This window comes from Flavobacterium cerinum, assembly GCF_004028155.1.
GTDB lineage: Bacteria > Bacteroidota > Bacteroidia > Flavobacteriales > Flavobacteriaceae > Flavobacterium > Flavobacterium cerinum.
This window is the reverse complement of the sequence record NZ_SBII01000004.1, coordinates 1-115,343: the sequence shown is the minus strand read 5'-3', so window position 1 is coordinate 115,343 and position 115,343 is coordinate 1. Positions and strand designations below refer to the sequence as shown.

Here is a 115,343-nt window from a genome sequence, read left to right as displayed (position 1 = left end):
GATCGATTTTTTACTGGAATGCGGCATAGAGCCATGGATTACTTTATACCATTGGGATCTGCCTCATGAACTCGAATTAAAAGGAGGCTGGACCAATCGTGACAGTATTGCCTGGTTTGAAAATTACACCGAGATCTGCGCCCAAAATTTTGGAGACAGGGTAAAAAACTGGATGATCATTAATGAACCTTCTGTATTTACAGGTGCAGGATATTTTCTTGGCATTCACGCTCCGGGAAAAAGAGGGTTATCCAATTATCTTAAAGCCGTTCATCATGTTACACTCGCTACGACTGCGGGAGCAAAAGTCTTACGTAACATTGTACCTGACGCAAATATTGGCACTACATTTTCGTGTACGCACATAGAACCCGCATCTACAAAAAAAAGAGATGTGGCCGCTGCTAAACGCGTAGACACCTTACTCAACAGAACGTTTATTGAGCCTATTCTTGGATTGGGTTATCCTCAGGCAGATTTACCTGTGCTGAAAAAACTTAACAGGTACATACTCCCCGAAGACGAAAAAAATATGGCTTTCGATTTTGATTTTATCGGATTGCAATGCTATACCCGCGAAATTGTAAGAGCTTCAATTTTTACGCCTTATGTGGGTGCCGCGCTCGTTACCGCAGAAAAGCGTAATGTTCCTTTTACCGAAATGAAATGGGAAGTTTACCCGCCCTCAATATACCATCTGCTTAAAAAGTTTGATACTTATAAAGGAATCAAAAAGATAATAATTACCGAAAACGGTGCCGCTTTTCCAGATACTGTTAGCAACGGAGAGGTAAAGGATAATGAACGTACAAAATACATACAGGATCACCTGCAGCAACTTCTTAAAGCTAAAAAAGAAGGCGTTAAGGTAGAGGGTTATTTTGTATGGAGCCTCACCGATAATTTTGAATGGGCTGAAGGCTACCATACCCGTTTTGGGTTGATCTATGTGGATTTTGATACACAGCAGCGAATAATAAAACAATCGGGACAATGGTTTCGGAAATTTTTAAGTAATCATATATAATGCTATAATATAAAAATAGTAAACCATGAAAATTCTATATGCAATTCAGGGTACAGGTAATGGGCATTTAAGCAGGGCAATAGATATTATACCATGCCTGCAAAAACATGGTGAGGTAGATATATTGGTGAGTGGCATACAGGGAGACCTTAAACTGCCTTTCCCTGTAAAGTACCAGCTTAAAGGAATGAGCTTTATTTTTGGTAAAAAAGGAGGTGTTGATCTATGGAAAACACTTGCAAAAGCCAGTCTTAGAAAATTAATAAAAAGCATTAAACAACTGCCTGTAGAAAAATATGATTTGGTTATTAATGATTTCGAACCCGTATCGGCATGGGCGTGTTATTTTAAAGGGAAAACCTGCATTGCTTTAAGCCACCAATCTGCAGTACTGGCAGGCTACTTCCCTTTGCCCGACAGCAGTGATAAAATGGGTAAGCTGATTTTACAAAACTATGCTCCTGCTGATTTTAAATATGGTTTCCATTTTAAAGGCAACAACGACAGTATATTCACTCCTGTAATTCGTCAGCAGGTACGCAGCCACGAAATTACAAATGATGGGCATTACACCGTCTACCTTCCCTCCTATGACGACAAGTCCCTTATTAAAAAACTTTCTCAATATAAAGATGTTAAATGGGATGTTTTCTCAAAGCATAACTCCAAAAAAATAATACATAAAAACATAACCATTCAACCAGTAAACAACGCTTTGTTTACAGCAAGTATGGCAGCATCAGCCGGAGTATTGTGCGGAGCCGGATTTGAAACGCCTGCCGAAGCCCTTTTTTTAGGTAAAAAACTATTGGTGATTCCAATGAAGAATCAATATGAACAGCAGCTTAACGCCGCAGCATTAAAAACAATGGGAGTTCCTGTAATTAAAAGCCTAAAGCCAAAGTATGAAGCTATTATTTCCGAATGGCTGCAAAACGGAAAGCCTATACCCGTACATTACCCGGATATGACGCAAACCATTGTTGACATGGCTGTTTTAAAGCATACAGCACAAGAAAACAACTTACAACTATCGGTTTGATGTCTTAAGAAAAATCATTTTTAGAATTGCTTTTCGGGGTAAGATAATGTTTAGTACATTCTTTACTCTGGAACATTTCATATCCTTCCTGCCACCACTGGCGCATATCATCGGCATCGAAAATATAAGAATGTGTTGTTAAAACCCTGTTGATATGGTAAAAGGAAACGGTTACATTTTGGCTTGCAGCTTCCAGGTTTGCAATTAGTATATCATCCAGTGCAATTTGGTTCAGCATAAAGTCATAGGTTCTAAAAAACACATCTAAGGCATTTCGCAGCGGCGGATTATTATAAACTCCATCCTTAATTTTTAAAACGATAACATCTATCGCTGTTGCTCCTTTCCTAATTGCTTGTTCAATAGGTATAAGGTTACCAAAACCACCATCGGCATATTCGCATCCGTTCTTAGAAACCAGGCTCATTAAGGGGACTAAATTTGCTGATGCCCATAACCAGTCACAAAAATCTTCATATCCGCAGTCATTAGACGATTTATGCTCTATTTGGTGTGTTGTTAAATTAGCAACGGTAACAACGATCTCTTTTCCTAAAGACCTAATCAATTCAAAATCCTTTTCTGTAAAATTTTCTTTGATTAGCAAACGTAAATTAGTACTATCGCCTAATGTTTTTTGTCTTTTAAAGAACTGCTTTACAATTCCCCAATGGTTTATGCCTGTTTTTACAATTCCGTTCTCTTTTTTGATCGTAATAGGACAGACACTAAAAATATCTTCCTGTTTTATTGTAGTGTAGATCTTTTTTATCCTTTCAATATCACCAATCGCCAAAAACGGAATTAATAAACTTCCTGTTGAAGTCCCAACAAAAAGCTTATAATCCTTTTTCTGAATTTTTAAAAGATATTCTGAAACTCCACCTGCAAATGCTCCTTTACTTCCACCTCCGGAAATTACCAATGCATTCATATTTTACATTTTTTTTAGATTCCAAGAATTAAAATAGTGCTTAGTTAAATATACAACAAGTTCATTACATAGCAATGTAAGCCTCGTTACCTTAAACTATTAGCAAAAAAAAGCCCCAGTAAACTGAGGCTTTATATTATCTTAACTGTAAAGTGATTTTATTCATGACGGTCTTCCGGCAAAAATTCTGTTTTTCTCAATACATTTTTATAAACAATTCCGCCAGCAATAGCACCTAATATCGGTGCTGCAATAAACAGCCATACCTGCTCTAAAGCCCAGCCCTGAACAAAAACCGCCTGGCTGATACTTCTTGCCGGATTAACCGAAGTGTTTGTTACAGGAATACTTATAAGGTGAATTAAAGTAAGAGCAAGACCTATTGCAAGACCTGCAAATGCCTCACGGGCACGGTCTTTCTCTGTAACACCAAAAATTATAATGATAAACATAAATGTCATAACAAACTCGCTCACAAAAGCAGCAGTCATATCATAACCTCCCGGAGAATGTTCTCCATAGCCATTAGCCGCAAAACCACCAATAGCACTTCCGTTTCCAGTGGCAATAACATAAAGGACACCTGCACCTGCTATACCTCCTAAAACCTGTGCTATAACATAAGGCAGTACTGTTGCAGCCTCTACACGTCCGCCGGCCCATAATCCTATAGTTACTGCCGGGTTAAGATGAGCTCCGGAAATTCGGCCTAAAGCATAGGCGATAGTAAGTACTGTAAGACCAAAAGCTAATGAGACTCCTACAAGCCCAATTCCAATAAAAGGTTCTGATGTAAAATTGGCTGCCAGTACCGCACTACCGCAGCCCCCCAGAACCAACCAAAAAGTACCGATAAACTCTGCTACAAATTTTTTTTTCATAAAGGATTGTTATTATAAATTAATAATTGGTTACTAACTAATTCCGTTAATCGATTAATTACGCCCTGTAGTCGATAACATCATTTAACAATCGGCTGAGGACAGCCGATACAGGTTAAAAAAACATAAATACCTGTTAAATAATCAAATCTAATTTATGATTTTTATTACAAAGTTGTTTACCAATACATTAAATAAATATATTTTCAATATAATTTTATTAGTATTTAAATATTTTATTTGTAATTCTAATCGGTCAAATGTTATGTTAAAAAATTTAATGTTTTATTGGCAATTCATTACCAAAACTTTAAAGGTTTATAGTTCATCTTTGTAAAACCAACCACCTAAAACTATTACAATGAAAAAGAACATTGACTTAGCCACGATCAAAAAATTTATTCTTGCCAATGCTTTAAGTGAAAACGTAATGCTTATGCTTCACCCTTCTAATTTTGAAAAATTAGTAGCAAAAGGTGCTAAAAAGGCAAAATCGTTTTGTATTTCAGGAATCAATATTATCGCCGATGAAAACAATGAAATCAGTGAATATGAAATTGATGTCTTAGAGGTAAAATTTAATTAATCCCTCTGTATGAGATATGCTATAAGCTATGATTCAGTACAGGAGTTTGTACTTGAACACGATCTAAAAGAAAATAATATTATTGTACTTCACCCTCATGACTATGATGTTGTTGCTGCTGAATTTGCTGACGAAAATAACATAACAATATACAGGTCTTTTCAAATACTGGGAATATCAGTAGTGGAAGATACAGCTGATGAGGTTAAGAAAAACCATATTTCTGTAATGGAACTTGCAGCTTCTTAATAACATATCTCTTAAATTATTATAACCATCCTTAACGGATGGTTTTTTTTATATCCTTTAACAAATACTCTTAATTAAATTCTTTTTCTACTGTAAGGCTCTTTCAAGGCACAAACTATTTAAGATTACTTCCCTCAATATCTTAAAAAGATGGAAAATACTAAAACCCCCCTTCTCTCCTCATCAAACTACTGATTTTATCTTAGTGTTTTTTACATCTGATTTACATAATGAAAAAAAATAATGTTAATTAAATTATCATTATTCCAAAATATCGGTCAAAAAAAGATTTTTTCTGATAAATCATTTTTATCTTATTTTTAATTAATCTAAATAAATACATTTGTCTCAGATTTTTTAAATACCATTACATGAAAAAAATATACCTTCTTTTAACAGCCTTAGCATTTGGTACTGCGCATGCACAAACACCTGCTACAGATCCTGCCCTAACAACAGGATCAACAGGAACAATATCTTTTACCTATGCTAACCAAACTGTACAATATACTACTGTTAGGGCTGCCGATGGGAATGTTTGGTCACAACAAAACCTGGGAAGCTCCCAAATAGCAACATCTGCTACAGATGCTGATGCTTTTGGGGATCTTTATCAATGGGGCCGCTGGCAGGATGGCCATCAATTACGCACTTCTGCAACATCAACTAATGCTCCCGTACCCAACAATCCATCAGGAATCACAGGAAACAGCAATTTCATTACATCAGATCCAACATGGTGGGATAATGGTGCTACAGACAACAAATGGGAAGCAGCAACTCCTGCTGATGCAAATGAATTCAATGGCTGTGATCCATGTAAAGCAATGGGTCAGGGCTGGAGACTACCTACAGAAGCAGAATGGCAGGCAGTAATGCAGAGTGAGAGCATAACCAATGTAGCATCTGCTTTTCAAAGCAACCTTAAACTTACTGTTGCCGGTGCAAGAAACTCAAGCGGTAATCTTTACAATGTAGGCGTTAGGGGCTATTATTGGAGCAACACCATTAGCGCAACAAACCCAGATTTTGCAAAATACCTGTATTACAGTAATGCTATTGTAAATGCAGGCGCAGGCGGATTCCGCGATCAGGGAACTTCAGTTAGATGTATAAAAGGTTTAGTTATAATTAAACCTGCACCAACAAGCCTTACAGTAAACGTTTATAACGGCACGCCGGCACAAATAACAACAAATGACGGTACTATACAATTAGTTGCACATGTATTACCGGTGGCTGCAGAGCAAACAGTAACGTGGAGCAGAATTGCAGGAGCAGAATTTGCATCGGTCAATGCATCAGGTGTAGTATTTGCTCTTGATAATGGAACAGTAACTGTACAGGCAGTAAGCACTGAAGATGCCACAATACTGGGCACTATTAATGTTGTAATTACAAATCAGGTAATTGCTCCCGAAAGTCTAACTATAACAGTACATGATAATGCTGCTGCACAAATAAATACAAACAATGGTACACTGCAATTAAATGCTGCTATCCTTCCGGCAGAAGCAGATCAATCATTAACATGGTTTATCGTTACAGGTTCAGAATTTGCAACAGTTGATACAAATGGACTGGTAACAGCGACAGCAAACGGAACAGTAACCGTAAAAGCCGTGAGTACAGCAAGACCTTCTATAGTACACACAATAGACATTACAATAACAAACCAAACCATCCAGCCAACAAGCCTTGATGTAACAGTTCCGGAGAATGCATCTCCACGAATTAACACTGTGGGCGGCACATTACAATTAATAGCAAATGTACTGCCTGCCGATGCAGGTCAGGATGTAACCTGGAGCATTATTGAAGGTGGTGCACTTGCTACTATTGACGAAAACGGGGTTGTAACAGCATCTGTTAACGGCAGTATTACTGTACAGGCAGTAAGCACAATTGATACTACTGTAGTTGACACCATAACTATTCTTATCATAAACCAGGACATGCTTTCTTCAGCTCCTTACTGCCAGGCAAGTGTAGAGTGGGATGTTGAACCGATTACAAGAGTACAGTTTGCAGGTATAGATAACACCTCTCCAGAAACGATTAATACAACGCCTGCCTACGAACGCTTTATAAACATTACAGGAAATGTAATTTTAAACCAAACTTACACGCTTAACGTAGAAGGTAACACTGCGGGTAGCTTTATACATGACATACGTGTATTTATAGACTGGAACCAAAACCATGTTTATGATATGGATACCGAATATTATACAACATCATTGCAAAGCTCTACAGGTATAGATGGTATTAAAGCTACTTTGGATATAACGGTTCCCCCAACAGCGCTAACAGGTACAACCAGAATGAGAATCACTAAAGACCAGTGGAATGTATATGAAGAAGGAGAATTTGATGCCTGTACAAGTGCCTATTATGGTCAGGTCGAAGAGTACTCACTTAAAGTTAATGCACCAGTAGCAGGAATAGATGAGATAAACAAAACAGACTTTACCCTGTACCCAAACCCAACAACTGATATTGTAACCATTCAGGCAGTTAATGAAATAAAAAGCATAGAAGCTTATAATCTTACCGGACAGCTTATCGCAGCCGGCACTACAAACAAAATAAGTTTAGGTAAAGCAGCAACGGGTGTTTATATCCTGAAAGTAAGCTTTACTGATGGCAGTACTGCCAATCAAAAAATTATAAAAAGATAGTTAGTAGTAGTTAGTTTTTGTTTTATTCCAATTTTTTTTGACCACTGTTCGAGAGAATGGTGGCTTTTTTTATGTGGTTTTATAACATCCTTAAGAATACTTTACCATATAATTACCACATTACGAGGGTTATAATGGGTAATTTTAGCTATAACAGTAACATTAAACAACCTCATTATGGAAGCTAGCAAAAATCTCACGGCAAACAGCCCAAAACGAAACTTCTCGAAGTATGATGTATCAGGTACAGATCCAAACCGCTATGCATCCGTTTCCAATCTTCAAGAAGCAGATAGTTACCTACATAAAGGTAAAAAAAGTATTGTTCCAGGACTTAGGGTCAATGTAGGGAAAACAGAACGTTTACTAATGATCGCAGCAGGTACTTACCTTTTATACCGTGCGCTTAAAAAGAAAGACGACAAAAAAATAATGGAAGGTATTACAGCAGGCACAATGCTTTTAAGAGGTATTACAGGCTACTGCCCTGCTTATGATATTATGGATAATACTAAAGCTCTTAAAGGAAAAAATGTATCCATTACAACATCATTATCTATAGATAAGCCTGTAAGCGAAGTATATAATGCGTGGCGACAGCTTGAAAACCTGCCGTTGTTCATGAAACATCTAAAAAGTGTAAATGTACTGGACACTGCAACTTCCGAATGGGCCGCCAGGATTCCCGGTGGGATAGGTACCATCAACTGGAAGGCAGAAATATTAATGGATAAGCCAAACGAACTGCTTAGCTGGCATTCGCTGCCAAATTCAAACATCGATAATGCTGGTAAAGTAAGATTTACAGACAATGGTACTACTACTGATATTGAAGTTACACTTTCCTATCATGCACCAATGGGTAAAGCCGGAGAACTTACTGCTAAATTGTTCACACCAATATTTAGAAACATGCTCCAAAAAGATATTGAAGGATTTAAAGAGTATATTGAGAGCGGCACAGTTGCCGCATCATAAAAAAAACAGATTTTTTTGTTTTAACTGGCGCAGGAGACTGCGCCTTTTCATTCTGATATTTTTTTTAAAAAAATCATAAAAAAAAGACGCGGATTCTACCGCGTCTTTTAATCTAATAACTTAAAATCCTTAATTAAAAATTCCGTAAATTCCTGCTCCTGCAATAAGCACGATAGCAAAAGTTACTATAATTTCTATATTTCTGATAATTGTATTTTTTTTAGCAATTGAAAAATGTTCGGGAAATCTTTTTTTTCCAACAGTTACATATTCAACATTTTCAAATTTTGTGTCACGTGGCGTATTTTTCATAGTGTATTCATTTATCATTAATGTCATTCCCTGTAAATATATACAACGAATCTCCTAAAAGAAAGTCGTTTAACAAAGTCTTATGTTATTTACATCCCTATAAGCCATGAATACCCAAATTCTTAGTAACTTCGTGCATCCTTTCTAAACAACTATGCAGCAGGCGCTCGATATCCTCAAAAAATACTGGCATCATGATACCTTTAGGGAACCGCAGGATAAAATTATCCAAACGGTACTTGAAGGTAAAGATACCTTTACACTAATGCCAACTGGCGGAGGAAAATCGGTATGTTTTCAGATCCCGTCCATGATGAAAGACGGCATCTGCCTTGTAATTTCACCTTTAGTAGCTTTAATGAAAGATCAGGTAGCCAACCTGGCAAAACGAGACATAAAAGCTATTGCACTTACTGGAGGTATATCCACTTCAGAATTAAGTGATCTACTGGACAATTGCCGTTTTGGTAATTATAAATTTCTATACCTTTCTCCGGAGAGATTACAATCCGACTGGATCATAGAACGGATTAAGGAACTGCCTATAAATCTTGTTGCTGTAGATGAGGCTCACTGTGTATCACAATGGGGACATGATTTTCGTCCGGCCTATCTTAAAATTTCTGCCTTAAAAAAGCACCTGCCCCACGTACCATTCTTAGCACTAACCGCTTCAGCTACGCAAAGAGTACAAGAGGATATCATTACACAGCTGGGACTGAAAGATCCGGTAGTATTTAAAAAATCATTTGCTCGGGAGAACATTGCCTATATGGTTTTTGAAACCGAAGACAAACTGCGCCGTATACAGCAAATCCTGACTAAAAACCCGGAACCATCTATTATATATGTACGCAACCGTAAATCCTGCCACGATATAGCCCATCAGTTACAGTCGCTAGGTTATACCGCTACGTTTTACCACGGTGGTCTCAAAGAGAAAGAAAAGGAAGCCAATATGCAGGCATGGCTGAAAGAAAAAGCACAGGTTATTGTAGCGACCAATGCCTTTGGAATGGGTATAGATAAACCCAACGTTAGAACTGTTATACACATACAGCTCCCTGAAAATCTTGAAAACTATTACCAGGAAGCAGGACGCTCAGGTCGTGACGGGAAAAAATCATTTGCTGTGCTTTTAGTCAGTCCATCTGACGTTGATATAGCAAAAAGTCAATTTATAGAAGTACTGCCCGATAAAAAATTCCTTAAAGAAGTTTACCTCAGACTAAACAGCTATCTCCAAATTGCCTATGGCGAGGGTATCGATGAAACTTTCCCTTTTAACTTTAATGAATTTTGCCAGCGCTACAAGCTTCCGGTTATAAAAACATATAATGCACTTCAGTTTCTGGACAGACAGGGAATAATGACCCTTTCTCAGGAATTTACAGAAAAGATTGCGCTTCAATTCATTATTCCAAGCAAGGAAGTAATGCGCTACATAAGCCTCAATCCTGCCGATGAAGAAACGATCCTGGTTATTTTACGAAATTATTCCGGTATCTTTGATATGGAAACATCGCTAAATACAAGCCTTGTCACAAAAAAAGCTAAGATAACAGAACAGGAATTACTCAACTTATTGCAGCGTTTACAGCATAAAGGAGTAATCACCTACCGCAGTTCCGGTAACGACAGTAGTATTACTTTTAACGAAGTACGCGAAGATAATCATACCATTAACCGTATCTCTAAATTTTTAGAGAATCAGAATGAGATCAAAACAAGGCAATTTGAGTCGGTTGTAAATTATACATCCAATACTACAAGATGCAAAAGCCGACTCATACTAGATTACTTTGATGAAAAGGAAAATTCAGATTGCGGCATATGCTCGTATTGCATCACAAAAAATAAAACGATAAAAAGCCCGCTTGAAATAGCTAATGCTATATTGGATTTACTAAAAATCAGCTCTTTAGACTCAAAGGAGCTGGAACAAAAACTGGAGTTAACAGCGCAGGAAATAGTATTTTCACTGCAGTTACTGCTGGAACATAACAAAATAAGAATAAACACTAATAATAAATATACGCTGAAGTAAATGGAACGCTTACGAATTGTTTTTATGGGAACCCCGGAGTTTGCCGTGGGCATACTCGATACTATATACCAACATAATTATGATATTGTAGGGGTTATCACCGCTGCAGATAAACCGGCCGGCCGCGGTCAAAAAGTAAAGTATTCGGCTGTAAAAGAATACGCCCTTGAAAAAGGCCTTAATTTACTACAGCCTACCAACCTAAAAGACGAAGCATTTCTTGAGGAATTAAAGAGCCTTGAAGCTAACCTACAGGTTGTTGTAGCTTTTAGAATGCTTCCTGAAGCCGTATGGAAAATGCCAAAACTGGGCACCTTTAACCTACATGCTTCTTTACTGCCACAATACAGAGGGGCTGCGCCTATAAACTGGGCAGTTATTAATGGAGAGACAACTACCGGTGTTACAACTTTCTTTATAGACGACAAAATAGATACAGGCGCCATGATATTAAAGCAGGCATTAGAAATAGGCCCTGATGAAAATGCAGGTGAATTACACGACCGCTTGATGGATCTTGGTAAAGATGCTGTAGTTAAAACGCTTACACTTATCGAAAATGGAAATGCCGAAACTACAATACAGCCAACAGATGATGATGTTAAAACAGCCTATAAACTTAACCGTGAGAATTGTAAAATTGACTGGACAAAACCAGGAAAAGATATCCACAACCTTGTACGCGGACTCAGTCCTTACCCTGCTGCCTGGTGTTTTTTTCAGGATAATGCTCAGGAATGGAATATAAAAATATACGAAACCTCTTTTATAGAAGAAAAGCACGATAAAATCGTTGGCAGCATTATAGCCGATAAAAAAGAAATAAATGTGGCAGTTAAAGATGGTTTTATAAAAATTAGCAGTCTTCAATTTCCGGGTAAGAAAAAAATGACAAGCCGCGAACTTCTAAATGGAATGAACTTTTCTGAGGGGGCAATGGCCGTATAACCCCCACAAACACTGATAGTTTCAAAAAATCCAATAAAACAAGTACCATTGTTAACATTGAGTCAAAAGTTATCAACAATTGAGGGTAAAATTACATAAAACGCTTGCGTAGTTTGGATTTCCTATTAAATTTGTAGGACAGGAAGTGTGAATACCAAAATTTTAACCAAACAATTAATAACAATTATTATGAACAAATCAGAATTAATCGACGCAATGGCTGCTGACGCAGGTATTTCTAAAGGTGCAGCAAAAAAAGCATTAGAATCTTTTGTAAGCAATGTTAGCGGAGCTCTTAACAAAGGTGGAAGAGTATCATTAGTTGGATTCGGATCATGGTCTGTATCTAACAGAGCTGCAAGAGAAGGAAGAAACCCTCAAACAGGAAAATCAATAAGCATTGCTGCTAAAAATGTAGTGAAATTCAAACCGGGAGCTGAGCTTGACGGAACTGTAAACGCTAAGTAATTCTTTTACAGAAAAATATAGAAGCCTCTCAATTTTTGAGAGGCTTTTTTTTTAAAAGTTTGTGAATTTTTTTGGAGGTCTGTTTTTTTTAATTTAAATTTATTACAAATTGTAAGAAGATGATTTCACTAAAACCAAAAAAAGGACACCTGCTAATTGCAGAACCTTCCACCATTGGGGATCTTTCTTTCAACAGATCGGTAGTACTACTGGCCGACCATAACGATGAGGGCTCTGTCGGATTTATCCTAAACAAACCTCTGGGCTATAGCATTCACGACCTCATCCCTGAGATACGCGGAAATTTTAAAATCTACAACGGAGGCCCTGTAGAGCAGGATAACCTCTATTTTATCCACAACATTCCGGAACTTATTCCGGAAAGTATAGAAATATCTAACGGCATTTATTGGGGAGGCGACTTTGAGTCGACCAAAGAACTAATAAACAAGGGGTTGATAAAAAAGAATAATATTCGTTTCTTTCTTGGATATACAGGATGGGATGCCCACCAGCTTGAAGATGAGCTTGAAGAAAATTCCTGGATCGTATCTGAAAACAGCTATAACAACAAGATTATAGGCAAATCCAGCACTTCATTCTGGAAAGAAAAAATTATGGAATTAGGCGGCGATTACCTTATTTGGTCTAATGCTCCTGAGAATCCTACCTTAAATTAACTAAATCGTATTTTGGCATTAAGTCGCTTTAAAAGATCTGATGCCATGATACTAACAAATTCTTTTTTACGGTATTTTGTTATCGGCTGAATACCTTTTATAACATTTGTAATGAATAATTCATCTGCTTTTTGCAGATCAAATGGCGATATAGATGCTTCCACTACTTCCAATCCTTCAACTTTTTGAGCTAAAGCCAGTACCTGCCTGCGCATAACACCATTAAGACAGCCATCTGAAACAGGCGGAGTAACTAATCTATTGCCTGTAAGCATAAATAGATTCCCCTGCAGTGCTTCAATTACATTTTTCTCATCATTAACCAGCAAACAGTTTTGAAGGCCGTTCTCGTGCGCAAAAACACTTCCTGTGATCTGAACCATTTTGTTAGTACTCTTAAGCGTAGATAATAATTGCTTAGTTACATAGAAATCTTTGAATAGATCAACTTCATAAGCACCTTCTGTAAACGAATATAAAGGTTCCTCAAGCGCAGAAGAAGTTACAATAAACTCAACATCGTTGTTTGTTGGGAGGTAATAGCCACCTGATTTTCTAAACACAGATATTCTTGCTCTGTAAGACGGAGCTGCAGCTAAAGTGTCTGTAAGCAGCAATACCTGTTCTTCCATATACTCCATGGTGAAATTCATAGGGATCTCCATCCTTACAATGCGCAGGGATGCCATTAACCTAAAGTAATGATCTTCAAGAAAAAGAACTTTACCATCTAACACTCTAAGCGTTTCAAAAATAGCATCGCCATAAAGAAAACCCCTGTTTTCGTGTATGGATATATTGGATTCGGTTACGAGAGTACCGTTATAATTAATCATAAAAAAAGCCCTGAATATTCAGGGCAAATATAGTTTTAAATACAAAGAATTCCTAAACTGAGCCTAAAACATGCTTTAGGTCTGACACCTGGTTTTCCCAAAGCTGTTTGGATTCCTGTAAATCATCTTCTTCTGCAAAGTCTACCACCATAAGCGAAACATCTTTTGTTATCTCGTCTACAAGTATACGAAGCTCAAAATAGTACTCACCATCATTATTATCGTCATCAACCCAACGGAATTTTACTTTTTCTCCGGTTTTTTTAGACGACATTCTTGCTTTTTCTTCAGAATCATCCCAAATGAAAGTAAAAAACTCACCTCTCGAATTTACATTATCTGCAAACCATTCTGAAAGACCCGATGGTGTAGATATATATTGATATAAAAGCTGTGGTGAAGAAGTTATAGGAAACTCCAGTTCATATTTTATTTTTTCGTCCATTGGTGTCTAAATTTTGCGAAATATAGAATATTTAACACGGATAAAAAAGCCTTTTGAAAAATAATTTTTTTTCTAAAATTTTATTTGGAGAGTACAAAATAAGTTCTATATTTGCACCCGCATTGAAGGACATAAATCAAGCAAAAATGGCGAGGTAGCTCAGTCGGTTAGAGCGCAGGATTCATAACCCTGAGGTCACGGGTTCAACTCCCGTCTTCGCTACGAAAATGGTAAAAAGCTGTAAGTAATTAACTTACAGCTTTTTTGTTTTTATAGCAAATTAAAAACAGTAATATTCAGCTCAAAAAGTCAAATATATTACCAATCTTAATATGTAAGCACCAAACCACCGCCTAATCCCATATCACTATCGTAGTGGGCAGAAAGTGACCAATATTTGGTTAAAATGTATCGGCTGCCGGCACTGTATTCAAAATCCGTGTTCCAGGAAGCCCATAATCGTAGTCGTGATGTTAACGGAATATCGTCTCTTTTAAATTGTAAGCGGGTTTTACCTTCATGATCCACCCTTAGATCGGTTTCTACAAACCAGGGCAGCATATATATCAATCCTACGCAGGCAACTGCTCTTTTAGCCTGTGTACTTGCCTGACCAAAAAGGTTTTTCTCTGATTCTTCTGAGCTATGGTACCTAAAATCCCATCCCGCATAGGCAGCAAAGAATTGTTTTTTATCTAAATAACGCCCTATATGCGCTTCGGTTTCATAACCTGAACTATCATTGAATCCCAATCGCCATTCTACTTCAGCAAAATTCTTGGTATTTTCAAGTCGGATCTCTCCATCACTACCGTTACTTTCTAAACCAATTTCAGCAGACAGGTAATATCTCTTATCGTCGTTATATACCACTTTTAATGCTTTTTCAGGATCAGGGATCTGTGGATTGGGTGGCGAATCTTCATAAGTAAAGATCCTACCCATCCCCGACATCATGTGGTATAGTATATGGCAATGAAAAAACCAGTCACCATATTCTTCAGAGGCATTAAACTCTATAATATCGGTTTCCATCGGCATTACATCGATCACATTCTTTAGAGGTGAATATTCTCCGTGCTCATTAATAACCCTAAAATAATGCCCATGCAGGTGCATAGGGTGGCGCATCATCGAATTATTGGTAATAATGATACGAATGTTCTCCCCTTTTTTGATTAATATTTTATCAACTTCAGAAACCGCCTTATCATTGATCGTCCATACGTAACGATTCATGTTCCCGGTCAGTTCGAATTTCAGCGTCCTGAAAGGCACATCAGGCAATGTTGTTTTTTTAGGCGCTTTCAGCATCGAATAATTAAGAGTCACAATACCAGTATCAGATTTTCCATGACCGCTATGCTCACTATGTTTCATATCCATTATTTCTTTAGCAGCTCCCGCTTTGCCTGTTATCTCGGGATACATAACCGTATTCATATCCATCTTTTGAAGGCTCATGTTCATACCCATATCTTTCATATTACCGCCAAGGGTCATCATGTCGTTCATCATCTTCATACCTTCAAAATACTTGAGCTTTGGTAACGGCTGTTTTAATTGCCTGACACCTTGCCCTAACCATAAAGAAGCATGTCCTATCCTGTCTTCAGAAGTTGCTATAAACTCAAATGCCTTGTTATCATCAGGAATGGTTACAACAACATCATATACTTCTGATGTACCAACGATAAGCCGATCTACCTCCACAGGTACTACATCTTCGCCATCGCTGCCAACCACACTTATTTTTCCGCCGGAATAGGTCAGCCAAAAATAAGTAGAGGCACTCCCGTTAATAACCCGAAGCCTTACTTTATCGCCTGCCTTAAATTGCGACGCTTCATCATCAACCTTACCATTTATAAAGAAACGTTCATAGTATACATCACTCACATCCATAGCATGCATGCGCTTCCATTCGTTTTTAAATTTCGTCCCTAAATACCCTTCCTTAGCTGCTTCCAGATAATTTTGGGTTGCTCCTTTTTTAATAGCATACCAATCGGTTGCTTTGTGAAGAGAACGTTCTATCTCATGAGGGTTCTCGTCAGACCAGTCGCTTATCAATACTGTATACTCAGGCAGTTTTGGTTCGCCTTTCTTATGAATTATAAAAGCACCATACATCCCAACCTGTTCCTGTAACATAGTATGTGAATGGTACCAATAGGTTCCGCTTTGCTTAATAGGGAACGTATACGTATGGGTAGACATACCTTTTATGGGTGCTGTTGTAAGATATGGCACTCCATCCTGTTCGTTTGGAAGTATAAGTCCATGCCAATGGATCGAAGTTTCATGGTGCATTTTGTTGTGTACCCGTATCACTGCGATATCGCCCTCGGTAAAATCCAGTTGCGGCCCGGGTATTTTTCCGTTAATGGCAATCGCTTTTACCTGTTTACCCGTATAATTAACTATTGTATCGTTTATATACAGATCATATTCCTTAGTATTTTGAGCTATAACCACTATTGATCCTAAAAAGAAGGACAAGATTGTTATAAACAGCTTCATCCTTATCATATTTTTATATTCTTTTGTCATGTAATTTTTCTTATTGAAGCTTTAAACTCCTGATACGTAATGAATTTACGATCACGGATACCGAACTAAGGCTCATTGCAGCAGCAGCTATCATCGGTGATAATAATATCCCAAAAGCAGGATACAGTACTCCTGCAGCAACCGGAATACCGATCACATTATAAACAAACGCCAGGAATAAATTCTGCCTGATGTTTTTCATTACGCCATGGCTCAGCTCCTTTGCTTTTACAATGCCTTGCAGGTCGCCTTTTAGCAATGTGATCTCAGCACTTTCAATAGCTACATCGGTACCTGTACCCATAGCGATACCAATATCCGATTGTGCCAATGCAGGCGCATCATTTATTCCGTCTCCGGCCATTGCTACGATTTTACCTTCTGCCTGAAGTTTCTCGATCACTTTCAGTTTATCCTCTGGCATACATTCCGCCTGAAAATGCTTTAAACCCAAACTATCGGCTACAGCTTTTGCTGTATTTTTATTATCTCCGGTAAGCATGATCACATCAATACCCTGCTCCATTAAAGTGCGAATTGCCTTTTGGCTTGTCTCTTTAATCGCATCGGTAATGGTTACATACCCCTCTACACTGTTCCCTATACTGATATAAGAAACTGTTTTACCCAGAGATTGCTCATGTACAACTTTTTCTAAGGCTTCCGCCGAAACAACAGCACCAAACTGTTCCATTAATCCTTTGTTACCTATCGCGATCTGTTTCCCGGAAAGCGTACCTATAACTCCTTTACCAGTTACCGAATCAAAATCCTGTACCGGAGTTGGAACTACACCATTAATCTCAGCAAACTTCATGATCGCTTCTCCTAACGGATGCTCACTATACTGGTTGAGTGATGCTATAACTCTGATCAACTCTTTATCGTTAATACCATTAAAGGATACTATTTTTTCTACCGAGGGTTTTCCTTCTGTAATCGTTCCTGTCTTATCAGTTATCAATACATTGATCTTATCCATTTTCTCAATGGCTTCGGCATTTTTAATGAGAACGCCATTTTGTGCTCCTTTACCTACTCCTACCATGATGGACATTGGTGTAGCCAATCCTAAAGCACACGGACAGGCAATGATTAAAACAGCCAGCGCATTTACAAAACCAAAAACATAAGCAGGCTCCGGCCCGAATATTGCCCATATAATAAAGGTTATTACAGCAACACCGATTACAATAGGAACGAAGTATTTTGATATTTCATCAGCCAGTTTCTGAATCGGTGCTTTAGAGCGGCTGGCATTGTTTACCATCTGAATGATCTGAGATAAAAGCGTTTCCTCTCCTACTCTTTCAGCTACCATCAGAAATGATTTTGTTCCGTTTATAGTTCCGGAACTGACCTTATCTCCTTCGTTCTTAGTGACAGGTATTGGTTCGCCTGTTATCATAGATTCGTCTATACTGCTGCTGCCTTCGGTTATAGTCCCGTCTACCGGAATTTTTTCTCCCGGTTTTACACGCAGTATATCGCCTTTAACAATATCATTTATTGCAATTACTTTATCCTTACCGTCAGCAACAAGCGTTGCTTCTGTTGGGGATAATTTCAGTAATTCTTTTATCGCTCCACTTGTTTGGCTGTGTGCCCTTGCTTCCAATAACTGTCCTAACAAAACCAGGGTTAGTATAACTGTAACTGCTTCGAAGTAAAGAAATACCGTGCCGTTATGACTTTTGAACTGATCCGGAAAAACCGACGGAAACAATAAAGCAACAATGCTAAAAACAAAAGCTGCCGATGCACCTAATCCTATTAAACTGAACATGTTTAAACGGAAAGTTGTGAATGAGACCCATGCTCTCTGGAAGAACATCCATGTAGCATAAAACACTACCGGAAGTGAAAACACCAGTTGCAGCCAGTTGGAAACATGGTGTGAAATAATCTTGCCGATTGGATTCCCCGGAATCATCTCACCCATTGCCAGTATAAAAATTGGGAGTGTAAAGGCTACTGCTATTTTGAATTTAAATAACAGATCGGTATACGTTTTATCCACCTCGTCATCGGGTTCCATAGGAACGAGATCCATCCCACAAATCGGGCAGGATCCCGCCTCATCTTTTACAATCTCCGGATGCATTGGGCAGGTGTATTGCTTTTTCTTTGGCGTCAACTCATGCATTTTCTCTAAGTTCATTCCACAAACCGGGCAGTTACCAGGTTTGTCATAGATCTTATCTCCCTCGCAGTGCATAGGGCAATAATATTTTCCGCCACCACCTGATACCATCGTTTTCTTATGATCATGGATATGCTCCGTATGATTACTGTGAACCATCACTTTTTGATCTACAGCAGGGATATGGGCATGGTCGCCCATTTGTATTTTATAATTCCCAATCGCAGTCAACACTTCCTGTAACTTTTCTGTTGGGATATGCTCTTTCATTGTAATCACTGCTACCGGAGGATGTAACGAAACCGAAGCTTCTATCCCCTCAACAGCATTTAATGCTTTTTCAACTTTAGTGCGGCATCCATCGCAGCTCATTCCTGTAATGCTATAGGTATGTTTCATAATGATCGGGTTTATTTTACTCAAAGTTCCTTATTAATACATCATCATCTATTATAGAATTTTGGATTAATCTTGTGTCTTTTTTGGATTAAAACACATTATAAAAATTATACTCCAGTCTGAAAACAAAACCATTGGGTGCCGATCTTTCCATTGTGCTGTAAATCTGATGGCGATAGCCTATATCCAACCTTGCCCTGCTAAAAAAGATAAACTGTACTGATGGAGCTATGTCTAAATAAGACCTCCCATTTTCATTGAGCCGTTGCCCTAAAAACTCGAGCATCAGGTTAAAATTTGTCTGGTTGTATCCTGTATACTTTTTAGGCAGCATTAGCTTTCCTGCCGAAAAACTATAGTTCATCGCGTTATTCGCATGATCAGCCGGAAACGCATAACTCCCATTATCCAATGCCTGTTCAAAACTGATCGATGAACTTAATGCCACCTTATGCAATAATTGGGTTGCAATTATACCTGCTTCAAACCCAGAATTATGCCCTACGGTCTCAATTTCTTCCTGATGGATATCAGCATTGTTATAACTTGCCCTACCGTAAGCTGCCATCCTAAAGTGTTTCTTAACCTCATCATTATTTAGGAACTTGTATTGGGCATATACTGCGCCGCCTTCACCCACCAGGCTGCTGTTTCGGTTACTTATAAAGGCCTGAGCCTGCACCATCAGTTTACTGCTTATACCATAGCGAACTTCGGGCATTAGGTGAAAATTGGTTCCGCCTCCTTCACTTTCTCTCATTACTGATGACATTACCCGGGCACCAAGCGAATTGCCTGGCATATTACTGGCAGGCTCTGTAAAAACAAATAACTCTTGTGCGTGCGAGCTTACTGCTGCCAAAAGGAGCAGGATTATACTAAGTCTCTTCATGTATCCCGTTTTTATATTGTTACGTGATACATGCGGTCATTACCCATACCGGAAGAGCAGCAAGCCTGCTTTGTTCCGGTTGTGTAACATGCCATTTTTGTCTGACCTTTAAATTTTTTAAACTCTTTAGAAGTTACAAAATTTTTGTCTATCAGAGTTAGGTCTACATCACCATTCAATGCTTTTTCCTTTACATTGATAAAATGATAAGTCTTTCCATTAATAGCAACATGGGTATCTTCTTTCACTTTTATAGCACCTACATTAATTGTAAATACTAATTTGGATACCGAAAATCCTGCTTTAGAAACTGCTTTCTGCAAAGCATCAAGGTCTACTTCCTGTCCGTCTTTAAAAGTGATATTAAACGTAGAAGTTTCTACATCACTTTCTATCGTTCCAACAAAAGGAACGGCTTTAAGTGATTTTAAAACCGAATTACTGCACATACTGCAGGTTAGGCCGCTTGCCTGAAGGCTGGCTTTTTTTATCTGGGCCGATGCCATAAATGGAAGTAAGGCAACAGCTATAATTAAAATGATACTTTTCATTGTTTATGATCTGATTAGGTTGGTAAAATAAGATGGTTACTTCAAAGTTTCAACAGTACTCCCGCAGGTAAGCATTGCGCTGCCGTAATATGGGTTTTTAATGTCTTTGTCTTTACTTAACCAGTTAGCCCCTTTCCCATCATTAAACATTGGGCATTTTTGGTAATATACTGCCTCATTTGTTTTGAACGTTTTTAAAACCTGGTATATATTAGCCGATAAAGTTGTAAAATGTTCTCTTTGGTGTTTTACATCTTTAGTATCTGCAATATGTTCGGCATCTTCTTTAACCGCCGGTAAAACTTTCATCCATATCGTGTGCTGCTCTTTAGTCATTTTATCCATCGGAACTGCTGCAATAGCTTTTGTCAATTCAACTGCTGCTGTAGCAACTGCTGTACCGTTCGATTTTACCAAAGCATCTTTAACCGCAAAATAAGAAGCAATAACCTTATCCATTAAACCACCTTGTACATCTTTCGTTTCGGAAACAGCCATATCATGCCCCTTGTGTGCATCGTGACTTTCTGCTTTAGCTGTATTTTTAACAGGTCTGTCGTACTGGCAGCATCCGTGAAGTGCATCATACGCTTCATCAGGAGCTCTGAATTTATCGCTGTCATAACCCGCATAGGCTACTTTTTTAAGGATGGCATCAGGATTCGTTTTTGCAGAATCATAGGTCATGGTCAGCATATTGCTGTCAATATCCCAATCTGCTTTTACAACGCCTTTTTCATTGGCTGCTTTTTCAATGGTCTTTTTGCACATTCCGCAGTTACCATATACTTTAACGGTCTCTTTTTTAGCATTTTTTATTTGACCTTCGCATCCTGTTACAACAAATAACAGGCTTAACATCAGCAGTATATTTTTTATAGTTTTCATTTTGAAATTGAATTTAATTAATCTGAATTGAGTGAATACACAAATGATCCGTATACAAAGAATGTATCGGATGTACTTAATCAACTAAAAAATCAAATTCTGAAAACCCTGTTGAGCAGATATATTGGCTGCTCGTAGAGATTAGGCGGGTGAAATAGATCGTAATCTACTCTGTCTATACTTTTAATTGTATAAGGCGCCTGAAAAGTTACAGGTACTGAAGGCAGAGCAACTATTGGATTAGAGAATTTCAGGGTTTGAAATTCTGTTTTTTGCTGTTTGTCAATTTTAATGGTTACCTGTTTGTCATCACAACAACCTTTACCCATTTTTTTGCTGCCACAAAAGCATTTTTGCTTTTCGACACTATAGTGGGAAACAGACGACAACTCACCGCCACAAAAATGCGCAGATACATGAACCCCAACAGCCGGGATTAAGTACATAACCATTAATATAACAGCAAACAGCTTTTTCATCTTTTAATGAAGTATTGTACAAAAGTATTCAAAAAACGTATTGGTAACGCACAACAACTTGTTAATACATAAATTTTTAATCCATTTATACGATTTATCGCAATAAATAAAGACTGTTCCCTCTCTCAAAAAAAAGAAAGAAACAGCCTCTATCAGTCTATAATTTTGTTCTTTGAATTCGCACAGCATTTAAAATTGCGAGCAGCGCCACACCTACATCGGCAAAAACAGCCTCCCATAAATTAGCTAAACCACCTGCTCCCAAAATAAGAACAATCACTTTTACCCCAAAGGCAAGGCTAATGTTCTGCATTACTATTCTGCGGGTAATTTTACCCACCTGTATTGCAGTTGCAATTTTTACCGGCTGGTCGTTCTGGATCACCACATCGGCAGTTTCAATAGTTGCATCACTACCCAATCCGCCCATAGCAATACCTGCATCGGCAAGCGCGATTACAGGAGCATCATTAACACCATCGCCCACAAAAGCGATAGTACGTCCCTGGCCTTTCAGTTCCTGAACCTTTTGTACTTTATTCTCCGGAAGCAGATCACCAAATGCCGTATCGATATTCAACGCTTTCGCTACTTTATCAACGATGCTTTGTTTGTCTCCGCTCAGCATTACCGTTTTAATTCCGAGTGCATGCAAACGTTCTATCGCCTCTTTAGCATCTTCCTTAATTTCATCGGCAATAGTTATATACCCGGCATATTGATCGTCTATCGCAACAACTACAATGGTCTCAACATTTCCTTCAATAGCAGCATCATAAGCAATATTGAATTTCTTAAGCAGTTTTAAATTTCCAGCCAGCACTTTCTTACCCTCTATAATCCCGGATAATCCGTGCCCGGCAATTTCCCTTACATCTTCAATAGATACTGTTCTTATAGTGGCTTCTCCTGCATATTGAACAACCGCCTTAGCAATAGGGTGTGTCGATTTGTTTTCCAGTGCTGCAACCAGCTTGAGCATTTCCTGTTTGTCGAAATTACTGGTAACCACCTCCTGAACTTTAAATACACCTTTGGTAAGTGTACCTGTCTTGTCCATGATCACAGTATCCACTTTTGTCATTACATCCAGATAATTCCCACCTTTAAACAAAATTCCTTTGCGGGATGCTAAACCTATACCACCAAAATATCCTAACGGAATAGAAACGACCAAAGCACATGGACATGAAATAACCAAAAATACTAGCGCGCGATACAACCAGTCATTAAACACATAAGTATCTACAAAAAAGTAAGGCAGCAATAATATACCAATGGCAAGGAACACAACTATAGGTGTATAGATCTTTGCAAACCTGGATATAAACAACTGGGTTTTTGATTTTTTCGCCGTTGCATCCTGCACCATTTCCAATATTTTGGATAGTTTACTATCCTTAAACAGCGCGGTAACTTTAACTTCAACAAGAGTATGGAGGTTAATCATACCTGCCAGTACCACATCAGTTTTAGACTTGGTATCAGGCTTGCTTTCTCCTGTTAGTGCTGCTGTATTAAAGGAAGCAGTTTCAGACAATAACTCACCATCTAAAGCCACTTTTTCACCCGATTTTATCTGGATGATCTCCCCAATTGCTACTTCAGACGGATTAACTACTTCTTCCCTCCCGTTTCTTAATACGGTAACCGTATCCGGGCGAATGTCAAGTAATGCTTTTATGCTTCGGGTAGCCCTGTCTACAGCAGCATCCTGAAACAATTCGCCAATGGTATAGAATAACATTACAGCCACACCTTCGGAATACTGCCCTATAAAAAAGGCACCGATGGTTGCAATAGACATCAGGAAAAATTCAGAGAAAACATTCCCGTGCCTTATTTCGTCTAATGCTCTTATATTTACAGGAAGCCCCACAAAAACATAGGCTACGATATACCAAATAAGATTAACCGGATGTGTAAAAAACGCTGCTTCGGTCTGTTCGAAAATAATGCCCAGAATAAGCAGTACAAAACTTATAGATGCAGCAATGTAGCCCTTGTTTCTCCGAAAAAAACTTTCTTCCTGCGCTACAGCTTCTTTTTTATGATCAGTACTACAGCAATCTCCCATAATAGTATGAATTTATATTAATGCTGATGGCCACCGCCGCCTTCACTTTTCAACAAATGGCTTTGAATATAATAGGCTCCCTTTAATACGATTTTTGCATCCTTATCGATTTCCTGTAATAAAGTAACCTGGACATAACCCAATTGAGAGGTTCCCGTTTTTACTTCTATACGCTGAAAATGATAGGTCTTTCCTTCTTCTTTATGCTCGTGTCCATCTTCGTGCGAATGCCCTTCTTTTTCATCATGATTGTGCTCTTCTTCCTCATGGCCTTCTTCCAGTATAAAAATGAACTCCCTGCCGTCTGCCTTAATAACCGCATCAAGTGGCAGTGCCTGAACTTCTCTTGTACCTACATCGATCAGGGCGTTTACATACATTCCAGGAATCAATGCTTTACTATTGTTCGTAATATCTGCGTGGACAGCAACCGATTTAGTTTCATTCTCAAACGACTGGCTAATATTAAACACTTTCCCTCTTATCTCGGTATTGTCCTGATTGGTTAACGTGAATCGTATGTCCTGACCCGGTTTTACCTTTTGCAGGTCTTTTTCATATACCAATAGATCCACATGAAGTTTAGAATTATCGACAATAGTAAACAACGGTTTTCCAATTTCAGCAGTACTTCCTATTTTCACATTTACCTGGGTAATATATCCTGATATTGAAGCCACAACCGGCATTAATGAAGCCGTACCTTTTGCACTACCTAAATTTAAGATATTTAACTGTTTTTGAAGCGAATTGTAGCGTGCTTTTTCAATTTCGAAGTCGGATTTGGTTCTTTGGAACACTTTTTTCGAATTTACGTTCTCGTCGCTCAGGGTCTTTTGTCTTTCATATTCCAGCGTCAGGAAGTCCAGATTACTTTTTGAAGTATGATACTCTTCCTGCAGTTTAGCTAATTCAAGGCTTTCTATTGTAGCCAGTACCTTTCCTTTCTTTACATATTCACCTTCAATTACATTGATGGTCTTCACGAGACCTGATAAATACACCGATATGTCTGCCTGGTTTTGCGGCGGCAATTTCGTGTAACCGTTGGCATTAACTACATCGCTAAGGTTTTTCATACTAAAGCCTCCCAGTACAATATCAGATGCTTTGTATTGTGCTTCATTCAATTCTACTTCCTTAATTGCTGTCTGAGATGTTGCTTTGGGTTGTTCTTTATGTGCCTCTGCTTCATTATGATCGTGCCCGTCAGCTTTTTTGGTATCTCTCAAAAGAAAGTAACCTAACGCTGCAAGTAACACTACACCAAGGACTATGTATATTATATTTTGTTTTTTCATCTTTACTTAATTATTGATTTACCAAGAATTGAAGGTTAATCACTGTTTCGTTGTATTTGTTTATAGCGTTAATATAGTTGATCCTAATGGTAAGAGCTGTCTCTAAACCCTGTACATATTCCACATAAGCGATATCACCGTTAAGATACGATTTTGTGGCATTGTTAGTAATGATATTAGCATTAGGCAAAGCCGTGTTCTTGTAATAATCCAATAGTGACTGGTACATATTTAACTGCTTCGTTTGCTGCTGGTACTGGCTTTTTAACTGCTGGTGCAGATAGTCGGCATTTTTTTGCTGTACTTCGATATTTGTTTTAGAAGCCCTTATTCGCGAAGCATTACCGCCCGCAAAAAGCGGAATCGTTACCCCTACCGAAAACCCCTGAAAACGTAGTGCACCGTCATAATAACGGGTCTGTCCGTCAAATTCCTGATTTCCTGTTAGCGACTGTATAAAATAACCGGCAGAAAGATCAGGCCATAACGCAGATTTCTCTACTTTCCTGCTCGCTTCTGCAACCTGTACTTCCTGTAAGGCCAGCTGAACATTAGGGTTTTGCTTGATCTGTGCCGAATCTAAAACCATTAGTGAAGGTAATACTGTAAACGAAGTATCTGCAACTGTAAAATCGACTGTGCTGTTTATAAACACGTTAAGTTTCGATTTCTCAACGTTAAGCATTGTTGTATTTTGTTTTACCTGCTGTTCCAGTTCCTGCTGTCTCGCAATTGCCGTTACCTTTTCCAGCGAACCTATTTCGCCTGTTTTAAACTTTAAATCAGCTGCCTGTACAAAGCGTTTCATTAGTACATTTTGCTTGTTCAAAACTTTATTAAGTTCACTATGGTACAACAACAAATTCCAGGACTGTCTTATATTGAAGATGATTTCCTGCTTGGTAACACCTACCTTTAATTGACTGGAGGTAGTGCTTGCCGTTTGCAGTTTCTTTTTTGCTCCAAACTGAAACGGACTAAAACTCTGCGAAACACTAAGATTCTTATCCTGTTTTTTTGAGTTTATCTGCCCAAATTGGCCATTAATCTCTGTTTTAGGCAATTCATAAACAGTTCCTTTTAACTGCTCCTGCATTTTATTTTCCAATTGGGATGCCTGAATGGACTGATTGTTTTTCAGTCCAAGCTCTATCGCCTTTGGCAAATCCATCTTTTGAGGTATTTGCGCATTGGCCACAATACCCGATAAGCTTAATAAAATAACTGTTATTACTTTAGTATTAGGCTTAAGGCTTGACTTAATACCTTTCTCGAAATAGTAATACAGTATCGGCAGTACAATAAGTGTTAAGAGTGTAGCAGTTATTAATCCGCCTATTACTACTGTAGCTAAAGGTTTTTGAACCTCTGCCCCTGCACTACTGCTAATAGCCATAGGAAGAAAACCTAACGATGCAACCGAAGCCGTAAGTATAACCGGCCTAAGCCTTACTTTAGTACCTTCTCTTATACGTTCATAAATACTATCCATTCCTTCTTTTTTAAGCTGATTAAAATACGATATCAATACGATCCCGTTTAGTACCGAAACACCAAACAAAGCAATAAAGCCTACGCCTGCCGAAATACTAAAAGGCATATCCCTTAGCCATAAGGCGAATATACCTCCAATGGCAGATAGTGGTATCGCAGTGAAAATAAGCAATGATTGTTTTATGGATTTGAATGTAAAATAAAGCAATACGAATATTAATCCCAGTGCTATAGGCACAGCAACCATTAAACGTTTGTTGGCTTCAACAAGGTTTTCAAACTGGCCGCCATAGGTTACATAATATCCGTCAGGAAGTTTGAAATTGCTTTCCAGTTTCTCCTGTATTTGTTCTACAACACCCTGAATATCTTTCCCCCTTACATTAAAACCCACAACGATCCTACGTTTACCGTCTTCACGGCTAATCTGCATTGGCCCGTTCTCATATTGAATATCGGCTACCTGTTCCAGAGGTATCTGGCTACCCGAAGGCAGTGTTATAAACAGGGATTTTACATTGGCTATATCCTGACGACTATCTTCATCAAGGCGCACTACAAGGTCAAAACGTTTCTCACCTTCATATACCAGTCCTGTCGATTCTCCGGCAAAACCCATCCTTATGATCCTGTTCAGATCACCGATATTAAGTCCGTACAGTGCCAGTTTATCTTTATTGTAACGCACAGTTATCTGTGGCAGGCCTGATACACGTTCTGCCTTAGCATCCGATACGCCTTCAATACCCTTTATAAGTTCCAATACCTCATCGCCTTTACTCACAAGCATATCGATATCTTCTCCAAATATCTTGATGGCCACATCACTACGCACACCAGTCATCAGTTCATTAAAACGCATCTGGATAGGCTGTGAAAATTCGGTAGTAGCACCCGGAATTTCTTCCAATGCTTCTTCCATCTTTTTCATGAGTTCTTCCTTTGTTTTAGCTGATGTCCATTCCGATTTATCTTTTAAAAGAATAATCATATCTCCTGCTTCAATTGGCATCGGATCGGTAGGGATCTCGGCACTACCAATTTTGGTTACCACCATAGTAACTTCTGGAAATTTCGATTTAAGTATCTGTTCTGCTTTGGTTGTAGCCTCAATTTCCTGCGAAAGTGAACTACCCGAAGCAATGATAAGGTGGGTTGCAACATCTCCCTCATCAAGCGTTGGAATAAACTCACCGCCCAATGAATTGAATATAAATAATGCCGCTATAAACAGAGCGACTGATGCCCCTACCACAACTCTTTTAGCTTCTAAAGCTTTATTAAGCAATGGCTTGTAAAAGTTATATATAGCATTAATTATTCTATCACTTATGTTAGGGGTATGCCCGGTTTCTTTTTTGAGTACCAATGAACTCATCATTGGAACATACGTCAAGGATAGTATAAAAGCACCCAGAATAGCAAACGAAACCGTTTGTGCCATAGGTCCAAACATCTTGCCTTCTATACCTACAAGCGCTAAAATTGGGAGGTAAACTATTAATATAATGATCTCTCCAAAGGCAGCGCTGCTCCTTATTTTTGATGAAGCCTGGTATACCTCATTATTCATTTCTTCGGCAGTAAGCTTAGCTGGCTTCCTGACCTGGAGTCGGTGGATAATGGCCTCTACAATAATAACGGCTCCATCTACAATAATCCCGAAGTCTATTGCTCCCAAACTCATCAGGTTACCGCTTACACCAAAGAGTTTCATCATACTGATGGCAAACAGTAATGCCAATGGAATTACTGATGCTACCACAAGACCTGCCCGCCAGTTGCCCAGTAATAATACAAGGATGAAGATAACAATAAGAGCACCTTCTATTAAGTTGGTTTTTACAGTGCTAATGGCATTATCGACTAATTTAGTCCTGTCCATAAATGGCTCTATAGAAACACCTTCGGGCAAAGATTTCTTTATCTGTTCCATCTTTTCCTTTACGCGTTCCACCACCTGACCACTATTTTCTCCTTTCAGCATCATTACCATCCCGCTCACTTCTTCCCCCTTACCATCTTTAGTAACAGCTCCATAGCGAATACTGCTGCCTATCTGTACCTTTGCTACATCACGAATAAGGATCGGTATTCCGTTTTGGTTCTTAATAACAATTTTGTTGATATCGTCGATACCGCTTACCATACCTATACCCCTGATAAAATAGGCGTAGGGTTTCTTATCGATATAAGCACCTCCGGTATTTTCATTGTTGGATTCTAAGGCTGCAAAGATCTCAGCAATAGTGGTATTCATGCTCTTTAAGCGATCCGGCTGTACAGCAATTTCATACTGTTTTAGTTTACCGCCAAGCGTATTTACTTCAGCTACACCTTTAGTACCAATTAATTGTGGTTTAATTATCCAGTCCTGAATTGTTCTAAGGTCTATTGCATTGAATTTATCTTCATATCCTTTTTCGGGAAAAACTACATATTGGTATATTTCACCCAATCCTGTACTTATAGGTGCCATTTCGGGCTTGCCAAGATCTCTTGAGATAACGTCTTCAGCTTCTTTAATACGTTCTGATATTTGGGCTCTTGCCCAATAAATATCTACATCTTCTTCAAAAACAACGGTAACAACACTTAATCCAAAGCGGCTTATAGAACGAAGCTCTACAACTCTTGGAATAGGTTTTACAGCCTGTTCAATAGGATAAGTTATAAATTGCTCTACTTCCTGGGTAGCAAGTGTAGGCGAACTTGTAATGATTTGTACCTGATTATTGGTAATATCAGGCAGGGCATCGATCGGCAGGTTATATAATGAATAGGTACCTGTTATGACTAATGCTAAGGTAAACAGCCCAATAATAAATTTATTATTGATACTGAAATGAATAATCTTATCTAACATAGATTATGAATTAATATAATAATTGAAAGCTATTCAGGACATCCCTGAATGTGATAATGCGAAATAAAAACACATCGTATCAGCCGACTCACATCGGCACATTATTATTATACTAATTGGGGTGGCTGCCAAATGGAGCCAAAAAAGGAAGAAGCAATAAAGGTATAAAAATTGGATGCTTCTTTAAAGTAAGGGTCAAATTGAAAAGCCTCAAATTCTACCGTTGGCTGTAATACAATAGCTGCGGTACAGCTGGAACAAACACAAAATGGCGTGCACAATTCTACATCATGGTGATCGTTATCCAGTTGTGAAACCTGAGTTTGTTTTGCCGTTACAATTTGAGCATGAGCATCACTGCAAGGCATAACCATAAGTATCAGCAAATACGCTGATAACATAGAGGTTATTATTTGTCTTGAGAATCTCATTATTATACAAAAGTAGGAAAATATACTATCAAAGTATTTTTGTTCCCTAAAAAATTTAAAAATACTTTTTTAGGCCAAACAAAAAGCGTGCTAAAAATAAAAGACCTCAAGAATCAGGAAGAATGCTGCAAGTTAAATTCTCCATATTTTTTTTCTTGTTCACTACTGTTTTCAGGCTCTTCAATATATTTTATACTGAACAATGATTTTATAATAAGTCCGATAAACAACAAGCAAAGCGCCATTACAAATAAATGCATAAGTGTAACTACTATACCAGCTTTTGTCTCCGGATTAAAAAAATCGACAGAAAGGTTGTGACCCGATATGGCCAAAAGTAGTAAGTTGGGGAGTAAAAGCAATAGTCTCATAATCTTTTTATTAAAATTACATACCGCAATTTCAAACTTTGAAATCATAATTTTTGCTAACCTAATGCTAATAAACCCTTAATTTTTAATACGTTATCTTTGATATTATGTAACAGCGGTTTTAGTAGTGTAATAATAGCCCAATGAACACGTTAAAAATATAAGTCAGTATTTGATGAATGAAGAAGAAAATGTAATTCAAAGAGGATATGAAGCTTTACGATTATAAAAAACTAAACGAAGAAGAGCAATACAAAGTACTATGGAACAATGGTATACTCATTGACGCCTGCCTTGAAGGCCACGTAAGAAAACTGCTATATGCCATCAATAATTTTTATGTAGAATTATGGTGCCACACCTTTACCAATAAAATTATCTGGAAACTTAGTTTTAAGCAGGGGCCTTTGTTAGAAAAATATCTGACAAAGTATACCTTGGAAATAAACAAAACATAAACACCTGTATTTCAACGATAAAACACAAAATACCTATTAATGTGTATTTAAGTTTTAATCAAAAGAATGTATTTTTGTACTGGTCAAAACTGTGTTTTGATCAAAACAGCTGTGATCATTTATCCGAGTTGGGGGACGAAAGATAAAAAAATCAATGATCGCACCGGAAGCGGGCTACTCGCCCGCTTTTGTTATGTCTTGGGGTTAATTTACTGTTAACCTTAAAAACATATTTATAATCAAACTATTAACTTTGATTATACTTTAAAAAACCACATCTGCTTGTTGCAAAAATCACACTATTCTAATCTGGGAACGGTTATTGTACTACAGTTATAAAAAAAAATAAATGGATCTACATAAATTAATAGTAAAAGTAATGCCTCCCTTTCATGAGATAAGGAGTGATATACAATTACAACGTCTTGTGCAGCCCCATAAAACGGCGGGTGAACATTCGAAAATGTATATAAAAAAAGCCCGTAATAAGTATGCTTCCATTGGTGCTGCTACCGCTCTTCCCGGTATGATTCCCGGTTTGGGTACAGTCGCTCAGTTAGCAATGGAAGCAGGAGCTGTTTCTACCGATCTTGCTTTTATGCTGCGCTGGATGGCTTCTATTTGTTATGGAACCGGACTTATTTATGGTAGAGATATCGAAGAAGATTTTGAATCGGAATTTACACTTGTACTGGGTATCTGGGCGGGAATTGTAGTTCCGGAAAAAATAGCATTAGCAAAAGGAGAAAAGCTTACTATAGGCCATTTCGATAAACATATTACCGACAGGATAAGGAACAGGATGAATCAAAAAATAGGCAGGAAACTAATTACTAAATATGGATCAAAACGTGGCGGTGCTGCCTTAGGCAGGCTTATTCCTTTTGGCGTAGGCGCTGTAGTAGGCGGTACTTTTAACTACATTACCTTACAGCGTTTTGGCAAGGCTGCCGATGATTATTTTAGCTCAGCCCACAAAGATTATATAATAGAAGAATAACTTCAACTTCGGGTAGCAAACTTTTGTTTACAAACTCTAAATTACTATTCAAATAGTATATAGATTGGATATTATAATTAACAAACAAGGATTACTTTGACGATTTTATTAAAAAATAAAATAAAGGACCTAGAGTTAATAGCAGCGTTATTGGTACAATCCAAACTCCAAGCTCACCACCAGCACCCATTGCTGTTTTATAGGTAAGGATTTCTCCAAATCCAAAAACAACAATCAAAGCAACTTTAAGGAAACGCATCATCCTTACAGCAATAGTATACTGTTTTTCTGCATTTTCGGGAGTTATCTCTGTAATATAATTAAATGCATGCGGTCTTTGCTGCACTATACTAAGCACTATAAATAAGAGTGTTCCAATTATCGGCATTAAAAAAACAGTCTCCTTTTCGCCAAAACCATCGGCTTCTCCGGCCAGGTTAAAATGAGTAGGGATTGTTTCGGGCATTACTGAATAGGCATACGAAACAAATATCCAAAATGCTGCAAGGAACATATAGCCCATTACTTCCAGTATTTTATCTGCGGGTTGTAATGGTATCTTTATTTTAGGGCGTTCACTCATAACTCTGGCTTTAGTCACACAAAAATAGCAGTATATTTATAATATGAAACAAAGCGCAGGGATATTACTTTACCGAAATACCGGTATGGAAACCGAATTTTTCCTGGTACATCCTGGAGGGCCTTATTTTGCTAAAAAAGACAAGGGCTGGTGGACAATTCCAAAAGGTGAATTAGAACCTGCCGAAGCCCCTATTGACTGTGCGGTAAGGGAATTTAAGGAAGAAACCGGTTACGTACCTAAAGAGCCATTTATAGCATTACAAACAATAATCCAGAAAGGCGGCAAGAAAGTTTTGTGCTGGGCAGCTGCCGGAAATTTAGATCCGAAAACTATTACTTCCAATACTTTTGAAATAGAATGGCCGCCAAGATCGGGTAAAATGAAAGAATTCCCGGAGATAGACGAAGCCGGATGGTTTACTTTTGAAGAAGCAATACTTTTAATTAACGAACGGCAGGTTTCCTTACTGGAAGAATTAAAAATGAAAATTACCCCTTATAATCCAACTTGTTTCTGTCTATTAAAATGATTTTCAAAAAGATAAGTCCGTTTTACCCCCATTATCGGATAGTTTATGCCTATCTTTACCATAAATACTTAAAAATGAAAAAGTTTAATATAAACGACGAGGTGTATCAGGCAGGTAAATTTGGACTTAGAGTGCCTCTTTTTGTATGGAAAATTAACAGGGCTACTGATGGTACGGTTACCTATACCTGCTCTAACAGCAAAGGCAAAGATGAAAAAAACTACACCGATAAAGAAGTATATTTCTTAGCAGAACTATTCTAAATGTTCTTTTCCTGATTTTGATCGTTTTAGCCGAAAATACAATGAGAATTCACTTTTGTTAATTCGCTGTAAGATCATATTAAACTCCTGCTCTCTTTAGTATCTTTACAATATCAATTGTATAAACTTATGAGAGCACTATATTTACTTCTACCCCTACTTTTCCTAGCTATTGGATGTAATTCGGCATTATCGGATAAAGCACCTGAAACTTTTACCACAGCATCAGATAAAGGTCTTGTTATAGGCACAATTACGTTTGAAAGTGATATGCCTAAAAATGACATATACCGCTTTTTCTATGAAGCTTCTTCAGGAGACAAAAAATTCAATAAGCGCAATGCCGGAAAAATAATGTTCAAGGCACGTAATCAGAAAAACGAACGCGGCTATAGTGGTGATTTCAACAACAAACAAACATACCTGTTTGTGATTGAGAGAGAGCCTGGAAATTATGCATTCACACAATACAATTACCTTGACCATATTGGCCCAACAGGTATGGTAAATTTCAGTAAACCTTTTTCAATTCCGTTTGAAATTAAAAAAGGTGAGATTGCCTATATAGGAGAGTTATCTTTTAACGATCTGGCGGAAATTGGTACACCTAAATTAGTAATTTACGATCATTTTGATCGCGATCTTGCCGAATTTAAAAAGAAATTTCAAAATATTGACTGGAACCGCACCACTAACAAAACGGTTAAAAATGGTAACAATGGCGGCGGCATAGTAGATTTTAGATAATATTAATCTAAATCTTACAACATAAAAAACAGCTATATATCAGTACTTTAAAAAAACGAAAAATCAATATTTAATATTTAATATTTAAATATTTAGTTTCTTTTAGTCAGACTTTTTCTATTGATTACGTGTTTTAACACTTAGAATTGTTAAAGTTTAAATTTTTAACACATAAAAAATATATTCGTACATAGTAATAAGTATTTTTAACCAACCTAAACCTTATTATTATGGAGAAAATTACTTATGACGCGATGCGTAATTACATTCTTGAAAACGAACTTACAGACAGTGTTGCTATATCGCTTCACCCAGACAGTTTTGACGATTTGGTAATGGATTACCTTGATATTAATGGCAACCAGATTGAACGTCCTTTTGAAATTTTGGGAATCGAAATCCTTCAGGACAGCACCGGTAACGTGGCTAAAAGCAACATTAATGTTCTTGATGCGGTAGAGTAACGCAAGGTACTCACTTTATCATCTTACTGCTAAATTAAATCCCGTTTGTACCTTGGTGCAAACGGGATTTTTTTCTTGATTGTATAACAAAATGGCTAAACTATTTAATGCGTAAATTAACTTTTACCACAGCCTCGATTATTCATTTACTCATAATAACAGGCAATAGCACTAGTCCTTAAAAACACGTAAAGCATGCACAGCAACAAGATGAATTTTGATGGAATGAGGAACTTTATTATTGAAAACGAGCTCACAGACAGTGTTGTTATTGTACTTCATCCTGAAAATTTTGACACCCTGGCTATGGATTATATTACAATTCATAATACCATTGAAAGGCCTTTTGAAATTTTGGGGATCGAAATTGTTGAAGACACATCGGGGAAAGTACCCAAAAACCGTATTCAGATCATAGAAATATGATGTGATCAAGACGTTCTTTTTTATTTAATGCAAGAGGGGTGGCTAAAAATTTAGCCACCCCTCTTTTTATTTTGATTTATTCGATCTTATTTTAATTTCTCAACAAGTGCTTCGAGGCTCACGCTCTCCTGCTCTCCCGATGAAAGATTCTTTATTTTAAAAGTAGCAGTACTTATTTCTTCATCACCACACAATACAGTAAAAGGTATTCCCCTCTTATCGGCATGCTGGAATTGTTTTGCCATTTTTGCGGCATCAGGATATAACTCCGCTTTAATACCTGCCTGTCTCAATTTTACAATTGCTTTCATGCAATACAGTGCTTCTTTATTGCCAAAGTTCACAAACAATACTTTAGTAGCTTCAGTAACCGTATCCGGAAAAAGATTAAGCTCCTCCAGTACAAGGTAAATCCTGTCAAGACCAAAAGAGATCCCAACACCGCTCATATTTTTAAGTCCGAAGATACCGGTAAGATCATCATAACGGCCACCGCCGCCAATAGATCCCATTGCTACTTCTTTAGGAGCATTAACTTCAAATATAGCACCTGTATAATAGTTAAGACCACGTGCCAGAGTAACATCTAAATCCAGTATCGATTCTCCTAATCCAATTTCAGTTACATTATCACATATAAAGCGAAGCTCTTCTACACCTTTAAGTCCTTCTTCAGAAGAAGCAAGGAGTTCGGTCAGCTTTTCAAGTTTTTCATTAATAGACCCGGTGAAATTAAACAGTGGCTGTACTTTTACCAATGCTTCTTCGGTAATGCCTTTTTCAAGCATTTCTTTTTTCACACCGTCTTCTCCTACTTTATCCAGCTTATCCAGCGCCACTGTAAAATCGATCAGTTTATCTTTAGCACCAATTACTTCAGCAATACCTGAAAGTATTTTTCGATTATTGATCTTGATAACTGCTCCTTTTAATCCAAGTGTAGTAAATACACTATCATAAAGCTGTACCAATTCTACTTCCTGCCAAAGCGACGTAGAACCTACTACATCGGCATCACACTGGAAGAACTCTCTGAAACGGCCTTTTTGCGGGCGGTCTGCTCTCCAAACCGGCTGTATCTGGTAGCGCTTGAACGGAAACTCTATCTCATTTTGGTGCTGTACCACATAACGTGCAAATGGTACGGTAAGGTCGTAACGCAATGCTTTTTCGGAGATTCTCGAAGTAAATTTATTCAGTTCTATCAATTGTTCTTTATTGATAGTCTCTGAAGAGTTTACACGCAGCTCTTCCAGCGATTGCGGCAATTCAATTTTATTTTTGTCAAAAAAGAAATTACCCGAATTTAGTATCTTAAAAATAAGTCTGTCTCCTTCTTCTCCATATTTTCCCATAAGGGTTTCGGAGTTTTCAAAAGAAGGTGTTTCTATCGGCTGGAATCCAAAAGTTTCGAAATGATGTTTTATCGCCGACATAATATATTGACGTTTAGCCACCTCTGATGGTGAAAAATCTCTTGTACCCTTTGGAATGCCTGGTTTTTGTGCCATTTTTAGATAATTTTTAAGACTGCAAATATACGGATTGAATTTTCAGATTTCAGGTTTTAAGTTCCGGATTCTTCTAAGTCGTACACTAAGTGCTGTCAGGAAAGTAATATTAAGCTACAACTTACAAATACAAGCATAAACTTGAAGGTTAAATCTTAAACTTAAAATAAAAAAAGTGTATTTTAGTGGCATCAAAAAATGAAATATGTTTAGCCTGTTTAGGGAGAATACAAGAATTGCTTTCGATTCCATAAGAAGCCAGATGCTTAGAACCACATTAACGGTGTTTATCATCGGACTGGGTATCTTTGCTTTAGTAGGCATCCTTGCTGCTGTAGCTGTACTGGAGAGTACTGTTACAGGGAACTTTGCTTCTATGGGAGCTAATACTTTTTCAATGAGCCGCTATGATTTCTCTGATCAGATAGGTCGTAACAGTGGTGAAGAAAAAGTGAACCCCATTATAAGCTATCCCCAGGCAAAAGAATTCCAGGAGCGTTACAACTACCCACTTTCTACAACCTCATTATCTTTTACCGCAGCCAGTAATGCCGAGGTAAAACATGACGGTAAAAAAACAGATCCTGAAATCACTATAGTTGGCGCAGACGAATATTTCCTGCCTAACTCGGGACTGGAAACAACTGCCGGTAGAAACTTCAACAACTTTGATATCAGTAATAACAACTATGTATGTATTGTAGGCTCTGACTTTACCAAAGGGCTTTTAAAAGATGTTAATCCAATCGATCAGATTATCTCAGTACGTGGAGCACGATTTAAAGTAATCGGAGTTCTTAAAGAAAGAGGCTCTACTTTTGGCAACAGACAGGATTTAAGACTCATCATACCTATACAGGTAGCGCGCTCCCTTTTTACTGCACCTAATATTGATTATGAGGTAAAAGTGATGATAGGTAATCGCGATATGCTGGATTCTGCGGTAGATGAAGCCATACTTACCATGCGTCAGGTGCGACACCTAAACCCCGTAGAAGAAAATAATTTTGGTATTGAGCGTAGTGATGAGCTTTTAAAATCATTGATGTCGCAAACCGACACACTTAATATTGCGGCCTGGGTTATAGGTATCATTACTGTTTTTGGTTCTTCGATCGCATTGATGAACATCATGCTTGTTTCGGTTACTGAAAGAACGCGTGAGATTGGTGTTCGTAAATCGCTTGGCGCCAAGAAAAGCACCATTGCCCTTCAGTTCTTTACGGAGACACTTATAATAAGTGTTATAGGCGGAATAGTGGGTATCATACTAGGACTGTTAGTAGGCGGAGTTGGAGCATCTCTGATTTTTAACGTAGCATTCGCAATTCCGTGGATGGCTATTTTTGCTGCCCTAACAACTGTTATTACTGTTACGCTTTTCTCCGGATCTTATCCTGCCATTAAAGCCGCAGCCCTTGATCCTGTTGAAGCACTTCGATACGAGTAATCAATCCGGGAAAACATTAGTCAGGCTGAGCCTGCCGAAGCCAACTTTCATTAAACCATTGCAGCCATCATTCTGTCGTTTCCGTAAATATCCTTTTTAAGAACTATATCTTTAAAGCCGAAATTTTCGAGCATTTCTATCATTTCAGTTCCTAAATATTGATTGATCTCAAAGTATAATTTACCATTGGGTGATAAATTACCTTTTGCCAGTAAAGCTATTTTTCGATAAAACAGTAAAGCATCATTATCTTCTACAAAGAGTGCCAAATGTGGTTCGTATTGTAAAACATTCTCTTTAATCTCAACCTTTTCAAGATTACGCACATAGGGCGGGTTTGAAACGATAATATCAAATGTTTGTGGCAGTGTTTCGGCAGCAAGAATATCCTGTTGTATAAAATTAACATCAGTTTTATTATGCAGCGCATTTCTTTTGGCTACAGCTAATGCCTCTACCGATACATCAATAGCCGAAACCGTCGCATCAGTAAGGTTTTTAGCCAATGAAACGGCAATACAGCCACTACCTGTACCAACATCCAAGACCTTTATATTTCCTTTAAATTCGTTTTCTTTTACGATCCATTCTACCAGCTCTTCCGTTTCAGGTCGTGGGATCAGTGTGTTTTCGTTTACCTCAAATTCCAGTCCGTAAAAATGAGCCTTGGCAAAAATATACTGTATCGGCTTTTGCCCTTCCAGTTGTTCCAGTACCTTATTCCATTTTGTAATCTCATCAGAAGATAGAACAGCGTCGGGCTTCATGGCAAGATCAACACGTTTCCAGCCTTTAAGTTCTTCGAGGGTAATATTGAAAAAGCTTTCCGCCTCCATAGCATCATATAAAGGCGTTAATTTTTCGATAAAATAGTTTCTGTATTCTTTTAATTTCATTTTTACACACCATTAATCTGGCTGGTACAAAGCTAATCAATTTGAAAATTTGACCCTTTGAAAATTGGCTTTTTAAATTTAAAGACGAAAACTTTGTAACTTTGAGACTTTCCAACATTTTAACCAAAAGAGTGAACCACGAAAACTACATGCAACGCTGCCTGGAACTGGCAAAAAACGGATTACGTGAAGCCATGCCCAATCCTTCTGTTGGTGCCGTTTTGGTATATGAAAACAGGATTATTGGTGAAGGCCACACCTCGGCTTTTGGTGGAGCTCATGGAGAGGTAAACTGTATTAATTCCGTTAGTGAACAAGACAGGCATCTTATTCCAAAAGCTACTTTGTATGTAAGTTTGGAACCCTGCAGCCATTATGGAAAAACACCTCCCTGCTGCGACCTTATTATTCGTTATAAAATTCAAAATATTGTTATTGGTACGGCAGACCCCAACGAAAAAGTTGCAGGTAACGGAATCAGAAAATTACAGGAAGCCGAAAAAACAGTAATTGTAGGCGTACTCGAAAAAGAATGCCGCGAATTTAATCGCCGATTTTTTACTTTTCATGAAAAGAAACGTCCTTATGTTATATTAAAATGGGCCGAAACCAGTGATGGATTTTTAGCTCCTTTGGCTGCCCTTCGACAAGCTCAGGGTGACACCATAAGCGATAAAAAACCCGTATGGATAACAAATACTTATTCCCGACAGCTGGTACACAAATGGCGCAGTGAAGAAATGGCTATTTTAGCAGGCACCCAAACTGTATTGGACGACAACCCTCAGCTGGATGTTCGAACCTGGACGGGAACTAATCCTGTGCGTGTAATTTTGGATCGAAACGGCAGAATAGACGATTCGTATTCTGTTAAAAATCACAAAATTAAAACAATTATCTTGACAGAAAAGACCAATTTTCATAATTTAGAGAACTTGCTTTTTGAAGTTGTGACTTTTGACGCTAACCTTCCGTATACTATTATGGACGTTTTATACAGGCACAACCTGCAATCGGTTATTATAGAGGGAGGGCTTCAAACGCTACAGACTTTTATAACAGCCAACTTGTGGGATGAAGCCAGGGTGTTTAAGGGTTCGGTCGTTTTTGGTGATGGAATCAAAGCTCCACAATTAACCGCAGAATCTACACAAAAGAAGGCAATTATTAATGATGAACTTATAATTTACAGGAATTATGGTCAACGCAATAATATTTGATTTTGGAGATGTTTTTATCAATAAGAACAATGATGCCAAACGAAATGCATTTGCTGCGCTTGGCTTAACAGAATGGACAAAAGACATGGAAAGGCTTGAAACACGCCTTGAAACCGGAAAAATAAAAGAAGAAGGTTTCCTGCAAGCCATGCAGGAATTTGTACCCCATGCTACGACCAAAGAAATTAAGGCTGCATGGAATGCAGGTATGGGTGAATTCCCATTGTACCGTCTTGAATTCCTGCAAAAACTATCGGAAAATTACCGCCTTTTCCTGCTTAGCAATACCGATCCTATTCATATTGAAAAATTTGAACGCGATGTAGAAGCTTCTTTTTACAGCGATTTTTACCAATGCTTCGAAAAGATATATTTTTCACACGAAATAGGCATTCGAAAACCGGACGCCGAAGCTTTTACCTACCTAATTAATAAACACGATATTCAACCTAAACGAACATTAGTAATAGACGATAAAAAGTTCAATACTGATGCTGCCAAAGCTTTGGGGTTTCAGGTTTGGAATTTACAGGTGAATGAAGAAGATGTTACAGAGCTTTTTGACAAAGAAGTTCTTAGCCTAGATGAAGTGTAATCAGTTCTTATAATTAGCTCTCTAAATACCACCACGTACTAATCTAAAAATAATATCATGAAAACAATTGTTACTGCAATTATCACAGCTATCGAACCATAAAGTTTCACAACTTTTTTCTGGTCATTGTAATCTCTAATACGTATACTACCAGTACTTGCGATTATTCCATTATCAATAACAATTTTATCTACCAAAGTTTGATTTTCATCAAGGAAAAAGTACCGTATACTATTCTCCAAATTAGACTGATTATCATCAATATGGTAAGGAATGTTGTTTTTTGACAATTCAGAATCAAAGACAATTTTATCTTTCAATTCAACGAAAAGGACAAAATGATCTTTATTTTTAATATAGAAATTACTGTAAGACATTTAAGATAAATTTACACGAACCTACTCCTTATTTTTTATAGCCGCTACAAGTGTTTCATGCTTATCGGTATAAAAAATAAGGTTTTTATTTTCAGGAAGCCTGCCGTCAAAATTATTCTTTAACAGATAACAGCTGATAGCCTCGACGATTTTCTGATCTTCCGGAGCTATAATATACATTCCTATTTTATCACTGGTTTTCATAAAGAAGAAAAACTCAATTTCGAGTTCGTCATTAAAAAGTAGGTGTACGGCTTCGGTAATATCAACCAGTAGTTTTTTATCATCCTCTGTATAATCATACCCTTTATTACCGGCGCTCTTAGCATCCATAACATCAAAGCCCGACATCTCGACACCACAGTATTTCTCTTTTACTTCCTGTTTTTGACCACAGCCAATAATAGTCATACCCGTGAAAATTATCAGCGCACTTTTGATTATTACTTTTTTCATACTTTTTAAATCTTACAACAAGTATACTCAATTTTCTTTTGAGGTGCGTTACCATTAACAGTGAACTAACAACTAATTTGCAATTCCCCATTCAATAAAATACCTTTGCAGCCCTAACACAAGTCCATTGGAAAACGATACATATAAAACCCTTGCTTCATCTTCTGAAGAAACCCTTTATAAGGAAAAGAACAGTAAGTTCTTTGGGCTGGCGTTTCCAATAACTTCCGAAGACGATGTAAAACCGATTTTGGAAGACCTTAAAAAGCGTCATCATTCAGCTCGACACTGGTGCTATGCATTCCAATTAGGCACAGATACCATTTATTACCGCGCTAATGACGACGGCGAACCCAATAACTCTGCCGGAATGCCGATTTATGGACAAATACAGTCTTTTGGAGTAACAAATGTGCTTGTAGTTGTAGTTCGTTACTTTGGAGGCGTTAAACTAGGTGTAGGCGGTCTTATATCTGCTTATAAGATCTCAGCACAAATGGCATTGGAGGCATCAGATATAGTAGAGCGCACCCTTGACATTCATTATACTTTAAAATTTGGTTACCAAAACATGAACAAGGTAATGCGGGTGATCAAAGAAAAGAACCTGGATATTATTTCTCAAAAAATGGAAATGGACTGCGAAATTATCATCAGTACCCGAAAAAAAAATGCCCCAATAGTACTTGAGGCATTTAGCAATTTATATGAAATTGTTATTAAAGAAATTGTTTAAACAACTTCAATTAACTATTCCTTTCCAATCAGGTTAATTTTCTCCAAAACATAGTCAGGAGGCAAAACAGGACGCCCCGTTTTCATGTTTACAAACACCAGTACCGAGTTACCCGTTGTTAATAACTCTCCGGCTTCATTCATAATTTCATAGTCGAATTCTATCTTTACAGACTCCTGCTTTTTAAAGATGGTGCGCACTGTTAGCAGATCGTCATAGCGGGCCGGTTTTTTATAATTCATTGTTAATGAAACAACAGGAAGCATAACACCATTTGCCTCCATAAAACTATAGCTAAGACCCAGATTTCTAAGCCATTCTACCCTTCCCATCTCGAAATACATAGCATAATTACCATGATAAACAACCCCCATCTGGTCGGTTTCAGCATAACGGACCCTTACTTTAAATTCGTGAAAATTCATATTTTTTTAACGTTATTTTTTTATTAATTCTCCACTACAATACTTACAATATTTTTTTTACAAAATCAATACGATAATAGTTTTTTTTTACAGAAAATTGTGTTCATATTTGTTCTCCCAAACAGGAGTAGTATTCTTCTTCTTCCTTTTGTAAGACAACCTTTAATAAACAACTAATAACCAGGATTTATGACTAAAACTGCGCAATCAGTATGGGAAAACTGTCTTCTTTTCATAAAAGACAATATTCAGGATCAGGCCTACAAAACCTGGTTTGAACCCATTAGAGCAGTTGAGTTAACAGACAGCGCTCTTTATATCCAGGTTCCTAGTAAATTTTTCTACGAATGGTTAGAAGAACACTATGTGAAATTATTGAAAGTTGCTCTGACGAAAGAGCTTGGAAACAGTGCAAAGTTACTGTATAAAATTAAGATGGAAAACACTTATGGTAATAAGCAGCCTTTTACAGAGCAGCTGCCAAGTGCCCATCGTTCTCCGGTTAAGCCTCAGGAAGTTGATGTTCCTCTTCAAAATAAAAATCCTGAGCTTAAAAACCCTTTTATCATTCCGGGGATCAGAAACCTAAAAATTGAATCTCAGCTTAACGCTAATTATAATTTTGATAACTTTTTTGAAGGAGACGCTAACCGTCTTGCCCGATCGGCAGGTATGGCTGTGGCCAATAAGCCGGGCGGAACTTCATTCAATCCTCTACTAATATTTGGTGGCGTAGGTTTGGGTAAAACACACTTAGCCCATGCTATTGGTATCGAAATAAAAGATAAGTACCCTGAAAAAACCGTATTGTACATTTCTGCTGAGATCTTCACGCAGCAATATATCGACTCGGTAAAAAGGAATACCAGAAATGACTTTATTCATTTCTACCAATTAATAGATGTGCTGATCATTGACGACGTACAGTTCCTTTCAGGAAAAACAGGTACACAGGATGTTTTCTTCCACATTTTTAACCACCTGCACCAAAACGGTAAACAGGTAATCCTTACATCAGACAAAGCTCCTGTAGACATGCAGGATATTGAGCAAAGGCTGTTGTCCCGATTTAAATGGGGACTTTCAGCAGAGCTTCATCAGCCTGATTATGAAACAAGGGTGTCCATATTAAATAATATACTTTATCGTGATGGTGTTGTTATTCCAGACGAAATTGTAGAATATGTTGCGAAAAACATCAAAAGCAACGTTCGTGAACTTGAAGGTGCTCTTATCTCATTAATAGCACAGTCTTCTTTCAATCACCGTGAAGTTAACCTTGAGTTGGCTAAAATGGTGGTAGAGAAATTTGTGAAGAACGTAAAACGTGAAATATCTATTGACTACATCCAAAAAGTAGTATCGGATTATTTCCAGCTTGATGTTGACACATTACAATCTAAAACAAGAAAACGCCACGTGGTACAGGCCAGGCAGCTTGCTATGTTCTTTGCTAAAAAGTTCACAAAAGCATCGCTTGCCAACATTGGATCACAAATTGGTGATCGTGACCACGCAACAGTGCTTCACGCTTGTAAAACGGTTGACAATCTTGTTTCTACCGATAAACAATTCAGAAAATTTGTTGATGATATCAACAAAAAACTATCGATATAATGCCCGTGAAGATTTTGATGGTCTGCCTTGGAAACATTTGTCGTTCTCCATTGGCAGAAGGTATCCTGCAATCCAAACTCCCTGCCGACAAATTTCTTGTAGATTCTGCCGGCACCGGTAACTGGCATGTAGGACAACAGCCTGATAAACGATCGATACTTACTGCTAAAAACCGCGGACTGGACATTAGCTGCCAAAAGGCCCGCCAGTTAAAACCATCAGACTTTGAAGAATTTGACCATATCTATGTAATGGACAGTTCCAATTTTAGTGATGTTACTAAGGCTGCACCCCATGAAAAAGGAAAAGCCAAAGTAAAACTAATGATGGACGAAATATACCCGGGAGAGAAAATGGGTGTACCTGATCCCTACTATGGAGGACAGGATGGTTTTGAAAAAGTATACGATATGCTTGACGAAGTTTGTGAACTGGTTGCCCAAAAACTCTTAAAAGAACACGCATGATACCTACCGGAAAACTTTATTTATTACCTGTGCCGCTAGGCGATGATGCAGATCCTAAAGAAGTATTACCTATAACTATTGAACGCTCTATTGAGTTCATAGACCACTATATTGTTGAAAACGAAAAAACGGCACGCCGTTTTATAAAAGCAATATTACCCACTAAAAAACAACCCGACTTAAAACTCTTTGTTCTTAATAAACATACAGAACCTAAAGAGCATTATGACTTTATAAAACCCTGTCTTGAAGGCAAAAACGTTGGACTAATGTCGGAAGCCGGATGCCCGGGTGTTGCCGATCCCGGTGCTGCTATTGTAAAAATTGCGCATGAAAAAGGTATTCAGGTTGTACCTTTAGTTGGCCCTTCTTCCATCCTTTTAGCCATTATGGCATCGGGCATGAACGGACAAAGCTTTGCATTTAACGGCTACCTTCCTATAGAAAAAACAGACAAGAAAACGGCACTGAAAAATTTCGAAAAACTTTCTCAGGATAAAAAACAATCACAGCTTTTTATTGAAACTCCTTTCCGTAATAACAAATTACTGGAAGACATTTTAAGTGCATTACAGCCTACTACTCATTTATGTATTGCCTGCGATATTACTTTAGCAACAGAATATATTAAAACAAAGACCGTTGCACAATGGAAAAGCGAAAAAATAGACCTGCACAACAGGCCGTGTATTTTTATAGTCCATAAGTTTTAACAACCTTTCTTCCTTATTAAACTGGGAGTTTTGTTCCATATTTCTTAACTTTGAAATATGACAAAACTCATCAACCTTAAAATTTTTAAGCGCTTCTTTAGTTCATCTTCTGCCGGCGGTATTTTACTTCTTATTTGCGTAGCAATTTCATTAACTATTGCTAACACAAGTTTCGCCGGAAGCTTTGAAAACCTCCTGAACCGTGAGATCGGTTTTGCAAATGACAGCCTACAACTGCGTTATCCTGTTTTACTTTGGATAAACGACGGATTAATGGCTGTATTTTTCCTTTTGGTAGGTTTAGAAATTAAGCGTGAAATTATTGAAGGTGAGCTCTCCTCCTTTCGCCAGGCGTCATTACCTGTATTTGCTGCCTTGGGCGGCGTTATGGTTCCGGCACTTATCTATGTGTTTTTTAACATGAATGATACCCAAACCGCTAATGGGTGGGGTATTCCGATGGCTACTGATATCGCTTTTGCATTAGGTATTCTATCCTTATTAGGAAACAAAGTACCTACAGGGCTTAAAATATTTTTAGCGGCGCTTGCCATAGTAGACGACCTTATGGCTATACTGGTTATCGCAATTTTTTATTCATCAGATATTCACTTTGACTACCTTATGTATGCAGGAGGTGTATTCGCATTACTTATCGCGTTTAATAGATTTGGTGTAAAAAACATCTTTTTCTATATAGTACCGGGTATTGTTATGTGGTATCTTATTCACCATTCAGGCATACATGCCACTATTGCAGGTGTACTTACTGCACTTACATTACCCACAACTAACGACAGCAGCGAATCTTCTTTAGAAAAACTGGAGCACGCTTTATCAAGACCCGTCAATTTTATAATTATGCCAATTTTTGCCATCGCCAATACCAACATTACCTTTGAAGGCAGCATGGTAGAAGGATTGTTCAGTAATTTAGGAATGGGTATAGTATTAGGATTGTTTTTAGGAAAACCATTAGGGATCTTCTTGATGTCATGGTTATCGGTAAAACTAAAAATTGCGCAGCTGCCTGCAGAAACCAACTGGCTTCATGTATTAGGATTAGGGCTTTTAGGCGGTATAGGCTTTACTATGTCAATCTTTATTGCACTGCTTTCGTTTAGTGAGCCTGCTTTACAAACTGAAGCCAAATTTGCTGTACTCATAGCCTCTGTTATATCTGGTATTGCAGGATACACGCTGTTAAGCGCTTACAACAAAAAAAAGAAAACAGTATAAACCAATTAAACTGGAATATGATTATACTGCATTATCATATAACAGTAGATATTTTTATAAGGATCTAATTGACCAAAAATATAATCAGTTTGGAAAACCTATAAACAAAAAAGAACCGCTTTATAAGCGGTTCTTTTTATATCTATTCACTAAGATTAAAGCTTAACCTTTGGTGCCGGGTTAGCAACAATACCTGAGGTATCATAACCACCAAATCTTTTTATGTAGCTTTTAAGTGAGGTTCCAAAACCATCACGAAAGCCTTTATTACCATTGCTCTTTAAAAAGCTTTTTACAGATCCTGCACCTGCAAGGTGAGCGGCTGCAAGCAGCCCTGATTCTGTAATTGTAATACCTTTTACTACCTGTCCTTCAAAACGATGAATCTCTTTACGCAATTCCCATTTATTTTTAGAAAGTAAGGCCTTAAAGGCGCGCTCCTGCATTTTTGGATTATTAAGGAACTCTTTGGTATCTTTTATTCCCAATGCCCTTAGGGTGCTTTTACCAAACTGGTACTTGCCCATGTAACCATATCGGTTAACAATCTTGTAAAGCCCTTGTGATTCTTTTACTGCTACCGCTTGTTTAAAGCCGGTATACGATTTTCCGGTGAAAGGAAAAGTTAAATTGACTTTTGCAGTTTCGTCAATTGTTGGTACTGTGTAATTGGTAATTTCGTCTTTCGCTAAGTGAAATCCTTCAATCTTCCCAAATTGCTTTGCTTCGTTTTCTTTAAAACCCGAGCTTACAATTGTAATAATTAGGGTTAGCCCTAAAAAGTATATCCATTTTTTTATCATGTGTTTTGATTTCTCATAAGCTGTCACCCGATGAAATTTCTAGACTGCAAATATAAGCAAAAACATTAACCTGATTTACAACAACTTACATAAAAACCTAACTTTAACATAACCCTGGGGTGACAAATCCGGCTTATAATTTTCCGTAACTACTGTGAAACAAGGGGCTTACAAATGATTTCATCAAAGGCAATTTGACCCCAAAAAAAAGCACTTTATCGGCATAAAAAAAGCCTGAAAAAGTAAAAACTTGATCAGGCTGTGAATATTTTTGTAAGAATTTCTATCTATTTATTCCCATTTTTTCTACCCAAGCAACATATTTTTGACGATTTACTTCATGTTGTGCAGCCGTTACAGCAAACTCATGATAGCCAAAATTTGTTACACTTGCACAGAAATAAATGTAATTGTGCTTCTCCGGATTTAACACTGCATCGATCGCAGTAATATCAGGCATTGCGATTGGTCCTGGCGGCAATCCTGCATATTTATACATATTATATGGAGAATCTATTACAAGGTCTTTAAAGTACACCCTTTTGATTACCTGATCGAAATCTCCCGATTGCTTTTTCATTGCATAAATAACTGTTGGATCTGCTTCCAGCTTCATTCCTTTTTGAAGACGGTTAAGGTATACACCTGCTACCCTTGGTCGTTCGTCGTTCTTAACAGTCTCTTTGTGCACTATAGAGGCAAGAGCAGACACCTGTAACGGCGTAAGATTTAAAGCTTCTGCTTTAGCCAATCTTTCCGGTGTCCAGAATTTCCTGTATTCTTTAGCCATCTTATCCCTCACCTTTGTAGCCGATGTATTCCAAAAGAACTCATAGGTATTAGGAATAAACATACTTAATACATTGTCTTCATTAAAGCCATTCTCTTCAAGGAACTTTTTATCAGTAAAAGCTTTTAGCAAAGTAATACTATCCGGTTCGATCTGGCTAGCAATACGGCCTACGGCTCTTTCCAGTGTTTCCTGATTGTTGAACGATATGTTTACCGGCACCGGCTGACGTAATGAGTTTATAATATCATTACTGTTCATTCCCTCCTTTAAAATAAACTTACCGGCTCTTATGTGTCCAGGATACTCTTTTTTATTGGCAACCATATCAAAGCGCTCCATATTTTCAACATATGGCTTCACTATTTCCTGAACTTCGGCATAATTTGATCCTGTTGGAATAAACAATGCTACCTCACGATCATTGAATTTTGTATTGGCCGAAAAAATATCTTTATAGATCATATACCCATAAATGGTACCAGCCGTAACTACTACAAGAGAAAATATCCCTACAATTTTTTTTAAGTTCAAAGTATTTGTTTTTATTGTTGACTAATAAGCTGATATAAAGCCTCGTCGTGGTAAATATTATCTTTTTTAATCCAGTCTTTTTTTACACCTGCTAACTGAAAGCCAAAATTAGTAAAAAGGCTTATACTTGCAACATTCCCTAAATCAATATTAGCATAAAGCTGATGTAATTGTAATTTATGAAAAGCATAGTTAATAAGGAGGCCCAAAGCCTCACTGCCCATACCTTTACTCCTGTCTCCGGGGTTTTGTATAATAATCCCAATTCCCGCTCTTTGGTTTACCGCATCAAAATCAAAAAGGTCTATGAGACCCAATGCTTCGAAACTACCGTTTTTACAAATGGCCAGCCTGAGCTGTTTGGCTTCAAAAATATCCTGATGTGCGTTTTCCAGATATTGACGTATTAAAAAACGGCTATAGGGTGTTTGCGTATTGCTAACCTCCCATATCTCTTCGTTGTTTTCCAACCGGTAAATAAATTCCAGATCTTCAGGCTCGAGTGCCCTAAGGTAAAATGTATTTCCGGTTAGGGTTACCATTCTATAGTACCGTTAAATACAAATTGGGCAGGTCCGGTAAGGTAGATATCTGTAAACTGCTTCCCTTTTTGTACAAAAGATACAGATAATGTTCCACCCGGTGTTAATAAAGTAACGGTATCAGATTCGGTTTTTTGCAACACTTTCATCGCAATAGCAACAGCAGTTACACCTGTTCCACATGACAAAGTTTCATCCTCAACCCCTCTCTCATAGGTTCTTACTGAAAACTTGTCATCGACAGTTTTGGCTACAAAATTTACGTTTGATCCTTTATCGCCATATAAACCACTGTATCGAATATGAGATCCAACACCTTTTACATCAAATTTTTCCAGTTCATCAACCAGTTCCACATGATGTGGGGAACCGGTATCTAAAAACACATAATTTTCGTAAACAGAAACGGCATTTACATCTTTCATATGAAGCGATACAATTCCCTGATCATCAACGGTTGCATGGTGTTTACCATCTACGGCAACAAAGTCGGTTTCATTATCAATGATATCCAATGCTTTAGCAAATGCAACAATGCATCGGCCTCCATTACCGCACATAGTGCTCTCATTTCCATCAGAATTATAATAGACCATACGAAAATCGGCATTTCCATCGTTCTCTAATAAAATAAGCCCGTCAGCACCTATGCCAAATTTACGGTCACATAAATGACCGATTAATTTGGTATCATTTTTGGGAAATGTGTTAGTACGGTTATCTACCATAACAAAGTCATTCCCTGTGCCCTGGTATTTATAAAATGTATGTTCCATCGTTAGTATATTAGGGCAAAAGTACAAATATAAATGATATGTAAAATGGTAGCTGCTGCTTAAAATTTGCTAATTATTAATCAATAACGAAAATTAAATACTGTTTAAATTATGAAAAGAATTTCTAGTTTATTTGCGGTTGCCCTTCTTAGCGGCGCCACTACTCTGGGAGCTTACAAACTGGTATTTGACAATGATAAACCATCATCTGCATTATCAATAGCCCCATCGTCTCTATATTCAAAAAATGTAAACTTTACCGGACCTGAATCGGTAGATTTTACTGCAGCTGCAGACGAAGCTGTACATATTGTTGTTCACGTTAAAAATGTGAGCTATGGCTCATCTGATCCTTACATGAATTATATGTATGGCTACCGAGGTGGCCAGCAGCCTGCTCAGGTAGGAACCGGATCTGGGGTTATTATTACTCAGGATGGCTATATTGTTACTAATAACCATGTAGTCGAAAACGCATCGGAACTTGAAGTAACGCTTAACAACAATAAGACATATAAAGCAAAACTTGTAGGTACTGACTCCAAAATGGATATTGCCTTACTAAAAGTTGACACTAAAGACAAACTTCCGTACGCTACATTTGGTAACTCTGACGATCTTAAAGTAGGAGAATGGGTACTTGCCGTAGGTAACCCTTATAACCTTACCAGTACAGTAACCGCAGGTATTGTTTCGGCTAAAGCCAGGAATCTTAGTAAAGACGGACTTCAATCCTTCATTCAGACGGATGCTGCTGTAAACCCAGGTAACAGCGGTGGCGCACTGGTTAATACTAAAGGACAGCTTATTGGTATCAACACCATGATATCATCTACAACAGGGTCTTATGTAGGTTACTCGTTTGCCGTACCTTCGAACATTACACGCAAGATTATTGAAGACCTTATGGAATATGGTAACGTTCAGCGTGGTACACTTGGCGTTAAGGGCGGTGAGCTAAACAGTAACGCATCTAAAGAATTAGGCATAAACGAAACACAAGGTTTCTATGTTAGCAGTGTTGTTGCCGATTCCGGCGCAAAAAAAGCCGGTATTAAAGAAGGCGATATCATTGTGAAGATAGACGATAAAACGGTGAATAGTTTTGCCGAGCTTAATGCCGCTATTATTACCAAACGCCCTAATGATGTAGTAAAAGTTGCTGTAAAGCGTGATGGAAAATTGATTACGCTGCCGGTACAGCTTTCTAAAAATGAAATAAACAGTTTTGTGTACAGCGGACTCGAATTTGAAGACCTTACCGCTGCGGAGAAAAAAGCATATAAAACCAGCTATGGTGTTAAAATAAAAGAGATTACAGACGAAAATTACATGCCTTATTATGATGAACTTAAAGGCGGAATAATTTTGAGTATTGGTAACGTAAAAGCAAAAGATATTGATACCGTATCTGAACTGCTTTCTAAGAAAAATCCTAACCAGCGTGTAAGGGTAGAAATGATATCAAAAAGTGGAGAATTGATCCGTTTTATAATGTAAACGCTCTCTCTATCCAATTTAAAAATCCCCTGCAGCTGCAGGGGATTTTTTTTACAACACTATCATAACCTTGAGTAAATGCATAACCACAGTGTTTTCTTTATTTTTGTAGAAACCCTTAGAAGAAATGAAGAAGAAAACTTTCCGAAAACTGGAGGTCTTGTTGCATTTCCTTACTGCTTTTATATTACTGCTTAAAGGTTGTGATGAGCTAAACAGAGGACTGTATTTTCCCGGCTGCATCATTCTGGGACTGGCTATCACTATACTGGTAATAACCATTTATTGGAAAAAACTGTATATAAAACCTAAGCAAGCACGTATTGTGTGTTATTATCTGGAGGCCCCAGCACTTTTGATAACGTCGTATGTGCTGTATCTTGAAAACAAACTCTTTTTACCAGATATCTTTTTTATTGCAGCTATACTATATCCTGCAATGGGTTTTATAACTTCCAAAAAGTTTAATCAGATAAGGAATACTTCTCTTTAAATAATAACAAAAGGACAGCCATTGGCTGTCCTTTTTTCTATGTAATATAAGTAAAATAAATTTTATCTCTTAACAAGTTTAATCACTTTATAAGCATCTTCAGATTGTACTTTAACCATATAGGTTCCTGCAGCAAGCTGCGATAAATCGATTTGAACAACATTTTGATCGGTATTTTTTGCAACAACTTCCTGACCTAAAAGATTGAATACCGTTACACCTGTGATTGTATTCGAATAACTAAGATTAAGCACATCGTTCACCGGGTTAGGATAATAATTAAATGCTGCAGAATTAAACCCTTTCACACCTAATACCACATCTACTGTTACAGCAAACGGAGCACTTTCACACTCACCTATTGTTTGTGTAGCATAATATGTTGTAGTACCTGCCGGAACGATCGTATCTTCAGACAAAGGATTTTCTCCGCTTTCGGCATCTTCCTCTGTTTCATACCATGCCACCACACCGGTCGCAGTTACTTCAATATCATATAACAATACATCTTCATTTGATATATATTCTACAGTACTATTTCCGGATGGAGGAACCGGTGCGTTAATTGTAATTGCAAAAGAACTCTCTGCATTACATGCCGGGTTAGAGCCTGACACTACATAAACATAAACAGTCGCATTCTCGGTTATAACATTACCAGCAGCAAGCATAGTACCTCCTCCTGCAGTTGCTGTATAATAGGCTCCGTTTTCTAAGACTGGAAGCACATATTCAAAACACGCCGTTACATCATCTAAATCAGGTGCTGTAACTTCATTTATTGTTACCGTAAATGAATTTTCGGCACTACATGCAGGATTAACATCAGACACTGCATAAATATAAATAGTAGCTGTTTCTGTTATTACATCTCCTGCAGAAAGCACACTACCACCGCCGGCAGCCGCTGTATAATAAGCTCCGTTTTCTAATACAGGAAGCACATAGTCTGAACATGTTGAAACATCATCAAGATCATCCACAGCAATATTTGTAATAGTTATAACAAAAGAGTCTTCGGCAGAACATACCGTAGTCGTTCCTACTTCTTTATAAACATACAACGTAGTATTTTCTGTAATTATATCACCTGCCGAAAGCATATCGCCTCCACCGTCAGTTTCGGTAAAATAATTACCATTAACCAAAGCCGGAAGTACGTAATTGTTACAGGCCGAAACGTCAGCAACATTATCAACAGTAACAGCATTTATTGTTACCGTAACAGCTGCTCTTGTAATACTTTCACAGCCAATTGTTTGTGACGCATAATAAATAGTACCATTATCTAAAGGAATTGCAGCCCCTAACGGTGATCCTACTGTAGCTGACAAGTACCATTTCACTCCCGTTCCTGTTGCAGCTAAATTTGCCACTGTAGCACCCGCACAAAAACTTTGTGTATTTGCCGCTGTAGGAGCTGCAGTTGTACATCCAGGCGCCACATTAAGCAAATAATCCTCAACCTGTCCATAAGAGTAGTCATCGCCATCATTTGTACAAGGATCTACAGAAAATTCATTATACAATTTAAACACTCTCATATAAGTAAGGCCGGGAGTAGCATTATTAGGTATTGCAATAGTACCCGTAGCCTGAATACCATCAGTTCCATTAGATCCGGTAATAAAACCGATCTCAAAAGATTCGCCCGGATCATTAAGATTCCCATTATGATTAAAGTCAATATACACTTTAAAGTAATTATTATAACTAGGCCCATTAGTATTACCCTCTAATACAATCGGATAACTTGAACCCGCAGTTACCTGGCCAGGTGTAAGGCTGGAAAAATTCTGAGTATCAGGTGTTCCATTTACAACGGCAGAAGTAACATTATTTATTCCTGCAAACTGAACGCGGGTAATTGGCTCAACATCCGAACCAAATACTACTTCACACAAACATGGAAGCCCGCTATTCACTACCTGTACTGGTGTACTGGTCACAACAACACCAGCTGTCCCACAACTCACATTTGCCCTATACCATGTAGAAACTGTTTGTGCAGCAGTTAGTGTCACACCTGTACCACCTGCAATGTTAGTATAAGCAACACCATCTGTGGATTTTTGCCATTGAAATACTAAACCGCTTGAAATAGGATAAGGATTAAGTGATAAAGAAGCACCTTCACCATTACATATGTTGGTCTTAGCCGCTATTGTGGTCATAGCAGGAGGCGCACCCGTACAAGCTAACGATGCTGCCTGAGTTACCGTTACCCCATCAACAAAAAAATAGTAATAAAGCTCTTCATTTTCATTTGGTGTCCCTGTTATTCTCAAATAAACAGTATTTCCTCCTGTAGGGGTAAAGGTTGCCGTCTTGATTACGCAATCTTCAGATTCTGTATGATTTGCCGGGGATATTGTTTGAATTACAGTCCATGGACCCGAAAGAGAAGTAGCATATTCTACTACAAAGGTCCCCCAGTCCGGACTGTTAGGAAGAGCAGTTTCATCAGAATTTAATATTTTAAAGTTATAGCTCAGTGTTGCTAGCTGGCCATTAGATATCCCGATAGACTCAGATACTGAACTAGCCCCAAATGCTCCGAACTCAGGAAAACTAAATACCTCTGCCTGAAAACAAAAGCCAGAACAAGCCAAATAATCATCTGTGAAAAATCCGTCCTCGGTATCCCATCCAAAAGTTTCCGATTCAAAATCCTGCGAATAGTTTATTTGTGAATACCCTTTATTGGTAAAGAGAAGGGTACCGAAAACAAAAAAAATGTAAAGTAATAATTGTAGTTTTAGCCTCATGATAAATGTTATTTTTTAATTAGATAAAGATAAATTTACTTAAAAAAGCAACAACTAACACAAAATCAGACACTATAAATAGTAATTTAAAAATAAAAGAAACAAAAAAGAGGCAGCTATTAGCTGCCTCTTTGCATAGTTAAAAATTCATTTTTTATCTCTTAACAACCTTAATTACTTTATAAGCATCTTCAGATTGTATTTTAACCATATAGGTTCCTGCAGCAAACTGTGATAAATCGATTTGAACAGTATTCTGATCAGTGTTTTTTGTAACCACTTCCTGTCCTAAAAGATTAAACACCTTCACGCTTGTGATTGCATTCGAATAACTAAGATTAAGCACATCGCTAACCGGGTTAGGATAATAATTAAATGCTGCAGAATTAAACCCTTTCACACCTAATACCACATCTACTGTTACAGCAAACGGAGCACTTTCACACTCCCCTATTGTTTGTGTAGCATAATATGTTGTAGTACCTGCCGGAACGATCGTATCTTCAGGTAAAGGATTTTCTCCACTTTCGGCATCTTCCTCTGTTTCATACCATGCTACAACACCGGTCGCAGTTACTTCAATATCATATAGCAATACATCTTCATTTGAGATATATTCTACAGTACTATTTCCGGATGGAGCAACAGGTGCATTTATTGTAATCGCAAAAGAACTCTCTGCTGTACATGCCGGGTTAGAACCCGATACTGCATAAACATAAACAGTAGCATTTTCAGTTATAACATCTCCGGCAGCAAGCATAGTACCTCCTCCTGCTGTTGCTGTATAATAGGCTCCGCTTTCTAAAGTTGGAAGCACATATTCAAAACAAGTAGTAACATCATCTAAATCTTGAACTGTAACTTCACTTATTGTTACTGTAAATGAATTTTCTGCAGTACATAAGGGGTTAGTTTCAGACACTGCATAAATATAAATAGTAGCGTTTTCTGATATAACATCTCCCGCAGAAAGCATAGTACCACCTCCTGCTATTGCTGTATAGTATGCTCCGTTTTCTAAAGCTGGAAGCACATAATCTGAGCACGTTACAACATTCTGAACATCATCAACCGAAACACTATTGATTGTTACCACAAATACATCTTCTGCCGAACATATTGTAGTTGTTCCAACTTGCTTATACACATACAATGTGGTTGTTTCAGAAATAATATCTCCGGCAGCAAGCATAGTGCCTCCACCTGCAGCTGCTGTATAATAATTACCGTTAACCAAAGCCGGAAGTAAATAATTAGAACAAGCTACAACATCTGCTACATTATCAACCACAACATTATTGATTGTTACTGTAACCGCAGTCCTTGTTAAACTTTCGCAGCCTACAGTTTGTGTTGCATAATACACCGTACCATTAACCAAAGGAATAGCAGCACCTATCGGTGAACCCACATTGGCATCTAAAAACCATTTTACTGCCGTTCCTGTTACCTGTAAATCAGCAACTGTTGCACCAGCACAAAAACTTTGAGCACTGGCAGCAGTAGGCGCTGCTGTTGTACATGAAGGCGTTATGTTAAGTAAATAGTCTTCAACCTGTCCAAAACCCATATCAGCTGCACCTGCCGAACAAGGATCTGTAGGAGCTATTGAATACAACTTAAATACTCTCATGTAAGTAAGGCCTCCCATTGCATTTAAAGGTATTGTAATATTACCAACAGCCTGTATGCCATCTACTCCTGTAGAATTAACAATAGTACCGATAACAAACGATTCTCCTGGGTCAGTCAAAAGACCATTATGATTAAAATCTATATATACTTTAAAATGATTGGTCCAGTTTCCACCTGTATTACCCTGTAATGTAATGGGATAGGTATTACCAGCTGTAACTTCTCCTGGCGGAAGAAGGGTGAAATCCTCATTATCAGGAGTTCCATTAATAACTGCAGAAGTAGTATTATTAATACCTGCAAACTGCACTTTTGTTATTGGCTCAGTATCACCTAAAAATTCTACTTCACACAAACAGGCAAGCCCATTATTAACAACCTGTACGGGTGTACTGGTTACCGGTGTACCACTTCCTGTACAGGTGATAATAGCCCTATACCAGGTATTAACTGTTTGAGGACTGGTAATAGATGCTGCTGTTGCTCCGGCAATATCTGTGTAAGCAACACCATCAGTAGATTTTTGCCATTGATATGTATAGCCTGTAGCTGTATAAACCGGATTTAAAGACAAAGAAGCGGCCATCCCATTACATACTGTAGTTCTTTTAGCTACTGCAGAAGATGCTGCCGGTGTACCTGTACATCCTACAGCTGGCTGTGTAACGCTAACATCATCAAAGTACATTAAGAAATCATTGCTTGTACCACCCAACTCAACTCTTACCTTAATAAACACCTGGCTTCCTGCCGGTGGTGTAAAAGTTACAGTTTTAGGAGCACAAGATGCAGACTCAACGTGAGTAGCCGGTGTTATTTGTCCGATTTCAGTATATGGTCCAGCCACAGCTGTAGCATAAAGGACTTTTATTACACCCCAGTTTCCGGCATTTGGAGTTGGAATTGAAGGTTCAAAAAAATCATACTCCAATAATTTATACTGAAATGTTAGTGTAGCCTGTGCTCCATTGGAAGTACCAATAGATCCCGATGTAATTTCTCCCGAAGTACTAAACGAGTAGATACTTGTCATTGCTGATATAGCGCCTCCACATGGAGTGGTATCGTCAAGAGTAAAACTACCGCCAACAGTAGTCCAGTTTACGGTTCCTTCAAAGTTTTCGGAATAGCTAATTTGCGAGTACCCTTTATTTGCAAAAATTAGGGCTCCAATGACAAAAAAACTGTAAAGAAATAATTGTAATTGTGATTTCATGATATAGGTGATTATGATTAATAATTTAAATTTAACCAAATTTTAATAAGAATACACCCCTTAATTCACAAAAAAGCCTGCTTTTAACAAAAATTTCACAATAAAATATTTAAAAACTTATTAAAATCCTCAAAAATATTGCCTTTATTAATCAAAAAAATAAATCATAAACTCCTGATTATCAACACAAAACTAACCTACAATATTAAATATAACTAAATTCTTACATTAAAATCACAACAATCAGCATAAAATAGATTTTATAAGAAATTTACTTGGTAAAAAACACAAAATATTAGATTATAAATTTCCCACTCAATAAACTATATATTCATCAAAAACCCACAACTTAGTATATTTTACTTTACAATTGGTACAGTTTTAACTTTAAAACATAAAAAATGAAAATAAAAAAAAAACTTTGAGATTTTTTTTTACGAAAACGTTTGAAATCAATACTTTTGCACCACTAAACAACACTCTAAAATTTTTATCTTCATGAACAATAATGTTTTATATGAAAAGGAGTTGTCATTTCAGGCAGACAGGCGTAAAGCCGGCGTGGAATTCATAAAGATCGTTAGTGATCTTTGGTATGACAAATCCATAGAACTGGTATTATTCAGAAATCAGCTTATCGACACGAATGTAAGCGACATTATCAACCTGCATGAATATGCTGGTGAATTTGTACAAAAACCTATCAACGTGTTTGATTCTGTTGAAATTGCAAATGCAATTCAGGCATTAGATTTACCACCATCACGTATTGATATTGGTAAACTTACTTACGAATACCATCTTGAAGATGACAAGTATAACGATGCTACAGCATTTGTTATCGACAAACTTAAAGATGCTAAAGCAACTAAAAACATTCAGCCAAAAGACGTAATCCTTTACGGTTTTGGCCGTATCGGAAGACTACTTGCACGTGAGATGATGTGCAAAATAGGTAAAGGAAACCAGCTTCGTTTACGTGCTATTGTAGTACGTGATAAAACTGACGCTACCTTACTTGAAAAAAGAGCATCGCTATTACGTTACGATTCAATCCACGGAGATTTCCAGGGCTCAGTAATTGCTGATCCAGAGAATAACGCCCTAATAATCAACGGTACTACAGTACATATTATCAGTGCTAACTCTCCAGAAGATGTTGACTATACAAGTTACGGAATCGAAAATGCCCTGCTTATAGACAATACAGGAGCCTTCACTACCGAAGAAGCTCTTAGACGTCACATGAGTTCTCCAGGTGTTGAGAAAGTACTTCTTACCGCTCCTGGAAAAGGTATTCCAAACATCGTTTACGGTGTAAACCACAACGAATACAGTCCTGATGAAGTAGATATTTTCTCTGCAGCATCATGTACTACAAACGCCATCACTCCTATCCTTAAAGCTGTTGAAGACACCTTAGGAGTTGTGAAAGGCCACCTTGAAACAATCCATGCCTACACAAACGACCAGAATCTGGTTGACAATATGCATAAAAAATACCGCCGCGGACGTGCAGCTGCCCTGAACATGGTAATTACCGAAACAGGAGCAGGAAGCGCAGTAGCTAAAGCATTACCATCATTAGCAGGTAAACTAACGTCGAATGCGATACGTGTACCGGTTCCAAATGGCTCTCTTGTAGTACTTAACCTTGAGGTTGAAAAACAAACAACGGTTAACGAAATCAACGAGATCATGAAGCACTATGCACTTGAAGGCGAACTTGTTGAGCAGATAAAATACTCAATGAACAACGAGCTTGTATCGTCTGATATCGTTGGAACATCACAACCTGCAATCTATGACAGCAACGCTACGATAGTAAGTGCCGACGGTAAAAACATCGTACTATATGTATGGTATGATAACGAGTACGGATATAGCCACCAGGTTATACGCCTTGCCAAGTATATCGCTAAAGTAAGAAGATATACTTACTATTAATGGTTTCAACCAACCTATATAATGAGAAAATCCGCTTCGAAAGTTGCGGATTTTTTATTGTATACCTACCCAATCAATACTCCACTTTCTGTTTTCAAAACCCACTTTTGGAGAGGAACATTGAAATCAGTCAAAACACCTAAAATCAAATCATTACGAATCAGTCTTCCACTTTTGGTACATTTTAAGATTCAATGTCACCCTAAACCAGTCGAAGGGAATATTAATGAAAAATTTCAAGCAATTTTTACTGCAAAAATGATTGCAGTAAAATTCATTAAAAAGCCCCTTAACTTTGCAATGCATCCGAAAAGATTAACCTGATATTTTTCGCATGATCATTTCTAGCGGACCGTTTTTATATTTCTGAACCCACAGCTTGCTAAAATAATAACTAGTGATAAAATAAAATATAGAGAACAGTAAAATGTAAAAAGCCGAAATAGGTTCCTGCTGTGTGACATGACCTGTATATTCTTTATCCGCCAAAAAAGCTAGGAGTAACATACCAAATACAATATGCGAAATGTAATGCGTCAATGTCATCTGGCCTGTAGCTGCAACATTTTTAGCAAATTGTTTATCGGCAACGATATTTCCCAAATACATAAACCCCGAGATCATCATCAACCCGAACCCAATTGTACTTAACATGAATGGTAGAAAAGGCGGCAGGTAATCAGCATTAATATAAAAATAAACATCTTCAGAAAGATTCATATAATTCGACCGCCACTGTAAGACAGTTATAGTAATATACAATACCAGACCGGCAATGAACATCTTTTTCTGAGTTTTTAATTCGCCGCAATCCAACCTTCCCAAGTACATTCCCATAATAAAATACGCAGCCCACGGGAAAACCGAATTCCATCCGTTATAAAAAAAATTCCTTATAAAACCGCTAAAACTCCAGGAATCACTGTATTCAAACGTATCAAAATTCCATCCGGTTTCAAAAGGAATAAACATTAAAAGAATATGAAAGACAAGAATAAGAAAACCAGCCATTAAAATATAATACCGTTTGTTTATAAACAGTATCAAGAGAGCTATTCCCATATAAGCACCATAAAAATGCAGGATATCCGCAGACCACCATAAAGAAAGTAAAAGCCCAATAACAAAAAGAAACACGGCCCTTTTCCCAATAACAGTCCTAAGTTTATTTTTCTCCTCAGAGGTATATCCAGAACGGTTAGTCATCAACGCAATACCCATACCCGCCAGCATAACAAACACTGTACTTGAATTTCCGCTGAACAACGACAAAAATTTTCCCAGCAAGCTCTTGTCGTTATGCAAACCAAAAACGGTATTAAAATTCACGATATACATTCCAAATATAGCATAGGCCCTGGCAAGGTCAAAGCCAATAACACGCTGTTTCATAGTTTACAATTTTACCGCGAAGCTCAGCAAACTAATCCAACAGGCATTTGACCTAAGTCAAATAAACACCCTAACGTTTAGCCCTAATCCGGCTCAGCGTTTCCAGTGAAATACTAAGATAAGAAGCAATATAAGTAAGCGGAATGTTCTTTATGATCTGCGGATCCCTGGACAAAAGCAGTTCATACCTTTGCGTGGCATTCAAGGTGTGAAGTTCAAACAGACGCTCTTCAAGCCATAAAGCATAATGTTCTGTAAGCAAAAGATCAAGCTCAGTAAGCACAGAATATTTAGTTTTCAGAGCAGCAAAAACAATATAATCCGTTACCGAAACTTTAATGTCAGTTAGTGCCTGTATAAATTCCCTTCCAGGGTGCTGCCCAACATAACTGGAAAAAGAAATAGCAAGATCATCCGGAAAATAGATTTCAGTAGTAATTTCTTTCCCGTCATTGATATAGAATTTCCTTGCTGTACCTTCCTGAATGAAATAACTCTTTTTACAGGTCTCTCCATCCCGCAGCAAATAATCTCCTTTCTTAAAAGTCTTTACATCGGACACAACAGTTAAAGCTTCAGTCACCTCTTCATCAAGCGAATCTATAAATTCATTTATTTTATTCAAATGAACACCCATCAGTCAATACGTTTATTAATTTTTAAAAGTAAATAATTCTGTACTAATATCAGACTTATTTTTATCCCCGAGCTTGTCGAAGCGCGATATAAATGCCCCACAAAACATGTCACACTAGCCTGTCAAAGCGTACAATTAAGATAACCGAAAAACCAATCGAAGTATGCGCATATGATCAAAAACCGCCCTGTCATGCTGAGCTTGTCGAAGCATTTCCAATTATTAGTTCACAGCGAATGGCAAGCGCTTCCCCACAAGGCCATTCCTGTCCTGTCCAGCTTTAGCAGGATGTCCGCTATATCTCCCGCAAGGCAGTCCTGCTGAGCTTGTCGAAGTGCATAACGAAATAATCGCCCCCGTCATGCTGAGCTTGTCGAAACACTGTCTTGCAAGAGGATGCTGCTTCCATCGGGGCTAACGGAATTTTCGCAATTTAATTTTTGGAATCGACATGATGATATTTATTTAAAAACATATCTTTATGATAAGATAACTGCAATTTTATATCGTGGTAGAAAACGAAGACATACAAGTCCTGAAAAAAGTGGGTGAAAAGCTAAAACAAATACGAATTGAAAAAGGCTTTTCGCAGGAAACATTATCCTATGATGCCAACATACCCAAAAACCAGGTTGGCAGAATTGAACGTGGCGAAATAAGCACCACCATTACGACACTTCACAAAATTTGCAAAGCGCTGAATATTCCGATAAGAGAATTATTTGATTTCTAAAATTAAATCTGTTTTGTCATTTCGACCGAAGTGAAACGCAGTAGAGAAATCACAAGCTAACAGGAGAGTCACACTCGAACTCAAAAAACAAGTATTTTTCCTATATTTTAACGTACTCCTCAATAACAAAACATATAACACAAAAAACGCCCAACTTTCGTTGGGCGTTTTTACACTATATAAAACTAAGAAATATTATTAAGCTTTAGCTTCGGCACCTGCTGCAGCAATAAGGTTCAATGCAGATCCTGCTACAAACCAGCCAATCTGGCCTTCGTTGTAAGAATGATTTGTCATGATGATATCCTTAGTACCGTCAGCGTGAACAAACTCCAAAGTCAATTGTTTTCCCGGAGCAAATTCTTTAAGGTCTAAGAAGTTGATAACATCGTCTTCCTGTATTTTATCATAGTCAGCCTCATTAGCAAAAGTAAGCGCAAGCATACCTTGTTTTTTAAGGTTGGTTTCGTGAATACGTGCAAACGATTTAACCAATACTGCCTTAACACCAAGGAAACGAGGTTCCATTGCAGCATGCTCACGAGAAGAACCTTCACCATAGTTATGATCACCCACAACGATAGAAGGAATACCTGCCGCTTTGTAATCACGTGCCGTTGCAGGAACTGCCTCATAATCACCTTTAAGCTGGTTCTTAACGGTGTTTGTTTTCATATTGAAAGCATTCACAGCACCGATAAGCATATTATTAGAAATGTTATCCAAGTGGCCACGGAAACGTAACCAGGGACCTGCCATAGAAATGTGGTCAGTAGTACATTTACCAAACGCTTTGATAAGTAGTTTAGCACCTGTAATGTTTTCACCATTCCATGGAGCAAACGGAGCTAGTAACTGTAAACGCTCAGAAGAATCGTTAACAGAAATAACAACAGCCGATCCGTCAGCAGCCGGAGCCTGGTATCCAGGATCTTCAGCATCAAAGCCTTTTGGAGGAAGTTCATTACCTGTTGGCTCATCCAGCATTACTTCTTCGCCATCTTCGTTGATAAGCTTGTCAGTTAACGGATTGAAACCAAGGTCACCCGCAATAGCAAGAGCCGTTACAAGTTCCGGAGAACCTACAAATGCAAGTGTGTTAGGGTTACCATCGGCACGTTTAGAGAAGTTTCTGTTGAATGAGTGAACAATTGTGTTACGCTCTTCTTTCTCTGCACCTTCACGATCCCACATACCAATACATGGTCCGCAGGCATTAGCAAATACAGTAGCGCCAATTTTATCAAATGTATCGATAAAACCATCACGCTCTATAGTATAACGTACCACTTCAGAACCCGGAGTGATCGTAAACTGAGATTTTGTTTTTAAATTTTTGTCAGCCACCTGTTTTGCAAGAGAAGCCGAACGTGCAATATCCTCGTATGATGAGTTGGTACAAGAACCTATCAGACCTACCTGAATTTGTAGAGGCCAGTCATTTTTAAGCGCTTCTTCTCTCATTTTAGAAATTGGCGTAGCCAAATCCGGAGTGAAAGGACCGTTTAAGTGTGGCTCAAGTTCAGAAAGGTTGATCTCAATAACTTGGTCAAAATATTCGTTAGGATTAGCATATACCTCGTCGTCACCTGTTAGGTAAGCCGCAACAGCATTAGCAGCATCAGCAACATCAGCTCTGTTTGTAGCACGAAGGTAACGGTCCATAGACTCATCATATCCAAAAGTAGATGTTGTAGCACCTACCTCTGCACCCATGTTACAGATTGTACCTTTACCGGTACAAGACATTGCTTTAGCACCTTCGCCAAAATATTCAATTACAGCACCAGTACCACCTTTAACAGTAAGGATACCGGCAACTTTAAGGATAACATCTTTAGGAGCAGTCCAACCTGATAATTTACCGGTTAACTTAACACCTATCAGTTTTGGGAATTTAAGCTCCCAAGCCATACCACTCATAACGTCAACCGCATCAGCACCACCTACACCAATGGCAAGCATACCTAAACCACCTGCGTTAACAGTGTGAGAATCGGTCCCGATCATCATACCACCTGGGAAAGCATAGTTCTCTAATACTACCTGGTGAATAATACCAGCTCCCGGTTTCCAGAAACCAATACCATATTTGTTTGAAATAGAAGAAAGGAAATCAAAAACCTCATTACTTTGCTCTTTCGCGCGTTTTAAGTCGGTTCTAGCATCTACTTTCGCCTGGATAAGGTGATCACAGTGTACCGTTGTAGGTACAGCAACCTTAGCTTTTCCAGCGTGCATAAATTGTAAAAGAGCCATTTGCGCAGTAGCATCCTGGCAGGCAACTCTATCCGGGGCAAAATCTACATAGTCAGCTCCTCTTTGGAACTTCTGTGTAGGATTTCCTTCCCACATGTGTGAATATAAAATCTTTTCAGAAAGTGTAAGCGGACGACCAACAAGTTCACGAGCCTTGTCAACGCGTTCTGCCATGTTCTCATACACCTTTTTGATCATTTCAATATCAAAAGCCATAGTAAGTATATTAATGTTCGTTTGTAAAAAGTCCGTAAATTTACTCATTCTCTATTCAATTAAAAAATTTTTATCGTTTCTTTAATTTCAAAGGATTATTATTTATAAACATTCTATTTTACTGAAGAAACCACAACAACTTTAAGATATAGTGTCGTTTATTTAAGAATTCGTAATATTTTAATCTTATATTATCAAATCATGAACAAAGTACTTAAAATAGCAAAAATATCCATTCGAAAATGTTTGCGTACGGCCTCTTATTTTTAGTATTTTTTGATTTTTATTCCATCAAAAATATTTTCTGCTGACGCAAGATCAGTTTTAAACAGGAAATTAATCCGACATGAACAACTGTTACGAACCATCAAATATCAAAGAGGACTCTTTTTCCGAAAAATCATAATATTACACATAGAATATTATAAAATACGCTCATCAATTTGGAACTGGCTATAGAACCATACAAACCAAGTTATCAACACATTAAGAACATACTTATCAACACCCAAAACAAAAAAAGCTGTTCGGAAATAAATTACCGAACAGCTTTTTTTAATGATTTTTTGTTTTTTAGTACGTTACCGTAAGTACACTTTCGTCGTAATTAACCTTTGTTCTAACATACTTGTAAACCATTGCAATACCCATAAGGATGGCTGCACTAAATAATACAACGCCAAGAGCCGTAGATCGCATAGCGATTGATGCTGCTTCTAATTCATGGTATTCTGAAGTTACGGCTAGCAGCATATACACAGAAAATGATCCAAGCGCTGTACCATATATAAGCCCTGCTAAGCGATTCTTGTAAAAAATCTGCAGGAACAATAACCAGGTAACTAACAGCGCGAAATAATTCACACTTCCCAATGCAAAATAGCTTTCAATAGTCCAGAACATTCCCATTCCCATGAAAAAGAGTTCGGGGATAATACCAAATCTTTTTTTCATATTCTTTTAAGTTGTGTTTTAAAGATATCACAATATCTATATTGTTTTCTTATAAAACAAGAAAATAACTCACAAATTATTAACAATATCCTAACATGAAAAAAGCTGTTATTAAAACAGCTTTTTTATTATCATTTCTTCGGTTATGCCTTCGGCATCAGCCTTATAATTTTTTATTATCCTATGGCGTAATATTCCGGTAGCCACTGCCTGTACATCTTCAATATCCGGCGAATACTTACCATTAAGTGCAGCATTGGTCTTTGCTGCCAGAATTAAATTCTGAGAAGCCCTTGGCCCTGCTCCCCAGTCTAAATATGTATTTACGTAATCATTAGAAAGTGGGTTACCCGGTCTTGTTTTTCCCACAAGCGTTACGGCATACTCTATAACATTATCTGCAACAGGTATTCTTCTTATTAAATGTTGAAAATCCAGTATCTCCTGTGATGTAAATAATGGGTTTACTTTTACAGTAACATCAGATGTTGTACTTTTTACCACCTGTACTTCCTCGGCAAACGATGGATAGTCCAGTTTTATTGCAAACATAAAACGGTCCAGCTGGGCTTCCGGTAACGGATATGTTCCCTCCTGCTCAATTGGGTTTTGTGTAGCCAATACAAAATAAGGCAAAGATAATTTATGATGATGACCTGCAATAGTAACCGCTTTCTCCTGCATAGCTTCAAGTAGAGCTGCCTGCGTTTTCGGCGGGGTACGGTTAATCTCATCGGCAAGGATAATATTCGAAAATATCGGACCCTTAATAAATTTAAACTGTCTGTTCTCATCCAGTATCTCACTACCTAATATATCACTAGGCATAAGATCGGGTGTAAACTGAATACGTTTAAACTCAAGCCCCAATGCCTGAGAGATCGTATTTACCATAAGCGTTTTAGCCAGACCGGGTACACCTACAAGAAGAGCGTGCCCTCCTGCAAAAATACTTAGTACTATCTGTGCCACGACTTCATCCTGGCCAACGATTATTTTTGCGATCTCCTGTTTTAACTCTTTCTGTCTCTGAACTAAGTTTTGAATGGCTGCTACGTCTGACATATAGTAATGTTGGATTATAAATTTAATTTGGCCATACAGCCGACTTCAAACTTATAAATATTTTTAATCTTTACCTAAAGTTTGAGATATTAACCTACAATTATTTTACCCAATGATTTGTAAACGGACACTTACGGTAGTCTCCATTTACTTTTATGTAAGTATCTTTAATTTTAGCATCACTCCATTTCCCAATCTCTTTTCTTTGTTTTTCACGCAATGCAAGCTCTTTGATCTTTGTATAATCTTTAGCATAATCTGCGGTATGCTCATCAAATCGATCAGTAACCATCATTAATTTATATGTCTGCTCACCTCTTTCTCCTACATCACGTATAGGTTTTGACACTTCTTTATCTTTCAGGTCAGAAATATTGTTATAAATTTCCGGTGGAAGCTTAGTAAGTTCAAAACGGTTATTAAATGTTTTTGGATTAATCAGAAGACCACCGTTATTACGGGTTTCTTTCTCATCAGATTCAGAACGTGCCGCATCTGCAAATGAAATTTCACCATTAACAATTTTAGTTCTTATCATCTCAGCTTTCTCCTTCGCTTTTTGCAAAGCTTCCGGTGTTACTTTTGGCGACATCAATATATGTCTAACATCAAGTTCCTGCCCTCTAATCTTTTCTACATAGATAAGGTGAAAACCAAATTCTGTTTCAATCGGGTCAGATATTTCACCTTCAGCAAGGCTAAATGCTGCCTCTTTAAATTCTTTTACAAATTGAGATTTTCTGTTCATCTTCATAAAACCACCACTTGCTCCAGATGCGCGGTCTTCAGAATATAATACGGCCTTACTGTAAAAACTGGATCCATCCTGTATCTCCTTTTTGAGTGCCTTCAGCTTATCAATAACTTTTTGCTTTTCCGCCTGCGATATAAGAGGCTTTATAACAATTTGTGCTACCTCCATTTCAGCACCAAAAATCGGCAGGTCTTCTTTCTTGAATGCAGAGAAATATTGTTTAACCTCTTCCGGAGTTATCTGCACACCTTCAATAATTTTTTTCTGCATCTGCTCAGTAAGTTTCTGATTTTTTATCATTTCAGAAAGCTCTGTTCTAAAAGCATCGATACTTTTCTTTTTAAAGTAAGTCACCATTTGCTGCTCACTGCCCAGTTTTTCAACAAAATAGTCAATTTGCTTATTCATGGTTTCATTAACCTCTGCATCACTTACAATGATACTATCCTGTATTGCATGGTGAGCATACAGCTTATCCTCCATTAGTTTACCTAAAAGCTCACAGCGTGTTACCTCTTTAATTGGTACATTTTGAGCCTGAAGCTCCCTGAACATCATATCAATATCTGAATCCAATACTATGAAATCTCCTACCACAGCAATAACACCATCTACTTTAGACCTACCCTGAAAAGCTCCTGGCTTAACACTATCTTTTTTGGTTACCGGTAGTATCTCCTGCGCAACGGTCAGGTTAATCCCTAATAAAGCAAAGGCCAAAAACAGGAAAATCCTGTTATTTATAAATTTCATACTCATTGTTTTTAATCGCGTCATCCGTTATTTCTTTTTGGAACTTCTTTATTAACTCCAGTTTCCTATTATTTATTATCAATTGCTGTAAAGTTGGCTTTATATATTCAAAAGGCGAAACCTGATTCCTATCCAATACTTTTACCACTTTCACTATATACACATCTGTAGAATCAGGATATTGGTAAGACATGCTGCTGCTTATATATTTATCACGATTCTCCGGTGTAATAAATGGCAGTTTCGCATATACCTGATTCATGTCTACCCATGTAGAATCATTAAACGCATAACTTTTAAACTGTATAGCCATATCGTTAAGCGATTTAAGATCTTTTTTGTTACCACTCAAAAACCGGCTTTTAACCAAGCTGAATTTTGGATGTTCTTTATCAAGCCTAACATACTTAAGCTTTACTAAAGTACCTGTCGTTTTAAAATTATCTTTATTTGTATTATAATAAGCGGCAAGTTCCTGTTTTGTAACAACAGTATCCACACTTCTCTTTACCACTTCTTCAAGGTATGCGCCAGTATAAAGATCTATTTCATACTGACGTATAAGTTTAGCATATTCTGCTTGTTTTTCTTTACTAAGATTTACTTGTGCCGCGTTATAAAGCAGCTTTTGCGAAGCCCAACGATCAATATAACTCTTTACAATAGCAATACTGTCTTCCTTAGAAGTACCCGGAGGCACAATACCCTTAAGCTCGCTGGCATCAAGATATTCTTTTTCTACCCTGGCCACAGCCTCTGGTTTTTCCTCTTCTTTAAAGTAGCTGCATGAGCCTAGAGTAAGAGCCAGTAAGAACAATATTCCCTTTTTTATCATTATTGATTAAGCTCTTTTTTAACCCTTGCAAAAACATCTTTATTCACCTCTACAGAAAATTCTTTTTCAAGATCTGTAATCCAGTTGCTTTCCAGTTGCTGCTGATAATCGTTTATAACACGCCCTTTACTCTGTTCAAAAGTTTTAGGCCCTGCCGGAAGTATATCATTTGTTTTTACGACATAGAAATAGTTCCCTTCCTTAACAACATCAGATATACCTTTTTTCCATTCTTTCATTTTTGGCAATGCTTCGCTATCCTGGTCAAAAACACCCAATTTTTCAAGTACTTCAACTTTGCCTTCTTTATTAAGTTCGGCCTTTATAAAATCAGCATCCTTTCCTTTTTTAAGAAACTTCTTTACCTTCTTAATAACATCTTCTTTAGTAGACGAGTAAACATCTGCATCTACCCTGTCTTTCCACTGGTATTTATCGATGTTGTTTTTATAATAACCCTCCAGTGCAACTGTATCATTTTTAGCCTTTTCCCAAATCTCCTTCTCCATAAGATCAAACAATAGCAAGCCATCACGATACTCACCCATTACCAATCCAAATTCAGGAAACTCTTTTTCAAGATTGTCATTATAATAAGCATTAAGCTTATCGTTTGTGAAGTTATCAAATAATATATCAGCCTGTTTAGCTATCGGCTTAACTACTAAACCTCCTTTTTGCTGTATACTTACATACTTCAGAAAATCTTCCGCACTAAAAGTTCTGTCGCTATTGATGCTTAAAACCGTTTGGGTATAAGCAGCGGCATCTTTAGGCATCTCCCATGACTGAGTATATATCTTATCATTTAAAGCCTTAACCGCTTTTGCATAAACTTTAGCATCCTTCTTAACAGCATACTTTACCTTAAGTTTTTCTGTCATTGAATTTGCAATAAGTTTAGAACGCTCGTCTTTTCTTATTTTGTTTTCAAAATCTGCTTTTAATTCATCAAAAGGCCTGTCTGTATGTTTCTCTATAAGTTTTACAATATGCCAGCCGTGCTGTGATTCAAACGGAGCTGTAATATCTCCCGGCTGTTTCAGTGCAAAAGACTGATCTTCAAAAACCGTAGAACTTAGTTCTCCGGAACCAAAACGATTTAATTTACCTCCAACAGCTGCTGTAGATTTATCCTCAGAAAATTGTTTTGCTAAGGTTTCAAATTCTTCTCCCTGTTTTAATTTTTTATAAATATCCTCAATAGTAGATTTTACTTTTGCAGTTTCTTCCGGGCTATCTTTCTTAGGCTTCATTATCATAATATGCGCCACAGTAACATCCCCTCTGTTTTGTCTTACATCAATCACTTTAATAACGTGATATCCAAAACGGCTTCTTATCGGCTTAGACACTTCTCCTTTTGGCGTAGTGTAAGCACCGGTTTCAAAAGGATAAACCATTCTGAATACCGAAAAATAACCAAGATCTCCTTTATTTTCTTTCGCTGAAGGATCTTCAGAATATTGTTCTGCCAGCTTTTCAAAGCTCTCCCCTGCTAATGCTTTTTTACGAACATCAATAGCTTTATTATATGCTTTAAGTGTATCTGCAGGCAATGCATTCTCATCTACAAGGAATAATATATGCGATGCTTTAACTTCTTTTTTAGAACGGGCATATGCCTCATCTATAAGTTCTTTTGTTACTTTAGTATCAGTAAGGTAATTTTTAGTAAGCTGGGTGCGGTATGATTTTAACTCTCCCACATATTTCTTACCGTTTTGAAGTCCTAGCTTATTAGCCTTGCTCACTTTTAGCTTATAACCAATAAACAGGTTAAGGTAATTATCCAGGTTTTTTTGAGAGTCATCTTTAACGAGGTCAAGATTTTTATTGTAAATCCTCACAAACTCATCTGTATAATAAGGCTTGCCGTCTATGGTAAATAATACTTCTTTTTTAACTTCCTGAGAAAAAGATAGTGCCGAAACAAATAGGCAAAGACCTAAAAGAACTTTTTTAAATTTCATTATAAACTTAATTTATATGCTTTAATCGGTTAGTAAACGCAGGGAAACCTAAAAAATTATGATTTCTCACTTTATGCGACCAACAAAAGTAATAATTCGTCAAGATTAAACAACTATATATTTTTAATTATGCATTTCAAACGCACATTTTTATGCAAATAAAAAGGCACCCCCCTTCAGGATGCCTTTTCGGTAATAAAAACTGGTAATCAAAAAAGAGTTTATTTCTTAACAATAATAAAGTCAGATCTTCTGTTCACAGCATGCTGCTCTTCTGTACACTTCACGCCATTACTGCACTTATTGCGCAGCTGCGTCTCACCATATCCTTTAACACTTTCTATACGCGATGGGTCTATTCCTCTGGCAATAATGTAATCGTAAGTAGATTTTGCTCTTTCCTGAGATAATTTCAGGTTATAAGCATCTTTACCTCTTGAATCGGTATGCGATTCGATCTTAATTACTATACCAGGGAAGTTTTTCATAACATACACTACTTTATCAAGTTCTAAAGCAGCCTGTTCTTTAATGTCTGATTTGTCGTAATCAAAAAAGATCGGATTAATATCTACTTTCTCTACATTACCGTCTTTCTTAATCAAATCGTCATAATTAGAAAGCTCAAAATCTATATTTTTAGTCTCATCATCCGGTTTTTTAGTTGTTTCCAACTCTTTTTCTGCCTTAGTATGATTTGCTTTTGAGGCTTCTATCTTAATTTTAGATCGACAGGGCACCTCAACTTTATAAGTACCATCTTCTTTGGTTTTGGTAGATGCAATTACGTCACCATACTTATCATACACTTTTACATCGGCATCATTAATGCCAATTTTGTATTTCATATTAGTAACTTTACCAGACACCCACTGGTTACAGATAGGCTCCTGTCTTGTAAAATAATAAATGTCATCATCTCCTTTACCTCCTGATCTGGAAGATGAAAAATACCCAAATTTTTTATCCTTGTCTATGATAAATGCAAAGTCATCTCGGCTGCTGTTAACCGGCGCTCCAATATTTTTAGGCATAGAAAAATCTAATTCTTTAATTCTTCTGCTCTCAAAAATATCAAGTCCTCCAAGTCCGTAATGCCCATCAGACGAGAAATAAAGAATGGAATCCCTTTCAAAAGGAAACATTTCTCTTCCTGCCGTGTTTATTCTCGAACCAAGATTTTTAGGTTCACCTACTTTACCATCGGTATATACCTCAGCAACATAAATATCGGTATCGCCAAAACCTCCCGGCATATCAGATACAAAATATAACATCTTACCATCAGACGAAAGTGCCGGATGCGCTACTGAATAATCTTTACTATTAAACTGCAGTTTCTCTACATTAGAAAGTTTATCGCCATCAATAGTACCTTTTATGATCTCAAGGTTATTTGTACCGCTTTTGCTATTAATAAGCTTGTCATTTTTCTTTACGTTATTAATACTGTAGTATATCGTTTTAAGATCCGGCGAAAAGGTTAGTGTAGCATTGTGATACTGTGTCTGGTCTTTTGGGATAAATTTTTGATCATTAAATAAAGCCCCGTCTGCGGCATTTCTATCAGCTACAAAAAGTTCAAGAAAAGGCTGCTCATTCCAGGAATATACCTTACCCCCTACTTTTGTCGTATCCTTACTTGAAGAATACACGATCTGGCTGCCATAAAATGCAGTACCAAAATCGGCCTTATCAGTATTAATAGCAAGATTGGAAATCTTGTAATTCGCAGGTGCTTTATTAAGGCTGTCCAGGTATTTTTTCTGGTTTATAAAATTATCTATCGCCGCTTTATCTCCTGTTGCTTCGAGTCTTTTTTTCATAAGCTCGTCGGCTTTCTGATAATTTCCTTCTGCACGCAATGCCTGTATATAACGATTAAAATACTTATCGTCCATATTACCATCTGTAGTATTCAGCTTGGTGTACCATCTCAGGGCACTGCCCATATTACCGGTATAATAATAAGCATCTCCTACATTTTTTATAACTTCAATACCCGGTTGTTTTTCTTCTTTCAGGTATTCTTCATATTGTTTTGCCGCATCTACGTATGCAAAATTGGCAAACAGCCTATCGGCTTTTCTTAACTTAGACTGTGAATAACCTGCAGTTATACAAAATAACAGACTAAATAAAAATAATTTTCTCTTCATGATGTATATGTTTTAGAAAAACCTTGGCGATTTAATTCTGGCTGCTTTTGGTACTAACTGGAATCTCAAAATAAACTCGTGAGATCCATCATTGTATTTGTTAAACTCTGTTACGGTGTAATCATAAGAGTAGCCTATAAACAAGCCTCTTGTAATTTGAAAACCCGCCAGTGCGCTCACAGAGTCATCCCAACGATAAGATGCTCCAAGAGTTAGCTTATCATACAATAAAAAGTTAGCAGAAAAATCTGCCGTAATCGGTGCTCCCGATACTATTTTACCCATTACCGCTGGTTTAAATTTTAAATTATCCGAAATATCAAATACATAACCTCCAATTACATAGTAATGAAGCCTGTCTGATACTGTAGATTCTTTAATATCATCATAATAATCTGCTCTTATAAAATTAGGTACAGATACTCCTGCATACCATTTCTCTGTATAATAATAAATCCCGGCACCCACAGATGGTGAGATCTTATTATTGATATTGGTATTAAGCAATGGATCTCCTCCCTGATAATAAGTTCCTTTAGACCAGTCAATATTTAAAACTCTTGCTCCGGCTTTAAGGCCAAAAGCAATTTTAGAATTATAACTTACCGGTATTGTATAAGAGAAATTACCGTCTACATACACCTCATCTGCCGGTCCTAATTTATCGTTTACGGCACTAAGCCCTAAACCCACTTTATCATTAAATACCGGAGAGTGAATGGTAAATGCCTGGGTTCTTGGTGCCCCGTCAATACCTACCCATTGTGAACGATGCAGCAGTGTTGCCTCAAGAAAGCCGGGTGAGCCTGTATAGCCCGGGTTTACAGCTAACGTGTTGTACATGTACTGCGTATACTGCGGTTCCTGCTGTGCCTTAGCGCCTATGGCCATAAGGATGAAAAATATCAGGAAATATTTTTTAAGAATTGTCGAATTCATTTTCATACTAAAATATATTTTTTGTTGATAATGGGAGTGGCAGCAAAACTGCCACTCCGTTCTTATCCTTGTTTTATCTCATAATATATACCCATCCTGACTTAGTCTTGCCGTCTACTTCAAGTACATAGAAATAGGTTCCTACCGGCAGCTGCTCGTTTCTTCTTACAACACCGTCTACATTTGCAGTTCCATCCCAATTATTGGTGTAACCTGCAGTTTTATAGACAGACGAACCATATCTGTTAAATATTTCCAATTTATTATTTGGATAAAATTCTATACAGTCAATTCTAAAGGTTTCATTAAGTCCGTCACCGTTAGGTGTAAACTCACTGTATACCGTTAAGCATGATGGTTCGATCGTTGCTCTCGCTTCATTGTTGCCAATGTTGCTGTCCAGTGGTGTAGATGTTAGTATGTAAACAACATTCTCATAATTACCTCCAAATACAACTTTAGCTTCCAGATTCATTACTGCCGATTGTCCCGGTAATATTTCCGGAATACTCCAAACACCGGTTACAACGTCATAAGTACCTTTGCTTAAAAGCGCAGTTACAAACTCATAACCATCCGGAAGTACCTCGCTAACAACAACATCTGTAAATATACTTTGTCCGTTATTGGTTACAGTTATGGTAAAAATAACGTTTTCGCCAATATTAGGAGCAAATAAATTAACAGTTTTAGAAATTGTTATATCAGAGCAGCTTGTTACGTTAACCTCAAGGTCAGCAGCAGCTATACCCGCACATCCGTTAGCATCTGTATAAGAGACACTTACAAAGTTTTGACCGATATCTGTCCAGTTCACCGTTACAGTATTATCCGACGTTGATCCGCCGGCAATAATATCACCGCCAACAACCGTCCAAACATATCCTGAGTTACCGCTTTGTGTACTATAAGTAACCTGTTGACCAAAGCATGCTTCTGGTCCTCCGCCGGTTATCGTTGCAGGAGTACTTCCGTAAACTGTTACAGTTATCGCAAGTCTAACACTGCTTGGGCAGCCGCCTGTAGTAAGAGAAGCATAATAAGTACCGCTTGTTAAGGGAGTATTAGGGTTTAGTGGTGCACCTCCTGTTGGAACTGTATACCAAACCACACCCGTTTCATTAACCTGCAGGTCAGAGACCGTAGGCGTATCACCCTGACAGAACTCCTGAGTAAGATCTGTGGCTGTAGGTGTAACTCCACTATTTACGGTTACCGTTATAGCCAAACGTACTGAGCTTTCACAACCTGTAATAGGATCTGTGTAAGATGCATAGTATACCGTACCATTTGTTAATGGTGTTGCTGCATCAATAAGCGATCCGCCTGTTGGTTGAGTATAGAATACTACTCCTGCAGGACTTACCTGTATGCTGGCTACTGTTGGATTATCTGTTTTACAGAAGTCCTGAGTATCATCATCTGTCGATGGTGTAATACCATTGCTTATGGTTACCGTTACTGCAAGGCGCACTAAACTCTCGCAGCCTGCAGCGCTTTCCAATGCTCCATAATACGTAGAACCAGATTGTAGTGCTTGTGTTGCAGGAAGTGGTGTACCTCCGGCATTAGCAGCATACCATATAACTCCCGGTTCATTTACCTGAATACTCGCAATTGTTGGATTATCTATCGAACAGAATGTCTGATTGGTATTATTTGTACTTGGTGTTGTACCATTACTTATGTTCACTGTTATGGCAAGTCGCACTGCACTTGCACATCCTGAAGCGTCTACGATACTTGCATAGTAAATCATTTCATTTACCAGTGGCACAGTAGCATCAACTATTACACCACCCGTAGGTTGAGTATACCAAGTCACGCTTGGGTTGTTAACCTGTATATCACCCACTGTAGGCAGATCTGCCGCACAGAAAGATTGTGAAGTACTAACTGTTGTAGGTGTTGTACCATTTTTAAGATTAACCAATACGGCTAATCGAATTGCACTTGGACACCCTGTAGCCGGATCTATAACAGATGCATAATAGGTTACACCATTGGCAAGTGCTGTTGTAGCCGGTACAACAGTACCTCCTACTGCTGCAGTATACCATGTAACTGCTGTTTGATCTACTTGTATGTTAGCAACCGTTGGCGAGTCAATCGTACAGAAACTCTGCGTTGTATTAGCAGACGATGGTGTTATACCATTGCTAATTGTTACCGCTATTTCAAGTCTTGTCAAGCTGTTACAGCCTCCTACAGTTAAACTTCCATAATAGGTACCATTTGTTAGCGGAGTAGTAGCAGCAACTGGAGTACCTCCTGTTGGAACTGTATACCAAACCACACCTGGCTGATCTGCTTGTAAATTAGCAACTGTTGGTACATTAATCGAACAGAAATCCTGTGTAGTATCCTGCGTTGATGGTACCGGCGCATCATTTACTGTTACCGTTACAGCAAGTCTTACAGCACTTATACATCCTGTACCCGCATCGGTTAACGAACCATAGTACGTTGTACCCGATGTTAATGCAGCTGTGCCAGGAACTATTGCTCCGCCTGATGAAGCTGTATACCAAACTACTCCGGTATTGTTCACCTGTATGTCAGAAACTTTTGGATTATTTACCAAACAAAAAGACTGGTTCAAATTCAACGTTTCCGGTGTAGGTGCATTACCTACTGTCACTGTTACTGCAAGCCTTACAGAACTTATACATCCTGTAGTTGGGTTTGCCAATGAGCCAAAGTAAGTTGTTCCACTTACCAGCGCTGTACCATTAGGCACCACTGCGCCCCCGTTAGCAGCTGTATACCAAACTACTCCCGTTTGACCTACTACTATATTAGCTACTGTAGGGCTATTTGCCAAACAGAAATTTTGTGCAGCAGCTCCTGTTGGTGTAGGACCATCAGTTATAGTTACCGTGACAGCCAGTCGTACAGAACTTGTACATCCTGTTGTTCCATTCGTTAATGAGCCGTAATAGGTTGCACCATTTACAAGTGCAGTATCATTAGCTACTGGTGTTCCTCCTGCCGAAGCTGTGTACCAAATCACACCGGTTTCATTAACCTGTATATTGGATACCTTAGGGCTGTTCACTAAACAAAAATCCTGTGTAGTATCAAGCGTTCCCGGAGTTGGTGCATCACCTACCGTTACTGTTACTGCAAATCTGGTAGAACTTATACATCCTGAAGCAGGATCTGTAAGCGAACCATGATATGTTGTGCCAGATATTAGAGGTGTCGTATTAGCGACAATTGTTCCTCCTACTGCAGCTGTATACCAAACTACTCCAATTTGATCGGTTACTATATTACCAACTGTAGGGCCATTTGCTAAACAGAAGTTTTGTGCAGCAGCACCTGTTGGTGTTATTCCATTACCTACAGTAACTGTTACAGCAAGACGTATAGAGCTTATACATCCTGAAACACCATCTGTTAAAGAGCCATAATAGGTTGTACCGTTTATTAATGCTGTCGCGTTATCCACTATTGTTCCTCCAACATCAGCGGTATACCATACCACTCCAGTTTGATTCACCTGTATATTAGATACCTTAGGGCTGTTTACTAAACAGAAATCCTGTGTAGTATCAAGAGTACTTGGTGTTAGAGCATCGTTTACCAACACTGTTACAGCAAGCCTGATAACACTTGGACATCCGGCATTTGTTAATGAGCCATAGTATGTTGTACCGGACACTAGTGGTGTAGTATTTGCTATTTGAGCTCCTCCTGTTGGAGTAGTATACCAAACAACACCTGTTTCGGCTACTACTATGCTGCCTACTGTTGGGTTATTTACTTTACAGAAGCTTTGTGCTGCTGCTCCGGTTGGACTTGGTGCAGTACCTACCACAACATTTACGGCAAGACGAATCGAGCTTTGGCAGCTTCCACTTGTTAATGAACCATAATAAGTAGAACCAGACACTAGTGGTGTACTATTAGCTATTGGAGCTCCTCCTGTTGGAGTAGTATACCAAACAACCCCTGTTTCGGCTACAACAATATTGCCTACTGTTGGCGCATTTATTAAACAAAAGTTTTGTGTTGTATTTAAAGTTGTTGGTGTTGGAGCATCATTTATCGTTACCGTTACAGCAACACGAATACTGCTAACACAACCATCTACAACTAAACCACCATAATATGTTGTTCCACTTATAAGGGAATCTGTATTCGAGAACTCCGTTCCTCCTGAAGGAGCAGAATACCACATTACATTTGGCTGGTTCACCTGAATATTAGACACTTTCGGGTTATTTATTTTACAGAAACTCTGTTCATTATTTAGAGTTGTAGGTGTTGGAGCATCTGTTAATGTTACCGGTATTGCCAGGCGTACAGAGCTTTTACATCCTGTAATGCCAGTCAGCGAACCGTAATAGGTTGTACCGGACACTAAAAGTGTAGCAGCAGCCAGAGGTGTTCCTCCTGTTGGAACATCATACCAGCTCACTCCTGTCTGAACAACACTAATACTAGCAACTGTTGGCGCATCGGCCACACAAAATGTTTGCGGATTTATAAATGTTGTTGGCGGCGGTGTATCGTTAAGTATAACCGCAACTGCCAGTCTGTTTACACTCTCACAATTGTTTACAGTTTCAAACTGCGTAGCATAATACGTTGTATTATTTACTAACGGCGTATTATTTGCTAATGGAACACCTCCTGTTGGAGCAGCATACCATTTAATATTGGTTTCAACCGTTTGCAAATTAGCTAAAGTAGGCACATCTGCTGCACAAAAAGTCTGTGTAGGATTTAATGTGGTTGGTGTAGCTACCGGGTTAATTAAGCAAGGGTCGCAAATAGTACCTGTGTTGTTATAGTTACCTGTGAAATAATTATCCAGTATAAATACATTAGCAAAATAATTATTAAAATCACCATTCCCCATACCTGTCGCAGTAGATTGCGGGTCTGTCGCGTTATTAAACAGTCGTATACCTACAGCACAACATTGGGCATTTGGCAGTTTAAATGTAAACAACAGCAATTCCTGGCCGGCAACAAGATTAACTGCAGATCCACTTGTGGATACTGCGTGGAAATCATTTGCAGGCGAAGCTCCCGGAGCAAATACACTTGAGTTATTTGCCCATACACCTCCGTTTACCGATGTAACTACTAACGGCACATTATCTATAACCGTTGGAAGCAATACACCTACCTGGCTACCGCTCGCAATAAAGAAATTAGCTGCTGTAAAGTTTGGCTTGCCATATATTTCATAAGTACAGGTGGCTGCATTAAACTTAACCGTATACTGAATTTCAGGATTTACTGTACAGGCTGGGCTGGCAGGGTTAGGATCACAAGGGTTTAATGGATTACTGCCATTAGCAACCTCAGTTCCATCATTTATTCCATCACCATCGGTATCAGGTATAGTTGGATTGGTTCCTAAAGAAGCTTCCTGGTTATTGGTAAGTCCGTCATTGTCCTGATCACAGGCAGGAGAGCTAAGGTTAGGGCTGCATGGATTTAACGGATCACTACCGTTTGTAACCTCAAGGCCATCATTTACCCCATCACCATCCGTATCAGGATTGGTAGGATTGGTAAGCAAAGTTGCCTCCTGAGCATTAGTAAGTCCATCCCCATCCTGATCACAGGCAGGAGAATTAAGATTAGGACTACATGCGTCAAGCGGATTAGTACCATTAGCAACTTCCAGACCATCATTTATGGTATCACCATCGGTATCAGGATTGGTAGGATTAGTACCCTGCATTGTTTCCTGGCTGTTAGTAAGACCATCATTATCCTGATCGCAGGTTCCAAAAAGCGGATTAGGACTGCAAGGACTAAGCGGATCACTACCGTTAGTAACCTCAGCACCATCATTTACCCCATCACCATCGGTATCAGGTATAGTTGGATTGGTACCATTCATCGCTTCCTCACCATTGGTAAGGCCGTCGTTATCCTGATCACAAGTAGGGAAATTCAGGTTAGGGCTGCAAGGACTAAGCGGATTGCTGCCATTTGCTACCTCTGTACCATCGTTTATTCCATCATCATCAGTATCCGGCACTAAAGGATTAGTTCCATTAGTAGCTTCCTGATTATTATTTAGTCCGTCGTTATCCTGATCACATAGTCCTGCCGCCGGATTAGGCACGCATGGATTGTTATCATCAGGATCTGTGGTAGATGGAACTCCATCGCCATCAGCATCTACCGTGGTACAGCCTGGTATTGCAACAGGGCTGCATGGGTTTAATGGATCACTGCCGTTTGTAACCTCAGTACCATCATTTATTCCATCACCATCGGTATCAGGATTCGTTGGGTTTGTTCCTAAAGAAGCCTCTATTGTATTGGTAAGTCCGTCACTATCCTGATCACAAGGACCAGCTAAAGGATTAGGGCTGCATGGGTTTAACGGATTGCTGCCGTTTGTAACCTCAGTACCATCGTTTATTCCATCACCATCGGTATCAGGATTGGTAGGATTGGTACCATTAGTAGCTTCCTGTGCATTGGTAAGGCCATCACCATCCTGGTCACAGACTGGAGAGTTAACGTTTGGGCTGCAAGGATTAAGCGGATTACTGCCGTTTGTAACCTCAGTACCATCGTTTATTCCATCACCGTCTGTATCTGCAACTGTTGGGTTTGTTCCTATTGTTGCTTCTTCAGTATTGGTAAGTCCGTCGTTATCCTGGTCACAAGTACCAAAATTAGGATTAGGCACACATGGATTGTTATCGTCCGGATCTGTTCCGGCCGGGCTTCCGTCACCATCATTATCAATTACAGCACAAACAGTACCCGTATTAGCATAGTTAGTACCATAATGATCCTGAAGATCGATTACATTACTAAGGTAAATTCTAAAATCGGCACCCGTCATTCCGGATGCTGCCGATAGTGGGTCTGATGCATTATTAAATAAACGCACACCGGCAAGACAGCCATCCAGCAATGTAAAACGGAACAGTAATAATTCTGTACCCGATGTAAAATTTACCATTGCTCCATTGGTAGCTATACCATGAAAATCGTGTGCAATATCAGCCGCAGGGGCATAGATCTGTGAGTTATCCACCCACGGACCGCCATTGACCGTTGTTATCGAAAATGCCGCATTTGCAGATGCCGCAGGAAGTACTACCGTAATCTGACTGCCTCCACCAAAAAAGAAATTATTTTGGGTAAAGTTAGGTCTGGCATATACTTCATACACATTAGTTGCTGTGGTATATTTCAATGTAACGTCAATTTGCTGCGAATAGAGGTATTGGAAGGGCATAAATAACCCTGCCAATAATAATATCTTAATTATAAGACTTTTCATACGCGAATAGTATATAGTTTAAAAATGGGATTGTAAATAAAATAAAGTCATATAAGCTATGGCTTTATTTTATTGCGGCATCTGCTCAAACATTCCGTTATAGTTAGCCAGTGTGTTTGTGTTTAGCGGATAGGTAACTATTATATTTAATATAATCTGCCTATCATTATTAGAGCCATCATACAATACTTTTCCATCCATGTTTACGTCTCCCGAAAAATATCCTGTAGCATTAGAATAGTTAAGGATCTGAGAAGCATTAGCCGGGAAAGAAAGTACCTGTGAAGCCACTACCTGTCTGTCGTTTGCTAAACCATCATATTTTACCTGAGTATCAAAATTTGCATTACTGCAATACAATGCTCGTACACTGCCAACTGTTGCCATAGCTTCCTGTCCGGTAAAGCCCGAAAGTGCAAAAAGGTTAGCGTTTGTTAGTGTCGTAAAATCTAATGTTACCTGCTGGTTAACAGCTGTAAGTGTCTGGCTGCCTAATGCACCCAAATGGTTTCTGTGCTTAACAGATATTTTAAATGTTGCCGGGAGCCCTGCCACAACAAGCGGCCCGCCATTTGCAGCAACAATATCACCATCTCTTTGCAGTAAAGCCGATACGGTTTTTAGCACTGTTAAAGGATTTGCGTTATCTCTAACTTCTACAAAAACCCAGTCTACAATAGCATTCCCAGTTCCTGCGTTTGCCTGTAAAACAACATTTGTAGTCGTTTCAGTACCACCACCGCCTACATGGGTAAATCGTGCATTAAGAGTATTGCTGTAAGGCTGGTTTAAAGGAATAAAACCGCCCACTCTAAGATCATCACGCATTAATCCTCCCGTAGCATTGAATAATGCTCCTTGCAGCATAACCTTTAAATTGAGGGTAACATTGCAAAGTGGCAACAAATCTACTGTGATAGCAAGACGTATTGTACTTCCACATCCAGTGACAGCATCTGTAATGGATGCATAATATACTTTATTATCTACCAATAGTGTATTAGAAGGTATTGGTATACCTCCGGTTGGAGCATCATAAAAAGAAATATTAGGCTCATTCACCTGAATATTGGCAACTGTAGGATTGTTAAAAGCACAAAACTCCGGAGTTGTATCTATTGTCGTTGGAGTTACAACCGGGGTTACAGTTACTTTTACCGCAATTCTTGATGACTCTTCAGGACAGCCGATTTTAGCCGCCGATACATAAAAAGTAGTTGTAGTCGTTAATATAGGTGTTACAAAAGCCACACCTGAAGCACGCACTGTACCTACACCTCCTGTAGGAACAGCATACCATCTTAGCTCATTGCCTGCTCCTGTTGTTGCTGTAAGCGAAGCCGTAGTTCCAACGCATCCTACATATCCTGTTGATAATGGAGGTAATACTATTGTTGGAGGAGCTACCGTTCTCGTAACCCCAAAGAAATCAAGATTTTGTGCTACAGATAGTGATACAAAAGAATAGAAACGCAGTGTGATCCTGTCAACCGGTGCTCCGGGATTTACAGGTATGGTAGTTATTACATTACCTTGAGGGGGAGCTAAAAGGCTCAATGTTAGCAGTGTTGCTAAACTTTGATTGCTAACCTCTGTACCTCCGTTAGATGATATAACCCGTATATCATTAATAACATCCAGGTTGAGCAGTGTTTGGGCAAGTCGTATTCGCACTCCAAACTGATCGGTCGCATTAGAAAGTCCTTCAAAATAAACCGTTTGTTCAATTGTTGAGCCTACACCTAAAACTCCTAAACTTAAAGTCGAAAAGTTAGTGGTATTGGCATCGATAGCATTTTGAGGGTTAGTTACACCAGCAGAACCTAATTGCAGCAGATCCAAAGTTATGCCTGTTCCCGAAAAAGAGGTATAGGCCGGAGATCCGCAATTTGCCGGAGCACTAACATAATATGCTTCAAAAACATTCATGTTTTTCTCATTACCTAATCCAAGTAATGTAGCTCCAATACGGTTAGTGACTTTTATATGATTATAGGTAGTTGCAGGTGTTATAGCAATTAAAAAATCGCCAACATCGTTTCTAACTATTCGAAGCCTGTCCCCTGCAAAACTTCCATTCGCCTGGCTGTTACCGGATATAATCGGTGCCCCACCATTTAAATTGGCTTCCACACTAAATTCCTGGTTACCTATTAATACAGCACCCAAAACATTTGCCAAAAGATTTCCAAGGCTACCACCAAGTAAAGAAGGCAAAAGATTATCCTCTGTAGTTATTTTTACATACGTAGTTGTGTTCGCAGGCACATTGCCCGGAAACTGCAAATCAATGTATCCGTTAAAAGCTCCTAATCCAAGAAGCCCCCCGGCATTCGCTTTAACCACTGCAGAAGTAGTTAAATTTCCATCATGGGCAAGACCCGATCCAACAACTTCATTTGGGCTAAAACCCGTATTTGATGTAGTTGCTGTTGACGCATAAATTCTCGTTTGCGCTTTTCCTGTGTAAGGGAGCAGGAAAAAAGACAAAATAAAGAGTAAATAGAGAATTTTTGTTTTTTTGAGAGTAGTTTTTAGTACCATATGCTTAAGATTAATTTAACAATTAGCCGTTAATGCAATTAAATTAATCATAACCTCAACCAATGGCTTTACTCATTCTAAATACCGCATAAGTATCGACAAAATACATATTTTTATCGACAATCAACACCTGAAATTTCGTGTTAAATTTTAGTATTAAATTAACATTAACGCGTCTTTTTTTATACTATATTATGCTCGCAAAGCCTGTAAACAGTAGCTTTAAGCGCCATTTTTAAGGCGTTGCCTTACCATCGGATTTGACACTACCATGCAGTTTTTAGTTAAAACTTTAATACTAGATGTAGGATTAGAACTACAGACAGTAATACCTGATGTAATCGTAGTAATTCTATGGAAAAAAGTCGTTTTTAACAATACATCCGGCTGATAAGAAGCAAGGATAGCGTCAGGGATAACCGTCCATATAATTCCGTCGGGCGATGACTCCCATTTATAACTTATGCCGGCACCGCTATCTGCGGATACAGATGTTAAAGCAGCCGGCGCTTTAGTAAGACAAATTGTTTGTTCACCGGCTATCACACCGGCCGACGGCGGTATAAGAACTGTTACTACAACAGGCAGTAAAAGCCCTGCACATGTAGTAAACTGTTCAACATAATAGGTTTTTGTAACAGCCAGTCCCGGTGTAACAAATGGAGCACCAGACGCTGTTGTAGCAAGTAAAGTATCTCCCGAAGCATCACTATACCATTTTAATTGCGCACCAGCAACACTGGTAGTTGCTATTATCGAAGCAGATCCGTCTTTACAAACTGCATTGTTTTGTGTAATTAAAGGTACTGCCAACGTTCTAATAGTAATCCCATAAAAATTAAGGTTTTGGGCAACTAAACCCACACTTACAAGCGAGTTAAAACGAACAGTTATTCTGTCAACTGCGCCTAAAGGAGCCATTTGCACAGTTGTTACTACTCCGTCCTGCATATTAAGCAGGTTTAGCGCTAATAACTGTGAAAGTGTCCTTGACTGAACCACAGTAACACCTTTAGATGCGATAACCGTAACATTATTTAACACATCAAGGTTCAGTAACGCGCCTCCCATACTAAGGCCAATGCCAAAAACATCAGTAGTCTGAGATACTCCTCCCAGATAAACTGTTTGCTCTACAGATGCTCCTACCCCTAAAAGCCCAAGCTTTAATTCAGAATAATTTGTTGTAACGGCATCAATAGCATTTTGGGGATTTGTCACTCCTGCCGAACCTAATTGTAATAAATCCAACGTTATTCCTGATCCTGAAAAAGATGTTGTTAATAGACCACCACAAGCAGGAGGATTAGTTATATAATAAGCCTCATATACACTTAGTGTTTTCTCATTGCCTAATCCAAGCAATGTAGCTCCTATACGATTTGTAATCTTGATACGGTTATAAACAGCATTAGGAGTTATTGCAATTAAATAATCACCTGCCGCATTTCTTATAATTCTAAGTTTATCGGTTGCAAAATCATTCGCTACCTGACTATTTCCGCTTACAATAGGTAAACCGCCATTATAATTGGCTCCAACAGTAAATTCCTGATTACCAATTAGCACAGCGCCTAAAACATTTGCCAGCAGCGTACCCAGGCTCCCTCCTAATAAGGAAGTTAATAAATTATCCTGCGTTGCAATTTTCACATAACTGGTTGTGTTTGCCGGTACATCACCGGGAAACTGCAATTCTATATAGCCATTATAAGCCCCTATTCCTAAAAGTCCTCCTGCATTTGCTTTAACAATTGCTGCCGTACCAACCAAACCGTCGTAGGCCAGTCCCGGAGTTACAACTTCATTAGGGCTCAGAACTGTATTTGATGTTGTTGCATTAGTAGCATAGGTTTGAGACCAGCTGCTAATAGACGAAAACAGAAAAACCACTGCATAAAAAATATGCAGGACTTTCTCCTGTTTTATGTTCGTTAGTGTGATCAAATGAGAGGTTTAGTTTTTGTAAGGAAAAACAATAGACCAAGCATTAAAGCTAACAATAGCTTACAGGTGCTATAAAAGTTTCAAAAAAACATCGATATAAATCGCGTTTTTATCTATGAAATGTACTTACTATCTTTGCGCCAATTAAATGAGAAAACTATTTTTGTAGTAATTAAAGAAATTAGGAGGCCTAACATAATATGAGCTTTAATAAAGAGATTGAAAGAAGAAGGACGTTCGGAATTATTTCCCACCCCGATGCAGGTAAAACCACATTAACAGAGAAACTTCTTTTGTTTGGTGGAGCCATCCAGGAAGCAGGTGCAGTAAAGAGCAATAAAATTAAAAAAGGCGCTACCAGTGACTTTATGGAGATTGAAAGACAGAGAGGTATATCTGTTGCGACCTCTGTTTTAGCTTTTAATTACAAAGACAAAAAAATAAACATATTAGATACACCGGGTCACAAGGATTTTGCAGAAGATACTTTTAGAACCTTAACAGCTGTAGACAGTGTTATTGTTGTAATTGATGTTGCAAAAGGTGTCGAGGAACAAACAGAAAAATTAGTTGAGGTATGCCGTATGCGTAACATACCTATGCTTGTTTTTATAAACAAACTTGACCGTGAAGGTAAGGATGCCTTTGACCTTATGGACGAAGTGGAGCAAAAACTGGGATTAACAGTTACACCGCTTAGTTTCCCTATAGGTATGGGTTATGATTTTAAGGGGATTTATAACATTTGGGAGAAAAACATCAACCTGTTTAGCGGTGACAGCCGTAAAAACATTGAAGAAACTATCGCTTTTAGCGACATAAACAGTCCGGAACTTGAAAATATAATTGGTCAGAAGCCTGCTACAGTGCTTAGGGAAGAATTGGAGCTTATTGATGAAGTTTACCCGCCTTTTGACAGGGAGGCTTATCTGGAAGGAAGATTACAGCCAGTATTCTTTGGTTCCGCGCTTAATAACTTTGGAGTACGTGAGCTTTTAGATTGTTTTATCCAAATCGCTCCTTCACCAAGACCAAAAGATTCAGACACAAGAACTGTTAGGTCTGAGGAGGAAAAATTTGCAGGATTTGTATTCAAGATCCACGCAAACATGGATCCTAAGCACCGTGACAGAATTGCATTTGTTAAAATCGTATCGGGTGTATTCGAAAGAAATAAACCGTACCTGCATGTACGCCTAAATAAAAACCTTAAATTCTCGAGCCCGAATGCCTTTTTTGCCGAGAAGAAAGAAATTGTAGACATCTCATATCCTGGTGATATTGTAGGTCTTCACGACACGGGTAATTTTAAAATTGGAGATACGCTTACAGAAGGTGAAATAATGAGCTTTAAAGGAATTCCTAGCTTCTCGCCGGAACATTTCCGTTACATCAATAATGCCGATCCATTAAAAGCTAAGCAGCTGGATAAAGGTATCGACCAGTTAATGGATGAAGGTGTTGCACAGTTATTTACGCTCGAAATGAATAACCGTAAAGTAATTGGTACAGTAGGCGCCCTTCAGTATGAAGTTATACAATACAGGCTGGAACACGAATATGGCGCAAAATGTTCTTATGAAAATTTCCAGGCATTCAAAGCATGCTGGGTGAAACCGGATGATGCAAAAAATACTGAGTTTGCAGAGTTTAAAAGGATCAAGCAAAAGTTTCTGGCAAAAGATAAATATGGACAACTGGTTTTCTTAGCCGATTCTGATTTTTCGATACAAATGACACAGTCAAAATTCCCTAGTGTAAAACTATTTTTTACGTCAGAATTTGACTAAAATATTTTTACATGAGAATGTAAAATGAAAGAAAAAAGCGATTAATTTTATATATACACTATTTTAAGTTTTACATCTAATAAATTGAATTTTTGACAGTTTTTTCGTAACACTGTACATCGATTACAGCAACGATACACATGTTAAATTTACCTTGTAATATCTTACTCATTTACAAGACATTAGTTTAACGGGAGGCTAGCAAAAGCCAAACAACCCGGTATTATAATAGCGTGATGGCAGAGCTTAAAAATGCTCTGCCTTTCATACTGTATTTAAACTTTTTAAATTTTTATCTGTTATACGTTTTACGATAAATGGTCAAGAAACTATATATATTATCTTTTCTCCTGCTGATTCTTTTCAGCTGCATATCCTGTATGAATGAGGATACTGTTGTAAAAGTACTGCACTCGCAAAACGACAAACTGGATACTGCCTTAAAACTTCCTGCAGCTACGGCACAACTAAATACAGACCTTGCATTATTACTTCAGATAAGCAACAACAATAATAAACTACTCTTAGCAGTGCTTACACTGACAATATTATTTTCAGGAACAATATGTTATATCATCAATATAAAGCATAAAAAAGAACGGTTCATGGAAGGTTATGCAGTAGAGACAAGACTCTCAAAAAAACTTCATGATGAAATCGCTAACGAAATTTACGAAACAATACATTTCATCAGTACGGATGACGCAATGCCAAATTCTAGCAAAGAAAAACTTATTGCACAGCTGGACAACATTTACATGGCTGCACGAAATATTTCCAGAGAAACAACCACAATAGATACGGGCAATCTATATTCAGGTTCTTTAAAATCAATGCTCACCTCCTATAGCACCGATAATATAAATATTATCACAAAAGGAATTGACAGTATTGACTGGGAAAATTTACATCATACTAAAAAAATAGCAACCTATCGTTCTTTACAGGAGTTAATGGTTAATATGAAAAAGCATAGCAATGCTACACTTGTATTTATCGATTTTATGAGTAAGGAAAAGAAAATCAAAATTCGCTATTCTGATAATGGTATCGGCACTGCAAATGAAAAGATAGTTTTAAAAAATGGCCTGCTAAATGTAAAAAACCGCATGAACTCTATTAGTGGAGATATAATTTTTGACAACAACTCAAATAAAGGATTTCATCTTATATTAACTTACCCCCAATATACGCCCCATGTTCAAAAAAATCTTAATAATAGAAGACATCGACAGCATTAACTTTGGAATCACTGCAGTATTGGAAAAAAATTTTCCCGTAGAGGTTCACTGTTCAAAATACTGCGATGACGGACTGCTTAAAGTAAAAAAAGCGAATCAGGACAATGCCTCCTTTGATCTGATTATAACCGATCTTTCTTTTAAGGAAGACTACCGGGAAGCTAAAATAACTACCGGAGAAGAGTTGATAAATGCTATTCACCACGAACAGCCGGATATTAAAATAATAGTATATTCTATTGAAGACAAACTGTTTCTAATTAAATCCCTTTTTGAAAGCAAAAAGATTAAAGCCTTTGTTGCTAAAGGACGTGAAAGCAGCAGCGAACTTTTAGACGCGATAGCTGCACTTTATAATGGAGACACTTATATATCACCACAATTTTCAAATGTTTTTAAAGAACAACTGTTTTTAGAACTCGATAAATATGATGTTGAGGTATTGAGAATGCTTTCGGAAGGATTCACACAGGAAGATATTAGTAAAATCTTCAAACAAAAAGCTTTTCCATCTGCCAGCACAAGCAGCATTGAAAAAAGAATAAACAAGCTAAAGTTTTTTTTCAAAGCCCATAATAGTATCCATTTGGTCGCTATCACAAAAGACCTTCGTTTGATATAGAAATTTTGAATTCTAAAACTTGTTTAAGAATTATTTATGTTTTTTAACAAAATTTTAGGCGGTTTTTACGGAAAACCGTAAGGAATATATATATAATCATCATAAATTTAATGTGTGGAATTTTTTTAACAATAAAAACCAGTGCATTAACACATTATTAATACTATTCTTTATTTAAGTCATAAAATATTGAAATAAAATTTATTCAAAAAACAAATATAAAACCAATAAACAACTACAAACTGTAATTAATTATCGACAAACCAGAAGTTAACCCCAATTAACACAATGGTTATCAATGAATAAACGGTTTTTAAAGTTCAGAATTCCAAAAAACTATAGCTACTTAATAAATAATTCTAATCCCCCCATAGTATGAGAAAAAACTGAAAATAAACCCACCAATCACCTACCTAAATGATTTAACCAAAAACCAAAACCAAAATTAACAAACCTAAACACTCTGCTATGAAGTATATAATTATTAAAGGAGCCAGGAGTTCTGGAAAAGCTGAGACAATAAATGAAGTTTGTAAACGATTAAAGCCGGAAAGTATTAGAAAGGTATATTTTTCTGAATCAGGAAAAGTATCTTTAGAAAGCGTGGTTCCTGCTGCAGGAATATCAGACGGCACCTATATAGTAACTGTAAGAAAGAAAAACATACTGATGGTGTCTGGAGCACCAACAGAGCAAAAGAAAAAAATAACATCGATAATGGAGTCGGTTCTTCACTTAAACCAAAAACCTGATTTTGCTATTATTGCTATGCGTGGTCTTGAAAAGATGAAAGACTTCTCGACATCAAAAGAGCTCGAAAAATTTGGCAAGTGTATCTATGAAACCAAAATTTGGCGCATTCCTTCTTATACATTCCAACTCACTGAAGAATGGAATAAACGAGTCTCCTATATCACCGCAATAACCTTACATAACTTATAATCAATGACCTGAACTATACTTTTAAGACTCCTAACATAGGAGTCTTTTTTTATGACCTATAAACCTAATGACAATGCATTATAAAACAAGAGAACCTGCAAAAAGCAGGTTCTCTTGTTTTATAATTAAGGTAAAAATCGCCATACCTGAACCGCATAAGGAGGCAGCTCAATTCCTTTACCTCCTCTCGGAAAAGCAATATTTGCTGCACCCAGCATAAGTTTTAACCTGTCCAGTCTTAACTCATCATACACACCTAGCATTGTAAACTGCCTAGTCCCCGAAAGATTAATCATAATAAGCATTTTCTCTCCTTTATAAGTTCGGGTAAAAGAAAAAATCATATCACTATCACTACGTACTTCTTCATATGTTCCTAATGCTAATGATGGCTGCATTTTTTTAAGATGAATAAGCTGCTTATAATAATTCCATAAAGAGTTAAGATCCTTCTGCTCCTCTTCTAACGAAATACCATCATTGGGTTTCATGCTACGATTATCCCACCAAGGTCCGGTTTCTTTATACCACAATGCCATTCCGGGACCATTATCATCTGCATACCATTCAAATGCTTGCTGCACAGGAATTCTATTACCATCTGTTTCTCCTTTTAGGTACTCTCCTTTCATTCCCAGTTCCTGACCGTAATAAACACATGGCACGCCACCCATTAATAAATTAAGTGCAGCACCTGCTCTCATTTTCCCCGCGTCCATCCCAGTAGCTGATGCAAATCGACCAGTATCTTCATTTTCAATATATACAACCGGAAACTTATCCGCAGCCAGATGTAAAAAAGTACTGTCGGCAGCTTTACTGATTTTTGCCTTATCAAAAGAAACGATTGCATCCCTTAGCTTTACTGCTAATACCCTATCGGCTCCGGCTTTTGCATAGAGTTCTTTACCAAATGAATTGGCATTAGCCGGCTGGGCAAGTAATTGTAATTTCGGGTTTGTTTTTTTTAGATTAGTAAACAGCGAATTCCAAAAATCTTTAAGCAGGTTACCCATCTTACCGGAATTATCCAGTTTATCTGTCATATTATGCAGCGTAAAACCATCTACGCCATCGTAAAAATTGCCGTCTCCGTTTGGATCTGTCCAGTATTTAAGTGCCTTATTAACATGAGCAGCTACCTTTGCATTCTTTAAATTCAAAGCAACGACCTGCTCTTTAGTATTTTTATAAGTAATAATTTCAGGCAGTAGATAAGGGGTTTCATTTTTTACATCTGTGTAATAAATATAACCGCTGTATATCGATTTAGTATTCTTAAACGAATCTGTAAACCATAAGTGTTTAGTACTAACAAACTGCAGGTCTATTTCCTGATATAGTTTCATTTTTCGCCTGTGTACCTCCTGTATAAGATCCCTATATTCTTTAAAGGTTCCATATTTTGGATCAATTTTTTCAAGGTCAGCAGCATAAAGATTATGATAAAATTCTGATTGATATATAGGCGCAAGCGATAGCGTTGTTATACCCAATTCCTGTAAATAATCGAGCTTTTGCTGTACACCCTTAAGATCGCCTATACCATCATTGTTACTGTCAAAAAAACTACGGGTAACAACATGATAGATAACTTCCTGTTGCGCAGTTGCTAAAGTGCCCGAAAACACACATAAAAAAAATGCCAGTACTCTTATCATAATTATAAAGTTTGTTTCAAATATAATGCATTTCCTTTTTGCCTGACTTTTTTGATAATTAATTGAGATGTAATACCGATTATTATAAAATAATTGAAAATAAATCAATAAGATCGTAATCTATCGCAGCATATAGACCCAAAAAAAATATTATTTACCTTACATTTACACAATCACAACAACCTGCAAAATACATGGAAATAATACTACTTATTGCTCTTATAATTATTCTGGTAGTCTTTCTCAATAAAATATCGTCTAAAGTAGATGTTATTCAACATAATTTCTATGAAACGAACAGAAGGCTGGATCATTATATAAAACTTGCCGAAAGCCGGGAAAAATCAGTAGTTACTGATTCGCAGCCTGTAAATATTCCAGAACCTGAAGTGGTACCTATAGTACCTCAGCCTGTTGACCCAGTTGTAGAAGACCCAATTGAAACTCCTACGATTGAAGCATCTGCAATTGAAACTCCTACAATTGATCTCCATAAGGAAGAACTACAGGACAGTACTCTTAAACCTGCTGCACTAAACCTGCCTATCGAACCTCAAACCATACAAAAACCAACAATAATATTACCTGAAAAAAAATCATGGTGGAAAAACTTCAAGGAGCAAAACCCGGATTTGGAACGCTTTATTGGAGAAAACCTTATCAACAAAATTGGTATATTAATACTGGTATTGGGTATAAGTTATTTTGTAAAATTTGCCATAGATAAAGACTGGATAGGCGAACCAGCACGTGTAGGTGTAGGCATACTTGCCGGTGGAATTGTAATGCTGGTAGCTCACAAACTACGATTAAACTACAAAGCCTTTAGCTCGGTTTTAGTAGCCGGAGCCATTTCTATATTTTATTTTACCATTGTTGTTGCTTTCCATGATTATCATCTTTTTAGCCAGACAGTGGCATTTATAATCATGGTTGTCATAACTGCCTTTAGCGCATTCATTTCGGTATCCTATGATCGTATGGAACTGGCAGCTTTAACGCTTATTGGTGGTTTTGCAGCACCGTTTATGGTAAGCACAGGTAGTGGCAATTATGTTGTATTATTTAGTTATATAACCATTCTTAATGTAGGTATATTACTAATTGCTTATTATAAAAAGTGGGGTTTCATTAACCTCTTGTCATATATATTCACTGTTATACTTTTCGGAGGATGGCTTAGTACTATCATTGGAGAAAAAACAGCTCCTTATTTCGGAGCGCTGCTATTTGGTTTTGTTTTCTACCTGATATTTATACTAATGAATATCGTTAATAACATAAAGACAAAAACATCTTTTTCTAACATACAACTTTGCATACTGGTGAGTAACACCTTTTTGTTTTATGCAGCAGGCATTGTAATTCTGGAAAATTCATGGCCGCAGTATAAAGGTATGTTCACATTACTACTCGGTATATTTAACTTCTGTTTTGCATGGCTGTTATACAAAAAACTGGATATGGATCAAAAGGTAATTTATATCCTTATTGGCCTTACCCTAACATTTGTTACCCTTGCCATACCGATACAGTTTAACGGTAACTATATTACATTATTCTGGGCTGCAGAAGCCGTACTGCTAATGTGGCTGGCACGTAAATCTAAAATTGAAAATTTCAGGTTTGGATCGGTCATAGTACACATACTTATGTTTATAAGTCTATTACTGGATTGGGTTCAAATCTATATCCAAAGTGACAGCCTGATAATTATAGCCAACAGGGCCTTTTTAACAGGAGCTTTTGCTGTAGCATCTTTCATTGCGTTATTAAAAGTCTTAAAACAGGATTCCGGCAGTTACAAAGCCTTCGGGTTGGTATTTAATGTAGAGAGTTATGTGAAGTTCATTCAGCTTTTTGTTGTAATCTTAATTTACATCGTTGGATTTATTGAACTAAGATACCAGGCGTTTTCTTACCTTGAAAGTGCTAATGCTGTATATAGCCTTTCGGCACTCTACCATCTTTTATTTAGTGTTGCAGTTATACAGCTGTACTGTATTGGCAAAAGCCAGCTTGCACAAAAATTTGGTTCTGTACTGGGAACTATCAATATAATAGTCTTTATACTGTTATTTTCATTATTCGCTTACAATGAAGTGGAAGCCTATATAAGCAATGAAATTGCATCAAAATTTGCATATTGGCTTCATTTTGCATTATTGGCTGCTGCGCTTTATACAGCGATGCAGGTTTATACAATGAACAGCAAAATGATACTTAGAGAATTTAAAAGCAAAAGCTTTTTACCATGGATTGTTGTTTTTTTCCTGGTATACCTTGCAAGTTCTGAATTGATGCTAAACGGATTAGCCTTAAGCCTTAAGCCTATTACTCCGGAAGATCTTTCTGCTGCCCACCAACTCACAAAATATAAAAGCTTCACGAATGAAAATCTGTATTCTGTACTTGCTAATAGAAATAGTACAACGGTGAGTAACCAAATAATAAAAACAGGATTCCCTATATTGTGGGGCGTAATAGCCTTCTTAATATTAATCTTGGGTATCAAAAAACAACTTAAAAATATACGTATTGCAGCCTTAATATTGCTTGGCATTACCATTCTAAAGCTGTTTATATACGACATCAGGAATGCATCAGAAACAGGTAAAATAGTCGCATTTATACTTTTAGGAGTATTAATACTTGTGATCTCTTTTGTGTATCAAAAACTAAAACTACTGGTTATTGCAGACAAGCCAGACGATAATACTATAGAAAGTTCAAATGAAAATAATTAAGCTACTACTACTTTTAATCTGCAGCAATGCACTTGCACAGCAATTTACGGCTTCTTCCAAACTTTCGGGAGTTACTGCAGATGGACTACATTTGTTGCGTTTATCGCCGGAATTTCGACTGTATTCTGACAGCAATCCCGGAGGGATACGTATCTATGACAGTAAGAACAAAGAGGTACCTTATACCATAACCTCAAAAGGGAATGCTAACATAATAGCGAATGGTTTTACCAACTATCCTATACTTGCTAAAAACAAAGTTGCAGACACAAGTTCTTCCGTAATCATAGAAAACATATCAGGCAATAAATTAAGCGAAATTACTTTGGCGATTGCCAATACCGATGCTACTAAAACATACAGCATTAGTGGGAGCAACGATATGAAAGAATGGTTTGGCCTAGTTAACAACCAAACAATAGACAACCTGTATTCATCTAAGGACATAATGGTATACAAAACGGTATCACTACCTCTTAATACCTACCGTTACCTAAAGGTTGATTTTAATGATAAAAAGACACTTCCTGTAAATATTCTTGCAGCAGGAATTTTAAAAAGCGGAGAAGTACCGCAGCCTGTTTTTGAAACACTCTCACCCAAAATAAAAATAACAGAAATTACCAGCGAAAAGAAGACCAGGATTACTGTAAATTTTGATGAGCCAATCCTTGTGAACCAGATTGCCTTTACAATTAAAGAACCCGCCTATTTTAAAAGAAATGCCCGTATACTGATCCCTGAGATCGTTAAACGAAAAAGAAAAATAAGTACTGTTTTAAACGAATATACTTCGTTTGAACTAAGCTCATCGGGTAGTAACAGTATTGTGGATTTAAGCATCTTAGAAAACGAATTTATAATTGAAATTGACAACAATGACAATCAGCCATTAGTTATCTCATCAGTAAAAATATATCAGGCACCGGTACATTTACTTACCTACCTCAAAAAAGACGAAAGCTATACCATTAAAGCCGGTAACGACGAACTTGCTGCTGCCAATTATGATATTGAAGATTTAGACAAATTACCCAAAGACATCCCTTTGATAACGATGCAGCCTGTTCAAAAACTTACGGCAGCAAAAAGCAGTGAATCATCAAAAAGCAATTCCTGGATTATGTGGGTATGCATAATTGCCGGAGCATTAATTGTGCTTTATTTTTGCGTAAGCATGGTAAAAGACATGAAAAACAAAGAAAAACCTCAAATTTAGAGCATACTTAAAAGATAACTTTAAACGCAATTTATAATTACTATTTTTGCAGAAACCAAAAAACCTGCTAATAATGCTTATTATAGGAATTGCCGGCGGTACCGGAAGCGGAAAAACCACCGTAGTACAGCAAATAATGAATGAATTGCCTCCTGAAGAAGTAGGTATCATCTCTCAGGATTCGTATTACAGACAAACTTCAGGTTTAAGTTATGAAGACAGAGCAAAAGTAAATTTTGACCATCCAAGATCTATAGATTTTGAACTGCTTTGTTCTCATCTTAGAGCGCTTAAAGCAGGTGAAACTATTGAGCAGCCTGTATATTCGTTTGTAATTCACAACAGGACAGAAGACACGATCGTAACACATCCGCGAAAAGTAATGATCGTAGAGGGCATACTTATTCTGTCTGATCCAAAAGTCAGGGACTTGTTTGATATCAAAATATTTGTACATGCAGATCCTGACGAAAGACTTATCCGTCGACTAAAACGCGATATAGCTGAAAGAGGCCGTGATATGGAAGAAGTGTTAAACCGCTACCAAAACACGTTAAAACCTATGCATGAGCAGTTTATTGAACCAACCAAAGCACACGCAGACATTATTATACCCCACGACAGGTACAATACTGTAGCTATAGATGTAGTTAGAGCCGTTATTAAACAAAAGCTTGCACCTCACCTTTTAAAAGAAGAAGAATAAACCAATACAGTATCAGATTACAATTCTGGATTTTGTGTACAACTTGTGGATTTTGTAGTTGCAATAGCAATGCATAAGTCCAAAAAAAACCATTACTTTGTAACCTGAATCAGCACTTAAAAATGAATCCATTCAAAAAAATAACCTCTCGTTACCCTTTCCTTAAAATATTTGGGAACAGGTATGTGCTGGTTATCATTTTTGCAACGGTATGGCTTATTTTCTTGGACAATTATTCGTACTTTGAACACAGGGTTCTTGACAAAGAGATCCGGGAATTAGAAGAGAATAAAGAATATTACATTCAGGAAATTAAGAAAGACAGTACGAGTATTAAGCAACTTAATAACTCAGACCAGACCGAAAAATATGCACGCGAGAAGTACTACATGAAACGCGACAAAGAAGATATATACATTATAGAATTTGAGGACGACGTGCCTAAAGACGAGGACACGAAATCACTTTAAAATTTCACGCATGAGCGAAAACCTATTTAATGAATTTGAGCCCGTTTCTTCTAAACAATGGAAACAGCAGATACAGTACGAACTTAAAGGTGCCGACTATAATGACACTCTTATTTGGGAAAGTCCTGAGGGCATTAAGATAAAACCTTTTTACCACAGGGACGAGTTTAATGCAACAGCCCATATTGCCGGAAAAGCAGCAGAATTTACCATTTGCCAGAATATTTTTGTACACGATATAGAAAAATCGGCAGGCAGGGCTGCCTCTACTTTAAAACGCGGTGCAGAAAGCCTTCGCTTTACTATTGAAGACGAAAATACTGATGTAGAAAAACTGCTTTCATTAATTCCGCAGGGAACTACCGTATATTTTCATTTGGGTTTTCTATCAATCGATTTCGTAAAAAAGCTTGATGCTATAGCCAAACAAAGAAGCGCTAATTTCTATGTACAACTGGATCCTATTGGCCAATTGGCAAAAGAAGGAAACTGGTTTACATCATTAGAAAGGGATCTTGAAGCATTAAATACAATTGCCATTGCCTGTACTAACATTCACTTTTTAAGTATAGACAGCAGCCTGTATCAAAATGCAGGAGCAAATATTGTACAGCAAATTGCCTATACCATGGCACACGCTAATGAATATTTTAACCGTGTTGCTACTATACACAAACCTATTGTTCTTCAGGTTGCGGTAGGTACAAATTATTTCTTTGAGATTGCAAAGCTACGCGCGATGAGATTATTGTTTAACCTTCTCGCAGCAGAGTATGATCATAGCTATGACTGCCACATCATCGCGACACCTACAAAACGTAACAAGACCCTATACGATTATAATGTAAACATGCTTCGTACGACTACAGAATGTATGAGTGCTATTTTGGGTGGAGCAGATACTGTAGCTAATTTAGCTTATGATGCATTATACCATAAAGACAATGAATTTGGCGATCGTATTGCACGTAACCAGTTATTAGTTTTAAAACACGAAAGCTATTTCGATAAGGTAAACAATCCTGCCGATGGCGCTTATTATATAGAAGAGCTTACACAGCAGCTGGCAGAAAAAGCCCTGGCACTGTTTAAAGATATTGAAGCGAATGGCGGCTTTTTAACACAGCTTATAGAAGGAACCATTCAGCGTAAAATACAGGAAAGTGCGGTTAAAGAACAGGAATTGTTTGATACCGGTAAAGAAGTTTTACTGGGCACTAACAAATACCCTAACAAAAATGACCGTATGAGCCATGACCTGGAGCTTTATCCTTTCGTGAAAAGCAACCCAAGAAAAACATTGATCATGCCTGTCATAGAAAGAAGACTGGCTGAAAAAACAGAGCAGGAACGACTGGAAAGTGAAAAAGTAAGCAGTGATCAGTAATCGTATTGCAGTAAAATGAGGAAAAACATACAACATATAAAACTTAACGGCTCAACAAATATTGAACCTGAAACCCAGAATACTAAAGAGGGTTTCCTTTTTGCCGAAGGCATAGAGATTAAGGAAAACTATAGTGAAAAAGATATTGAGAATCTGGAGCACTTAAACTTTGGAGCTGGTTTTGCACCTAACCTTCGTGGCCCTTATGCCACAATGTATGTGCGCCGCCCATGGACTGTGCGCCAGTATGCAGGTTTCTCAACAGCCGAAGAAAGTAATGCTTTTTACCGCCGTAACCTTGCCGCAGGACAAAAAGGATTATCGGTAGCATTCGACCTTGCTACACACAGGGGTTATGACAGTGATCATGACCGTGTGGTTGGTGACGTAGGTAAAGCCGGAGTTGCTATTGATAGCGTGGAAGACATGAAGGTCTTATTTGACCAGATCCCTCTGGACGAAATGTCGGTTTCGATGACCATGAATGGTGCAGTACTGCCTATCATGGCTTTTTATATTGTAGCGGCCGAAGAGCAGGGTGTGAAACCGGAACTGCTTTCGGGAACGATACAAAATGACATTCTAAAGGAGTTCATGGTACGTAATACCTATATCTACCCACCTGCTCCATCAATGAAGATCATTGCAGATATTTTTGAATTTACAAGCCGTAAAATGCCTAAATTCAACTCTATTAGTATATCAGGCTACCACATGCAGGAAGCCGGTGCTACTGCCGATATCGAATTAGCATACACCCTTGCTGATGGTTTAGAATACATTCGTACAGGTCTTGCTGCCGGTATGGAGATCGATGTATTTGCACCACGCCTTTCTTTCTTTTGGGCTATTGGTATGAACCATTTTATGGAAATTGCCAAGATGCGTGCAGGAAGGATGTTATGGGCTAAACTTTTAAAACAGTTTAAACCGAAAGACGAAAAATCTTTGGCCTTACGTACCCACTGCCAGACAAGCGGATGGAGTTTAACAGAACAGGATCCGTTTAATAACGTAGCGCGTACCTGTATAGAAGCTGCTGCAGCTGCCTTTGGTGGCACACAGTCACTTCACACCAATGCTCTGGATGAGGCAATTGCACTACCTACAGATTTCTCTGCACGTATTGCGCGTAACACACAGATATTTTTACAGGAAGAAACAAAAATTACCCGAACAGTAGACCCTTGGGCAGGAAGCTACTATGTAGAGAGCCTGACCGATGAGATCACAAAAAAAGCATGGGCTCTTATTGAAGAGGTTGAAGAACTGGGCGGTATGACCAAAGCTATAGAAGCCGGAATACCAAAACTTAGAATTGAAGAAGCTGCCGCACGCAAACAGGCACGCATTGACAGCGGACAGGATATCATTGTAGGGGTAAATAAATACCGCCTTGAAAAAGAAGATCCGTTACACATACTTGACGTAGATAACCAAATGGTGCGCCGTCAGCAATTAGAGCAATTGGCAACTATTAAGGCTACGCGTAATACTGAAAAAGTAAAAAAATGTCTTGATGCCCTTACTGCTTCGGCAAAATCAGGACAGGGAAATTTACTGGAACTGGCCGTAGAGGCTGCACGCCACAGAGCCACTCTGGGTGAGATAAGTGATGCACTAGAAATAGTTTTTGGAAGGTATAAAGCGCAAATTAAATCATTTAGCGGAGTGTACAGTAAAGAAATTAAAAATGACGTGAGCTTTGAAAAAGCGAAACAGCTTGCTAATGAGTTTGCTAAACTGGAAGGGCGTCGTCCAAGGATAATGATTGCAAAAATGGGTCAGGATGGACATGACCGTGGTGCTAAAGTTGTAGCTACAGGTTATGCCGATGTTGGTTTTGATGTAGACATTGGCCCACTGTTCCAAACGCCGGCAGAAGCCGCCAAACAGGCTGTAGAGAACGACGTTCATATACTTGGAGTATCATCATTAGCAGCGGGACATAAAACACTTGTACCTCAGGTTATAGAAGAACTTAAAAAATATGGCCGTGAAGATATAATGGTTATTGTAGGAGGTGTAATTCCTGCTCAGGATTACCAATATCTTTTTGATGCCGGAGCTGTAGCTGTTTTTGGTCCCGGTACCAGAATAAGCGATGCTGCAATTAAAATACTGGAAGTCCTTATCAAAGGATTCGAATAAAAAAAGCCCTGCTCTATTGCAGGGCTTTTTTTATGCTGTCTCAATAATACAATTACATAATTATTTCATGATCGATATTTGTGTCAAATAACAATTTTATGAGATCACTGAAACGTATACTCCTTATAGTAGTAAATCTGTTCTCTTTACTACTATATCCACAGCAAAGTAAGGAAGAGTACTTAAAACAAAATGCATCACAATTAAATGAGTCATTTATCTATCCTCAAAAAAAGGCCAAGGTCTTTGGGTTTGGAGCTTATCACGGAAGTGCAAAAACAGAAGAAGCTGAAATTATCCTTATCAAATCACTTATAAAAAACAACCATTTAAAATATTACTTCCCTGAAACAGATTACAGCCTGGCTTACTATTTTAATGAATATCTTGCGACAGGTGATGAAAAATTATTGAAAGACCTGGTTAAGAACTATGGAACAAGAGTCCCTCAGGAACGTACCGTAGAAGTATTTTTAAAATGGAAAGAGCTCAAAAAAATCAATGATAAGCTCCCAAAAAACAAAAGACTACACGTACTGGGTGCTGACCCTATAGTTACTTATAAGTATACCTATAGACACCTGCTTATACTAATAAAAGATATCAACAAATGGCCTTCTGCCCTTACCTTAAAAGCCACAGTTGAAAAAGATACTACCGATTTTTCTCCGTATTACGAAAGTTATTCTAAGCAGCTCCTGAAAGATTTTGTTACTAATTATGAAGCGGATTCCTCAAAATTTGAATCACTAATTAATAACAAACCGACGTTTAACCACCTTATAAAGACTATAAAAACAAGCTTTGGTGATTATAACCGCGAAAGAGAAATTTATAACAACTATATTGAAATTTCAAAAATCTACAAACTCACTAATAATACACAATTTTTCAGGTATGGCTTTTTCCACTTACTAAAAACGAAAGAGGGTACCTACCCTACCTTCTTTTCAATGTTGATCGATAAGGGAAATTATACAAGAGATAGAGTAATATCCACATTAGGATACTTCACTAAATCTGAGGTTATATGGGAAGATGTATTTGATGATAACGATAATTTTGTTTCTTCTAAAATAGAGGGAGATATTGGTATTGGAGACGATCCAACTGAATATTTTAAAGGTATCGATCTGTTTAAAAACCAAAAACTGTCAGATATGACATTATTTAATTTAAGTAATTCAAACAATCCATATCAAAAAATGGGCTGCTCAGATCTTATACAGGTAATCGCTAAGAATGTTACAGAAAAAATAGATTACAGCCAGGACTCAACCTCTAAATTTATCGATTTTGCCCTATTAATTACTCATTCGAAAGCCAGTACCTCCATATACAGCCTTGACAAATAGAATCTATATTTAATTATTATTGTTTATTTTTGAACAAGCAATGAACAAATACAAATATGGACATTAAACAGATATTTAAAAATAACGAGAACTGGATTGCCAGACAGCTTGAAACTGACAGTAATTACTTTGAGCATCTGTCTCAGGGACAATCACCTTCAATATTATACATTGGATGCTCAGATAGCCGCGTAACCGCAGAAGAGCTTATGGGCGTACAGCCTGGTGAAGTTTTTGTACACAGAAATATTGCTAACGTTGTACCTAATACCGACTTAAGTGTAATGTCGGTTATTAACTATGCCGTAAGCATCTTAAAAGTAGACCACGTAGTTATTTGTGGCCATTATGGCTGCGGTGGTATTAAAGCTGCTATGCAGCAAAGCGATTTAGGCATACTTAACCCCTGGTTACGTAATATTAGAGATGTTTACCGGTTGCACCGTAAGGAACTTGATGCTATAGAAGATGATAACCGTCGTTATGAGCGTCTTGCAGAACTTAACGTACAGGAACAATGTATTAATGTAATTAAAACATCTGAAGTACAAAAAGCTGTCATTGACCGTAAACTTACTGTACATGGGTGGATATTTGACATTGGCACAGGTAAACTTATCGATCTAAACATCGACTTTGAAAATATAACCAAAGACATTACCGAAATCTATAGGATCAACTCAGGAAAATAAATACAGCCAACTGTAAAGAAAATAATATAAAAAGCCACTCAATTTTGAGTGGCTTTTTATATTTATAGACTTTTAACCGTTCTGTAAAATTATAATTTAACCTGAGTTATAGGAAGATCCGTTTCTCCTGATCCTTCCTTAATAAGGATGCTCGTTTCTTTAGGAACATAACTTTCAGCTTCTGACCTAACAGAATAAGACTTCCCACATTTAACATTAAAAGAATATAACCCGGCTTCATCTGTAGTTGTTTCTTTCAACATTATATGATTTTGATCAAACAATATAACTTTAGCATTTGCTGCAATCTCTCCTGTTTTCTCATCGGTTACAACACCAGACAATCGCTGTACACATTCAAAGTTTAGTTCACCCATCTCTATGAGGCTGTAAATATCATCATATCCACGGCCACTTTTTCTATTAGAGCTAAAGTACCCCATTTTAGTTTTCTCGTCAATAATAAGCGCAAAATCATCCCAACGCCCATTTACAGGCTCTCCAACATTAATCACTTTAGAGAACATTCCGTTACTATCTTCTTTAGAAACAAAAATATCAAGACCTCCAAGACCAGGGTGGCCATTCGATGCAAAATACAATTTATCACCGGTTACAAATGGGAATGTTTCTTTACCTTCGGTATTAATACCGGGGCCTAAATTTTCCGGTGTTCCAAAAGTACCGTCTTCATTAACACTTACCTTGTAAATGTCTGATTCTCCATAAGTACCAGACATATCTGAAGCAAAATACAATGTTTTTTCATCCGGGCTTAAAGCCGGATGTGCAACATTATAGCTATTACTGCAAAAAGGTAATTCTTCAACATCTTTTAATCTTTTACCATCTACAACAGCACGGTAAATTTTTAAGAGTACGCGATTTTTATCATCTTTCTGCATTTCACCAGTATTATAATTATTACTGGTGAAATATATTACAGTCTTGTCTTTGGTAAATGCCGGTGTAGATACATGAAATTTGGCATCAATACCAGTTGGAAATTTCTCAACTCTATTCAACATCCCTTTAACACCTACTTGTGCCATATAGAGAGTATTGAAAGATCGATTTGTCCATTTATCCTTTTTATTAGAAAGACCTATACTGTCTCTATTTGAACTAAAAACAATCATATCTCCATAGAATGCAGGTCCATAATCAGACACTGTAGAGCTTGCATCGGTAATTTTAATTTTATATCTGCCCGAATTACTTTTAATTACATCAACGTAATTTTTGTTTTTCTCATACAGTTCAGCTCTAAGATCACCGCCATTTCTCTTACTGTATTCATCCAGCATTTCATTGGCTTTTTCATATTTGCCCAGCGATTTCAATGCCATTGCCATACGGTAGTAATAAATGGGCTGGACCTCTTTTTTAAGGTAAAATAATTCACGATACCATCTAAGTGCATTATCAGGCTCGTTTTTAAAATAGTATGCATCGCCAAGTTTTTCAAAAAGAGCCGGAGATCTATACCCTTTCTTAGCTAATTTTTCATACACTTTAATGGCATCCCTATAAGCATAATTGTCAATTAGCTTTTGCGCAGTTTCCATCCTTTTTTCCTGCCCGTTTAGGGTTGTTAATGAAAATAATAGAATGAAAACCGTAAATCGTATATAATGTAATTTATTCATAAATGTATTAGAAGAACCTTGGATTCATTACCTTATCATATCTCTTGAATATTTCAAATCTCAAAAATATCTCATGAGATCCTGAATTGTATTCTGCCAGTTTAGTGGTTTCCATATCATAAGTATACCCTACAAAGATACCATCGGTAACTTGAAAACCCGCAAGTGCACTAAAAGCGGCATCCCATCTGTAAGCTAATCCAAAGGTCAATTTATCATTTAAAAGAAAATTTGCAGTAAGATCCACCTGAAGTGGTGCTCCTTGCACTATTTTCATCAATCCAGCAGGTTTAAATTTTAAATTATAAGCAAGATCAAAAACATGACCTCCCATAAGATACGCGTGAAATCTTTCCTTTGCGACAGATACGTCATTATGCTCATAATGATTTGTTTCTAAAAAACTTGGAACTGATAATCCAACATAAGTATTTTCAGAATACAAATAAGCCCCTGCGCCAATATTAGGTGTTATCTGGTTTGATATATTATTTTGAAATCTTGGATCGGAAGGATCATAGATATTTAATTTGGTAAAATCTACACTAAAAAGATGTAAAGATCCTTTAATACCAAGAGCTAATTTATAAGTATCTGAAGCCCTGATAGTATAAGAGAAATCTGCTGAAATAACATTAGTATCTGTAGGCCCTATTTTATCATTAACAAATGACAGCCCCAAACCTACGTTTTTACCAACTGGTGCATTAACCGATGCTACACTCGTTACCGGTGCACCTTCTAATCCTACCCACTGCGCACGATATAATCCAAAAATACTGGTAACACCGCGAGAACCCGCATAAGCCGGATTTATGTTTATGGGGTTATACATGTACTGTGTATACTGCGGATCTTGTTGCGCCCATACATTACTGTTATAAGAAAGGAATAACAGCAATAGTATACTAATACTTTTAAATTGTTTCATTTTCATTATTTTTCTTCTAGTATTAGTCTGAACTTAAATAAAGATATCCTGATTTTGTAATTGTTCTTTTTGGAATATCGGGTTTCTCATAGTCATACTTAATAATATAAAAGTAAGTACCCGTTGGCAATATTTTCGTGTCAGTAATAGTAGTCCTTCCACCGGAGAATCCTCTAAACACATTACCATTAGTATCATAACTTCTGGTTTCAAATACCCTAATACCCCAACGGTTATAAATTTCAACACTGTTATTTGGAAAATCTTTAATATGGTCAATAATAAAATAATCATTATCGCCATCACCGTCTGGTGTAACGCCGTTATAAATAACAATATCTCCCGGCAATATAAGATTGTCTTTAATTCGTGCCAATGTAAAAACACCATACCCCCTAACGTCTACAGATGTAGTAACTGTTCCTGTAGTAGATGTCAGCGCATTTGCAACCCCGCCTTCGTCTACCCACAAATTATTTACATTATCCCAGCGCACTATATGTATTTCTCCATAAGGTTGTGCAACAATCTCTAAAGGCGTAGTTGCAGTATCCCACGTTAGCGTTAACGTTACATTTGCCTGACCCGCAGTTTTTTCAATTCTCCAATATTCCTTATTATCTATAATTTCAATTACCCCCGTTTTTTTTGCATGAGGAAATTTATCATTCGAATTTTGATAGTAGTATTTACCATTAAAACTACTTGCCTTTTCTCCTGTAGCAGAAATAGCGGCATACCTGTAGTAGCGTGCTTTGTTGCCTATAGAATCCTGATCCCCTATTGGATAAATAAACTCAGTACTTCCATTTTTAACAACATAACCGTCTACATGACTTTCATTACCCACATTACTGTGAGTCGCACTGTTTTCAAATACAATGATTCCCCCAAATACATCATCCTTGACTATTCCCTCTAAAAAATCTGCGTTACCGCTAATCGATATATCCCCAAATAATCGAAAAGCTGGTTCTGTTGCAGTATTACTAGAATTATTAAACAGTACATCATAAAAATCAGCTGGTATGCCACCTGTTATATTCTGCTGTATAGAACTCTCAAATCGGGTATACCCTTTACCTTTAGTAAGGTCAAAAGTAGTTATCCCGTTATTATTAAAATTACCATGAAATAGTACTTCCCCGTTGTTTTCATACTCTCCCATCTCGTCATTATCAAAGTCCGACATCACGGTCATAAGAGTACCCGGGCTTACGTATAAAGTGCCTTGGTTAAACGTCTGCCCTGTATTTTGGGCAAGCAATGTAACCGAAAACATCAGGAACACGATATAAATTATACTTCTTTTCATTTTATTATTTATTTAAAACAGTTAAGGGCTGTTTTAATGTTTAATTACCTTTCACTTTTTGATAGATCATCGGATTTGTGATAACCTTACAATTTTTTGTTGTCACACTTATCGGCGGGGTCGTAACTCCTTCACAAGTAATAGTGGCTACGCCTCCTGTAAAAGTAGCAATTGTAACGCGTCTGTAATACGTTGTTTTATGCAAAATTGGCGGTTGGTAAGTTAGTCCTGTAGCCGTTGCTATCGTTACCCATCCGGTAGAACCATTAGCTGATGACTCCCATCTGTATGCAATTGTTGCACCAGAACTTGTACCCGGAGCCAATGAGCCTAAAGAACCAGGTAGTGTATCCATACAAATAACCTGATTCCCGGTAATAGTACCCGGATTAACCACAGGAACAACCGTTATGATTACCGGAACTGTAGGTCCCGACTGACATCCGTTTGTAGATGTAGTTATTCTCCTGTAGTGTGTCGTTGCAGTTAATGTTGGCGGCTGATATGAATTACCGTTAGCACCTGCTACATCTTGCCAGCTTCCGCCATTATCAATAGAATTTTGCCATTTATAACCTAATGTCCCCGATCCTCCTGTGCTTCCATCTGTAGTAGAAGTCAATAATAACGGAGCAGTATTATAACAAATTTTCTGAGTCTTTTCAATACCGCCTTCGGTTACTGCTGCATAAACATTTACAGTAACAATATTACTAGGTCCTGCCTCACATGCTTTACCATTTTGTGTAGAAACTGTAAAACGCTGGTAACGCATAGTACTTATTAAACTACCTGTTACAAGTGTTGGTCCTGTCTCTCCGGGAATGTCCGTAAATGAGCCCGTAGCAGCCGCAGATTGCCAGCGATAAGTAATTGTACCCGATCCCGTACCATCAGAAGAAGATGTTATAGTTGCCGAAATTCCATTACAAATATTTGCCGGCCCGCTAATTCCACCTGCATTCATATTACCCTGCACTGTTATAAGTATAGCTGGTGATGCAGCCTCACAAGCACCGGAAAGTGTTGCAATAGTAACACGCCTAAAATAAGTTGATGTTGTTAATGGTCCGGGGGTATAACTTATATTATTAACTGCAATTGGCAGCCATGGCGCAGCGCCTGTTGTAGAAGATTCCCAACGGTAAGTTATTGCACCCTCTCCATTACCAGGTGTTCCTGTTAATGTTGCAGGAGATGTATTGTAACATATAGTTTGCTCCGGCCCAATCGTTTTAGGATCTGTAGCAGCTTTTACAGTTATTACAACTTCATCAGTTGGTACTGATTCGCAAACACTATTACCACCGCTGGCATTAGGTAAAGTACTTACCGTAAAACGGCGATAACGTATAGAAGACGTTAATAATACATTTGGATTATAACCTGCAGAAGTAGCTCCTGGTATTGTTGTCCATGTACCTCCGGTAGTACCGGGAGCCGATTCCCATCGGTATGTTGGAGTAGTTTGAGACCCGGTTCCTGCTGATAATGAGGTTAAAGCCTGAGGCATTGTATTATAACATATTGTCTGTGCTGTACCGATAGAACCTCGAGTTGGCACAGATTGAACAATTATTCTTACGCCTGGTGTTACAGGAGCTGCAGTCGAAGTTGTTGGTGCTGTGCAACCATTTATCGCTGTACGTCTAAACCAGGTAGAGGCAGTCATTGCCGGTGGAGTGTACGTTTCAGACGTCGCTCCGGGTATAGCAGTATATGTTCCTCCACCGCTAGTAGTTGCTGTATGAGAATACCATTGGTAGCTTAAAATATCTCCACCCGGTGCTGTTCCAGACACTATAGTAGGTGTATCACCATTACATACGGTTTGTCCAACAATGGTTCCCGGAGTAGGTGTTGTTGCATTAATTGTAATTTTCACAACATTACTGGTAACCGTACAACTTCCATACGTCTCTGTTCGCTGATAATAGTAAGTAAGAACCTGACCATTAACAGGATCATAGTTTTGCGTTGTTCTGCTTGTACTATTATCGGCTCCATTTGGTACATTTGCCCATCCACCAGTCCCAGTTAGAGACCTTTTCCATAAATATGCTGTAGGAGTACCTGGAGAGCCAGGCGTTATAGTAGTTAGCATCGTTGGATTTGCAGACAGACTACAATAAGTTTGTGCACTACCAATAACACCTGCAACAGGAACAGTTATTAATATTTCATTTGTAGGTACAGGTGATTCACATACTTTTCCTGCAGCAGTTGTTAATATGGTATAACGTCGATAACGGGTAGTCTCAGGTAAATTGCCAGTAGCAAGTGTTGCCGAAGACCCTGGAGTTGTAGCCCACGTATCTCCCGTAGTACCGAGGGCTTTTTCCCAACGGTAACTAATTGTATTTCCTGCAGCAGGAGCTCCCGTGCCGGCAGTACCTCCTGTGGTAGATCCTATTGTTGTACCGGTACCGGCACAAATAGTTGCTGCTCCGCTAATAACACCTTGTGTAGGTGATAAAACTACAACACTAATTGGAGTTTGCGGGCCTTCACAGTTACCATTTACCTGACTTACATAATAGGTATATATTCCTGCCGTAGATGTATCAGGCTTTATTGCAAATTCGGAGGCAAATCCTGTTGGTGTTACATACCATCTTAATGTGTTTGTACCTGTTGCCGTTGCAGTAAGTGCAACAGCAGTTTCTCCTATACAATAGTATATTGTTCCGGGAGGCACAGCTGGTGCTGCAGGTTTAAGGTTCATTGTAATCGACGCATTATTGTTCAGTTGATTTGCTGCCGATTCATTAGGAATGTTATAATTTAAATCTGTAAACAAGGCAGCTGTACTCACATCATTATAAGTTGTAACTCCTGTAGGTGGCTTAACGCTATATTTTATCGAATAATCATTTGGAGGAGACGGAGGCGGATAAGTTACACCTGCACCTAATGTTTCTGTTGCGCCGGTAGTGTTAGTACCACGAGCAATATAGCGATAGGTTGTAGAACCATCTGGATTTACAACAGATGTTTTTGACCATCTGGCAGTAATGTTGCCATTTTGTGGATCAGATACTGTTCCAGCAAAACCTCCAAGAGTAGCACTATCATCATAACCTGTATATCCGGCAGGAACGGTATTATAAATAGCAATTCGCTGTCCGGCAGTCCCTAATCTATTAAAAACTGTAGGTAAAGAGCCAATATTTGACACATTTACAGTAAAAATAGGCAAAGTAGTATTTGATCCGTCTATACATTGCTGAGTAACTGTTTTTGACAAAACAAGGTCAACTCCTGTAGCAATGACAGGTGTTCTTACTATAGATGTATTATTGTTTTTATCTTCATCTAAAGGATAATCTACATTTGCCAGGTTAGACAATACATTTCCTTGTGGCGCTCTAAGCAATTTTACAACCATAACTATACGACCTGTCTTTCTTGCCCCCAGTACCAAGGTACCTGTAATCTCATTAGAGGTAATAGTAGTAACATCCGGCAATGCCGTAGAAACAAAACCGGTCGTAGTAATGCTTTCAACATTATAATCTGTACCTTCAATTAGATCATCTCCATAAGCATCAGTGATCTTATCTTTAAAACTAATATTTGGTGCTTCAAAATCAGTATCATTGGTTACTTCAATGGTATACGTTAAGATATTATCAGGAGCTGTAAGTTGTAATAAATCTTTATCTGCACGTTTTGATACCCTTAAGTTTCCTGGTGTTGTTACAAACAGGTTACGTATTTCATGATAGTTAAAACCTCCACCAGTACCTCCTGCAAAACCAATTTTTAATAAGGCTGGGGGTACGTCCTGAGTAGTATACTCTAAAATTTGAGTAAAGTCAAGATCATTTGGATTGGTTTTCCATCTTACAATAATTTTATAGTACTCTCCTGCTAAGTCAACACGCTGGATCTCTACCTGCACTCTTCTATAAAAGGTAGCATCGTTAGGACGTGTGGGTGTAACAGTATTATAATCAATCGCATTTTGGTTTCTATCTCCTACAACAGATATATTATCATAAGTAAAAAAAGGAGCTGTAGTACTTGTTCTTATTGTTTTACCAGTAAGGAACCTATTGGTAGGCTGAACCCCTCCCACAACATTAGCTGAATTATTTGTTGTTGTTGGTCCACGCATTACAACAGAGTTTGGACGTTCACCCGGACCTCCATATTTGGCAGAACTATTAGGGTTAGCAAAGTTTCCATACTCATCAATACCAATACCAACATAACCTCCTTTTAAACCCGGAGTGGAGTCAAATTTAGCATAACCTAAACTTCCTCCATAACCACCTAGTGCAAAATCATTTGAAGTTATAGTTCCATCAAACAAAAATATACTTAAACCATCGGCGCCACTGTAAGTAACATCCTCAACATCTCTCCATATTTTATATTCAAAATCCATAAGTACTCCCAATGTTGCAGGGAAGGATTTATTTATATAAGCATAACCTTTTTTATTTCCTAATGCAGGTGTTAACCGTAGCCAACCAGAGTTAACCGGATCTGCGTTTCCTGAGGTAAGTATAGCATTATCACCAATAATAATATCAGGATTACCTCCTCCTCTAAAATCCTCTACTACAGCAAACTGCGCTACTACCTCAGTGCTGCTAAGGGCTATAAAGGCCCATAGGCATAATGCCAGTACTTTTTGAAGAAAACTAAAGCGATATGAAAGTGTAATTTTAATCATGTTTATTTTTTTAACCGGTTAACCTAGTCTATATCCCACTAGTTAACCGGCTATTATAATTATTTTACAACGAAAACAATGTTCATGTAAGAAGCTTCTGTACCACTGCCTATAATGTTATAGGTTAAATTACCATTAGCATCAATAGGATTTGGAGGGAACGAAAATACTGCAGGGTCGTAATACGAAATATAATAATACAATTCTGTAGCAGCATGTGTTGGAATATCTGAAGGAGCTCCTGCACTACGTATAGTTACTGCAGTAAATTGAGCCTTATATTCAGTATACAAATTCCTAGTTAAGTTATTACCCGTCGTTGCAGTGTTAAAAATTACTGCCGGCATATAAAATACTTTTGGCATTGCAGCATTAGACCATCCTACAGTTCCGGCTCCATTTGTTGTTAATACTGTGTTAGCAGCACCTGGTTCAATTTTAATCGGGGTAACATTTGCATTAGCTATATCCACAGTTTTAACTTCTCCATCTAATATTTTTGCCGATGTTACCGCATCTGGTGCTAGTTTAATATTTGTAACATTAGCATCTGCAATTTTTGCAGTAGTAATACCAGATGTCGGTACAATTAAACTTGTTGTATTTAATGTTGTACCTCCTCCTCCGGTTACTACGATTGAGCCATCACCTCCTGTTAAATTAGCTCCTGTTACACTTGTTGAAGGTAAATTCCCGTAAACAACATTTCCGGATCCATCTGTTATACCAACACGCCCTGCTGTACCTGGGGCACTAAGTTTTGTTGCTGTTACATTGTTATCTGCAATCTTAGCTGTAGTTACTGCATTGTTTACCAATTCTGCTGTGTTAACAGCATTGTCTGCCATCTTAGCATTGGTAATAGTGTTATCAGCGATTGTAAGCGTTACGTTTCCTAAAGTTGCATTTGCTCCACCTACTACAGTAAGTTCGGTAGATGTGATACTTCCATCACCTACGATAGCTCCAACATTTACATCCAATGCACCTGTTGTAGCATTTTTAGTTAAACCTACACCTGCAACATCCGAGTTGATCTTATCTTTTGTTACTGCTAAAGCATTGATCTTAGATGTAATTACATTGTTATCTGCGATCTTAGCTGTTGTTACTGCATTGTTTACCAATTCTGCTGTGTTAACAGCATTGTCTGCCATCTTAGCATTAGTAATAGTGTTATCAGCAATTGTAAGCGTTACATTCTCTAATGTTGCATTTGCTCCACCTACTACAGTAAGTTCGGTAGATGTGATACTTCCATCACCTACGATTGCACCAACATTGACATCCAATGCACCTGTTGTAGCATTTTTAGTTAAACCTGTGCCCGCAACATCCGAATTGATTTTATCTTTTGTTACTGCCAAAGCATTAATCTTAGATGTAATTACATTGTTATCTGCAATCTTAGCTGTTGTTACTGCATTGTTTACCAATTCTGTTGTATTGATAGCATTGTCTGCCATCTTAGCATTGGTAATAGCATTATCAGCAATTGTAAGTGTTACATTCTCTAATGTTGCATTTGCTCCACCTACTACAGTAAGTTCGGTAGATGTGATACTTCCATCACCTACGATAGCTCCAACATTGACATCCAATGCACCTGTTGTAGCATTTTTAGTTAAACCAACACCTGCAACATCCGAATTGATCTTATCTTTTGTTACTGCTAAAGCATTAATCTTAGATGTAATTACATTGTTATCTGCAATTTTATTAGTTGTTATATTATTGTCTGCAATCTTAGCTGTAGTTACTGCATTGTTTACCAATTCTGCTGTGTTAACAGCATTGTCTGCCATCTTAGCATTAGTAATAGCATTATCAGCGATTGTAAGCGTTACATTCTCTAATGTTGCATTTGCTCCACCTACTACAGTAAGTTCGGTAGATGTGATACTTCCATCACCTACGATTGCACCAACATTGACATCCAAGGCTCCCGTTGTAGCATTTTTAGTTAAACCCACACCTGCAACATCCGAGTTGATCTTATCTTTTGTTACTGCTAAAGCATTGATCTTAGATGTAATTACATTGTTATCTGCGATCTTAGCTGTTGTTACTGCATTGTTTACCAATTCTGCTGTGTTGATAGCATTGTCTGCCATCTTAGCATTAGTAATAGTGTTATCAGCGATTGTAAGCGTTACATTCTCTAATGTTGCATTTGCTCCACCTACTACAGTAAGTTCGGTAGATGTGATACTTCCATCACCTACGATTGCACCAACATTGACATCCAATGCACCTGTTGTAGCATTTTTAGTTAAACCTGTGCCCGCAACATCCGAATTGATTTTATCTTTTGTTACTGCCAAAGCATTAATCTTAGATGTAATTACATTGTTATCTGCAATCTTAGCTGTTGTTACTGCATTGTTTACCAATTCTGTTGTATTGATAGCATTGTCTGCCATCTTAGCATTGGTAATAGCATTATCAGCAATTGTAAGTGTTACATTCTCTAATGTTGCATTTGCTCCACCTACTACAGTAAGTTCGGTAGATGTGATACTTCCATCACCTACGATAGCTCCAACATTGACATCCAATGCACCTGTTGTAGCATTTTTAGTTAAACCAACACCTGCAACATCCGAATTGATTTTATCTTTTGTTACTGCCAAAGCATTGATCTTAGATGTAATTACATTGTTATCTGCAATCTTAGCTGTTGTTACTGCATTGTTTACCAATTCTGTTGTGTTAACAGCATTGTCTGCCATCTTAGCATTAGTAATAGTGTTATCAGCGATTGTAAGCGTTACATTCTCTAATGTTGCATTTGCTCCACCTACTACAGTAAGTTCGGTAGATGTGATACTTCCGTCACCTACGATAGCTCCAACATTGACATCCAATGCACCTGTTGTAGCATTTTTAGTTAAACCAACACCTGCAACATCCGAGTTGATCTTATCTTTTGTTACTGCTAAAGCATTAATCTTAGATGTAATTACATTGTTATCTGCAATTTTAGCTGTTGTCACTGCATTGTTTACCAATTCTGCTGTGTTAACAGCATTGTCTGCCATCTTAGCATTAGTAATAGTGTTATCAGCGATTGTAAGCGTTACGTTTTCTAATGTTGCATTTGCTCCACCTACTACAGTAAGTTCGGTAGATGTAATGCTTCCATCACCTACGATTGCACCAACATTGACATCCAATGCACCCGTTGTAGCGTTTTTAGTTAAACCTGTGCCCGCAACATCCGAGTTGATCTTATCTTTTGTTACTGCTAAAGCATTAATCTTAGATGTAATTACATTGTTATCTGCAATCTTAGCTGTAGTTACTGCATTGTTTACCAATTCTGCTGTGTTAACAGCATTGTCTGCCATCTTAGCATTAGTAATAGTGTTATCAGCGATTGTAAGCGTTACATTCTCTAATGTTGCATTTGCTCCACCTACTACAGTAAGTTCGGTAGATGTAATACTTCCATCACCTACGATAGCACCAACATTTACATCCAATGCACCTGTTGTAGCATTTTTAGTTAAACCAACACCTGCAACATCCGAATTGATTTTATCTTTTGTTACTGCCAAAGCATTAATCTTAGCTGTAGTTATATTACTATCTGCGATTTTAG

The 115,343-nt window shown here is 37.8% G+C and carries 88 protein-coding genes, 1 tRNA gene and 1 pseudogene (1 of these 90 running past the window's edge); 43 read left to right on the top strand and 47 right to left on the bottom strand.

The window, feature by feature from the left end:
* Both EPI11_RS07415 and EPI11_RS07410 read left to right on the top strand, forming a co-directional pair.
* A protein-coding gene (locus EPI11_RS07415; RefSeq protein WP_128389323.1) for a GH1 family beta-glucosidase crosses the window boundary here: on the top strand, positions 1-1,027 show its 3' portion. It extends 335 nt beyond the left edge of the window; only the last 1,027 of its 1,362 coding nucleotides appear in the window; the start codon falls outside the window, past its left edge; its stop codon occupies positions 1,025-1,027.
* A gap of 25 nt (positions 1,028-1,052) precedes the next feature.
* Complete coding sequence (locus tag EPI11_RS07410) at positions 1,053-2,069, top strand: glycosyltransferase family protein (RefSeq protein WP_128389322.1); 1,017 nt, start codon at positions 1,053-1,055, stop codon at positions 2,067-2,069.
* Between the two features lie 4 nt (positions 2,070-2,073).
* Here the strand turns inward: EPI11_RS07410 and EPI11_RS07405 are convergent, their stop codons facing one another.
* Both EPI11_RS07405 and aqpZ read right to left on the bottom strand, forming a co-directional pair.
* Positions 2,074-3,003 (bottom strand): patatin-like phospholipase family protein, encoded by a 930-nt coding sequence (locus tag EPI11_RS07405; RefSeq protein ID WP_128389321.1) that lies wholly within the window; start codon positions 3,001-3,003, stop codon positions 2,074-2,076.
* 158 nt (positions 3,004-3,161) lie between these two features.
* Positions 3,162-3,884 (bottom strand): aquaporin Z, encoded by a 723-nt coding sequence (gene aqpZ, locus EPI11_RS07400; protein WP_128389320.1) that lies wholly within the window; start codon positions 3,882-3,884, stop codon positions 3,162-3,164.
* 361 nt (positions 3,885-4,245) lie between these two features.
* Here aqpZ and EPI11_RS07395 point away from each other — a divergent pair, with 361 nt between their 5' ends.
* The 4 genes from EPI11_RS07395 to EPI11_RS07380 all read left to right on the top strand — a co-directional run bounded on the left by EPI11_RS07395 (position 4,246) and on the right by EPI11_RS07380 (position 8,378).
* Positions 4,246-4,470, top strand: coding sequence for a hypothetical protein (locus EPI11_RS07395; protein WP_128389319.1), 225 nt, complete (start codon positions 4,246-4,248; stop codon positions 4,468-4,470).
* Between the two features lie 9 nt (positions 4,471-4,479).
* Complete coding sequence (locus tag EPI11_RS07390; RefSeq protein ID WP_128389318.1) at positions 4,480-4,719, top strand: hypothetical protein; 240 nt, start codon at positions 4,480-4,482, stop codon at positions 4,717-4,719.
* 371 nt (positions 4,720-5,090) lie between these two features.
* Positions 5,091-7,400, top strand: a complete 2,310-nt coding sequence (locus tag EPI11_RS07385; protein ID WP_128389317.1) for an Ig-like domain-containing protein — start codon at positions 5,091-5,093, stop codon at positions 7,398-7,400.
* 177 nt (positions 7,401-7,577) lie between these two features.
* Positions 7,578-8,378 (top strand): SRPBCC family protein, encoded by an 801-nt coding sequence (locus tag EPI11_RS07380; protein WP_128389316.1) that lies wholly within the window; start codon positions 7,578-7,580, stop codon positions 8,376-8,378.
* A 129-nt stretch (positions 8,379-8,507) separates the two neighbouring features.
* Here EPI11_RS07380 and EPI11_RS07375 read toward each other — a convergent pair whose 3' ends face one another.
* Positions 8,508-8,690 carry a hypothetical protein gene (locus tag EPI11_RS07375; protein WP_128389315.1) on the bottom strand — a complete coding sequence of 61 codons (183 nt, stop codon included), beginning with the start codon at positions 8,688-8,690 and terminating at the stop codon, positions 8,508-8,510.
* A 154-nt stretch (positions 8,691-8,844) separates the two neighbouring features.
* Here EPI11_RS07375 and EPI11_RS07370 point away from each other — a divergent pair, with 154 nt between their 5' ends.
* The 4 genes from EPI11_RS07370 to EPI11_RS07355 all read left to right on the top strand — a co-directional run bounded on the left by EPI11_RS07370 (position 8,845) and on the right by EPI11_RS07355 (position 12,833).
* Complete coding sequence (locus tag EPI11_RS07370) at positions 8,845-10,737, top strand: RecQ family ATP-dependent DNA helicase (RefSeq protein ID WP_128389314.1); 1,893 nt, start codon at positions 8,845-8,847, stop codon at positions 10,735-10,737.
* Positions 10,738-11,685 carry a methionyl-tRNA formyltransferase gene (gene fmt / locus EPI11_RS07365; RefSeq protein ID WP_128389313.1) on the top strand — a complete coding sequence of 316 codons (948 nt, stop codon included), beginning with the start codon at positions 10,738-10,740 and terminating at the stop codon, positions 11,683-11,685.
* A gap of 189 nt (positions 11,686-11,874) precedes the next feature.
* Positions 11,875-12,153 (top strand): HU family DNA-binding protein, encoded by a 279-nt coding sequence (locus EPI11_RS07360; RefSeq protein WP_128389312.1) that lies wholly within the window; start codon positions 11,875-11,877, stop codon positions 12,151-12,153.
* 119 nt (positions 12,154-12,272) lie between these two features.
* Positions 12,273-12,833, top strand: coding sequence for a YqgE/AlgH family protein (locus EPI11_RS07355; protein WP_128389311.1), 561 nt, complete (start codon positions 12,273-12,275; stop codon positions 12,831-12,833).
* Here the strand turns inward: EPI11_RS07355 and EPI11_RS07350 are convergent.
* Complete coding sequence (locus EPI11_RS07350) at positions 12,830-13,669, bottom strand: aminotransferase class IV (RefSeq protein WP_128389310.1); 840 nt, start codon at positions 13,667-13,669, stop codon at positions 12,830-12,832. The genes EPI11_RS07355 and EPI11_RS07350 overlap by 4 nt on opposite strands.
* 52 nt (positions 13,670-13,721) lie before the next feature.
* Positions 13,722-14,114: an START-like domain-containing protein gene (locus tag EPI11_RS07345; protein WP_128389309.1), complete on the bottom strand. Its 393-nt coding sequence runs from the start codon at positions 14,112-14,114 to the stop codon at positions 13,722-13,724.
* A 148-nt stretch (positions 14,115-14,262) separates the two neighbouring features.
* Here EPI11_RS07345 and EPI11_RS07340 point away from each other — a divergent pair.
* Positions 14,263-14,336: transfer RNA gene (locus EPI11_RS07340), tRNA-Met, on the top strand.
* Between the two features lie 105 nt (positions 14,337-14,441).
* On the opposite strand, the gene EPI11_RS07335 is transcribed toward EPI11_RS07340, so the two are convergent.
* The 11 genes from EPI11_RS07335 to EPI11_RS07285 form a co-directional block, all read right to left on the bottom strand.
* The gene (locus tag EPI11_RS07335) at positions 14,442-16,667 is read right to left on the bottom strand and encodes a multicopper oxidase domain-containing protein (protein WP_241657594.1); all 2,226 of its coding nucleotides are present in this window, start codon (positions 16,665-16,667) and stop codon (positions 14,442-14,444) included.
* A gap of 10 nt (positions 16,668-16,677) precedes the next feature.
* Positions 16,678-19,209: a heavy metal translocating P-type ATPase gene (locus EPI11_RS07330; protein WP_128389308.1), complete on the bottom strand. Its 2,532-nt coding sequence runs from the start codon at positions 19,207-19,209 to the stop codon at positions 16,678-16,680.
* 88 nt (positions 19,210-19,297) lie between these two features.
* A complete protein-coding gene (locus EPI11_RS07325; protein WP_128389307.1) occupies positions 19,298-20,101 on the bottom strand; it encodes a hypothetical protein in 804 nt (267 codons plus the stop codon).
* Positions 20,102-20,112: 11 nt separating this feature from the next.
* Positions 20,113-20,652, bottom strand: coding sequence for a heavy-metal-associated domain-containing protein (locus EPI11_RS07320; RefSeq protein ID WP_128389306.1), 540 nt, complete (start codon positions 20,650-20,652; stop codon positions 20,113-20,115).
* 36 nt (positions 20,653-20,688) lie between these two features.
* A complete protein-coding gene (locus tag EPI11_RS07315) occupies positions 20,689-21,540 on the bottom strand; it encodes a DUF3347 domain-containing protein (protein ID WP_128389305.1) in 852 nt (283 codons plus the stop codon).
* A 92-nt stretch (positions 21,541-21,632) separates the two neighbouring features.
* Complete coding sequence (locus tag EPI11_RS07310; RefSeq protein WP_128389304.1) at positions 21,633-22,019, bottom strand: HYC_CC_PP family protein; 387 nt, start codon at positions 22,017-22,019, stop codon at positions 21,633-21,635.
* A gap of 157 nt (positions 22,020-22,176) precedes the next feature.
* Entirely contained in the window at positions 22,177-24,096 is a 1,920-nt protein-coding gene (locus EPI11_RS07305) for a heavy metal translocating P-type ATPase (protein WP_128389303.1), read from the bottom strand.
* 17 nt (positions 24,097-24,113) lie between these two features.
* Positions 24,114-25,397: an efflux RND transporter periplasmic adaptor subunit gene (locus tag EPI11_RS07300; RefSeq protein ID WP_128389302.1), complete on the bottom strand. Its 1,284-nt coding sequence runs from the start codon at positions 25,395-25,397 to the stop codon at positions 24,114-24,116.
* A gap of 10 nt (positions 25,398-25,407) precedes the next feature.
* Positions 25,408-29,757 (bottom strand): CusA/CzcA family heavy metal efflux RND transporter, encoded by a 4,350-nt coding sequence (locus tag EPI11_RS07295; protein ID WP_128389301.1) that lies wholly within the window; start codon positions 29,755-29,757, stop codon positions 25,408-25,410.
* A gap of 107 nt (positions 29,758-29,864) precedes the next feature.
* Positions 29,865-30,158, bottom strand: a complete 294-nt coding sequence (locus tag EPI11_RS07290) for a DUF6660 family protein (RefSeq protein WP_128389300.1) — start codon at positions 30,156-30,158, stop codon at positions 29,865-29,867.
* 143 nt (positions 30,159-30,301) lie between these two features.
* Entirely contained in the window at positions 30,302-30,559 is a 258-nt protein-coding gene (locus tag EPI11_RS07285; RefSeq protein WP_128389299.1) for a hypothetical protein, read from the bottom strand.
* Positions 30,560-30,768: 209 nt separating this feature from the next.
* Between EPI11_RS07285 and EPI11_RS07280 the strand changes: the two genes are divergently transcribed.
* Together EPI11_RS07280 and EPI11_RS07275 are read left to right on the top strand one after the other, a co-directional pair.
* A complete protein-coding gene (locus EPI11_RS07280) occupies positions 30,769-31,017 on the top strand; it encodes a hypothetical protein (RefSeq protein ID WP_128389298.1) in 249 nt (82 codons plus the stop codon).
* Between the two features lie 349 nt (positions 31,018-31,366).
* Positions 31,367-32,017, top strand: a complete 651-nt coding sequence (locus tag EPI11_RS07275) for a hypothetical protein (protein ID WP_128389297.1) — start codon at positions 31,367-31,369, stop codon at positions 32,015-32,017.
* A gap of 91 nt (positions 32,018-32,108) precedes the next feature.
* On the opposite strand, the gene EPI11_RS07270 is transcribed toward EPI11_RS07275, so the two are convergent.
* Entirely contained in the window at positions 32,109-32,600 is a 492-nt protein-coding gene (locus EPI11_RS07270) for a DUF1648 domain-containing protein (RefSeq protein WP_128389296.1), read from the bottom strand.
* Positions 32,601-32,643: 43 nt separating this feature from the next.
* Here EPI11_RS07270 and EPI11_RS07265 point away from each other — a divergent pair, with 43 nt between their 5' ends.
* The 5 genes from EPI11_RS07265 (at position 32,644) to EPI11_RS07245 (ending at position 35,032) form a co-directional block, all read left to right on the top strand.
* Positions 32,644-33,132, top strand: coding sequence for an NUDIX domain-containing protein (locus EPI11_RS07265; protein ID WP_128389295.1), 489 nt, complete (start codon positions 32,644-32,646; stop codon positions 33,130-33,132).
* A gap of 74 nt (positions 33,133-33,206) precedes the next feature.
* Positions 33,207-33,395: a hypothetical protein gene (locus tag EPI11_RS07260; RefSeq protein ID WP_128389294.1), complete on the top strand. Its 189-nt coding sequence runs from the start codon at positions 33,207-33,209 to the stop codon at positions 33,393-33,395.
* Between the two features lie 129 nt (positions 33,396-33,524).
* A complete protein-coding gene (locus EPI11_RS07255; RefSeq protein ID WP_128389293.1) occupies positions 33,525-34,142 on the top strand; it encodes a hypothetical protein in 618 nt (205 codons plus the stop codon).
* Between the two features lie 230 nt (positions 34,143-34,372).
* Positions 34,373-34,606, top strand: coding sequence for a hypothetical protein (locus tag EPI11_RS07250; RefSeq protein WP_128389292.1), 234 nt, complete (start codon positions 34,373-34,375; stop codon positions 34,604-34,606).
* Positions 34,607-34,801: 195 nt separating this feature from the next.
* Positions 34,802-35,032, top strand: a complete 231-nt coding sequence (locus EPI11_RS07245; RefSeq protein ID WP_128389291.1) for a hypothetical protein — start codon at positions 34,802-34,804, stop codon at positions 35,030-35,032.
* 86 nt (positions 35,033-35,118) lie between these two features.
* Here the strand turns inward: EPI11_RS07245 and hisS are convergent, their stop codons facing one another.
* A complete protein-coding gene (gene hisS, locus EPI11_RS07240; protein ID WP_128389290.1) occupies positions 35,119-36,543 on the bottom strand; it encodes a histidine--tRNA ligase in 1,425 nt (474 codons plus the stop codon).
* 205 nt (positions 36,544-36,748) lie between these two features.
* Between hisS and EPI11_RS07235 the strand changes: the two genes are divergently transcribed.
* Entirely contained in the window at positions 36,749-37,993 is a 1,245-nt protein-coding gene (locus tag EPI11_RS07235; RefSeq protein ID WP_128389289.1) for an ABC transporter permease, read from the top strand.
* Between the two features lie 50 nt (positions 37,994-38,043).
* Here the strand turns inward: EPI11_RS07235 and prmC are convergent, their stop codons facing one another.
* Positions 38,044-38,889 (bottom strand): peptide chain release factor N(5)-glutamine methyltransferase, encoded by an 846-nt coding sequence (prmC, locus tag EPI11_RS07230; RefSeq protein ID WP_128389288.1) that lies wholly within the window; start codon positions 38,887-38,889, stop codon positions 38,044-38,046.
* A gap of 101 nt (positions 38,890-38,990) precedes the next feature.
* Between prmC and ribD the strand changes: the two genes are divergently transcribed.
* Positions 38,991-40,109, top strand: a complete 1,119-nt coding sequence (gene ribD / locus EPI11_RS07225) for a bifunctional diaminohydroxyphosphoribosylaminopyrimidine deaminase/5-amino-6-(5-phosphoribosylamino)uracil reductase RibD (protein WP_262707697.1) — start codon at positions 38,991-38,993, stop codon at positions 40,107-40,109.
* Complete coding sequence (locus tag EPI11_RS07220) at positions 40,087-40,704, top strand: HAD-IA family hydrolase (RefSeq protein WP_128389287.1); 618 nt, start codon at positions 40,087-40,089, stop codon at positions 40,702-40,704. Before ribD ends, EPI11_RS07220 begins: the two co-directional genes overlap by 23 nt.
* Before the next feature lie 38 nt (positions 40,705-40,742).
* Here the strand turns inward: EPI11_RS07220 and EPI11_RS07215 are convergent, their stop codons facing one another.
* Together EPI11_RS07215 and EPI11_RS07210 are read right to left on the bottom strand one after the other, a co-directional pair.
* The gene (locus tag EPI11_RS07215) at positions 40,743-41,081 is read right to left on the bottom strand and encodes a hypothetical protein (protein WP_128389286.1); all 339 of its coding nucleotides are present in this window, start codon (positions 41,079-41,081) and stop codon (positions 40,743-40,745) included.
* Positions 41,082-41,102: 21 nt separating this feature from the next.
* Complete coding sequence (locus tag EPI11_RS07210; protein ID WP_128389285.1) at positions 41,103-41,537, bottom strand: hypothetical protein; 435 nt, start codon at positions 41,535-41,537, stop codon at positions 41,103-41,105.
* Between the two features lie 127 nt (positions 41,538-41,664).
* Between EPI11_RS07210 and EPI11_RS07205 the strand changes: the two genes are divergently transcribed.
* On the top strand, positions 41,665-42,273 hold the full coding sequence (locus EPI11_RS07205; protein ID WP_128389284.1) for an IMPACT family protein: 609 nt from the start codon (positions 41,665-41,667) through the stop codon (positions 42,271-42,273).
* A 14-nt stretch (positions 42,274-42,287) separates the two neighbouring features.
* Here EPI11_RS07205 and EPI11_RS07200 read toward each other — a convergent pair whose 3' ends face one another.
* On the bottom strand, positions 42,288-42,698 hold the full coding sequence (locus EPI11_RS07200) for an acyl-CoA thioesterase (RefSeq protein ID WP_128389283.1): 411 nt from the start codon (positions 42,696-42,698) through the stop codon (positions 42,288-42,290).
* Between the two features lie 189 nt (positions 42,699-42,887).
* Between EPI11_RS07200 and dnaA the strand changes: the two genes are divergently transcribed.
* Genes dnaA through nhaA form a run of 4 tightly spaced genes read left to right on the top strand, consistent with a single transcriptional unit; the run spans position 42,888 to position 46,734 of the window.
* A complete protein-coding gene (gene dnaA, locus EPI11_RS07195; protein WP_128389282.1) occupies positions 42,888-44,315 on the top strand; it encodes a chromosomal replication initiator protein DnaA in 1,428 nt (475 codons plus the stop codon).
* Positions 44,315-44,782 (top strand): low molecular weight protein-tyrosine-phosphatase, encoded by a 468-nt coding sequence (locus tag EPI11_RS07190; RefSeq protein ID WP_128389281.1) that lies wholly within the window; start codon positions 44,315-44,317, stop codon positions 44,780-44,782. Before dnaA ends, EPI11_RS07190 begins: the two co-directional genes overlap by 1 nt.
* Complete coding sequence (locus EPI11_RS07185) at positions 44,779-45,495, top strand: SAM-dependent methyltransferase (RefSeq protein ID WP_128389280.1); 717 nt, start codon at positions 44,779-44,781, stop codon at positions 45,493-45,495. Before EPI11_RS07190 ends, EPI11_RS07185 begins: the two co-directional genes overlap by 4 nt.
* A 57-nt stretch (positions 45,496-45,552) precedes the next feature.
* Positions 45,553-46,734, top strand: coding sequence for a Na+/H+ antiporter NhaA (gene nhaA, locus EPI11_RS07180; RefSeq protein ID WP_128389279.1), 1,182 nt, complete (start codon positions 45,553-45,555; stop codon positions 46,732-46,734).
* 155 nt (positions 46,735-46,889) lie between these two features.
* Here nhaA and EPI11_RS07175 read toward each other — a convergent pair whose 3' ends face one another.
* From EPI11_RS07175 to dapF, 4 genes are all read right to left on the bottom strand, one after another.
* The gene (locus EPI11_RS07175) at positions 46,890-47,537 is read right to left on the bottom strand and encodes a peptidoglycan-binding protein LysM (RefSeq protein WP_128389278.1); all 648 of its coding nucleotides are present in this window, start codon (positions 47,535-47,537) and stop codon (positions 46,890-46,892) included.
* Positions 47,538-47,820: 283 nt separating this feature from the next.
* Complete coding sequence (mltG, locus tag EPI11_RS07170; RefSeq protein WP_128389277.1) at positions 47,821-48,861, bottom strand: endolytic transglycosylase MltG; 1,041 nt, start codon at positions 48,859-48,861, stop codon at positions 47,821-47,823.
* 11 nt (positions 48,862-48,872) lie between these two features.
* Positions 48,873-49,403 carry a GNAT family N-acetyltransferase gene (locus tag EPI11_RS07165; RefSeq protein WP_128389276.1) on the bottom strand — a complete coding sequence of 177 codons (531 nt, stop codon included), beginning with the start codon at positions 49,401-49,403 and terminating at the stop codon, positions 48,873-48,875.
* Positions 49,397-50,179 carry a diaminopimelate epimerase gene (dapF, locus tag EPI11_RS07160; RefSeq protein ID WP_128389275.1) on the bottom strand — a complete coding sequence of 261 codons (783 nt, stop codon included), beginning with the start codon at positions 50,177-50,179 and terminating at the stop codon, positions 49,397-49,399. The genes EPI11_RS07165 and dapF overlap by 7 nt, the downstream gene beginning before the upstream one ends.
* A gap of 111 nt (positions 50,180-50,290) precedes the next feature.
* On the opposite strand from dapF, the gene EPI11_RS07155 reads away from it, so the two are divergent.
* Both EPI11_RS07155 and EPI11_RS07150 read left to right on the top strand, forming a co-directional pair.
* The gene (locus EPI11_RS07155; protein ID WP_128389274.1) at positions 50,291-51,679 is read left to right on the top strand and encodes a S1C family serine protease; all 1,389 of its coding nucleotides are present in this window, start codon (positions 50,291-50,293) and stop codon (positions 51,677-51,679) included.
* Between the two features lie 127 nt (positions 51,680-51,806).
* Positions 51,807-52,172: a hypothetical protein gene (locus EPI11_RS07150; protein ID WP_128389273.1), complete on the top strand. Its 366-nt coding sequence runs from the start codon at positions 51,807-51,809 to the stop codon at positions 52,170-52,172.
* A gap of 62 nt (positions 52,173-52,234) precedes the next feature.
* Here EPI11_RS07150 and EPI11_RS07145 read toward each other — a convergent pair whose 3' ends face one another.
* On the bottom strand, positions 52,235-54,940 hold the full coding sequence (locus tag EPI11_RS07145) for an Ig-like domain-containing protein (RefSeq protein WP_128389272.1): 2,706 nt from the start codon (positions 54,938-54,940) through the stop codon (positions 52,235-52,237).
* Positions 54,941-55,094: 154 nt separating this feature from the next.
* Entirely contained in the window at positions 55,095-57,794 is a 2,700-nt protein-coding gene (locus EPI11_RS07140) for a T9SS type A sorting domain-containing protein (RefSeq protein ID WP_128389271.1), read from the bottom strand.
* A 498-nt stretch (positions 57,795-58,292) separates the two neighbouring features.
* On the opposite strand from EPI11_RS07140, the gene EPI11_RS07135 reads away from it, so the two are divergent.
* Both EPI11_RS07135 and EPI11_RS07130 read left to right on the top strand, forming a co-directional pair.
* Positions 58,293-59,741 carry a glyceraldehyde-3-phosphate dehydrogenase gene (locus tag EPI11_RS07135; RefSeq protein WP_128389270.1) on the top strand — a complete coding sequence of 483 codons (1,449 nt, stop codon included), beginning with the start codon at positions 58,293-58,295 and terminating at the stop codon, positions 59,739-59,741.
* Positions 59,742-59,762: 21 nt separating this feature from the next.
* On the top strand, positions 59,763-60,065 hold the full coding sequence (locus EPI11_RS07130) for a hypothetical protein (protein ID WP_128389269.1): 303 nt from the start codon (positions 59,763-59,765) through the stop codon (positions 60,063-60,065).
* On the opposite strand, the gene EPI11_RS07125 is transcribed toward EPI11_RS07130, so the two are convergent.
* Together EPI11_RS07125 and EPI11_RS07120 are read right to left on the bottom strand one after the other, a co-directional pair.
* Positions 60,057-61,133: a DUF418 domain-containing protein gene (locus EPI11_RS07125; RefSeq protein WP_128389268.1), complete on the bottom strand. Its 1,077-nt coding sequence runs from the start codon at positions 61,131-61,133 to the stop codon at positions 60,057-60,059. The genes EPI11_RS07130 and EPI11_RS07125 overlap by 9 nt on opposite strands.
* A 70-nt stretch (positions 61,134-61,203) precedes the next feature.
* On the bottom strand, positions 61,204-61,770 hold the full coding sequence (locus EPI11_RS07120) for a Crp/Fnr family transcriptional regulator (protein WP_128389267.1): 567 nt from the start codon (positions 61,768-61,770) through the stop codon (positions 61,204-61,206).
* A gap of 508 nt (positions 61,771-62,278) precedes the next feature.
* Here EPI11_RS07120 and EPI11_RS07115 point away from each other — a divergent pair.
* Positions 62,279-62,503, top strand: a complete 225-nt coding sequence (locus tag EPI11_RS07115; protein WP_128389266.1) for a helix-turn-helix domain-containing protein — start codon at positions 62,279-62,281, stop codon at positions 62,501-62,503.
* Positions 62,504-62,701: 198 nt separating this feature from the next.
* Here EPI11_RS07115 and EPI11_RS07110 read toward each other — a convergent pair whose 3' ends face one another.
* The 11 genes from EPI11_RS07110 to EPI11_RS07060 all read right to left on the bottom strand — a co-directional run bounded on the left by EPI11_RS07110 (position 62,702) and on the right by EPI11_RS07060 (position 86,177).
* Positions 62,702-64,978: an aconitate hydratase gene (locus EPI11_RS07110; RefSeq protein WP_128389540.1), complete on the bottom strand. Its 2,277-nt coding sequence runs from the start codon at positions 64,976-64,978 to the stop codon at positions 62,702-62,704.
* Positions 64,979-65,551: 573 nt separating this feature from the next.
* Entirely contained in the window at positions 65,552-65,932 is a 381-nt protein-coding gene (locus EPI11_RS07105) for a hypothetical protein (RefSeq protein ID WP_128389265.1), read from the bottom strand.
* 111 nt (positions 65,933-66,043) lie between these two features.
* Entirely contained in the window at positions 66,044-66,997 is a 954-nt protein-coding gene (locus EPI11_RS07100; protein WP_128389264.1) for an AAA family ATPase, read from the bottom strand.
* Positions 66,998-67,097: 100 nt separating this feature from the next.
* Positions 67,098-68,504, bottom strand: coding sequence for a peptidylprolyl isomerase (locus tag EPI11_RS07095; RefSeq protein ID WP_128389263.1), 1,407 nt, complete (start codon positions 68,502-68,504; stop codon positions 67,098-67,100).
* The gene (locus EPI11_RS07090; RefSeq protein WP_128389262.1) at positions 68,488-69,339 is read right to left on the bottom strand and encodes a hypothetical protein; all 852 of its coding nucleotides are present in this window, start codon (positions 69,337-69,339) and stop codon (positions 68,488-68,490) included. The genes EPI11_RS07095 and EPI11_RS07090 overlap by 17 nt, the downstream gene beginning before the upstream one ends.
* The gene (locus EPI11_RS07085; protein WP_128389261.1) at positions 69,339-71,312 is read right to left on the bottom strand and encodes a peptidylprolyl isomerase; all 1,974 of its coding nucleotides are present in this window, start codon (positions 71,310-71,312) and stop codon (positions 69,339-69,341) included. Before EPI11_RS07085 ends, EPI11_RS07090 begins: the two co-directional genes overlap by 1 nt.
* A gap of 221 nt (positions 71,313-71,533) precedes the next feature.
* Positions 71,534-73,471 carry an OmpA family protein gene (locus EPI11_RS07080; RefSeq protein WP_128389260.1) on the bottom strand — a complete coding sequence of 646 codons (1,938 nt, stop codon included), beginning with the start codon at positions 73,469-73,471 and terminating at the stop codon, positions 71,534-71,536.
* Positions 73,472-73,483: 12 nt separating this feature from the next.
* Positions 73,484-74,410, bottom strand: coding sequence for a PorP/SprF family type IX secretion system membrane protein (locus tag EPI11_RS07075; RefSeq protein ID WP_394343635.1), 927 nt, complete (start codon positions 74,408-74,410; stop codon positions 73,484-73,486).
* A 73-nt stretch (positions 74,411-74,483) separates the two neighbouring features.
* Positions 74,484-81,686 carry an Ig-like domain-containing protein gene (locus tag EPI11_RS07070; protein ID WP_128389258.1) on the bottom strand — a complete coding sequence of 2,401 codons (7,203 nt, stop codon included), beginning with the start codon at positions 81,684-81,686 and terminating at the stop codon, positions 74,484-74,486.
* 69 nt (positions 81,687-81,755) lie between these two features.
* Positions 81,756-84,230 carry an immunoglobulin domain-containing protein gene (locus EPI11_RS07065; protein WP_128389257.1) on the bottom strand — a complete coding sequence of 825 codons (2,475 nt, stop codon included), beginning with the start codon at positions 84,228-84,230 and terminating at the stop codon, positions 81,756-81,758.
* A gap of 222 nt (positions 84,231-84,452) precedes the next feature.
* A complete protein-coding gene (locus EPI11_RS07060) occupies positions 84,453-86,177 on the bottom strand; it encodes an immunoglobulin domain-containing protein (RefSeq protein WP_128389256.1) in 1,725 nt (574 codons plus the stop codon).
* A 200-nt stretch (positions 86,178-86,377) separates the two neighbouring features.
* Here EPI11_RS07060 and EPI11_RS07055 point away from each other — a divergent pair, with 200 nt between their 5' ends.
* The 4 genes from EPI11_RS07055 to EPI11_RS07040 all read left to right on the top strand — a co-directional run bounded on the left by EPI11_RS07055 (position 86,378) and on the right by EPI11_RS07040 (position 90,772).
* Positions 86,378-87,967: a peptide chain release factor 3 gene (locus tag EPI11_RS07055; RefSeq protein WP_128389255.1), complete on the top strand. Its 1,590-nt coding sequence runs from the start codon at positions 86,378-86,380 to the stop codon at positions 87,965-87,967.
* Positions 87,968-88,347: 380 nt separating this feature from the next.
* Positions 88,348-89,208 (top strand): sensor histidine kinase, encoded by an 861-nt coding sequence (locus EPI11_RS07050; RefSeq protein ID WP_128389254.1) that lies wholly within the window; start codon positions 88,348-88,350, stop codon positions 89,206-89,208.
* On the top strand, positions 89,165-89,830 hold the full coding sequence (locus tag EPI11_RS07045; protein WP_128389253.1) for a response regulator: 666 nt from the start codon (positions 89,165-89,167) through the stop codon (positions 89,828-89,830). Before EPI11_RS07050 ends, EPI11_RS07045 begins: the two co-directional genes overlap by 44 nt.
* A gap of 468 nt (positions 89,831-90,298) precedes the next feature.
* A complete protein-coding gene (locus EPI11_RS07040; RefSeq protein ID WP_128389252.1) occupies positions 90,299-90,772 on the top strand; it encodes a hypothetical protein in 474 nt (157 codons plus the stop codon).
* Between the two features lie 125 nt (positions 90,773-90,897).
* Here the strand turns inward: EPI11_RS07040 and EPI11_RS07035 are convergent, their stop codons facing one another.
* Positions 90,898-92,433 carry an alpha-amylase family glycosyl hydrolase gene (locus EPI11_RS07035; protein ID WP_128389251.1) on the bottom strand — a complete coding sequence of 512 codons (1,536 nt, stop codon included), beginning with the start codon at positions 92,431-92,433 and terminating at the stop codon, positions 90,898-90,900.
* Between the two features lie 194 nt (positions 92,434-92,627).
* Here EPI11_RS07035 and EPI11_RS07030 point away from each other — a divergent pair, with 194 nt between their 5' ends.
* The 8 genes from EPI11_RS07030 to EPI11_RS06995 all read left to right on the top strand — a co-directional run bounded on the left by EPI11_RS07030 (position 92,628) and on the right by EPI11_RS06995 (position 103,160).
* Positions 92,628-95,180 (top strand): DUF2339 domain-containing protein, encoded by a 2,553-nt coding sequence (locus EPI11_RS07030; protein WP_128389250.1) that lies wholly within the window; start codon positions 92,628-92,630, stop codon positions 95,178-95,180.
* On the top strand, positions 95,167-96,399 hold the full coding sequence (locus tag EPI11_RS07025; RefSeq protein ID WP_128389249.1) for a hypothetical protein: 1,233 nt from the start codon (positions 95,167-95,169) through the stop codon (positions 96,397-96,399). The genes EPI11_RS07030 and EPI11_RS07025 overlap by 14 nt, the downstream gene beginning before the upstream one ends.
* Positions 96,400-96,472: 73 nt before the next feature.
* Positions 96,473-97,105, top strand: a complete 633-nt coding sequence (gene udk / locus EPI11_RS07020) for a uridine kinase (RefSeq protein WP_128389248.1) — start codon at positions 96,473-96,475, stop codon at positions 97,103-97,105.
* Positions 97,106-97,227: 122 nt separating this feature from the next.
* Entirely contained in the window at positions 97,228-97,575 is a 348-nt protein-coding gene (locus EPI11_RS07015; protein WP_128389247.1) for an FtsB family cell division protein, read from the top strand.
* A 10-nt stretch (positions 97,576-97,585) separates the two neighbouring features.
* Positions 97,586-98,962 carry a methylmalonyl-CoA mutase subunit beta gene (locus tag EPI11_RS07010; protein ID WP_128389246.1) on the top strand — a complete coding sequence of 459 codons (1,377 nt, stop codon included), beginning with the start codon at positions 97,586-97,588 and terminating at the stop codon, positions 98,960-98,962.
* Positions 98,963-98,977: 15 nt separating this feature from the next.
* A complete protein-coding gene (gene scpA / locus EPI11_RS07005; protein WP_128389245.1) occupies positions 98,978-101,113 on the top strand; it encodes a methylmalonyl-CoA mutase in 2,136 nt (711 codons plus the stop codon).
* Between the two features lie 98 nt (positions 101,114-101,211).
* Positions 101,212-102,468: a TraB/GumN family protein gene (locus EPI11_RS07000; RefSeq protein WP_128389244.1), complete on the top strand. Its 1,257-nt coding sequence runs from the start codon at positions 101,212-101,214 to the stop codon at positions 102,466-102,468.
* A 56-nt stretch (positions 102,469-102,524) separates the two neighbouring features.
* Complete coding sequence (locus EPI11_RS06995) at positions 102,525-103,160, top strand: carbonic anhydrase (protein WP_128389243.1); 636 nt, start codon at positions 102,525-102,527, stop codon at positions 103,158-103,160.
* 89 nt (positions 103,161-103,249) lie between these two features.
* On the opposite strand, the gene EPI11_RS06990 is transcribed toward EPI11_RS06995, so the two are convergent.
* The 5 genes and pseudogenes from EPI11_RS06990 to EPI11_RS18925 form a co-directional block, all read right to left on the bottom strand.
* Complete coding sequence (locus EPI11_RS06990) at positions 103,250-104,809, bottom strand: carboxypeptidase regulatory-like domain-containing protein (protein ID WP_128389242.1); 1,560 nt, start codon at positions 104,807-104,809, stop codon at positions 103,250-103,252.
* A 7-nt stretch (positions 104,810-104,816) separates the two neighbouring features.
* Entirely contained in the window at positions 104,817-105,746 is a 930-nt protein-coding gene (locus tag EPI11_RS06985) for a PorP/SprF family type IX secretion system membrane protein (RefSeq protein WP_128389241.1), read from the bottom strand.
* 16 nt (positions 105,747-105,762) lie between these two features.
* Positions 105,763-107,055 (bottom strand): gliding motility-associated C-terminal domain-containing protein, encoded by a 1,293-nt coding sequence (locus EPI11_RS06980; RefSeq protein WP_128389240.1) that lies wholly within the window; start codon positions 107,053-107,055, stop codon positions 105,763-105,765.
* A gap of 40 nt (positions 107,056-107,095) precedes the next feature.
* Positions 107,096-111,739: an Ig-like domain-containing protein gene (locus EPI11_RS06975; RefSeq protein ID WP_128389239.1), complete on the bottom strand. Its 4,644-nt coding sequence runs from the start codon at positions 111,737-111,739 to the stop codon at positions 107,096-107,098.
* A gap of 59 nt (positions 111,740-111,798) precedes the next feature.
* Positions 111,799-115,343: pseudogene (locus tag EPI11_RS18925) on the bottom strand (S-layer family protein); the annotation flags it as partial.

Excerpts from the sequence above, each read along its gene's own strand:
- EPI11_RS07085 (WP_128389261.1), bottom strand. The coding sequence starts at position 71,312 with ATGAAATTTAAAAAAGTTCTTTTAGGTCTTTGCCTATTTGTTTCGGCA.
- EPI11_RS07405 (WP_128389321.1), bottom strand. The coding sequence starts at position 3,003 with ATGAATGCATTGGTAATTTCCGGAGGTGGAAGTAAAGGAGCATTTGCA.
- EPI11_RS07150 (WP_128389273.1), top strand. The coding sequence starts at position 51,807 with ATGAAGAAGAAAACTTTCCGAAAACTGGAGGTCTTGTTGCATTTCCTT.
- EPI11_RS06975 (WP_128389239.1), bottom strand. The coding sequence starts at position 111,739 with ATGATTAAAATTACACTTTCATATCGCTTTAGTTTTCTTCAAAAAGTA.
- EPI11_RS06990 (WP_128389242.1), bottom strand. The coding sequence starts at position 104,809 with ATGAATAAATTACATTATATACGATTTACGGTTTTCATTCTATTATTT.
- EPI11_RS07025 (WP_128389249.1), top strand. The coding sequence starts at position 95,167 with ATGAAAATAATTAAGCTACTACTACTTTTAATCTGCAGCAATGCACTT.
- fmt (WP_128389313.1), top strand. The coding sequence starts at position 10,738 with ATGGAACGCTTACGAATTGTTTTTATGGGAACCCCGGAGTTTGCCGTG.
- EPI11_RS07010 (WP_128389246.1), top strand. The coding sequence starts at position 97,586 with ATGAGCGAAAACCTATTTAATGAATTTGAGCCCGTTTCTTCTAAACAA.
- EPI11_RS06985 (WP_128389241.1), bottom strand. The coding sequence starts at position 105,746 with ATGAAAATGAAACAATTTAAAAGTATTAGTATACTATTGCTGTTATTC.
- EPI11_RS07120 (WP_128389267.1), bottom strand. The coding sequence starts at position 61,770 with ATGGGTGTTCATTTGAATAAAATAAATGAATTTATAGATTCGCTTGAT.
- EPI11_RS07270 (WP_128389296.1), bottom strand. The coding sequence starts at position 32,600 with ATGAGTGAACGCCCTAAAATAAAGATACCATTACAACCCGCAGATAAA.
- EPI11_RS07145 (WP_128389272.1), bottom strand. The coding sequence starts at position 54,940 with ATGAGGCTAAAACTACAATTATTACTTTACATTTTTTTTGTTTTCGGT.
- EPI11_RS07130 (WP_128389269.1), top strand. The coding sequence starts at position 59,763 with ATGAGAAAATCCGCTTCGAAAGTTGCGGATTTTTTATTGTATACCTAC.
- EPI11_RS07355 (WP_128389311.1), top strand. The coding sequence starts at position 12,273 with ATGATTTCACTAAAACCAAAAAAAGGACACCTGCTAATTGCAGAACCT.
- EPI11_RS07070 (WP_128389258.1), bottom strand. The coding sequence starts at position 81,686 with ATGAAAAGTCTTATAATTAAGATATTATTATTGGCAGGGTTATTTATG.
- EPI11_RS07190 (WP_128389281.1), top strand. The coding sequence starts at position 44,315 with ATGCCCGTGAAGATTTTGATGGTCTGCCTTGGAAACATTTGTCGTTCT.
- EPI11_RS07410 (WP_128389322.1), top strand. The coding sequence starts at position 1,053 with ATGAAAATTCTATATGCAATTCAGGGTACAGGTAATGGGCATTTAAGC.
- EPI11_RS07215 (WP_128389286.1), bottom strand. The coding sequence starts at position 41,081 with ATGTCTTACAGTAATTTCTATATTAAAAATAAAGATCATTTTGTCCTT.
- EPI11_RS06995 (WP_128389243.1), top strand. The coding sequence starts at position 102,525 with ATGGACATTAAACAGATATTTAAAAATAACGAGAACTGGATTGCCAGA.
- EPI11_RS07035 (WP_128389251.1), bottom strand. The coding sequence starts at position 92,433 with ATGATAAGAGTACTGGCATTTTTTTTATGTGTGTTTTCGGGCACTTTA.
- EPI11_RS07260 (WP_128389294.1), top strand. The coding sequence starts at position 33,207 with ATGAAAAAGTTTAATATAAACGACGAGGTGTATCAGGCAGGTAAATTT.
- EPI11_RS07325 (WP_128389307.1), bottom strand. The coding sequence starts at position 20,101 with ATGAAGAGACTTAGTATAATCCTGCTCCTTTTGGCAGCAGTAAGCTCG.
- EPI11_RS07125 (WP_128389268.1), bottom strand. The coding sequence starts at position 61,133 with ATGAAACAGCGTGTTATTGGCTTTGACCTTGCCAGGGCCTATGCTATA.
- aqpZ (WP_128389320.1), bottom strand. The coding sequence starts at position 3,884 with ATGAAAAAAAAATTTGTAGCAGAGTTTATCGGTACTTTTTGGTTGGTT.
- EPI11_RS07255 (WP_128389293.1), top strand. The coding sequence starts at position 33,525 with ATGAGAGCACTATATTTACTTCTACCCCTACTTTTCCTAGCTATTGGA.
- EPI11_RS07055 (WP_128389255.1), top strand. The coding sequence starts at position 86,378 with ATGAGCTTTAATAAAGAGATTGAAAGAAGAAGGACGTTCGGAATTATT.
- EPI11_RS07245 (WP_128389291.1), top strand. The coding sequence starts at position 34,802 with ATGCACAGCAACAAGATGAATTTTGATGGAATGAGGAACTTTATTATT.
- nhaA (WP_128389279.1), top strand. The coding sequence starts at position 45,553 with ATGACAAAACTCATCAACCTTAAAATTTTTAAGCGCTTCTTTAGTTCA.
- prmC (WP_128389288.1), bottom strand. The coding sequence starts at position 38,889 with ATGAAATTAAAAGAATACAGAAACTATTTTATCGAAAAATTAACGCCT.
- EPI11_RS07335 (WP_241657594.1), bottom strand. The coding sequence starts at position 16,667 with ATGACAAAAGAATATAAAAATATGATAAGGATGAAGCTGTTTATAACA.
- EPI11_RS07385 (WP_128389317.1), top strand. The coding sequence starts at position 5,091 with ATGAAAAAAATATACCTTCTTTTAACAGCCTTAGCATTTGGTACTGCG.
- EPI11_RS07135 (WP_128389270.1), top strand. The coding sequence starts at position 58,293 with ATGAACAATAATGTTTTATATGAAAAGGAGTTGTCATTTCAGGCAGAC.
- EPI11_RS07320 (WP_128389306.1), bottom strand. The coding sequence starts at position 20,652 with ATGAAAAGTATCATTTTAATTATAGCTGTTGCCTTACTTCCATTTATG.
- EPI11_RS07030 (WP_128389250.1), top strand. The coding sequence starts at position 92,628 with ATGGAAATAATACTACTTATTGCTCTTATAATTATTCTGGTAGTCTTT.
- EPI11_RS07330 (WP_128389308.1), bottom strand. The coding sequence starts at position 19,209 with ATGAAACATACCTATAGCATTACAGGAATGAGCTGCGATGGATGCCGC.
- EPI11_RS07360 (WP_128389312.1), top strand. The coding sequence starts at position 11,875 with ATGAACAAATCAGAATTAATCGACGCAATGGCTGCTGACGCAGGTATT.
- EPI11_RS07015 (WP_128389247.1), top strand. The coding sequence starts at position 97,228 with ATGAATCCATTCAAAAAAATAACCTCTCGTTACCCTTTCCTTAAAATA.
- EPI11_RS07250 (WP_128389292.1), top strand. The coding sequence starts at position 34,373 with ATGGAGAAAATTACTTATGACGCGATGCGTAATTACATTCTTGAAAAC.
- EPI11_RS07080 (WP_128389260.1), bottom strand. The coding sequence starts at position 73,471 with ATGAAGAGAAAATTATTTTTATTTAGTCTGTTATTTTGTATAACTGCA.
- EPI11_RS07275 (WP_128389297.1), top strand. The coding sequence starts at position 31,367 with ATGGATCTACATAAATTAATAGTAAAAGTAATGCCTCCCTTTCATGAG.
- EPI11_RS07095 (WP_128389263.1), bottom strand. The coding sequence starts at position 68,504 with ATGAAATTTATAAATAACAGGATTTTCCTGTTTTTGGCCTTTGCTTTA.
- EPI11_RS07310 (WP_128389304.1), bottom strand. The coding sequence starts at position 22,019 with ATGAAAAAGCTGTTTGCTGTTATATTAATGGTTATGTACTTAATCCCG.
- EPI11_RS07155 (WP_128389274.1), top strand. The coding sequence starts at position 50,291 with ATGAAAAGAATTTCTAGTTTATTTGCGGTTGCCCTTCTTAGCGGCGCC.
- EPI11_RS07110 (WP_128389540.1), bottom strand. The coding sequence starts at position 64,978 with ATGGCTTTTGATATTGAAATGATCAAAAAGGTGTATGAGAACATGGCA.
- scpA (WP_128389245.1), top strand. The coding sequence starts at position 98,978 with ATGAGGAAAAACATACAACATATAAAACTTAACGGCTCAACAAATATT.
- EPI11_RS07350 (WP_128389310.1), bottom strand. The coding sequence starts at position 13,669 with ATGATTAATTATAACGGTACTCTCGTAACCGAATCCAATATATCCATA.
- EPI11_RS07280 (WP_128389298.1), top strand. The coding sequence starts at position 30,769 with ATGAAGCTTTACGATTATAAAAAACTAAACGAAGAAGAGCAATACAAA.
- EPI11_RS07185 (WP_128389280.1), top strand. The coding sequence starts at position 44,779 with ATGATACCTACCGGAAAACTTTATTTATTACCTGTGCCGCTAGGCGAT.
- EPI11_RS07175 (WP_128389278.1), bottom strand. The coding sequence starts at position 47,537 with ATGATAAAAAAATGGATATACTTTTTAGGGCTAACCCTAATTATTACA.
- EPI11_RS07375 (WP_128389315.1), bottom strand. The coding sequence starts at position 8,690 with ATGAAAAATACGCCACGTGACACAAAATTTGAAAATGTTGAATATGTA.
- EPI11_RS07105 (WP_128389265.1), bottom strand. The coding sequence starts at position 65,932 with ATGAAAAAAAGATTTGGTATTATCCCCGAACTCTTTTTCATGGGAATG.
- EPI11_RS07370 (WP_128389314.1), top strand. The coding sequence starts at position 8,845 with ATGCAGCAGGCGCTCGATATCCTCAAAAAATACTGGCATCATGATACC.
- EPI11_RS07075 (WP_394343635.1), bottom strand. The coding sequence starts at position 74,410 with ATGAATTCGACAATTCTTAAAAAATATTTCCTGATATTTTTCATCCTT.
- EPI11_RS07065 (WP_128389257.1), bottom strand. The coding sequence starts at position 84,230 with ATGGTACTAAAAACTACTCTCAAAAAAACAAAAATTCTCTATTTACTC.
- EPI11_RS07380 (WP_128389316.1), top strand. The coding sequence starts at position 7,578 with ATGGAAGCTAGCAAAAATCTCACGGCAAACAGCCCAAAACGAAACTTC.
- EPI11_RS07295 (WP_128389301.1), bottom strand. The coding sequence starts at position 29,757 with ATGTTAGATAAGATTATTCATTTCAGTATCAATAATAAATTTATTATT.
- EPI11_RS07220 (WP_128389287.1), top strand. The coding sequence starts at position 40,087 with ATGGTCAACGCAATAATATTTGATTTTGGAGATGTTTTTATCAATAAG.
- EPI11_RS07265 (WP_128389295.1), top strand. The coding sequence starts at position 32,644 with ATGAAACAAAGCGCAGGGATATTACTTTACCGAAATACCGGTATGGAA.
- EPI11_RS07100 (WP_128389264.1), bottom strand. The coding sequence starts at position 66,997 with ATGTCAGACGTAGCAGCCATTCAAAACTTAGTTCAGAGACAGAAAGAG.
- EPI11_RS07140 (WP_128389271.1), bottom strand. The coding sequence starts at position 57,794 with ATGAAATCACAATTACAATTATTTCTTTACAGTTTTTTTGTCATTGGA.
- udk (WP_128389248.1), top strand. The coding sequence starts at position 96,473 with ATGCTTATTATAGGAATTGCCGGCGGTACCGGAAGCGGAAAAACCACC.
- EPI11_RS07305 (WP_128389303.1), bottom strand. The coding sequence starts at position 24,096 with ATGGGAGATTGCTGTAGTACTGATCATAAAAAAGAAGCTGTAGCGCAG.
- dapF (WP_128389275.1), bottom strand. The coding sequence starts at position 50,179 with ATGGAACATACATTTTATAAATACCAGGGCACAGGGAATGACTTTGTT.
- EPI11_RS07235 (WP_128389289.1), top strand. The coding sequence starts at position 36,749 with ATGTTTAGCCTGTTTAGGGAGAATACAAGAATTGCTTTCGATTCCATA.
- EPI11_RS07090 (WP_128389262.1), bottom strand. The coding sequence starts at position 69,339 with ATGATAAAAAAGGGAATATTGTTCTTACTGGCTCTTACTCTAGGCTCA.
- EPI11_RS06980 (WP_128389240.1), bottom strand. The coding sequence starts at position 107,055 with ATGAAAAGAAGTATAATTTATATCGTGTTCCTGATGTTTTCGGTTACA.
- EPI11_RS07285 (WP_128389299.1), bottom strand. The coding sequence starts at position 30,559 with ATGAGACTATTGCTTTTACTCCCCAACTTACTACTTTTGGCCATATCG.
- EPI11_RS07210 (WP_128389285.1), bottom strand. The coding sequence starts at position 41,537 with ATGAAAAAAGTAATAATCAAAAGTGCGCTGATAATTTTCACGGGTATG.
- hisS (WP_128389290.1), bottom strand. The coding sequence starts at position 36,543 with ATGGCACAAAAACCAGGCATTCCAAAGGGTACAAGAGATTTTTCACCA.
- EPI11_RS07045 (WP_128389253.1), top strand. The coding sequence starts at position 89,165 with ATGTTCAAAAAAATCTTAATAATAGAAGACATCGACAGCATTAACTTT.
- EPI11_RS07290 (WP_128389300.1), bottom strand. The coding sequence starts at position 30,158 with ATGTTATCAGCGTATTTGCTGATACTTATGGTTATGCCTTGCAGTGAT.
- EPI11_RS07165 (WP_128389276.1), bottom strand. The coding sequence starts at position 49,403 with ATGGTAACCCTAACCGGAAATACATTTTACCTTAGGGCACTCGAGCCT.
- EPI11_RS07345 (WP_128389309.1), bottom strand. The coding sequence starts at position 14,114 with ATGGACGAAAAAATAAAATATGAACTGGAGTTTCCTATAACTTCTTCA.
- EPI11_RS07050 (WP_128389254.1), top strand. The coding sequence starts at position 88,348 with ATGAATGAGGATACTGTTGTAAAAGTACTGCACTCGCAAAACGACAAA.
- EPI11_RS07315 (WP_128389305.1), bottom strand. The coding sequence starts at position 21,540 with ATGAAAACTATAAAAAATATACTGCTGATGTTAAGCCTGTTATTTGTT.
- EPI11_RS07200 (WP_128389283.1), bottom strand. The coding sequence starts at position 42,698 with ATGAATTTTCACGAATTTAAAGTAAGGGTCCGTTATGCTGAAACCGAC.
- EPI11_RS07390 (WP_128389318.1), top strand. The coding sequence starts at position 4,480 with ATGAGATATGCTATAAGCTATGATTCAGTACAGGAGTTTGTACTTGAA.
- dnaA (WP_128389282.1), top strand. The coding sequence starts at position 42,888 with ATGACTAAAACTGCGCAATCAGTATGGGAAAACTGTCTTCTTTTCATA.
- EPI11_RS07395 (WP_128389319.1), top strand. The coding sequence starts at position 4,246 with ATGAAAAAGAACATTGACTTAGCCACGATCAAAAAATTTATTCTTGCC.
- EPI11_RS07040 (WP_128389252.1), top strand. The coding sequence starts at position 90,299 with ATGAAGTATATAATTATTAAAGGAGCCAGGAGTTCTGGAAAAGCTGAG.
- EPI11_RS07000 (WP_128389244.1), top strand. The coding sequence starts at position 101,212 with ATGAGATCACTGAAACGTATACTCCTTATAGTAGTAAATCTGTTCTCT.
- EPI11_RS07300 (WP_128389302.1), bottom strand. The coding sequence starts at position 25,397 with ATGAAAAAACAAAATATAATATACATAGTCCTTGGTGTAGTGTTACTT.